78 protein-coding genes and 5 tRNA genes are annotated in these 91,657 nt (G+C 36.4%); 26 read left to right on the forward strand and 57 right to left on the reverse strand.

Annotated features, from left to right (window positions below; genetic code table 11):
- Window positions 1–1,191, reverse strand: a 1,191-nt coding sequence (locus JML65_RS18785; protein WP_202271704.1) for a PLP-dependent aminotransferase family protein, incomplete at its 3' end; no start/stop codon positions are given.
- 43 nt (window positions 1,192–1,234) lie between these two features.
- Window positions 1,235–1,600 (reverse strand): hypothetical protein, encoded by a 366-nt coding sequence (locus tag JML65_RS18790; protein WP_202271705.1) that lies wholly within the window; start codon window positions 1,598–1,600, stop codon window positions 1,235–1,237.
- A 166-nt stretch (window positions 1,601–1,766) separates the two neighbouring features.
- Between JML65_RS18790 and JML65_RS18795 the strand changes: the two genes are divergently transcribed.
- Both JML65_RS18795 and JML65_RS18800 read left to right on the forward strand, forming a co-directional pair.
- Window positions 1,767–2,396, forward strand: coding sequence for a helix-turn-helix domain-containing protein (locus tag JML65_RS18795; protein ID WP_202271706.1), 630 nt, complete (start codon window positions 1,767–1,769; stop codon window positions 2,394–2,396).
- 34 nt (window positions 2,397–2,430) lie between these two features.
- Complete coding sequence (locus JML65_RS18800; RefSeq protein WP_202271707.1) at window positions 2,431–2,766, forward strand: hypothetical protein; 336 nt, start codon at window positions 2,431–2,433, stop codon at window positions 2,764–2,766.
- A gap of 45 nt (window positions 2,767–2,811) precedes the next feature.
- Here JML65_RS18800 and JML65_RS18805 read toward each other — a convergent pair.
- From JML65_RS18805 to JML65_RS18825, 5 genes are all read right to left on the reverse strand, one after another.
- Window positions 2,812–2,895 (reverse strand) — tRNA-Leu (locus JML65_RS18805).
- Window positions 2,896–2,979: 84 nt separating this feature from the next.
- Window positions 2,980–3,061: transfer RNA gene (locus JML65_RS18810), tRNA-Leu, on the reverse strand.
- Window positions 3,062–3,182: 121 nt separating this feature from the next.
- Window positions 3,183–3,266 (reverse strand) — tRNA-Leu (locus tag JML65_RS18815).
- A gap of 5 nt (window positions 3,267–3,271) precedes the next feature.
- Window positions 3,272–3,347 (reverse strand) — tRNA-Gly (locus tag JML65_RS18820).
- Between the two features lie 4 nt (window positions 3,348–3,351).
- Window positions 3,352–3,433, reverse strand: a tRNA-Leu gene (locus JML65_RS18825).
- Between the two features lie 180 nt (window positions 3,434–3,613).
- Here JML65_RS18825 and JML65_RS18830 point away from each other — a divergent pair.
- Genes JML65_RS18830 through JML65_RS18840 form a run of 3 tightly spaced genes read left to right on the forward strand, consistent with a single transcriptional unit; the run spans window position 3,614 to window position 5,567 of the window.
- Window positions 3,614–3,991, forward strand: a complete 378-nt coding sequence (locus JML65_RS18830) for a DUF3127 domain-containing protein (protein WP_047490065.1) — start codon at window positions 3,614–3,616, stop codon at window positions 3,989–3,991.
- A gap of 57 nt (window positions 3,992–4,048) precedes the next feature.
- Entirely contained in the window at window positions 4,049–4,702 is a 654-nt protein-coding gene (gene aat, locus JML65_RS18835; RefSeq protein WP_047489833.1) for a leucyl/phenylalanyl-tRNA--protein transferase, read from the forward strand.
- Window positions 4,689–5,567, forward strand: coding sequence for a DMT family transporter (locus tag JML65_RS18840; protein ID WP_047489836.1), 879 nt, complete (start codon window positions 4,689–4,691; stop codon window positions 5,565–5,567). Before aat ends, JML65_RS18840 begins: the two co-directional genes overlap by 14 nt.
- A 195-nt stretch (window positions 5,568–5,762) precedes the next feature.
- Here JML65_RS18840 and JML65_RS18845 read toward each other — a convergent pair whose 3' ends face one another.
- The 9 genes from JML65_RS18845 to JML65_RS18885 all read right to left on the reverse strand — a co-directional run bounded on the left by JML65_RS18845 (window position 5,763) and on the right by JML65_RS18885 (window position 15,629).
- Window positions 5,763–7,142, reverse strand: a complete 1,380-nt coding sequence (locus tag JML65_RS18845; protein ID WP_047489838.1) for a tetratricopeptide repeat protein — start codon at window positions 7,140–7,142, stop codon at window positions 5,763–5,765.
- A 206-nt stretch (window positions 7,143–7,348) separates the two neighbouring features.
- Window positions 7,349–8,320: a zinc-binding alcohol dehydrogenase family protein gene (locus JML65_RS18850; RefSeq protein ID WP_202271708.1), complete on the reverse strand. Its 972-nt coding sequence runs from the start codon at window positions 8,318–8,320 to the stop codon at window positions 7,349–7,351.
- Window positions 8,321–8,449: 129 nt separating this feature from the next.
- Window positions 8,450–9,031, reverse strand: a complete 582-nt coding sequence (locus JML65_RS18855) for a Crp/Fnr family transcriptional regulator (RefSeq protein ID WP_047489841.1) — start codon at window positions 9,029–9,031, stop codon at window positions 8,450–8,452.
- Between the two features lie 51 nt (window positions 9,032–9,082).
- The gene (gene glmM / locus JML65_RS18860) at window positions 9,083–10,465 is read right to left on the reverse strand and encodes a phosphoglucosamine mutase (RefSeq protein WP_202271709.1); all 1,383 of its coding nucleotides are present in this window, start codon (window positions 10,463–10,465) and stop codon (window positions 9,083–9,085) included.
- A 70-nt stretch (window positions 10,466–10,535) separates the two neighbouring features.
- On the reverse strand, window positions 10,536–11,552 hold the full coding sequence (locus tag JML65_RS18865; RefSeq protein ID WP_047489847.1) for a DUF4421 family protein: 1,017 nt from the start codon (window positions 11,550–11,552) through the stop codon (window positions 10,536–10,538).
- A gap of 217 nt (window positions 11,553–11,769) precedes the next feature.
- Entirely contained in the window at window positions 11,770–13,803 is a 2,034-nt protein-coding gene (gene feoB / locus JML65_RS18870) for a ferrous iron transport protein B (RefSeq protein WP_202271710.1), read from the reverse strand.
- Window positions 13,803–14,057 (reverse strand): ferrous iron transport protein A, encoded by a 255-nt coding sequence (locus JML65_RS18875; protein ID WP_047489853.1) that lies wholly within the window; start codon window positions 14,055–14,057, stop codon window positions 13,803–13,805. The genes feoB and JML65_RS18875 overlap by 1 nt, the downstream gene beginning before the upstream one ends.
- A 118-nt stretch (window positions 14,058–14,175) precedes the next feature.
- Window positions 14,176–14,454 carry a hypothetical protein gene (locus JML65_RS18880; RefSeq protein ID WP_202271711.1) on the reverse strand — a complete coding sequence of 93 codons (279 nt, stop codon included), beginning with the start codon at window positions 14,452–14,454 and terminating at the stop codon, window positions 14,176–14,178.
- A gap of 251 nt (window positions 14,455–14,705) precedes the next feature.
- Entirely contained in the window at window positions 14,706–15,629 is a 924-nt protein-coding gene (locus JML65_RS18885; RefSeq protein ID WP_047489858.1) for a GLPGLI family protein, read from the reverse strand.
- A gap of 183 nt (window positions 15,630–15,812) precedes the next feature.
- Between JML65_RS18885 and JML65_RS18890 the strand changes: the two genes are divergently transcribed.
- A complete protein-coding gene (locus JML65_RS18890; protein ID WP_202271712.1) occupies window positions 15,813–16,310 on the forward strand; it encodes a DinB family protein in 498 nt (165 codons plus the stop codon).
- Window positions 16,311–16,361: 51 nt separating this feature from the next.
- Here the strand turns inward: JML65_RS18890 and JML65_RS18895 are convergent, their stop codons facing one another.
- Window positions 16,362–19,073 carry a TonB-dependent receptor gene (locus JML65_RS18895; RefSeq protein WP_202271713.1) on the reverse strand — a complete coding sequence of 904 codons (2,712 nt, stop codon included), beginning with the start codon at window positions 19,071–19,073 and terminating at the stop codon, window positions 16,362–16,364.
- Window positions 19,074–19,714: 641 nt separating this feature from the next.
- Between JML65_RS18895 and JML65_RS18900 the strand changes: the two genes are divergently transcribed.
- Window positions 19,715–20,596, forward strand: a complete 882-nt coding sequence (locus JML65_RS18900; RefSeq protein ID WP_084086904.1) for a cupin-like domain-containing protein — start codon at window positions 19,715–19,717, stop codon at window positions 20,594–20,596.
- A 57-nt stretch (window positions 20,597–20,653) separates the two neighbouring features.
- Here the strand turns inward: JML65_RS18900 and JML65_RS18905 are convergent, their stop codons facing one another.
- The 19 genes from JML65_RS18905 to JML65_RS18995 all read right to left on the reverse strand — a co-directional run bounded on the left by JML65_RS18905 (window position 20,654) and on the right by JML65_RS18995 (window position 34,725).
- The gene (locus tag JML65_RS18905; RefSeq protein ID WP_202271714.1) at window positions 20,654–22,378 is read right to left on the reverse strand and encodes a hypothetical protein; all 1,725 of its coding nucleotides are present in this window, start codon (window positions 22,376–22,378) and stop codon (window positions 20,654–20,656) included.
- Between the two features lie 164 nt (window positions 22,379–22,542).
- Window positions 22,543–23,274 (reverse strand): metallophosphoesterase, encoded by a 732-nt coding sequence (locus JML65_RS18910; RefSeq protein ID WP_202271715.1) that lies wholly within the window; start codon window positions 23,272–23,274, stop codon window positions 22,543–22,545.
- A 2-nt stretch (window positions 23,275–23,276) separates the two neighbouring features.
- A complete protein-coding gene (locus JML65_RS18915; RefSeq protein WP_202271716.1) occupies window positions 23,277–23,819 on the reverse strand; it encodes an RNA 2'-phosphotransferase in 543 nt (180 codons plus the stop codon).
- 17 nt (window positions 23,820–23,836) lie between these two features.
- Window positions 23,837–24,316: a hypothetical protein gene (locus tag JML65_RS18920; protein WP_202271717.1), complete on the reverse strand. Its 480-nt coding sequence runs from the start codon at window positions 24,314–24,316 to the stop codon at window positions 23,837–23,839.
- Window positions 24,313–25,260 carry an ADP-ribosylglycohydrolase family protein gene (locus JML65_RS18925; RefSeq protein WP_202271718.1) on the reverse strand — a complete coding sequence of 316 codons (948 nt, stop codon included), beginning with the start codon at window positions 25,258–25,260 and terminating at the stop codon, window positions 24,313–24,315. The genes JML65_RS18920 and JML65_RS18925 overlap by 4 nt, the downstream gene beginning before the upstream one ends.
- Window positions 25,260–25,823: a hypothetical protein gene (locus JML65_RS18930; RefSeq protein WP_202271719.1), complete on the reverse strand. Its 564-nt coding sequence runs from the start codon at window positions 25,821–25,823 to the stop codon at window positions 25,260–25,262. The genes JML65_RS18925 and JML65_RS18930 overlap by 1 nt, the downstream gene beginning before the upstream one ends.
- Window positions 25,823–26,509 (reverse strand): SIR2 family NAD-dependent protein deacylase, encoded by a 687-nt coding sequence (locus JML65_RS18935; protein WP_202271720.1) that lies wholly within the window; start codon window positions 26,507–26,509, stop codon window positions 25,823–25,825. Before JML65_RS18935 ends, JML65_RS18930 begins: the two co-directional genes overlap by 1 nt.
- Before the next feature lie 63 nt (window positions 26,510–26,572).
- Window positions 26,573–27,088 carry an O-acetyl-ADP-ribose deacetylase gene (locus JML65_RS18940; RefSeq protein ID WP_202271721.1) on the reverse strand — a complete coding sequence of 172 codons (516 nt, stop codon included), beginning with the start codon at window positions 27,086–27,088 and terminating at the stop codon, window positions 26,573–26,575.
- A gap of 28 nt (window positions 27,089–27,116) precedes the next feature.
- Entirely contained in the window at window positions 27,117–27,752 is a 636-nt protein-coding gene (locus JML65_RS18945; protein ID WP_202271722.1) for a DUF4291 domain-containing protein, read from the reverse strand.
- The gene (locus tag JML65_RS18950; RefSeq protein ID WP_202271723.1) at window positions 27,749–28,564 is read right to left on the reverse strand and encodes a TIGR02452 family protein; all 816 of its coding nucleotides are present in this window, start codon (window positions 28,562–28,564) and stop codon (window positions 27,749–27,751) included. Before JML65_RS18950 ends, JML65_RS18945 begins: the two co-directional genes overlap by 4 nt.
- Window positions 28,565–28,600: 36 nt before the next feature.
- A complete protein-coding gene (locus JML65_RS18955; RefSeq protein ID WP_202271724.1) occupies window positions 28,601–29,029 on the reverse strand; it encodes an ADP-ribosylation/crystallin J1 in 429 nt (142 codons plus the stop codon).
- Between the two features lie 10 nt (window positions 29,030–29,039).
- Complete coding sequence (locus JML65_RS18960; protein ID WP_202271725.1) at window positions 29,040–29,633, reverse strand: DUF4291 domain-containing protein; 594 nt, start codon at window positions 29,631–29,633, stop codon at window positions 29,040–29,042.
- A gap of 6 nt (window positions 29,634–29,639) precedes the next feature.
- Window positions 29,640–30,116, reverse strand: a complete 477-nt coding sequence (locus JML65_RS18965; protein WP_202271726.1) for a macro domain-containing protein — start codon at window positions 30,114–30,116, stop codon at window positions 29,640–29,642.
- Window positions 30,117–30,197: 81 nt separating this feature from the next.
- Window positions 30,198–31,268: an adenylosuccinate synthetase gene (locus JML65_RS18970; protein ID WP_202271727.1), complete on the reverse strand. Its 1,071-nt coding sequence runs from the start codon at window positions 31,266–31,268 to the stop codon at window positions 30,198–30,200.
- Between the two features lie 44 nt (window positions 31,269–31,312).
- Window positions 31,313–32,167, reverse strand: a complete 855-nt coding sequence (locus JML65_RS18975) for a hypothetical protein (protein ID WP_202271728.1) — start codon at window positions 32,165–32,167, stop codon at window positions 31,313–31,315.
- Window positions 32,168–32,169: 2 nt separating this feature from the next.
- The gene (locus JML65_RS18980) at window positions 32,170–32,505 is read right to left on the reverse strand and encodes a hypothetical protein (protein ID WP_084086892.1); all 336 of its coding nucleotides are present in this window, start codon (window positions 32,503–32,505) and stop codon (window positions 32,170–32,172) included.
- A gap of 73 nt (window positions 32,506–32,578) precedes the next feature.
- Window positions 32,579–33,124, reverse strand: a complete 546-nt coding sequence (locus tag JML65_RS18985; RefSeq protein WP_202271729.1) for a prolyl hydroxylase family protein — start codon at window positions 33,122–33,124, stop codon at window positions 32,579–32,581.
- A 31-nt stretch (window positions 33,125–33,155) separates the two neighbouring features.
- A complete protein-coding gene (locus JML65_RS18990; RefSeq protein WP_202271730.1) occupies window positions 33,156–33,698 on the reverse strand; it encodes an NADAR family protein in 543 nt (180 codons plus the stop codon).
- Window positions 33,699–34,047: 349 nt separating this feature from the next.
- Window positions 34,048–34,725 (reverse strand): NUDIX hydrolase, encoded by a 678-nt coding sequence (locus JML65_RS18995; protein WP_202271755.1) that lies wholly within the window; start codon window positions 34,723–34,725, stop codon window positions 34,048–34,050.
- Window positions 34,726–34,862: 137 nt separating this feature from the next.
- Here JML65_RS18995 and JML65_RS19000 point away from each other — a divergent pair, with 137 nt between their 5' ends.
- Window positions 34,863–35,507 carry a DUF1579 domain-containing protein gene (locus tag JML65_RS19000; protein ID WP_047489907.1) on the forward strand — a complete coding sequence of 215 codons (645 nt, stop codon included), beginning with the start codon at window positions 34,863–34,865 and terminating at the stop codon, window positions 35,505–35,507.
- A gap of 50 nt (window positions 35,508–35,557) precedes the next feature.
- Here JML65_RS19000 and lepA read toward each other — a convergent pair whose 3' ends face one another.
- The 4 genes from lepA to JML65_RS19020 form a co-directional block, all read right to left on the reverse strand.
- Window positions 35,558–37,354: a translation elongation factor 4 gene (lepA, locus tag JML65_RS19005; protein WP_047489911.1), complete on the reverse strand. Its 1,797-nt coding sequence runs from the start codon at window positions 37,352–37,354 to the stop codon at window positions 35,558–35,560.
- A 337-nt stretch (window positions 37,355–37,691) separates the two neighbouring features.
- Complete coding sequence (locus JML65_RS19010; protein WP_047489914.1) at window positions 37,692–38,198, reverse strand: hypothetical protein; 507 nt, start codon at window positions 38,196–38,198, stop codon at window positions 37,692–37,694.
- Window positions 38,199–38,203: 5 nt separating this feature from the next.
- Window positions 38,204–38,740 (reverse strand): hypothetical protein, encoded by a 537-nt coding sequence (locus JML65_RS19015; protein WP_202271731.1) that lies wholly within the window; start codon window positions 38,738–38,740, stop codon window positions 38,204–38,206.
- A 17-nt stretch (window positions 38,741–38,757) separates the two neighbouring features.
- Window positions 38,758–39,309, reverse strand: coding sequence for an RNA polymerase sigma factor (locus JML65_RS19020; protein WP_047489920.1), 552 nt, complete (start codon window positions 39,307–39,309; stop codon window positions 38,758–38,760).
- Between the two features lie 201 nt (window positions 39,310–39,510).
- Between JML65_RS19020 and JML65_RS19025 the strand changes: the two genes are divergently transcribed.
- The 4 genes from JML65_RS19025 (at window position 39,511) to JML65_RS19040 (ending at window position 44,001) form a co-directional block, all read left to right on the forward strand.
- A complete protein-coding gene (locus tag JML65_RS19025; protein WP_202271732.1) occupies window positions 39,511–40,260 on the forward strand; it encodes a Rossmann-like and DUF2520 domain-containing protein in 750 nt (249 codons plus the stop codon).
- A complete protein-coding gene (locus JML65_RS19030) occupies window positions 40,250–40,768 on the forward strand; it encodes a KdsC family phosphatase (protein ID WP_047489927.1) in 519 nt (172 codons plus the stop codon). The genes JML65_RS19025 and JML65_RS19030 overlap by 11 nt, the downstream gene beginning before the upstream one ends.
- 9 nt (window positions 40,769–40,777) lie before the next feature.
- Window positions 40,778–41,332 carry a Maf family protein gene (locus JML65_RS19035; protein WP_202271733.1) on the forward strand — a complete coding sequence of 185 codons (555 nt, stop codon included), beginning with the start codon at window positions 40,778–40,780 and terminating at the stop codon, window positions 41,330–41,332.
- A gap of 86 nt (window positions 41,333–41,418) precedes the next feature.
- Entirely contained in the window at window positions 41,419–44,001 is a 2,583-nt protein-coding gene (locus tag JML65_RS19040; protein WP_202271734.1) for a tetratricopeptide repeat protein, read from the forward strand.
- Window positions 44,002–44,051: 50 nt separating this feature from the next.
- Here JML65_RS19040 and tsaB read toward each other — a convergent pair whose 3' ends face one another.
- The 7 genes from tsaB to rpiB form a co-directional block, all read right to left on the reverse strand.
- Window positions 44,052–44,744 (reverse strand): tRNA (adenosine(37)-N6)-threonylcarbamoyltransferase complex dimerization subunit type 1 TsaB, encoded by a 693-nt coding sequence (gene tsaB, locus JML65_RS19045; protein ID WP_202271735.1) that lies wholly within the window; start codon window positions 44,742–44,744, stop codon window positions 44,052–44,054.
- Between the two features lie 69 nt (window positions 44,745–44,813).
- Window positions 44,814–45,563, reverse strand: coding sequence for an SDR family NAD(P)-dependent oxidoreductase (locus JML65_RS19050; protein WP_202271736.1), 750 nt, complete (start codon window positions 45,561–45,563; stop codon window positions 44,814–44,816).
- Between the two features lie 102 nt (window positions 45,564–45,665).
- The gene (locus tag JML65_RS19055; RefSeq protein WP_047489942.1) at window positions 45,666–46,037 is read right to left on the reverse strand and encodes a YraN family protein; all 372 of its coding nucleotides are present in this window, start codon (window positions 46,035–46,037) and stop codon (window positions 45,666–45,668) included.
- 26 nt (window positions 46,038–46,063) lie between these two features.
- Window positions 46,064–46,993, reverse strand: coding sequence for an LD-carboxypeptidase (locus tag JML65_RS19060; RefSeq protein WP_202271737.1), 930 nt, complete (start codon window positions 46,991–46,993; stop codon window positions 46,064–46,066).
- Window positions 46,990–47,676, reverse strand: a complete 687-nt coding sequence (locus JML65_RS19065) for a LysE family translocator (protein ID WP_047489946.1) — start codon at window positions 47,674–47,676, stop codon at window positions 46,990–46,992. Before JML65_RS19065 ends, JML65_RS19060 begins: the two co-directional genes overlap by 4 nt.
- A 254-nt stretch (window positions 47,677–47,930) precedes the next feature.
- Window positions 47,931–50,081: a ribonuclease R gene (rnr, locus tag JML65_RS19070; RefSeq protein ID WP_202271738.1), complete on the reverse strand. Its 2,151-nt coding sequence runs from the start codon at window positions 50,079–50,081 to the stop codon at window positions 47,931–47,933.
- A 336-nt stretch (window positions 50,082–50,417) separates the two neighbouring features.
- Window positions 50,418–50,852 carry a ribose 5-phosphate isomerase B gene (gene rpiB / locus JML65_RS19075; protein ID WP_047489952.1) on the reverse strand — a complete coding sequence of 145 codons (435 nt, stop codon included), beginning with the start codon at window positions 50,850–50,852 and terminating at the stop codon, window positions 50,418–50,420.
- Window positions 50,853–51,406: 554 nt separating this feature from the next.
- Between rpiB and JML65_RS19080 the strand changes: the two genes are divergently transcribed.
- Together JML65_RS19080 and JML65_RS19085 are read left to right on the forward strand one after the other, a co-directional pair.
- Window positions 51,407–52,597 (forward strand): phosphoglycerate kinase, encoded by a 1,191-nt coding sequence (locus JML65_RS19080; RefSeq protein ID WP_202271739.1) that lies wholly within the window; start codon window positions 51,407–51,409, stop codon window positions 52,595–52,597.
- 604 nt (window positions 52,598–53,201) lie between these two features.
- Entirely contained in the window at window positions 53,202–55,100 is a 1,899-nt protein-coding gene (locus JML65_RS19085; RefSeq protein ID WP_202271740.1) for a hypothetical protein, read from the forward strand.
- A gap of 282 nt (window positions 55,101–55,382) precedes the next feature.
- Here the strand turns inward: JML65_RS19085 and JML65_RS19090 are convergent, their stop codons facing one another.
- From JML65_RS19090 to JML65_RS19115, 6 genes are all read right to left on the reverse strand, one after another.
- Window positions 55,383–56,204 carry a class I SAM-dependent methyltransferase gene (locus JML65_RS19090; protein WP_202271741.1) on the reverse strand — a complete coding sequence of 274 codons (822 nt, stop codon included), beginning with the start codon at window positions 56,202–56,204 and terminating at the stop codon, window positions 55,383–55,385.
- A 115-nt stretch (window positions 56,205–56,319) separates the two neighbouring features.
- Complete coding sequence (gene mnmG, locus JML65_RS19095) at window positions 56,320–58,182, reverse strand: tRNA uridine-5-carboxymethylaminomethyl(34) synthesis enzyme MnmG (protein ID WP_047489963.1); 1,863 nt, start codon at window positions 58,180–58,182, stop codon at window positions 56,320–56,322.
- Between the two features lie 147 nt (window positions 58,183–58,329).
- Window positions 58,330–58,749, reverse strand: coding sequence for an rRNA maturation RNase YbeY (ybeY, locus tag JML65_RS19100; protein ID WP_047489968.1), 420 nt, complete (start codon window positions 58,747–58,749; stop codon window positions 58,330–58,332).
- 4 nt (window positions 58,750–58,753) lie between these two features.
- Entirely contained in the window at window positions 58,754–60,910 is a 2,157-nt protein-coding gene (locus JML65_RS19105; RefSeq protein ID WP_202271742.1) for a patatin-like phospholipase family protein, read from the reverse strand.
- A 2-nt stretch (window positions 60,911–60,912) separates the two neighbouring features.
- Window positions 60,913–63,360 carry a bifunctional UDP-N-acetylmuramoyl-tripeptide:D-alanyl-D-alanine ligase/alanine racemase gene (locus JML65_RS19110; RefSeq protein ID WP_202271743.1) on the reverse strand — a complete coding sequence of 816 codons (2,448 nt, stop codon included), beginning with the start codon at window positions 63,358–63,360 and terminating at the stop codon, window positions 60,913–60,915.
- 58 nt (window positions 63,361–63,418) lie between these two features.
- Window positions 63,419–64,018 (reverse strand): thymidine kinase, encoded by a 600-nt coding sequence (locus tag JML65_RS19115; RefSeq protein WP_047489976.1) that lies wholly within the window; start codon window positions 64,016–64,018, stop codon window positions 63,419–63,421.
- Between the two features lie 61 nt (window positions 64,019–64,079).
- On the opposite strand from JML65_RS19115, the gene JML65_RS19120 reads away from it, so the two are divergent.
- The 4 genes from JML65_RS19120 to fabG all read left to right on the forward strand — a co-directional run bounded on the left by JML65_RS19120 (window position 64,080) and on the right by fabG (window position 68,665).
- On the forward strand, window positions 64,080–65,561 hold the full coding sequence (locus JML65_RS19120; RefSeq protein WP_202271744.1) for a hypothetical protein: 1,482 nt from the start codon (window positions 64,080–64,082) through the stop codon (window positions 65,559–65,561).
- Window positions 65,562–65,563: 2 nt separating this feature from the next.
- Window positions 65,564–66,238 carry a 16S rRNA (cytidine(1402)-2'-O)-methyltransferase gene (rsmI, locus tag JML65_RS19125; RefSeq protein ID WP_047489981.1) on the forward strand — a complete coding sequence of 225 codons (675 nt, stop codon included), beginning with the start codon at window positions 65,564–65,566 and terminating at the stop codon, window positions 66,236–66,238.
- Window positions 66,239–67,750: a WG repeat-containing protein gene (locus JML65_RS19130; protein ID WP_202271745.1), complete on the forward strand. Its 1,512-nt coding sequence runs from the start codon at window positions 66,239–66,241 to the stop codon at window positions 67,748–67,750.
- 171 nt (window positions 67,751–67,921) lie between these two features.
- Window positions 67,922–68,665: a 3-oxoacyl-[acyl-carrier-protein] reductase gene (gene fabG, locus JML65_RS19135; protein ID WP_047489987.1), complete on the forward strand. Its 744-nt coding sequence runs from the start codon at window positions 67,922–67,924 to the stop codon at window positions 68,663–68,665.
- 79 nt (window positions 68,666–68,744) lie between these two features.
- Here the strand turns inward: fabG and JML65_RS19140 are convergent, their stop codons facing one another.
- A complete protein-coding gene (locus JML65_RS19140; RefSeq protein ID WP_202271746.1) occupies window positions 68,745–69,785 on the reverse strand; it encodes a GMP reductase in 1,041 nt (346 codons plus the stop codon).
- A 61-nt stretch (window positions 69,786–69,846) separates the two neighbouring features.
- Between JML65_RS19140 and JML65_RS19145 the strand changes: the two genes are divergently transcribed.
- The 3 genes from JML65_RS19145 to JML65_RS19155 are packed head-to-tail and all read left to right on the forward strand — an operon-like array spanning window position 69,847 to window position 72,244.
- Window positions 69,847–70,587, forward strand: a complete 741-nt coding sequence (locus JML65_RS19145; protein ID WP_202271747.1) for a prolipoprotein diacylglyceryl transferase — start codon at window positions 69,847–69,849, stop codon at window positions 70,585–70,587.
- Window positions 70,588–70,597: 10 nt separating this feature from the next.
- Window positions 70,598–70,831, forward strand: a complete 234-nt coding sequence (locus tag JML65_RS19150; protein WP_047489996.1) for a hypothetical protein — start codon at window positions 70,598–70,600, stop codon at window positions 70,829–70,831.
- Window positions 70,832–70,840: 9 nt separating this feature from the next.
- On the forward strand, window positions 70,841–72,244 hold the full coding sequence (locus JML65_RS19155) for a radical SAM protein (protein ID WP_202271748.1): 1,404 nt from the start codon (window positions 70,841–70,843) through the stop codon (window positions 72,242–72,244).
- Window positions 72,245–72,334: 90 nt separating this feature from the next.
- Here the strand turns inward: JML65_RS19155 and surE are convergent, their stop codons facing one another.
- Both surE and JML65_RS19165 read right to left on the reverse strand, forming a co-directional pair.
- Window positions 72,335–73,120, reverse strand: a complete 786-nt coding sequence (surE, locus tag JML65_RS19160) for a 5'/3'-nucleotidase SurE (RefSeq protein WP_084086871.1) — start codon at window positions 73,118–73,120, stop codon at window positions 72,335–72,337.
- 323 nt (window positions 73,121–73,443) lie between these two features.
- Window positions 73,444–73,614 carry a lmo0937 family membrane protein gene (locus JML65_RS19165; RefSeq protein ID WP_047490006.1) on the reverse strand — a complete coding sequence of 57 codons (171 nt, stop codon included), beginning with the start codon at window positions 73,612–73,614 and terminating at the stop codon, window positions 73,444–73,446.
- A 354-nt stretch (window positions 73,615–73,968) separates the two neighbouring features.
- Here JML65_RS19165 and JML65_RS19170 point away from each other — a divergent pair, with 354 nt between their 5' ends.
- Window positions 73,969–76,098 (forward strand): carboxy terminal-processing peptidase, encoded by a 2,130-nt coding sequence (locus JML65_RS19170; RefSeq protein ID WP_202271749.1) that lies wholly within the window; start codon window positions 73,969–73,971, stop codon window positions 76,096–76,098.
- A gap of 57 nt (window positions 76,099–76,155) precedes the next feature.
- Here the strand turns inward: JML65_RS19170 and JML65_RS19175 are convergent, their stop codons facing one another.
- Window positions 76,156–76,659: a superoxide dismutase family protein gene (locus tag JML65_RS19175; RefSeq protein WP_202271750.1), complete on the reverse strand. Its 504-nt coding sequence runs from the start codon at window positions 76,657–76,659 to the stop codon at window positions 76,156–76,158.
- 214 nt (window positions 76,660–76,873) lie between these two features.
- Here JML65_RS19175 and JML65_RS19180 point away from each other — a divergent pair, with 214 nt between their 5' ends.
- From JML65_RS19180 to JML65_RS19195, 4 genes are all read left to right on the forward strand, one after another.
- Window positions 76,874–77,512 carry a 4'-phosphopantetheinyl transferase family protein gene (locus JML65_RS19180; protein ID WP_202271751.1) on the forward strand — a complete coding sequence of 213 codons (639 nt, stop codon included), beginning with the start codon at window positions 76,874–76,876 and terminating at the stop codon, window positions 77,510–77,512.
- Window positions 77,513–77,696: 184 nt separating this feature from the next.
- Window positions 77,697–78,107, forward strand: a complete 411-nt coding sequence (locus JML65_RS19185) for a hypothetical protein (protein ID WP_237390936.1) — start codon at window positions 77,697–77,699, stop codon at window positions 78,105–78,107.
- A 443-nt stretch (window positions 78,108–78,550) separates the two neighbouring features.
- On the forward strand, window positions 78,551–80,323 hold the full coding sequence (locus JML65_RS19190) for a hypothetical protein (protein ID WP_202271753.1): 1,773 nt from the start codon (window positions 78,551–78,553) through the stop codon (window positions 80,321–80,323).
- 269 nt (window positions 80,324–80,592) lie between these two features.
- The coding region (locus tag JML65_RS19195) for a non-ribosomal peptide synthetase (protein ID WP_202271754.1) at window positions 80,593–91,657 on the forward strand (11,065 nt) is incomplete at its 3' end.

Genomic DNA, 91,657 nt, shown 5'->3' on the forward strand with positions numbered 1-91,657 from the left:
TTCAGAAATTTTGGTATTATCCGGAAAATACTGAGTAACAGATTTTTGGATCTGAAGGTAATTGGCATATAGTTTTTTCCTGAACATTCTCAAATGATGGTCGTACCGTCCATGTTCAAGGAAATCAGCAATAACATCTGAAAATAAAGACGGACTGGAAACTGTCTGAACCAGCTTCTGACGGATAATCTTATCTTTAAATTTCCCCGCTGCCACCCAGCCCACACGATATCCCGGAGCCAGCGTTTTAGAAACAGATCCTACCCACATCACAATTCCGGCCTCATCATAGAATTTACAGGGCTTTGGTCTTCCGGCTCCAAAGTAAATGTTTCCATAAACATCATCTTCCACCAAAGGAACATTATATTCGGTAAGCATCCTTACCAGCTCTTTTTTGTTCTCATCAGGCATCTGAAATCCCAGCGGATTATTATAATTAACGACAAAGCAGCATGCCGAAATCTTTGGCAGTACTTTTTTTAAAGCATCAAGATCCACTCCGGTAATAGGATGGGTAGGAATTTCCACCGCTTTTAGTCCCAGTAGGTGAATCGCCTGCAATATTCCAAAATATACAGGACTTTCAATGGCTACGGAATCCCCTGGCTGGGTAACCGCCATCAGGCAGTTATATACTCCATTCATTGCTCCGGAGGTAATGACAAGGTCATCTTCTGTAATCTTCCCTTCCATTACCATGGCCCATTTCGCTATTTCGCGGCGCAAATTTTCACTTCCCTGTACCGGCTCATAGTTGGTCCCGCTATCACTGCTCTTCTTCATTACATTGATCATACACTTCTTCATTTTAGCTACAGGAAGAAGGCTTTTCCCGGGAATACCCAATGCAAACTGAGTAACATCTGTTCCGGCAATGGTTCCGAATACCTTGCCGATAAGATCTTCCGGTGTTTTTTGTCCTTGTGAAACTTTTATTTTTGCAACAGAAGGTAACGCCAGCTTTCGCTGGGAGGTCTGGCTTACGTAATAGCCGTATTTGGGGCGTGATTCCACCAGAGACCTGCTCTCAAGCTCCATATATGCCTGTTTTACAGTATTTAAGCTAACGTTATGTAACTTTTGGGCACTTCTTAACGATGGCAGCCTGTCTCCAAACTGCAAGGTTTCAGTTTTAATCTGCTCAGTGACAGCATTGGCTATTTTTAGATACAAAACATCTTTAGACATGGGTGAGGGTTTTACGTAAAAATACAATTTTATCTATGCTTTACTAAAAATCCAGCCAGCTAATCATACTTTTGATACTGCTTTTTAGCTGTTCCGGATTTCGAAAGTTGGGCGTAGTATTCTTTTTAAAATAAGCTTCAACTTTTAAAGAAAATTTTTTCTTCTCTGCCTCAGTAGTCCCCTTTTTATCATAGATTTTAAAGATAATCTCTCCTTTCAGATTCATAATAAGGCTGGCAAATGAAACTATTTCATCCCCTTTTTTTGCCAGGAAAAACGGAACTCCAAAATCCGGACTTATCTTTGAGGTGTTCTGGGTCTGCAGAAATATGTTTTTCAGCGCCAACATATCTGAAATATAAACTTCAGCATATTGAAGCTGCTCGTGATGTTGAACGGTTGTTTCCATAATATCATGATTTAATAAAACAAAATTATGCAGGATTTAACTTTGGATACAGATACAGAAGAATGCAATATTATGGGTACAGATATTCTTTAAATTCTGAAAATGCAAATATTTTTATCCGTCATCTATCCGAAATGCTCTATTTTTGCAAAAAAAATTAGACAATTTGAGTTTTTTCGGAATTAATATAAAGATAATAAGACAGGCTAAAGGACTGAGCCAAAAGGCTTTCGCCGATTTATTTGATTTAAACAGAGGGGTAATAAGTTCTTATGAAGAAGGCCGTGCTGAGCCTAAAATAGAAACGATACTGAAAGTAGCCACCCTTTTTAACCTTAGTGTAGATGAGCTTCTTACTGAAGCCGTACAGGTACATCAATTACCCAATGTTTCAGACATCAATCAGCTGATGCTTTTCCCGGAATCAGCGATGCAGAATATGAAAGAAACAAAAGCATTACCGGAAAGCAATTCCGAAAACACAACGGTTGTGCAAAAAATATTAGCATCAGTAGATTGGGTGTATGAATTTACGGCTGAAAATCAGGTACTCCCACCTTACCAGTATGGAGATATTTTATTCCTGAATAAAGCAGATTTAAAAAGTGATTTGAACAGCCGCTTATTAGTGTACACCAACGGCCGTTTGCAGTATACCTCTGAAAGCAGTCAATCTATTAAGGGAAAACAAGAGCTTTATAAGATTGTGGGTTATGTTTCCACTGCTGAAAAGAATATTTTTGAGAGTATTTTTGAGAGACTGGAAAAGCTGGAAAGGAACATACTGCAATTATGAGGAGGGAATGGAGCTGAATCATGAATTAAAAATTATGAAAGCACTCTTCTATATACTAGTTTTACTTTTCTTCTATTCATGTGGAGAAACAGATTGTAATCAAGTAAAAAAAGCATACTATCCTGATGAGTATTATATTTTCGTTACCCAATCAAAAGTAGATCTTACATGGATAAAACTGGAGGGCTATGTTCCGGAAACCAGTAAGAGAACAAGCGTTATGGTTCACAACAACTGGGGTATTGGAGAGGATGAAATAGATTACGGAGACGTTATACTAAAAAGAAAGGGAGCATTGCCACTTACCATCCATAAAAAAGATACGATCATCACTCATGATTGGTATTGCAGAGGAAAACCCTATCAATAATAATACAACAAAAAACCCTCCGTAATATATTACAGAGGGTTTTAGTACCCCGGGCGGGACTTGAACCCGCACGTTCTTACGAACACAGGATTTTAAGTCCTGCGTGTCTACCAGTTCCACCACCAGGGCAGGTGTGGAGCGAAAAAAAAGATTCAAACCTGAAGTTCCAATCTTTTCAACGGCTGTAGACAACCTATTGAGTATTTCGCATTGTGCGGATGAAGGGACTCGAACCCCCACGCCTCACGGCACCAGATCCTAAGTCTGGCGTGGCTACCAATTACACCACATCCGCTGGTTGCATTGCTCTGTTTTCACAGATACAATCTCTATTTCTTACAAATATAAGACTTTTAATTACATAACAGTCTCTATAAAAACAAAAAACCCTCCGTCGCAAAGTACAGAGGGTTTTGTACCCCGGGCGGGACTTGAACCCGCACGTTCTTACGAACACAGGATTTTAAGTCCTGCGTGTCTACCAGTTCCACCACCAGGGCAGGTGTGGAGCGAAAAACGGGATTCGAACCCGCGACCCCAACCTTGGCAAGGTTGTGCTCTACCAGCTGAGCTATTTTCGCATAGTGCGGATGAAGGGACTCGAACCCCCACGCCTCACGGCACCAGATCCTAAGTCTGGCGTGGCTACCAATTACACCACATCCGCTGGTTTTTTTTGTATTGTAAGTTTTAAAGAGCTTGCTTCGTTTTTGTGAGTGCAAATATAGGACAATTTCCTTTACCTCCAAACTTTTCCGGGAAAAAAAATATTTTTTTTACATTTTTTTTTCCCGGCAGCTATTATTACGATTCATTTTCTTATTTTTACATCGTTAATATTTACGATATGGAATTACAAGGAACGGTAAAGAAACTTTTTGATGCTCAAACATTTGCGAGCGGATTTCAAAAAAGAGAAATGGTTATTTTAACTCAAGAACAGTATCCACAGCCGATAAACATAGAATTTTTGTCTGATAAAATTAGTTTATTAGATAACCTTAAAGAAGGAGAAAACGTAAAGGTAGGAATCAACATCAGAGGTAGAGAATGGGTTTCTCCTCAAGGTGAGACTAAATACTTCAACTCTATTACAGGATGGAAAATAGAAAAAGTTTTTGATAATGGAGCAGAGCCTACTCAGGCTATGTCTCAGCAGTCAGCTTCTCCTGTTTCTAACGAGAATCCGTTTGCTGGAGATGACGATGATGATTTACCTTTTTAATTAAAAAATAAAGATCAACTATAAATCCTGCTTTTTAAGTGGGATTTTTTTTCTACAATGGTTCGATTAGACGAAAATGAGATTTCATTTCCTGACCCTGAAACATACGACGGTCAGGATGGGTTAATTGCCTTTGGAGGTGACCTTTCAGTGGAACGGATATGGTTTGCTTACCAATTGGGGATTTTCCCATGGTATAATCCCGGAGAGGAAATTCTATGGTGGAGCCCTGATCCGAGGTTTGTTTTATTTCCTGATGAGATAAAAGTATCTAAATCTATGCAGAAGATATTGAACAGAAATGTTTTTACGTTTTCAGAGAACCGGGATTTCAGGGGAGTTATTAAAAACTGTCAGCAAACCAGCCGAAAAGGACAGGACGGAACCTGGCTTTCTAACGAACTGATGGAATCTTTTATTAAGCTTCATGAATATGGACTCGCCAAAAGCATAGAAGTCTGGCAGGATGGAGAGCTTGTAGGTGGATTTTACGGCTTACAGATCGGCAATTTATTTTGTGGTGAAAGCATGTTTGCCAAGGTAAGTAATGCCTCAAAAGCAGGATTTATTCACTTTGCCCAAAGCAATAAAAATACGATTGAATTAATTGATTGTCAGACTCATACAGACCACCTGGAAAGCTTGGGAGCCCGTATGATTTCTAAAAAAGAATTTTTAAAAATTTTACACGAAAATAATGAACGCAGATAAAGAAAAATGGATTCTTCTGGTTGTCCTGAGTATTATTTGGGGATCGTCATTTATTCTGATAAAAAAATCGCTGGAACACTTTAATCCGTTTCAGGTAGGGTCATTAAGAGTTCTTATTGCAGGTATTATCCTGCTCCCTATTGCAATTTCCAATTATAAACTTTTCCCGAAAAAGCATATCAAATGGCTTATTCTTGCTGCTTTTACAGGAAATTTTATTCCTATGTTCCTCTTTCCCATTGCAGAAACAGAAGTAAGCAGTAGTATTGCGGGAATTATCAATTCCATGATGCCTATCTTCGTTATTATTGTGGGTGCGCTGATATGGAAGTTTGAAACCACCAAAAAACAGATCCTGGGAACGTTGATAAGCTTCACGGGAGTTTGTATTCTGGCTTTTGGAGGTGGTGACAGCGGAGAATTAAAAATGATTCCTATTCTGCTGTTATTACTGGCCACTTTATGCTATGCCGTCAGTACGACCACCGTAAAATCAAAGCTTATGGAAGTCTCTTCCACCGTCTTATCAGCATTTGTTTTCTCATTTGTTTTATTTTTTCCTTCCATTATTGCTTTAACCAGCACGGGATTCTTTTCTGAATTCACTTTTTCAAAGGACAATATGCTAGGTTTATTGTTTGTCAGCCTTTTATCTGTTTTCGGAACCGGGCTGGCCATGATGATGAACTACCGACTACTGAAGGTCTCTACTCCCCTTTTTGCTTCTACAGTTACCTTAGTAATGCCTATTGTTGCTATTATCTGGGGAATTATAGATGGGGAACAACTGACTTATATGCAGTTTATAGGAGCCGGGGTAATCATTGCCGGATTGATATTCCTAAGAACTAATGCTAAAAAGTAATTTGTAGCATTTGATCTGTATACTGACGTAGAAACCAAGGCTGGATTTGGATGTAAGTCTATCAACAATCCTTACAACAATCCTATTTAAGAATACAGTCGCTCATAAAAAAATCCCGCATTGCTGCAGGATTTCTGTTTATATTAAAGATTAAATGTAAATTATTCTGAACCGGATATTCCCGATTCTTTCTGTTTAATTCTTCTTAACCTTGCTGGCTTTCACCTTTTTCACTTCATCTTTAATGAATGGATACTTCTTCTGCATATCCTTTGCCAGGCTTGGGTCCAGGTCTAATGCTTTCTGAAGGGAATCCATCCCTTTATCCTTTTCTTTCAAATTGAAAAAGCAATTGCTTAACTGATAAAATAATTCAGCCCTGTAGTGCTTCTTAATAGCAGCATTCAATACAGTAACCGCTTCTTCATATTCACCCAAAAGCATTAATACTTCTGAATATGCATACCAGTTGTAAAATCTGGAAGGTTCGTCCGCTACCAATTTTTTAAGACAGGAAAGGCTTTCTTCAAATTTCCCTGAATCGATGAATAAAAAGGCTAACCTTTTTTGATAATCAAGGTTATTTTCATTCAATTGGGTTGCTTCTTTGGCAAAATGCAGGGCTTCTGACATTCCTCCCATCTCTTCATACAGGTAAGACTGCTCCATCATCGCAAGATAAAACTGGGGGTCTTCTCTTAATGACTTCTGGAATGAATTTAATGCTAAAATTGGCTGTTTTAAAGCTTTATGGCACAATCCGATTTTATAGAAGGTAAATGCTTTCGTATATTCCAATTCAAGCATTTCCTCATACACTTCAATTGATTTCTGGTATTGGCCCAACGCTTCATAACATGCGGCTTTATTCGCATATACTCCCACAGAACTCGAATTGATTGCCAATAAGTAATCATAGCCTTTGATGGCCTCTTCGAAGTTCTTTCTGTTGAAATAGAATTGTCCATACTCAAACCATGCGGTTTCTGAATAGGAAAACTCATCTAAATATTCATTAAGAAAGGCAATAGCCTCCTCACTCTTATTCAAATCACTGAAGCATACCATACAGTTTTCTAATGCATATTCATCAGAAGGATCTTCTTTTAATGCTTTCCGGTAATGTTTAAGAGCGTTAAAAGGATCTCCAAGATTCACATATTCATCTGCAATAAAATTGTGAAGGAAGTTTTCTTCTTCCCCCAGCTCAAGTGCCCGTTTACAAATTTCAATGGATTTTCTAGGATTTCCTAAGTTCGAATAATACTTGGCATAGCAAACCAAAAAGTCTGTATGCTCCATAGAGGAACCTTTCAGCTCATTGATAAGCTCTTTTGCCGTATTATATTCTTCCCACTCCAATAGAATTTCAAGTTTTTTAATCTTGATATCTAAAGAATTAGGATGAAGCTTCAGACCAAAATTGACCGCCATATCAGCGTAATTAAAATCTCCCAGCTCCAAATAATACACAATAATGTCTTCTAACTCTTCTGTGTCAAAGTAGAATTCATCATTATTTTCCATCATTTCCTCGAACTTCTTTACAAGTTCATTTCCAAAATACTCTTCCAATAGTGTCCTCTTTGTCGGTCCAATGCCTGAATGTACTTACAGACCTCGGCAAACTTATTAATTAATGATACATCTGAAACTGATATTCAAATATTTATGCAAAGTTGCAACTTTTTTTTGAATTTTCCATTTCGTAATTTCTATCATAAAAATAGTAAAAAAAGAAAACAGATAAAAGGATTGTGGATAAAAAACTCAAATTGTTATTAAATTCTTATTACCAGTCTCTTTCCATTTTCAATTTCCTTATTCCATGCCGATTCAATATATTCTAAATCAACGTCTTCCGTTTCTATTTTAATTTTTCCTTCTGCAGCAGCCTGAAACATTCCTGGAATTATTTCTGAAAATAAAAGTTTCGATTCTTCTTTTGTCCAGCTTCCCAGTCCTGATCCTGAAATATGGATGTCTGTTCCTCTTAAAATCTGTGAAGATAACTGAATATGGTCCCCACTCATTCCTCCTACAGAAACCAATTTCGTCTTATGAGAAAATGTACCGTCACCTTTAAGAGCGGCCAGGATCATTTCTACAGAATGCCCCCAAATATAATCCAAGATGACATCAACAGGTGTTTCACCGTGGATCTCTTTAATTTTCTGTTTAAAGTTTTCATCTGTAAGCTTTAGGGAAATAGCTTCATCTGCCCCCAACTTAAGCAGAGATTGTAATGCGGTTTCATTTCTTCCGGTAACGATCACTTTCCCTGCTCCGTACAGCTTCGTAATCTGAACGGCTATTCTTCCCGTAATTCCGGTTGCACCATTGATTAATACGGTGTCTCCTTGCTGCATTCCCGCTTTACATTGTAAACCCATTGCTGAGCCCATTACCGCATTGGGTAGCGCTGCAGCTACAGAAAAATCCAGATTCTCAGGAATTGGCACCATCAATTGGCGGTCTGCCAACACTTTTTCTGCCACACTTCCATTTTTACTGAAAAAATAAACCTTAGTTCCGTTGTCAAGATAACCTACGCCATCGGAGCCAATAATTTTAGGCTGTTGCACCTCGTTATCTGTAGAATAATGAGTGCCTCCGGCTCTGGCTCTATCCAGGTTTTTTATAGAGGCAGCCTTCACCGAAACTAACACGTCATTTTCTTTTATGATTTCCGGTTCGGGAAAATCTGCGTATTGAGGAATTCTTCCTTTTTCAAATACTACTGCTGCTTTCATTATTTTAAATTTTATACAAATTTATTTCGGAAGAAAGCCTGAGAGCAATAACATTTGTTATCAGATTGAGATAATTAGGCAGAAAGCTGTAAGTAATGGCTGTCCTAAAACAATCATTGAAAATAGTCTTTAAAGAGGTTTATTTTTCAGGATTTTGCTTTTTATCCTGCTGAGATGAACCGTTGTAACACCAAGATATGAAGCAATATAATGCTGGGGTACTCTTTTGATGATCTCGGGCTTTTCTTTAATCAGATTAAGATAACGCTGCTGCGGGGTGTCTTTAATAAATGAAAAGAAGTGCTTCATATAATCAAACATCCTCTCAAATAAAGCATCCATCAACAGAGTCCTAAGTTCAGGACATTCATACACCTCTTCCAGAAAAGCATCCACATCAGGCTTTCCAATTTTATATAAGATACAGGGCTCTATTGTTTCAAAAGAGACCATACTTGGAAGCCCTTTTTTAAAACTCTCAAGAGAAGAAAACATGGTATTTTCAAGAAAAAACTGAAAGGTCACATCTTTCCCATCATTATTATACCACGCTCTGACAACACCTTTTTCAAGATAGTACGCATTATAGGAAACTTCATTTTCTTGTAATAACAACGTTTTGGCCGGAACTTCGATCCTTTCAAAAGTGTTCAGAAACTTCCGCCATTTTTCTTTGGGGAAAGGAAATCTGTCTTTTATATGCTCAAACATGGGATACAAAAAAAGAACGGAGCTAGATAGCATCCGTTCTTTAGGTTTTATTTAAATTAAAGTTTTGATCTTAGCAATGATATCATCTCCTAATTTATCGGCCTCCTCCTGAGATTTAGCTTCCGTATAAATTCTGATAATCGGCTCTGTATTGGATTTTCTAAGGTGAACCCAATTGTTTTCAAAGTCTATTTTAACACCATCCACTGTAGAAACTTCTTCATTTTTATATTCCAGCTCCATTTTGTTTAAAATATCATCTACATTGATCTCCGGTGTAAGTTCTATTTTCTTTTTACCCATAAAATAGCTTGGATATCCTGCTCTCAATTCAGATACCGTTTTATTTTCTTTTGCCAAATGGGTTAAAAATAAGGCTACCCCCACTAAAGAATCTCTTCCGTAATGCAGTTCAGGGTAAATAATACCACCGTTCCCTTCTCCTCCGATCACTGCATTTTTCTCTTTCATTAAAGTAACTACATTCACTTCTCCTACAGCACTTGCAAAGTATTCTGAATCATGGGTATGAGCAACGTCTCTCAAAGCACGGCTAGATGAAAGGTTAGAAATAGCAGCCCCTTTTTTATGTTTCAACAGGTAATCTGCCACAGCCACCAATGTATACTCTTCGCCAAACATTTCCCCTTTCTCATCAATTAAGGCCAGTCTGTCTACATCCGGGTCTACAACAACTCCCAGGTCTGCCTTTTCTTTAATCACCAGCTCGCAGATATCCCCCAAATGTTCTTTTAAAGGCTCTGGATTGTGTGGAAAATGTCCTGTAGGTTCACAATACAGCTTAACAGTCTCGCATCCAAGCTTATCTAACAACATAGGAATAGCGATCCCTCCTGTAGAGTTTACTGCATCCAGAACCACTTTAAATTTTTTAGCTTTAATTGCCTCTACATCTACCATTGGAAGGTCCAGGATCTGCTGAATATGAATATCAAAAGCATCATCTCTTGTTTCATAATTTCCCAGATCATCTACCTCCGCATAATTGAAGTCTTCACTTTCTGCTAAAGCAAGTACATCTGCACCGTTTTCTCCACTGATGAATTCTCCTTTTTCATTCAATAATTTCAGTGCATTCCATTGTTTTGGATTGTGAGAAGCAGTAAGGATAATCCCACCGTCAGCTTTCAATTCCGGCACCATGATCTCTACCGTAGGTGTTGTAGAAAGACCTAAATCTACCACATTGATCCCCAACCCCTGTAAAGTAGCGGTAACCAGAGAAGAAACCATCTGACCGGATATTCTGGCATCTCTACCAATCACGAGGGTTAAATCTTTTTTATTTTTATTATTCTGAAGCCAGGTTCCGAAAGCCGAAGCAAATTTTACCACATCTAGTGGAGTCAGGTTATCATTTACTCTTCCTCCTATGGTTCCACGAATTCCTGAAATAGATTTAATTAACGACATTATATTTTGATTGTTTGATTGTTTTCTTTCTATATTTTTCTACGCAAAGATACTTAAAAGACTTTTGAACTTATAAAACAGGAATCTTTTTTTGAATTTTATCATACGTATTTTTTACAACTTTCGGAGGGGCAAAACGATACCCTATATATAACAAACCATAGAGGTTATTATTTTCCACAGTCTGGTTATTTTTCTGATCGTAGGCATAGGCGCTAAAGTTCATTTTTCCTCCGAATAGAAAGCGATCTGTATTATATCCTACATGCAGCCCACCTTCCATCCTTATGGTTACATACTGCGCATTGACCCGTGATTTATCGCCCAGGTTTTCATAATAACTTGAGAATTTTCCACCCAGGCCTAATGCTAAATAGGGAGCAATATGCACTTTCTTTCCAATCACCCAATTGTAGAAATATCCCATATTGGCTCCAATTTTATATTGGGTTTCTTTGCTCTTCTGCCCTTCTATTATATTGGTAAAAATGCTAAGATCATAGTCTAAGAAAGGGACCCAGCTGCCACTGCTTTTCTTCTGCCATTCCCCTTGGGTATAGATACTTTTGGCTGAGAAATTTTCATTAAGAACATATGCGGTAGATCCTCCAAAGCTTTGTACCCTAAAATCCGGAAATTGGATGTACGGATCTTTTCCTTCCTGCCAGCCGGGAAGAAAATCTTTCATATTTTCCAGATAAAATCCTTTTACATTTTTATAGTAGAGGGTCTGAATAAATTTTTGGGGAAATAACCGCAAGCTAAAGTCTGTATAAGAGCTCTTTCCTTTCAGTTCATCATCGTTATTGCCTGAAATAAAATGTGGCGAAAAAGACAGGGTAGCACTTATTATTTTATAGTCAACCGAGAAGGAAGTCCTTGTTTTGTTGTTGATTGAAAATGTCATTTGGTTTTCATTTTTCCCTTCTCCCTGCGAAAAAATATAACTTTCAATATTGGTATCAATATTGGCACGGACCATCACCTGATCTGTATAGGATTTAATATTCGTGGTATCACTTTGTGCTCTTCCATAGAACACAAAGAAAGAAAGTAAGAAAACAAAGATTGCTTTTGAAAGCCCCAAACTGAATTATTTAAATTAAAAAAATGAATTTACTACATTTTTTTAATTAATTATTTAATTCAATATTAAGAACAGCCGCAATCTTTATCGCAGTTTGTTCTTTTAGAACTGAATTTTTTGGGTGCAAAATTCTTTCTGAGTATCTTAAATAAAGAGTAACAGGCGAATGCTACTATTATAAAGATAATGACGTATTGAAAAATTAATGATGAATCCATTACTTTAAAATCTGATAAGCTATCATCGACACAAAATATGCCAAACCTGTCATCATAGCTACCTGAAAGCCGGTCCATTTCCAGCTTTTGGTTTCTCTGTAGACTACTGCAAGTGTAGAGACACACTGCATTGCAAATGCATAAAATAAAAGTACTGAAACTCCTGTAGCAAAGCTAAAGACTTTTTCTCCGTTTGGCTTTACATCCCTTCTCATTTTGTCAATTACTTTTACCTCCGGAGCATCATCTTCAAGACTGTATAATGTAGACATTGTCCCCACAAAAACCTCTCTGGCAACAAAGCTGGTAAGAATTCCAACTCCCATTTTCCAGTCATATCCAAGAGGAGCAATGACAGGCTCTATTCCTTTACCCATTTTAGCTAGGTAAGAATGATCAAGCTCTACATTGGTGGCCACCAATTCGTTAGGCTGTTGTTTAGGTCCGAAATAGCTTAAAAACCAGATGATGATACTTACAATAAAAATAATTTTACCGGCTCCGGTAATAAAGTCCCAGACTTTTCCTAAAACCATCTTAAGATCATATCCGAAAAGCGGTTTCTTATAAGTGGGTAAATCCATGACCAAATAGGTTTTACCTTTATTTTTAATAAATCCTTTAAGAATAGCTGCAGAGAATAATGCTACCAGAAAGCCCAGAAGATACATTCCCATCAGCACCAATGCCTTATATTTTATCCCCAAAAATGTTCCTTCAGAAATAATGAGCCCGATAATAATACTGTATACCGGAAGCCTTGCAGAACACGTCATAAAAGGGGTTACCAGGATCGTCAGTAATCTCTCTTTAACATTTTCAATATTCCTTGTAGAAATCACGGCAGGAATTGCACATGCCGTTCCTGAAACAAGGGGAACAATACTTTTACCGTTCAGTCCGAATGGGCGGAGAAGTCTGTCCATCAGGAATACCACTCTTGCCATATACCCAGAATCTTCCAGCAGGTAAAGGAAATACAGTAAAATCCCGATCTGTGGTGCAAATACTACAATCCCTCCTATTCCCGGAATAATTCCGTTTGAAATCAGTGAATTAACCGGCCCTTCCGGAAGGTGTTCTCCTGTAAAGGCTGCCAGCCATGAGAAAGTCTCCTCAATCCAGGTCATCGGATATTCCGCCAGGAAAAATACACTTTGGAAAATAACTAATAAAATGGCTAAGAAAACAACATAACCCCAAAATTTGTGAACCAAAACCTTATCCAGTTTTTCTGTCAACAATTCTTTGAACTGAGGTTTTTTAGAAATTACATTGTCTAATATTTTGTCTACATTCTGATATCTCCTAACTGTTTCCTGAACTTGTAATCTTTTAGGTACCAAACTTTTGGAATCCGCTTCATTCAGCTTATCCATTACAGATTCTATTCTTCCCAGGTCTGTACCTAAAGAAAGGCTCATCCATGCCTTATATTCGTTATCAAAGCCCTTGTGTGAAGCCAGTTTACGGATAAAATCCCTATGCTCATTCGGTGTTTCAAATGATACCTTATCTGCTTTTATAAATTGGTTATTGTAAACGGCTTCTCTTACTTCATCAATACCAATCTGTTCTTTGGCATTCGTCTGAATAATAGTAATACCTAAAGCTTTGGAAAAATGCTGAATATCAATATTAATCCCTCTTCTTTCTGCCTGGTCAATCTGATTGACAATCAGAATCATGGGAATTCCAAGATCCTGAATCTGCTGAAACAAAAGAAGACCTCTTTTCAGGCTTAATGCTTCAAGAATATAAACAACTCCTGCATAGTTTTTCTGTTCATCGATAAGATATTTTGAGAAAATAGCTTCATCTTCAGAACTTGGATACACACTGTATGATCCAGGTAGATCTACTACCTCAACGTCCTCATTTTTATAGGTATAATTTCCAGAATAACTGGCAACAGTTACTCCGGCATAGTTCCCGGTTTTCTGCTTTTTATTACAAAGCGTATTGAAAACCGTAGATTTTCCTACATTCGGGTTTCCGACTAAAAGTATTTGTTTTTTCTTGTTTGCCTGCATTAATTCAATTCTTCAACAATGATGTAATCTCCTTCTTCCTCACGAAGAGCAATCCGGCTTTTCTCTACTCCAAACTCTACATACATTGGCCCATTGAATGGAGCCTGATACAAAATCCTGAAAATGGTCTCCGGAAGAAGCCCCATTTCAATGATTTTATTGGGCATTTTCAGATGGTCATTATCATATCCCAATATCTTTCCCATTTTGTTTTTGGGAAATCCACTTAATTTATGTAATCCTTTCTCTTTCAAAGCCTGATTTTTTGTGCTGCAAATATACGTTATTTAAATTTAATCTAAATAACAGTAGGTATGAAAGAATCAACCCAGACACATTGCTGTATCTGGGTTGATTTAAATGTGATTTACACTAATTATAATTTCGAACACATTCTCCCATCATTGCTGCTCCTAACGGAGGATTATAGCTTCCAATATAGGAAGCCATAGCTATGCAACCTTCCAAATTCATGGCTTCCTTGCTTATCTTTTTAATCCCCGTTATTTCATTTTTTTCTTCCTTAATATTTTTTTTAGCAATTAAAACAGGCTGTATATTCTTAGCATTTGTTTTTGTAATTGGTTCTTCTGTTTTTGCTAATAAGATTGTGGATGTTACTAATAACATCGTAAGAATAACTTTTTTCATAATAATTTTATAATTTGTTAGCTAACTAAATTATAAAAACAAACATTCAATTCCAAGTATTGTGACTTATTATTATTAAAAATTGATTAATCATAATTTTTTGTCATTTTAGAGGAATTTTATTGATGTCATAACATTCAAAACTGTAAAAATTTCACATTTTATCCAAAACAAAAAAATCAACCCAAATACATTGCTGTATCTGGGTTGACTTGAATATAATTTAGTTGATATGAAGTCTGTTTTGATTTTTACTTTTCTACTTTTTCAACTGTTCCTACACTTAATTTAGCATAAGGAGGCTCGATAGGGTTATCATTAGCGTTATAAAAGTCTTTGTACTGTTTTTCCTGTTTTTTCATCATGTCTCCAATAGTCCCGTCCATACCCGGAATTGTTTTAGACATCATCTCCTGCGTAATCATAGGTCTTACAGAAGCAAAAGGATCTTTCTTAAAGTCATTGAACGTTTTTTCAAACTTTTCTCTTGGTAGATCTTTGACCTTTCCTCCTGAAGCTTGCATCAAATGTTCTATATAAGAAAACTCTGTATAATCTTTCACTTTTTTATTCCCTTGTAATACCCAAGAATAATTTTTCTCTGAATCTTCTATTTTTACTATAAGCCCTGGAAGCCCGTAAAATTTGTACGGTCCATCCTGGAAAGGAATATCTGTTGTAAACCATGCCGTCCATTTTCTATCACCAAATTCTGTAGTGGCCTTTTGGGTATTATATTCCCCTATTTTTTGTTTGTCACCAAGAATCTTCCAATTGAACTTTAAGTTTTCACTATAGCCAATATTTGTGGGCGTAAAACCATTTGCAATTTTGTCAACATACTGAATTCCCATACCTGGATACGTCTTATATATTCTTGCTGAAATCTTTGGTGTTTTAAGAGATTTTGAAAGGTCTTTCATGATGCCGGCCTTTTGCATTGCTTCTATTTCTATTTTCATAATAGAATCTTGTGCAATAACGGTGTAATCCTGATAAACAGATCTGTTTTTATCTGTAATATCCAGAATAGTAATGACCTTATCCAGTTTTGCAGAATCTTTCTTAGGCTTAAATGTAAGCTCATAAAAGAAGCGGTTAGCCGTTTCTTTAGATTCCTGTGCACTTGCTACAGCAAAAAGAGCTATAAAGAATATAGAAAATAGCTTTTTCATTTTTAATCAAGTTTTATTAATTAGTAATAGGATCTACCTATTTGTTACAGTTTTTCTTCATTTTTATTTTCCTGTGGGTTAATTTTCCTGTGGCCGGAAGAGTAAAATATAAAATTTATGATTTTGTTAAAACATTTCAAGTGGTAAAAGAGCTAACTTTAATGTTCTAAAAACCAAAATATTATGGACACTTTATCACAATTAAAATCCGAACTGGAGGGAGAATTCCAAACGACAAAAAAATTTATTGAACTCTTTCCTGAAGGAAAAAATGATTATGCTCCTCACGAAAAAAGTATGAAAATGATGCCCCTTGCCACTCATCTTGTGGAAGTTTTTGAATGGCCCAATACTATTTTGAACACTTCTGAACTGGATTTTGCCACAGGAGGATACCAACCTACGGTTCTCTCTACCAAAGAGGATCTTTTAAAAAAACTTGACAACGACTATCAGTCCGGAAAAGCCGCTTTAGAAAAAGCCTCCGAAGACCAGCTGAATCCAAGCTGGACCATTAAGAATGATGGACATGAACTGGCAAGCTGGACTAAATATGGAGCAATCCGCCATGCGTTAAACCAAATTACCCATCACCGGGCACAATTGGGAGTCTATTACAGACTGAATAACATTCCTCTTCCCGGAAGTTATGGCCCTTCTGCAGATCAGCAAAGCTTTTAATTTATCACTATATCTCAACAAAAAACCAATCCATGCGGATTGGTTTTTATTTTATTTAAAGTTGAATTTTACAGTAAACATTACCTGACTAGGGCGGAGCTGCATTGTTGTCTGTGTAATAGTAGCATCTCCTACATTGATCCTTTCAAATACTTTTCTGTCTCCAATATTCATCCACTTTAATTCGAAGTCTACTTTTTTCTTTGCCCAGCTAAATTGATAAGATACATCAAAGAAACCGTTATTTAACTTCGTTTGTCCCAGTTTTGAGTTAATCTGATCCCAGTAGAACCCTATGGTATGGTTTTCTATTGGATAGAAGAACACATTCAAATTATGGGTATATCCCTCAGTTTTTCCAAGATCATTCTGAATAATTCCGTTGGATTGTTTATTCCATGATTTGGTCATGTTGAAGTCTACACTCATCCAGGAAAAATAGGTGTTGTTCAATTTAAACCCTAACGTATTTCCGTCATTTGTGGTGTTAATGTCCTGATCATTTCTTCTCGACTGAGATTTTGAATTTGTATTGTTATAGGTCAGGGAAGCATTTGTTTTAAACTTAGGAAAATATTTTCCAATTTCTGCATAGTAACTGTTGCTTGTTCTTTTGTTTTCACTTTCAATATACTCAATAACACTGAATCCTAGTTCATTTACAGCACTTGAGGCCAGTAAGTTATTTTTAGCATCACTTAATCTATATCCGACATTAAAGAAGATATTGTTTAGTGGGTTTCTATACTCTAATCTTGCACCTGCATTTTTTGTGGTCGTTTGAGGTATTGGATTTTTTGGATTCATCACATTAAATCCTCCAGGGCTTGTTAAAATATACCCTGCATAAGCAGTCTGGATGTCCCCAAAATTATTACTGATATTCCCACTCAAACTTGCTTTAAAAAATGAAGCAAAAGAATACTGAGCAAAGATATTAGGGGTAAATGTTGTTTTATTTAAAGATTTTGAAACATTTCTGAATGCATCTTCAGCTTTAATATTATTGAAGTTGACCGGGAAATTAGCAAATAAGCTCCAAGCTTCAGATTTATAGTTAACTCCTACTGATGCATTTGGATTAATTTTCGTGAATTTCAGATCGTTTTCATAAGCTAAACTGTTGAAATCAGGAGAGTTGTCAACTGTGCTCCCATCAAAGTTTGTCGTCAGTTTATCTGTTGAAAAATCAATTCCGATCTGTGGAGTAAACGTCCAGCCTTTTGTTGAAAAACTGATGTTTGCAGAATGTGATGTATCTAATGTCTTAATTTTAAAAGTCTGCAAAGCTGTACTTCCCGGAGTAAAATTAATCGTTGAGAAATCTGTACTTCCCGGCTCTTTGTAGGGGAACTGTAAATAGTTGGCAGGAGAAATTTCCAATGTCTGCCTGTCATTCTGGTAGTTAATAAAGGATTTAAAATTGATCATTTTTTCTTTCCACGGAATAATGGTACTCAAAGAGTTTTGAAAAGATGATGTTGGGGATTCTAAGGCTTCATTTCCAAGTCTGTAGCCTGTTTTATCATTTCTTTCAGCAACAGCTCTGTCTGCGTTCCAAAACTGGGAAAAAGTTGTTGTATTTTTAAAGAATCCTTTCTTTGCATTTTTAGTAAATATCAATTCTCCTTTTACCTTATCAGTATAGAAATTGTTCAGGAACTTAGTATTGTATTTCGTTCCCTGCTGGATATCAGTAGTTGTACTATTGGACTCTCTTTCTACCGCATTATTGGTATAATTGGCATTGGCTTTTAATTCCCATTCTTTTTTCTTATCAATATTGGTAAGGTAATTAGCAGAAAGATAATGAACACTGTTCATCAAATATCTTTTTACCGGAAGATCGGGAACACTGGCATTTTCAACACTTAACCAGTTATTTTGGGCAGCATTTATTCTTCGCCCTTCCCATCCGCTTCCAAAGGCGAGAATATTTCCTTCATTTTCTACCTGCTCACCCATATTGTTGGTTTTATAATTGACCACCCATTGGCTTTTCTGTCCGAAAAACATGGGAGTCAGCTTTACATTCCAAAGCCATGGATCTCCAAAACCTGTTCCCACTTCTCCTCTTCCGGTCATGGTTACAGAATTTTTAAGCTTAATATTAATCGCTGCCTGATCTGAAGGTACTTTATCCTGAAGAATTTTAACCGGCTGGTGATTTTCGAGAACTTCTACTTTCTGTACGGCGTCTTTTGGCAGCGAGTTGTTGATGGTTCCATAACCGCCTTCCATAAGATCTTTACCATTAACATAGAATTTATTGATTGCATTTCCCTGATAGAGAATTGTTCCGTCTTTATTGACTTCAATTCCCGGGATTTTTTTCATTACATCGGCAAGGGTTCTATCGTTTTTACTATTAAAAGCCTTAAGGTCATAAGAAATTGTATCCCCTCTGGCGGTGATCATTTTGGTCTTCAGCTGCACTTCTTTAATTTCTGTAGCCTCCGACTGCATTTTAAAATTCAGGTTCTGATCAGCATTACTGATTTGTTTGGTAACCGGTTTTTGGTTAAACGCTTTCACCTTAAGATCCACATTAGCTTCTGGAGAGGTGAATGTCACTTTATATTCTCCTTTAGAATTGGTGATTCCGTACGCCAGAATAGCATCTTTGCCCGGTTCTTCAACCGTTACGCTTGCACTTGGTATGGCTACCCCATCATCATCAGTAATTTTTCCTGACACCGTTTTCTGCGCAAAAGTGAACACAGAAATAAAGATCATCAAAAATAAAGAAATATTTTTTTTCATATTTAGTATTTACTCCAATTAGTTAATAGTTGTTGACTTTCGTTACACTTTTCATAAAGATCATTTTTAAATCGAAAAGTTAAATCTATATCACTACAAATATAGTTATAATCTGACAAGATCAATTCCTTTCCATTTACATTCACGAAATACAAATACTGAAGTAAAAAACATTCTATTGTTACAATCACATTATCAGATGGGTAGAAAAGAGAAAGCAAATTCTTATATTAACAACAATTCATCTATTTTATTTTTAAATTAATAAAATTATACACTTTTTTATATTTGAATATTAAAAGTAAAGTATAATTTTTATTATCAGAATTAAAACAATATAATGACAAAATTTGGAAGATTTTATTAACTTTTATCCCATTCTCTTTGTCGGATAAAAGCGATACATTAGATGTCAGAATGAATTCTTGTTCATTTTATTTGTGTTTTTTTGCCCTGTAATTTATTTATGGGGCAATTTATTCATAGGTTTTGAAATGACCTTAAAAAAGGCAATAAATGACTTTTTATTATTTTTATTTAGTCTAAACAGTTGAGAATAATTTCAATCATAGATAAAAAATAAAACCAAACTCTTCTCATTATACTTTAATTTAATAATTTTGTAATATAAAATTTACATAATGGGAATAAATTTAAAGCCTATAGATATTGTAGATGACATTTCTCAGGAGGAATTCTACGAAAAATATCTAAAGCCAAGAAGGCCCGTTGTCATCAAAAATATGGCAAAAAAATGGCCGGCATACCAAAAATGGACGATGGAATATATGAAGGATGTTGTAGGAGATGTGGAGGTTCCGCTATATGACAGTTCAAAAGCAGATCCTTCTGCCCCCATCAATTCTTCTGCTGCAAAGATGAAGTTTGGAGATTATATAGATCTTATTCAGAGGGAGCCTACCGATCTTAGAATTTTCCTTTTTGATCCGATAAAATTTGCCCCGAATCTTCTTGAAGATTATATTTCACCTAAAGAATTAATGGGTGGGTTTTTAGATAAATACCCGAACATGTTTTTTGGAGGTAAGGGTTCCGAAACTTTCCTTCATTTTGATATCGATATGGCGCATATCTTCCATACTCACTTTAATGGAAGAAAACATATTCTACTATTCGATTATAAATGGAGAGAAAGGTTATACCAAATTCCTTATGCCACATATGCCCTGGAAGATTATGATATTGAAAATCCGGACTTCAACAAATTTCCGGCACTGGATGGTGTAGAAGGTATTGAATGCTTTCTTGAGCATGGAGATACGCTCTTTATGCCTACAGGATGGTGGCACTGGATGAAATATCTGGACGGAAGTTTCTCTATTTCATTAAGAGCATGGGATAAATCATGGGCGGTAAAGGCGCATTCTTTATGGAATCTTACGGTACAGCGTAAATTTGATGATATCATGAAGTCCAATTTCAAAAAAGAATATATGGACTGGAAAGAAAAATTAGCCGTTAAAAGAGCAGAACTGGCCTTGCAAAGAGGTCTTCCAAAATAAAAAAAAGACGTTTCGATCAGAAACGTCTTTTTAGTTTATTCATTCATTATCAAATCATTACAAGACCCTAAATATAGGATACTGTCTGAATGTTTTTTCTTCAAAATAAGGAGAGTATCTATAGACCCAGTCCAGCTGCATTTGACCATCTTCTGAAAGCTTTTTATCTGAAACTTTTGCTTTGTCAAAGGCCTCTTTCAACTTTTTATCTTTCTTCAACAGGTCTGCAGCCGTATCTTCAAATATATAGGCTGAATAGTATTCTTTCTGAGCTAAGATTCCATCAAAGAAATTCCAGTTAAAAAATGAGTCTAACGCCTCAGGTTCAAGCGTTTCAACAATATATTTCACACCAGGCTGGTGAGTAGAAACCAAATAATCCCCTTTAGAAAAAGTATATTGTTTTTCTAAAGGCTCTACAGTGGTTTCATAATGCAGATAATGTCCTTCGTAAGGATTTTTAACCGTTTTAAAATCTTTAATCTTATAAGACTCTACTGCAATAGCACTGTCTTTCTGAAGCGGCTTCATCTGAATCCCGTTTCGTTTAAATTCTTCAATAACTCTATACTGAGCCTGTGGAATCACATAGTATTTAGGAATGGTAATATATCCTGTAGGAACTGCTGTATTAAAAAGCTTGATATTCTTTGTAAATGGTTTGTTTCTATCGTAATACAGCCTTGGTTTTCCTGAGATTTCGCTGGGTTTATATTTTCCCTCATATCCTTTAAAATCCATGGTAGAAAATTTTGTAGAGTCTATTTTCCAACGGATTCCATACTGTTCCCCAGGCTGGTATTGCTTAAGGTTTTCTATACGAAGCTGTTTTATTTTCTGATAATCTTTATCCAGATTTTGCAGATTCACCAACATATACTTGTAAGTTGCGTCTACTCTTTTGTCATAAGGTTTCAGCATATGGGTTTCCGGAACGGTTCCCAAAGAATTGAATAAGGTTGTATAGCCTGTAGAATATCTCGGAGAATCTTCGAATGAAGCAAAACCAACCTCAGGAACATCACCGTGAATATTGACGTAAGGAGTACTTTCGTAGCCTAATTTCTTCATATCATCCAGATTTTTAGCCTGATAATCATTATAAAAATAAGCTCCCAACACATTTCCTAAGCGTTCTTTAAAGGTTGAAATATAGGTAAAAGTATATTGATAATCAGCCCCATTACTTACATGGTTATCAATAAATACATCGGGTTTCAGCCATTGGTAAATTTCCTGAAAGCTTCTGGCATTTTTAGAATCTGCTTTTATAAAATCCCGGTTCAGGTCGTAATTCCTTGCGTTTCCTCTGAATCCGTATTGCTCCGGACCGTTCTGATTGGCTCTGGAATACGAACCTCTGTTCAGCATTCCGCTGATGTTATAGGCAGAAATGGCTGCAATGATAAAGTTCTGTGGTGTTTTAATTTTCCCGGTTGCCAAATCACGCATCAGCATCATGGTGGCATCTATACCATCCGGTTCTCCGGGATGAATTCCGTTGTTGACAAAGAGGATGGCTTTATCTTTTCTCAGTTTTTCAAGATCTTTTTCAGGGAAAGGATTATACACCACCACATAAATGGGTTTTCCGTTGTCATCTTCTCCTTTTTTAAGGTATTGAATGGTATTAAAATTTTTGGATAAATCCTGATAATAGGTATTCATTTCATCATAGGTAACAGTTTGGTTACCATTTCCTTTTTCAAAAGGAGTCTGAAATGTTTTTTGAGCAAAAGCCAGAGATGAGCTTAGAACAAGCAGAAGGTATTTCAGTTTCATTGATATTTTATTTTCCGGATCTAAAATTAGGTAATATGATTGTGGCAGAAAAGCAAAATGCTAAAAAGACAAGATTATCTATGATGAAATAAAAAAGAAGACCTCATAGGTTTTGGAAATCTATGAGGTTGGGTTGTAGAGAATATCATATTCATCTTTTAATTTTATACGTTTCTTCCTTTTTCATGAGGATATAAAAGTGGAAGCGGATCACTTTGCCAGCATTCTTTAGTATCAATATCCATGACAGATAAAGCTCCTGTAAAAGCGGCCCCGGTATCCATATTCCAGATATTTGCCTTATTTACGGGGGTTTTACTTCCAATATAGAGTGTTGGTGTATGCCCGATAAATATTTCATGATATAAAAGCAATCTTTTGGGATAAAGCTCTGAGTTTTTTGCCAGTTTTTTATCCATTGCTACCGCAGTTTCCCAAAGGGTTCTGTCCCATCTGTAATTGCTGGAGTAGACCTCTTTTTCGGGTCCATGCATAGAAGAATATCCTGCATGAATAAACAGCCGGTTTTGACTATCCACATGGTAGTTTTTCATTTTCTGAAAGAAGTCAAGATGGATTTCTTTATCCTGCTGAGAATAATCTGCATAACTTTCTACTGTACTTTGTCCACCATTGAAAAGCCATACATCAGGTCCGGTTCCTGCCAAGAGCCAGTCTTCAGTCCAGGCATCATGATTCCCTTTAATCAAAATACATTCCTGCTTTTCTGAAAGCCCTATTAAAAAACGGATAACCCCTGAAGATTCACTCCAGCCATCTACATAATCTCCCAGAAAGATAAGCTGATCATCGTCCGTGACCTCTGCCCTTTCAAAAACCTGCTGAAGCGCCTTAAGTCCTCCGTGAATATCTCCTATCACTAATGTTCTTCCCATCCTTATTTTGAAATATATTGTGCATCTACAAAATCTGTCAGCCAGACTCCGTTAGCTGAAAGATAGAAAAACAATCCATCCTCATACATTTTTCCGGTTCTAATAGTCAGAATAATGGGTTTTCCGTGTCTCATCCCCACCTTTGTAGCCGTTTCTTTATCAGCACTTAAGTGTACATGTTGACGGCTTCTTTTTTCTATTCCCTTATCCAAGATGGAGGAAATATTGGCTTCTGCAGTTCCATGATACAAAAAATCAGGTGGCTGTAAGGCTTCCAAGGCTAAATCTATATCAATAGAATGTCCCTGGCTGGCTCTGATCATGGTTTTATCTTCATTAAATGCAAATCTCTTTTTATTATTGGTTTCAACCACCTCATCTAATTCTTCAAGAGAAAAATGCACCCTCTTTTTAGCTGATTTTGTTCTCAGCTCTTCTACATCTGCCCATCCGTTTTCATCCAGCTTCAGGCCGATAGTTTCGGGTTGGTGCCTCAAAATAAGGCTTAAAAATTTACTTATCCTTTTTGTTTCTACTTCGTTCATTGTTTTTTGTGTTTTAATTATGCATTATAAAATTCCGGGGAAAAAGTGACGGTAAACCCTGTTGTTTTAATGATATCATCTGCATATTGATCAAAATAATAGATCTCCGGTGATATTGAAAGAGTCACAAATGATTTTTCGTACAGGTAAATCCACAAACAAGATTCAGCCGGTCCTCTCCCTTTAAGCATATTTTGGATTTCTATTCCATTGATCTTATTCAAAGGAACTAGTAAGGTTCTATTTTGATCTGAAAAACCCAGCAGACTATTTTGATTGTCTATCCAAAGTAAGGTATTATCCTTTATCCTATTCTGTACTTCAACCGGAGTCTCAAATGCATAATCCGGAGAATAATGAACACGGCAATTTCCAACTTCCAACGCTTTATTGATTTCAATTCTTCCATGATATTTCTTCAAAGGGAAGTTCACAATATCATTATCAGGATCATATTTGGAAAACATTTCGGTAAGGGCTTTTAGGAAAGATTTCATTTGTTTATTGAGTATTTACTGTCTAATTTTTCGCATAACTTCTCGATATCATTTCTTCTCACCAATTCATCAACCCATTCCTGAGGAATATTTTCAAACCCATAATAAATACCTGCCAATCCTCCTGTAATGGCTCCTGTCGTATCGGTATCTTCTCCCAGATTCACCGCTTTCAAAACAGCTTCTGAATAACTTTCCGAATTAAAAAAGCACCATAAAGAGGCTTCCAGACTGTGTAGCACGTAGCCACTTCCTCTGATTTCATCTTCAGAATAACCTGAAATATCATTTTTTAAAATTCTTTGGAAGAGTTCAGTCTCACTTGGGTTAAAACCTTGTAATTCTGCATATTCCAAAACCATTTTTTGCATATACTCATAGGCTTCTGTTTTGTTTTTCCCTTTTATTAACTGAATCGCAAAGATTACATAGATAAAACAAGCAAAAACAGATCTAAAATGGCCGTGCGTAATGGTTGAAACTTCCCTTACGGTCTTATATAACCTCTGAGTATCATCTTCATTTTCCAAATAAAAAGCTAAGGGAAGAATTCTCATTAAAGAACCATTCCCATTATCTTCTTCAAAAATATTCCCTGAAAATCGGGCGCTCTCTCCTTTAATTAGTCTTGCAATCGCTTCCCGTGTAGTTCCTCCAATATCGAAAAGTCTTCCATGAGCGGTCCAATGTCCATATCTCACCCATTTTACAAAGCTTTCCCCTATCTTTTCCAGGTTATAGCCTTTTGTAAGTGCCTCAGCAAGGCAGAGCGTTAGAGAGCTGTCATCACTCCAGGTTCCTTTGGGTTGATTATGCGAGCCAAATTCCTGCATTTCGGTAACAGGAAACTGTTTCAAATATTCTCTGTCTTTAAATTCAACAGGAACACCTAAAGCATCTCCCGTACAAACGCCGAAAATTCCTGATTTAATAATATTTTTCATTATTTCTTTAACTTTGAAAATATCCGTTTCAAAAAGGATTTCTTTTTTTCTTCCCTTTCATTCAATTTTGTAATAAATACATGTGGATCCTCTAAAAATGAATATGCGTTTGATTTTCTAATATCATCTAGAATCACTTCAAAATCAGAATAAAATACATTCCCATTTACATTCATAACTAACCAATTATTATTCTTACAAATAATTAACATTTGTTTTAGAAAATTTTCAATGTTATTCCTGTTCCTTAAGTCAGTTCTAAACTGAAATCCAGAGATTTCATGAGATGAAATAACTGACATGAATGCGTCATTATCTTCATTATTTTTAGTATTTCCCTTCCACCCAAAAAAATTTTCGTTTGACCAATCTCTTAAAGGTACATGTTTCCCGATTTCTTCCTTTATTAATTTTGTATCTATGAAAGCACCTTTCCACCAATTAAAATTTAAATAATAACTCCTCTTATTTGGATTTGAAAATACTCTCAAAGGGATTTTATTATTATTTTTCAACAATTTCTTTTCAGGTATTACAATAAGTTGATATTGCCAGATAGCCATTATGCAAGATTTATCAATTTATCAAACAACAATTTCATTCCTTGTGTGGCCGTTTCCTTCATCACTACAGCTCTTTTTCCGTATCCGAATTCTGTTTCATTGGGGTTGATAACAATTAAAAGGCAGTTGTCGTTAATCTCATGAATCAGCCCGGCTGCAGGATATACCTGTAAAGAAGTTCCAATCACCACTAAAATATCTGAATCTTTTACGACTTCTCTCGCTGTTTGATACAACGGAACATCTTCTCCGAACCAAACGATAAACGGCCTCAACTGAGCGCCATCTTCGGCTTTATCTCCAAGGTTGATATCATCTTTTTGCTCGTAAGTCAGGCTTTTATTGTTACAGGAACATGATTTAAACAATTCTCCATGAATATGAAGAATATTTGTAGAGCCTGCTCTTTCATGCAGATCATCAATATTCTGGGTAATAATCTGTACCTCAAAATATTTTTCCAGTTCTGCCAGCAGCTTATGGGCTTCATTAGGCTGTACTTCATGAAGCTGGCGTCTTCTCTGATTGTAGAATTCCAATACCAGAGCCCTGTCTTTGCGCCATCCTTCCGGACTGGCCACATCAGTTACATTATGATTTTCCCAGAGACCATCTCCGTCTCTGAAGGTTTGAATTCCGCTTTCGGCACTGATTCCTGCACCACTTAATATGGTTAGTTTTTTCATTTGTTTTAAATTGTGTTTTGTACACTGTGTTTTTTGGCCACGAATGCACGAATATAATTGATTTTAAAGAGGAGGATTTAAAAGCTTTTTATAAATTTCTTCATTCTCTTCATCAAAACAGACAAAAATAACTTTCTCTATGATATCTGAATGAAATTCTCTTACTTCATTGACAGCAATTTCTCCTGCCAGCTCTTTTGGAAACCTATAAATTCCCGTACTGATATTAGGAAAAGCAATGGTTTTGACTCCAAGGTTTTCTGCCAACAGTAAAGAGTTCTTATAGCAATCTGATAAAAGCTTCGAGCTTTTTTCTTTATCATCATTCCAAACTGGCCCTACTGTATGAATAACATATTGTGCAGAAAGATTTCCTGCTGTTGTTACTACTGCTTCTCCTGTATTGCATTTACCCTGCCTGTTTCTGATCGCTCTGCATTCTTCCAGAATTTGTGGTCCTCCAGCACGATGAATGGCACCATCTACACCGCCACCTCCCAACAAAGAAGAATTAGCTGCATTGACAATGGCATCTGCATTAATTTTTGTGATGTCTTCTCTTATAACTTCAATTTTCATAATTTTTTTTTCAAAGTAGGTGTAATCATTACTTTAAATTAAGCTTCCTGTTTAGAACTTCATCATCAAATAATAATGGTTTTTCTTCAGGAATGACAAGCTGATCTAAATCATCATTCAGAACAAACTGATACTGTTCCTGAACAAAATCAGAGATATTTTCAATTAAAATAATATCTTCTTTTGCAAAAGAATGGATATGTTGATTTCTTAAACCAATTTGTATAGCTTTTCTTTCCAGCTTGTTTCCAAAAGGATCATGATCCGGATCCCACTGAAGTCTTACAGATGATTCTTTCACTTGTTTCTGCCACATTTCTCTGGATATTCCAAGATCATCATTGTAGCTAGAAACAATAGAATTTTCAAGGTATTTTTTGAATGCATCTAACTTTAGATGTATAGCTAATACACATTCCTGTCCTTCTTTTGTTCCCCAGCCATTACGATACATCATCCAAAGGAAATTAGGCTTTATCCAAGTCATCCTTTCCAGACTGAATCCACCACCAAAATATTGATTTTTAACCGCAAATTCTCCTATTGCTCTTTTATATGACTGATAGACTACAATTTTCTCATCATCATATTGTGCCATGATGTAATGTCCTTTTTGAGGCCAATCTGGTAGCTGTTCTTTATATTTTTTTAATGTAAGTTTCATTGTATTTCTTCAAATGGCTTCAGCATTTCTTCTTTCTTTGTAAGCACTGCAAAAACCACTCTTTTAAATTTGTTCTTATATTTTCCCTGGAGGTACTTTTTGAACAGACCGGCAATTTCTTTCGGATCGTTTTTGAATACTCCACAGCCCCAGGCTCCTAAAATAAGGGTTTCATTTCCCTGATGTAAGGCTAATGACAGCATTTTATCTGTTCTTATGTCCATAGCACCTAATATCTCTTTTTCTCTTTCCGGTTCCTGACGTTTTACTACGCCTGCATTCACTGCCGGAGACGTTATAAAATTACACAGAACAGGTTTAGGTAAGAGTTCTCCTTTATCTTTTCTAAATACTGGAACCTTTGGACTGTAAATCATTGTATCGGTATAAAAACAGGATTCCATTGCTCTGTGAACGGTGTAATAATCCCAGGCCTGAAGCAGACTTTCATACAGACCTGAAGTTCTTGCCAGACTTTCTTCCTGGGCTTCTGCTCCGTTGATAAATCCTCCACCTGGATTTTTGGCTGATGCAAAGTTCAGACACATGATCTTTTCCTGATCTACTTCTGTGGCTAATTCTAAAATAGCTTTTAGTGAACTGCAACGCCAGGTTTCAAATTGAGTATCAAAATCAACTTCAGGCATTGGAGCAACTGTAAGCTCGGACAGTTGTTCCGGAGTGAAAAGAGCGGTTTCTTTTTTACTGATTTCCAACTCTTTTGCTATATCTATTCTTTCGTTTTCTGTGTTTATATAATATTTTCTGGCCAGGATATCCAATGTATCTTTTGCCATTCCTTTATTGGTCATGATTGTTTTCTCTTTGGCCACGAATGCATGAATTATTTATGGATTCGTGGTGGTTATTTTTAAAGCATTCACCAGACTTTCAATTTCTGTATTTGAAGATCCTTTAAAGTCGTTTCCTACAAATACTTTGATCACTTCTATGTTTCCCACAATGGCTTGATTGAATGCTTCCAGCTCTTCTGACGGAACCCACAATTCATTATGGTTTCTGGCACCTACATTCTGTGCCGGATATTGATTGGCAGCTTCCTCTGAAACATCAAAACGGGTTACAAAACCAAGATAGTTTCCAAACTCATCTCTGGTATTCCATTTCTCAGCAATTTCTGAGGCATAGTCTTCATCCAGTACTGGATAAAAAATAGGTTGCCATTCCAGTCTGGGTGGAAATTTTTTGTATCCATTTTCCATAATCAATACCATTTCCTTCTCTCCTACCGGTCTGTACAATCTTGTTGTTTTCATGTTTTTAATATTAATTTTCTGATCCAATCCTCTGAGCAATTTCTTGGGATAACGGATATATTTTTTCTATAGGCAATAGTTTCTTTGCTTTATTAAATTCTCCTTGCTTGGTAAAAGTCAAAATCTTTTTTACCAGGGGTGAATAATCTTCTATTTTTACAATCCAGTCTTCATTAAATTCTTCTATCAGATAGCGACTGATCCCCACCTGAATGGAACGATATTCCAATTTGTTTCCTTTAATATTTCTTTCAGGATCCCACTGTACATAGACTTTCGCATTTTCAAACTCTTCTTCCCAAATTTTGGGATTGGGATAGACTCTTTTTTCAGGAGAAGTTAAAATAGCCAGTTCCAATGCTTTTTCCCAGGCTTCTCTTTTAATATGTATAGCAAGAGTGCATTCCTGATTGGATTTCTGTCCGTAATTACTTCGTTCCATCATCCAGAGAAAAGAAGGTTTAATCCAAGTCATTCTGCTGAATGAAAAAGGAGCACTGAACTTCTGATTCTCTACGGCTGCTTTTGCAATGGCTTTATTATAAGCCTGGTAGACAACAATGGTATCACGGGTATAATCTGCTCTTATTTCAAATTCTTTCATCTCATTCTAATCAAAATCATAGACATACACCTCAACATTTTTATTCAGTAAGGTTCTTTCTATGATAGGTTCTATCTGCTCCCATTTTCCGCCAGCCAGTCCACATCCGATTCTCGGCATATGAATGCTTGCATCAAGTTCTTTGGCTTCTTTGGCTAATGTTTCCAGGCATTTTTCAATGGCTTCATAGCGAACGGGAACTCCGTTGCTTCCGGTTTTCATTCCTTTCTGGCCGATCATATTAGCTACATAGATATATTTTTCAACCTGTACAATCTGAATTTCTCCCAATCCAAAATGATTTTCACTTCTGAAACGGTGCCAATTTCTGTACTCTTTTTCCGGAACTTCCCATCTTTTGGAAACTGCCAGTACAAAGCCTTTTCCCCAACCTCCCAGATCATTACAGATATGAGCAATAATTTTTATTCCTTTTGCCTGTGGAACTGTAGCATCTCCTTTTAAATAGTGTATCGTTTTCATTGTTTCTTTTTCAAAATGCATTTATTTACCTCATCATTCTATTCCAACCCTAAATATAAGATAAAACCTCTGTATTCAGTATTAAATCAGCCTTTTAAAATCTTTTGAATAAGGGGAATAAGATCCGAAAATGGTATCAAACTTCATTTCCAGTTTATCAAATTTAAACTCCTCATCAATCTGATCCAGACAGGTTACCACTAAATTCTTTTTTGTTGAATTGACATAGGCTCCATCCAGTTTTAAGGCATAATTCAGAAGCTTATAATCTAAATCACCAAATCTTAGGTCTTTCTGATACTCATTAAAGGTACAGGTTTCCTCTTCATTGTTTTTCAACATCATCTCTTTTTCATTGCTCATCCAGCCATTTCCGTGGCGTGTTGCATAACTTCTTGTCACATAAAACATTTCAATATCTTCAATATGAAGGTTTTTACAGATCTCATAAGCATTTTTTGAGGAGGTATGAGCATAGGTTACGTTCGGAAAAACACCGTGATCCATATCTAATAAAATCCCCTGGCTTCCTTCAAATATGAGGTTTTCAAATGAATTCAGGTAGCTATAATCATCTATTTTCCAATTGATTTGTTCAATAGCGTCTAAAAAAGGTTTCATCTGTTCATCCATTTGATCCTCATCCATAAAACCGTAGTAATAAGCAATTCCCTTCAATTTTTCAATCAACATTTCTCTTGGAGCAATAAAATCAATCGCAAACAGTTTGTATGGGCTTTCATTTCTTTTCATGGTGGCTCCTACTCCTTTTCCACAAGTTCCGTGTTCCAGATTTTTGGAACTATTTCTGTTTTGCCAGACATCAAAAGGCGTAGTTACCTTGGCTAAAGGATGAATATGAAGCTCTGTATTTCCGTTTTTTGCTTTTAATTCTTCCATTTCGTTGAATAGAAATTGAGGATGAATCGTGCAATGTTCCGAAAGATAAGACGGTAATCCGCGAAGAGCTCCGCTTGCAAAGCTGGAATGAACATGCTTTCTGTCTTCCATCATTACTGTATGAGCCGCCTGTTGACCTCCTGAAAATCTGATCACCACGGACTCCGGGTTTTGTTGAGCCAGAAAATCTGTAGTGATTCCTTTTCCTTCATCTCCGAAACCTAATCCTATAACTATTTGCGCCTTTTTCATGTCTAGCATTTTTAAAATTATTGCCTTTCCGGCAAATGGGTGTTCTAAAGCATCTGTATGTTGTCTAATCCTTCAGGGTTTGATCTTCCAAAGGTTTGATCTTTATATTTTTCACAGATAATCCTTTTGATCACCTCTGGAATTTCTCTGTGGTCTTCTATGGATATACAATTCTGACCTAACAGTTCTTTCCAGCCTCTGTCTGCTCTTACAGCCTGATCAGAATGTAAAACACTGATGTGGTATACTTCGTATCGTTTTTTAGCTTCTTCCAACAGTTCATTATGAGTATAGGTTTGTTGTCCTGAACCCATAATTTCTCTGATGGCTGATGCCGGAAGTACTTTCAGACAAGGTTCGTCACCTACAGTAAACAATAATCCTTTCTGATTTCTTTTTTCAAAGGCATCTGTTCTGGTATGGAATGCGGCAAAATACCATGCTAAAAGATAGCTTTCCCCAGCATTTCCGCCACCTCCGGATTCAATATAAGTACGGGTAAGCCACATATCCAGTTCTTCATCTCCGGACTCAAACTGCCCTACCTGAAGCGGATAACTATCACATTCATGATCTCCTATCCCAAGGAAAAGCAATGCCGGATCCGGAACTCCGCTTTGGATAATTCCACCCATCAGCTTAGGTAAGCCTTCTCTGATGAGCTCATGAGGAATATGTCCCATACTTCCAGTTACATCCAATCCCAGGATAATTGGAACTGAATTAGGGTGCACTTCAGAATCTCTGGATTCCCTGAAAGAAATTCCGTTAGGAATCATTGAGGGATGTGCCTGTCTTTTGGCATTCTGTGTGAAGATTTCACTTGCAGATTTTGTTTTATAACCTGCTTTGCTTGCTCTGTCATAACGAGCGTCTATATCGTATCTTGTACTTCCCATGACTAAAATGTTTTTCCGAATAAATATTCAAATCTCTTCTGACTCACTTCTAACTGAATATTTAGATTTCTGATTGTTAATGATAATTCCATGTCTTTCTGAACGAATGCTTCGGGATTAAAATCCGCAAAAGTCAAACTGTTTTTGTCCAAAGGACTGATATCAATAAGTCCTTCCTGTTCCCGCTCGAGTCTTTTTATTTTCAACTCGATGTCTTCTACCTTGCGCCTATAGATCAATTCTGAATCTTCTCCGATCGTTCGCGCACGGTCTTCTCTGATCTGATCATTATTTCTCTGTAATGATTCGATAAATCTTGGTTTTAATTCATCTTCCATATCTGATCATTTTTTGTGTTATTATTACGCTAATTAAAAAGAGCATAGCTATGCTTCATTCCTGCATTCATTTTTAACAGGAATACATTACATCAGTTCTTAAAACATATTTTAATCCGCTAATCAAGGTTTTTCCTTCATGTCTTAAAGGATGGTAAAAGATTAAGGCGGTGCCTTTCTTAGGAGCTACTGTGAAAAGATTTTCAAATTCTGTTTCTCCGCCTTCAAAATCATCATTCAGATAAATTAAAAAGGTATAGAAACTCTTTTCTTTTTCATTTCTGATATAACTTCCGTCACGGTGCATTTTAAATTGCTGGCCGGGAGAATACTTATAAACCCTGAACATCTCATTAAAATTCAAAAGTTTGAAGTTTTCATGTTCCTGTGGAAGAAATTCAGCTGCTTTTTTAAAAAGATCTTCGGCCAGATTGTTATCAAAAATCATCAGCCTGTCATTATTTCTGATCCCTTTGCTCATCAGTTGACGTCCACCAACATTGATCTTGGCTTCTTCAAAATCTTTTCCTTGTGATAAGGCAATGTATTGATCACACTCGGCTTCCGTAAGAAAGTCTTCAATTAAAAATATCTGCGGATGTAGGTCTGTTTTTTCCATGATTAATATTTTGTGACTGGTTCTTGTGTTTTTACCCTCTTAATTCATCCCGTACCTCCATCAAGGCAAATCCTAAAAGGTTTTCTCCGTTCCATAATAAAGGATTTTCTGCTCTTGAATCTGTTTCCAGCATCCCGATTCCCCAAATGGTATCATAAGGACTGGCTTCTACAAGGATCTTATTGTTCGTTGATAAAAGAAAATCTTTATATTTCTGGTTCTGTGAAAATTTTAAAAGATTTCCCTGTTTTACAATCTCATATTTATGTTCATTCCAAAGTTTCGGATCAAAATTCTTTACTTTTCTTCCCAGACTTTTAACCTGATTAGGAGTGGATGCCTGCAATATTTTTTCTAAGGTTTCGGGATCATTGAATAATCTTGCTTTACCAGCCATCATATAATGTTCTGCTGTGTTATAAACAATCCCGTTTTCTTCAAACTTTCCTGTAAACCATTGGCTAAAGCATGACTTGGTGATTTCATCTTTAACCGTGTGCCCCCAGAAAAATAAAAACTTTATCCTTTCTTTTTTCTGAAATCTGTCTTTAGTATTTTGTCTGGTGTATTTCATGATTGCGTTATTATTACACAAATGTAAGCGAATCCGGATTTATCTACCAAATTTATTTGTGTCATTTTTACACTAATAAATATAAACAACTGATTATCAGATATAAAATTTTAATTAATAAAAGACTAATACCACAAATATTTTGACAAAAATGGTACGAGTCTATTAGGTTTTGGCTAAAGCCAATTGAATTTTTGATCATAAAAAAACGGGCTAAAGCCCGTTTCTATTGAATATCTCTTCTGAATATTTTTCTTAGATATAATATTTAACCATAATTTTCAATAATGCATTACTTGAAAATTGGTGATTATTCGTGTAAGATTTTGTGTCATTTGTGGTTAAAAATCTATTTGATTTCAAAATAAAACCCTTCTTCCTCCAGTTCTTTATACTTTTCCTGATTAAAGGTAAATAGTTTTCCAGGTCTTCCGCTTCCTTCTTTTTTAACGTTATTGGTTTCATTAAGTAAACCGTAGCTCATGATTTTTTTTCTGAAATTTCTGCGGTCAATTTCCTGTCCCACAATAGTTTTGTAAAGGTTTTCAAGGTCTGAGAAAGGAAATTCTTCATTGAGAAGATTAAAGCCGATTGGCTGATACTGGATTTTGGTACGAAGCCTTTTTAAGGCAATATCAATAATATTTTTGTGATCGAAGGCTACAGTTGGAAGTGCATTGACACTGAACCATTGTGCATCATCTGCATCAGAGTCCGCAAACAGTTCATGATAAGAAGGGTTCACAAGCCCTAAATAAGCCACAGAAACCACTCTGTTTCTCGGATCACGGCCAACGTTACCAAATGTATAGAGTTGTTCCAAAAAATCGGGCTTTATGCCTGCCTCTTCGTGAAGTTCCCTTTTTACTGCATCATCCAGATTTTCATCATCCAATACAAGGCCTCCCGGAAGAGCCCAGCCACCTTTAAAGGGTTCTATATTTCTTTTGATTAAAAGAATCTGCAGGTCTTTTTTATCAAAATAGCCAAAGATAACGGCATCTACAGCCACTTTTATATCCTGTATTTTTTTGGGAGATTCCATAAATTAATTTGCGTTACGAATACACAAATATACAATTTATCATAACAATAAAAAAATTACATATAATAAAAGTTCATACCTTTAAGTTATTATTATAACCAACTTAAAATTAAATATTTATGAAAAATTTACTGACCATTCTTTCCATGGCTTTTTTACTGACAGCCTGCGAGAAAGGAAAAACAACCGCAGCCGGTACTACTGAAAAAACTGATTCTGCCACTGCAAAATCTGAATGGAAGCCCGTAGATTCAGCCACTGCAACGAAAGCATGGATGGAATTTGCCACTCCGGGTGACATGCATAAAATGCTGGCCAAATTTGATGGAAACTGGACTGGTGCTACCAGCATGTGGATGGATGACAGTGGAAAAGCAGCAACCAGCACTTCTGAATGTACTAATAAAATGATCTTTGAAGGACGCTATCAGGTAAGCAACTATAAAGGAAACTTTATGGGAATGCCCTTTGAAGGCATGAGCATTATGGGCTATGATAACGCCAAGAAAAAGTTTGTAAGCACATGGATAGACAATATGGGAACGGGATTAATGCATGCCGAGGGAGATTGGAATGCAGCTAAAAAATCTATTGATTTTAAGGGTAAAATGACAGATCCAAGCCGACCGGGAAAAGAATGTGAAGTAAGAGAAGTCTATACGTTTACGGATGATAATAACCATACCTTGGAAATGTATGGACCTAATCCTAAAACAGGAAAGGAAATGAAAACAATGGAAATAAAATTCACACGTAAAAAATAAATAAAAAACCGCTTCTTAATTGAAGCGGTTTTTGTTTTATAATGAATGAATTAATCATTAAGCTTTAATACAGCCATGAACGCAGACTGTGGCACTTCTACCCTTCCGATCTGCTTCATTTTTTTCTTACCTTCTTTCTGCTTTTCCAAAAGTTTTCTCTTTCTGGAAATATCCCCTCCATAACATTTCGCGGTAACGTCTTTTCTTAATGCCTTGATTGTTTCTCTGGCAATAACTTTCGCTCCCAATGCTGCCTGAACGGCAATATCAAACTGCTGTCTCGGAATCAGTTCACGAAGTTTTTCACACATCTTTTTACCAATATAATAGGCATTACTCTCGTGGATCAGTGAAGAAAGAGCATCTACCATATCTCCATTGATCAGAATATCCATTTTAACCAGTTTGGAAGAACGCATACCTATTGGTGAATAATCAAATGAAGCATATCCTTTGGAAATAGATTTCAAACGGTCATAGAAGTCGAAAACAACTTCAGCCAAAGGCATATTGAATGTTAATTCTACCCTGTCTGCCGTTAAATAACTTTGGTTAACAATCTCTCCTCTTTTTTCAATACAAAGCGTCATAACGGCCCCTACGAAATCGGATTTAGTAATAATGGAAGCTTTTATATAAGGCTCTTCAACTCTATCCAAAAGATTGGGATCAATCATTTCAGATGGATTGTTGATTAAAATTGCAGTTTCAGGTTCTCTTTTAGAATATCCATGGTATGAAACATTGGGTACCGTAGTAATAACGTTCATATCAAATTCTCTGTCAAGACGTTCCTGTACAATTTCCATGTGAAGCATTCCTAAGAATCCGCAACGGAAACCAAAACCAAGTGCTGCAGAACTTTCAGGTTCAAAAACCAAAGAGGCATCATTTAGTCTTAATTTTTCCAATGAGAATCTTAGTTCCTCAAAATCTTCAGATTCAATAGGATAAATTCCGGCAAAAACCATTGGCTTTACTTCCTCAAAACCATCGATGGCAGCTTCTGCAGGATTCACAAAGGAGGTAATGGTATCACCCACTTTAACTTCTCTTGCATCTTTAATCCCGGAAATAATATATCCTACATCACCACATTCAATAGTCTTTTTCGGAACTTGTTTTAGTTTCAAAGTTCCTACTTCATCAGCACCATATTCTTTTCCTGTAGCAAAAAATTTAATCTTTTCGTTTTTAGAAATACTTCCGTTCACCACTTTGAAATAAGCCTCAATTCCTCTGAACGGGTTGTAAACAGAGTCAAAGATCAATGCCTGTAGTGGAGCTTTGGGGTCGCCAACCGGCGCAGGAATTCTATTCACAATCTGCTCAAGCAAATCATGAACCCCTTCTCCCGTTTTCCCTGAAACTCTAAGAACATCTTCATATTTGCACCCTAAAAGTCCCATAATTTCGTCGGTAACTTCTTCTGGGTTTGCAGATGGAAGATCTATTTTATTAAGAATTGGAATAATCTCCAAGTCATTTTCCAATGCTAAATATAAATTACTGATCGTTTGTGCCTGAATACTCTGGGCAGCATCCACAATAAGAAGAGCTCCTTCACAGGCAGCAATAGAACGGGAAACTTCATAAGAGAAGTCTACGTGTCCCGGTGTATCAATCAGGTTTAGAATATATTTTTCTCCTTTATACTCATAATCCATCTGGATCGCGTGAGACTTAATCGTAATCCCACGTTCTTTCTCCAAATCCATATCATCCAGCGTCTGAGACTGTAGTTCTCTTTGGGTAACGGTATTCGTATACTCCAAAAGACGGTCTGCCAAGGTACTTTTACCATGGTCGATATGAGCGATTATGCAAAAATTTCGTATGTTTTTCATTTAAGAATCTTGTAATTTGCAAAGATAAAAAAAAGACAGAGATTATTGTATTTCATAATCTTATTGTATCAATTTATTTAAATTTCATCAGGAATGTTGTATTCCCGGGCCAAAGAATCCCATTATACAGGTACAAAATCGTTACGTTGTAGTTTCAATAACAAATAATGACTCTTAAGGATATAAATAAACCGCCTTGGCATTACGATTCAAAAAGATATTCGTCATTATAAAACCAACAGATCTTTTAGCACTGGAGAATTTAACTGATTCAAAATTAAACGGCTCTCACAAAAAAAGATTTGTAAGAGCCGTCCAACATTAAAAAAATAAACTATTATGGGGTCTGTTTAGGTCCGGAATTATTATTTCCGTGAGGTTTTCTTTCATTCATTTTATCTCTCATCATGCCCTCAGACTGAAACAGCTTTAAGACTTTTTGACAGGGAATTACCTGCTGCATTTTATCTGCATATTTTTTTCTGTTATCCAATAGCTTCTGCCCTATTTCAAAGCTTTGCTGAAGTTTAACTTTGGCTTCTTCATCTGATAATGTTTCAGGATTGAAGCCAGGATCGAACTGTCCCTTTATCTGTTTCTGACTTTCCAGATACTCATTATAAAGCTGAGTAAATTCTGCTTTATCATCCTGATCAATGTTCAGATTATCCATGATCATGTTGTTCCTAAACTTCTTAAGCAGTTCTTTTCTTTCTTCAGGAGAAAGATTGTTGATGACTTCTTTCCGTTGTTTTGGATCCATCTTTTTCCAGTCATAATCCGTCCTTTGAGCATTCAAGCCGAAACCATAAATAATAAAAAACGTCAATATTATCTTTTTCATCTTTATTAATTATATAAGTCCAAATAAACGTCTTGCGTCGAGTTACTAGCCAATTCTGCAATTTCAGAATTAGAAAACGAATCCAGGTAATCATTCATTTTGGCTTCGTCTTTTTTGGGTGTGGTTTTCACTGACTTTGGTGACGCTTCTGTTTTTTCTTTTTCGTTTTTAAAAGCATAGTCAACATTACTTCCCTGATTTACAACTGTTTGATTATTATTATCAGCAGAAGTTAAATCAGCTTTCAATGTTTCATAAGCAAGTTCTCCCTCTGTTTTGGGTTCTCCTTTATTGGCCGCATAGGCAGTATCTGAAGTTAACCCTTTTTCAGCAGAGTCATTATCAGAATTTAAAACATAAGTCATTCCAAAAATCAATGCTACTGATGCGGCGGCGGCGTACATCCAGTTTAATTTAAAGACAGGGGCTTTTTTGCTTGTCTTAATATCATTCATAACATTCTCCTGAATGTTTGCAAACAAATGATCAGGGACTTTGTAAATATTTTTACGTTCTAATTTTTCTATGTCGAACTCTTTCATTTCTGTTTTTTCAAAAATTATCTTTCGTAATTTTCTTTAATAAATTCTTCTATTTTCTGCTTGGCATAATGATAATTTGTTTTTAAAGTCCCTACAGACATATCTACAATTTTAGATATTTCTTCGTAGGGCAAATCATCATAATACCGCATCATAAATACCAGTTTTTGCTTTTCGGGCAAACTTTGTATAGCGTTCTGTAGCAGTATTTGTATTTCTTCGGCACTTCCTTCGGTATTGTCGGCGACAAGATTCTGCATATGATATTCTGCATCTTCATCAGTCTTTTTCATTTTATTCATTTTGTTGACCTGCTGTAATGCTTCGTTGGTAGCAATTCTGTAAAGCCAGGTATACAACTGGCTGTCATTTTTGAACTGATGAAAATTCTGATAAGCTTTAATAAAAGTTTCCTGCAAAGTATCCTGAGCAAGATCTCCATCCACGATAATTCTTCGAATGTGCCAATACAATCTGCTTTGATAAGCATCCATCAAGGCACGAACACCTTTTTCCTGGGTCCGTGGATTCTGCATCAACGAAATAATTTCCGCGTCCTTAATCTTCATAAGATGCTTTCACTGTTTTGGATTACAAAAGTAACTGAAAGTTAAATTACTTCTTCAATTTTCACCTTAAAAATCAAAATAATATGAAATTTTCTGGTACTAAGCGTTAGACTACAGGCAATAAGTATGCCTATCCTTACCTTCCAGTTTCCCCTACCCTCTTTCTTTTCAGTACTCGGCTTAAAATCTTATATTTGTTATATGCAAATTGTAATTATCGGTTCCGGAAATGTTGCCTATCACATGGCAAAGGCTTTCAGTCTGAAAGGGATTCCTTTGGCCCAGATTTTTGGCAGGAACGAAAATGAGCTAAAGAAAATAGCTGAAGAACTGAATCTACCTTATTCTACAGAACGGCTGAAAGATGCAGACCTGTATATAATCTGTGTAAGTGATCATTCTGTAGAAGAAGTTTCTAAGAGGATCACGAAGAAGAACTGCCTGGTGGCTCACACTTCAGGGTCACTTCCAAAAGAAATTCTTTCAGGAGAATACCGAAAGGCCAGTTTTTATCCGTTGCAGACTTTTTCAAAATCGAAAGATCTGGAATATGAAAAGATTCCGTTTTTTATAGAAACTGAAAATAAGGAGGATCAAAAACTTCTTTCTGATCTTGCTTCTGTGGTCTCCAAAAATGTAATGGAAAGCACCCATGAAAAAAGAAAATATATTCACCTGACAGCAGTTTTTGCCTGTAATTTTGTGAATCATCTTTTTTCAAGAGCAAAAGAAATTTCAGATTCTCAGGAGATTCCTTTTGATTATTTCTTGCCTTTAATTGATGAAACGGTCCAAAAAATCTATGAGATAGAGCCTAAAATGGCACAGACTGGTCCCGCAGTAAGAAATGATGTAAGAATTTTACAGTTGCACGAACAGTTATTAAAAGACGAGAGTCTTGAAATTTATAAAACAATGAATCATTCTATTCAAAAAATGTATGAGTTATAAAGAGAAATTAAAAGATATAAAAGCATTTGTATTTGATGTTGACGGTGTTTTTACGGATGGCAGTGTTTTTCTTCTTCCCGGAGGAAATATGTGCAGGGTAATGAATGTACTGGACGGTTATGCAGTCGTTAAGGCTTTAAAAAACAATTATTTGATTGGAGTGATCACCGGAGGAAACGATGAGATGGTAAAACATAGAATCAATTATCTTGGAATCCAGGATTACTATCCGAAATCCCATAATAAAATTGAGGATTTTGAGGATTTTAAAAAGAAATACAATCTTAAAAATGAGGAAATCCTGACTATGGGAGATGATCTTCCGGATATCCATATCATGGAAAGCTCTGCAATAGCAGCATGCCCTGAAAATGCAGTTCCGGAAGTAAAAGGAATTTCCAGTTATATTTCTCCAAAAAAAGGAGGGAGCGGTGCTGTGCGTGACGTCATAGAGCAGGTTATGAAAGTTCAGGGGAACTGGCATGATGATAATACTCAATCTGTATAATTCGTATTCATGAAATTACTTTTAGCATCACAATCCCCAAGAAGAAAGGAACTTCTTTCCAGTCTTGGTTTTGAATTTGAAGTGGTAAAAACAGATTGTGAAGAAATTCTGCCAGACCATATTAAAATAGAGGAAGCGGCCGCTTATTTATCTCAGTTAAAAGCAGACACCTTCAGAAGCCTTATCGATGACGAAGTTCTACTCACATCCGATACGGTTGTGGCTATTGATGATCAGATTCTTGGCAAACCGGCCGATGAAGCTGACGCCCGCAAGATGCTTCGCCAGCTTTCCGGAAAAACACATCAGGTTTATACCGGAATCACGGTAAAAACAGCTGATCGATCTATTACCGAGACCGATGTAGCCGATGTAATGTTTGATGAGATTACCGATGAGGAAATAGACTATTATGTTCAGGGGTACAAACCTTTCGATAAAGCGGGCAGCTATGGTATTCAGGAATGGCTGGGTATGGCTAAGATTACAAGCATGACAGGAAGTTTTTATACTATTATGGGGCTTCCTACCCATTTGGTTTACAAAATTTTGAGAGAAATATAAATATTATTCATTATAAAATTTTATTATTTTTACAAAATCATCAAACTGCTGATAATAAAAAGCAGATTAGCTAGTTATATTGAATAATGAAAAAGAATATATTGTTCCTTTTAGTAATGTGTATCGTTGCTTCATGTGCTACCAAAACAAAAAAGCCAGAGCAGCGGTCTAAGCTATTGAAAGGTTTTTCCACATATTATAACACCCTTTTTAATGCTAAGGATGCATTAAACAGTGAGTTTACCACCAGAGACAAGGGACATAAAGATAATTTTTATGCTCCTTATATCCCTATTCTCACCTATGAAGAACAGCCTTTAGGAAGTGATCTTGGACAGTCTGCAGCTTTTGCAGAGAATTCCATGAAAATGGCTGAAGTAGCCAACCCTAAGACATCGGGAAGAAACGGTACCGGTATCCCGAATATCCCGGGAATGCAGGGAAATATGCCTGGAAACACCCAGGATAATCAGGATGACGGCCAGAATAAAGGGGCTACCACTTTAGAGATCGCTGAAGCTAAAGCACTGAAGGCTATCAACAAATATTCTGTGATCAGAAACGGGGAAGAGAAGAATAAACAGATTTTTGAAGCCTATATGATTCTGGCACAATCCAGAATTTATCAAAACAAACCTTTGGAAGCTCTGGATGCCCTGAATTATGTCTTCACCCGTATGAAAGATGATAAAAGGATTCCATTGGCAAGAATTTATCAGGGGTTAGCTTATGACAACATCAAAGATTATCATAGAGCCCATGAAACTTTTGCCAAGCTGAAAGGGGAGAAGATCAATAAAACCTATGCAAAACTTCTGAGTATTTATTATGCTGAGTCTCTGTTGGATTCCGGTAAGAAAGAGGAGGCTGCAAAAGAGCTGGATGAAGCATTTGAACTGAATGGTAATAGAAAGCTTAAGAGCAGGATTGCTTATCTCAGAGGGCAGGTACAGGAAAATCTCGGACAAAATGAAAAGGCAAGAGACAGCTATGCTGCAGCCTACAAATATGCCAATGATTTTGAATTTGAAGTAAAATCCCAGATTGCTATTGCCAAGACTTTTAATGGAAAAGGAGACTACAATGGCGCAAAAAATTACCTGGAAAGCATCAGTAAAAAAGGGACTTACGCTTCCAGAAAGAATGAATTTTATTATGCTTTAGGTCTGATGGCCAATAAGGCAGGAAAAAAAGACGAAGCCCAGCAGTTTTTCAGAAAATCTTTATTTGAAAAGGTTTCCGATCCTCAAATCAGAGGTTTGGCATATTATGAAATAGGGAAGAGCTATCTGGAAAAGAATGACTATATCGGTGCCGGAAGTTACTATGATTCAGCACTTGTGGTAATGACTTATGAGCCTTCCAAGGTTTTGCTGAAAGATCAGTCTGAATACATTAAAAAAATCTCTAAAAACTATTATCTGATTAAAAAAAATGATAGTATTCTTTCGTTAGCAAGGATGGATGAGGGGCAGAAAACAGACTTTTTCTCCAAGTATATCGCTAAGCTAAAGGCTAAAGAAGAAAAAGAAGAGCTTGAGAGAAGACGTGCGGAAAGAAACAAAGGTTTTGATACCGGAGATTATAATGCCAATTCTATTTTTGCCAATAATACCAATGCTTTTGAAGACTTTGGGGTTACTACAAAAGGTTTTTATTTTAGTAATACCGGAACAGTAAGTAAAGGAACATCATCCTTTAAACAGGTTTGGGGAGACAGAGCTCTTGCTGATAACTGGCGTTTTTCAAAAAAGATGGTTTCTATTGAAGACATGAAGAATGAAGCTTTAGGAGTGACAGCCGCCCCTAACCCCAGACGTTTTGAACCGGCTTATTATATTGAGCAGATCCCAACAGACCAGGGTAAACTATCCCAGCTGAAAAAGGACAGGGATACAGCCTCTTTAGGCCTTGGAATCATGTATCAGAATTATTTTACCAATACGCCTTTAGCTACAAAAACACTGTATGACCTTGTAGATGTAAAACCTGAAGAGAAGGTAATGCTTCAGGCATTGTATGAGATTTTTGCCATGAACTACGAGAAAAATCCTCAGATATCAGACAGAGCCAAACAGATTCTTTTAAAGGACTACCCTTATACTTCATACGCTGAATTTGCAAGAAATCCTAAAAATAATTCATTTGTAAAATCTACGGAAGATGTTGAAAATGAATATAAAAAGGCCTATGCTTTATTTGAATCGGAGAAGTTTGATGACAGTAAGAACATTATTGACCAGACGATCCAAAAGTTTCCAAAAGATGCTTTAGTTCCTAAACTGTATTTACTTAATGCCTTTAATGCAGGAAAATCCAGTGGAAAAGAGGTTATGATCCTGCAGCTTGAGCAGATTGCACTGAATTATTCTAAAACTCCGGAAGGAGTGAGAGCCAAAGAAATGCTGAATTATCTGAAAAGTGATCTTAGCTTCCAGGCCACTGACAATAAAGGGAATTCTGTTCCTAAGCAGCCAGAAGTGCCTGTACAGCCTAATGCCAATTCATCTGTACCTGTACAGGAAGGCTTACAAAAAGCCGGCCTCAATAACAATAATTTAGAGGGCTTAGAAACTCCAAAAAAGCCTGGCAGTAACAGCCAGCAGGAAAAAAAGAAAAGAGCAACACAGCAGCCCACGGAATCAACCATTCCTAAAAGGCCTCAATAAAATAAAAAAGCGAAGATTAAATCTTCGCTTTTTTTATGTAATTGCTTTTTTTACTGGTCATTAGAATCTGTAGATTTCTTTTTCTTTACTCCATGGAAATCTTTCAAATAAAAAGGTTCAAAATAAGCGGTATCTTCAAAGTCTTTATTGTTTATTTTCTCTAATGTTCTTTTGATAAGAAACTGTGCAGAAGGGTAGACATCGTCTTTAAAGTCAGCCTGGGGAAGATTCAGAATCTCTTTCGCCTTCTTGGCTCCGTCACCTACAAATATCACTTTTTTATCTTTAAACTCTTCAAAAGAGGTTTCATCTAAAATCTTTGCTTCTGTAGTACTGACTTCAATCCCCGTCAGACCGTCATAAACCGCCGTATAAACCTCCATTCTCCTTGCGTCGATCAATGGCACTACAAAATCATAGTTATGCCCTAAAAAAGGCTCTATCATGCTTTCCATAGAATTAACGGCAATCATTGGAATATTCAGTCCATAGCTAAATCCTTTTGCAGAAGCTGCTCCAATTCTTAATCCCGTATAAGAACCCGGCCCTTTACCTAGTGACACAGCCTCAATATCTTTCAGTGAAATTCCTGCTCCTTCCAATGCCCACTCTACAAATGTGTGCAGGCTTTCAGACTGTTTATAGTTTTCAGAAACTTCTTCGGAAAGACATAATAGTTTTTCATTGTCTGAAATCGCTACAGAACAGTTTTTAGAAGAGGTTTCAAGATATAAAATTTTCATTTTTTTATTTTAAGCTAAACCGCAAAATTGCTTTTTAATATGCTGCAAATTTACTCCTTTATTTTGAGACTATTTTCTGTAGATGGTTCTTGGTTCTGCCTGAGCACTTGGATAAATGGTCATATCAGAAACACAAACATGTTTAGGCGCATTTACACAGTAAGCGATAGCATCTGCAATGTCTTCTGCTTTTAAAGGTTCATATCCGGCGTATACGGTTGACGCTTTTTCACTGTCTCCTTTAAACCTCACTAAAGAAAAATCCGTTTCCACAGCTCCCGGCTGAATATTGGTCACTTTAATTCCAAACTCTGTAAGCTCCAGTCTCATTCCTTCAGAAATCACATCCACGGCCTTTTTGGTAGCACAGTAAACAACTCCATTGGCATACGTTTGCCTTGCTGCCACAGAACTTATATTGACAATATGACCTAAATTTTTAGTTTTCATAATTGGAATGATCATTTTTGAAACATAGAGCAGTCCCTTTACGTTTCCGTCAATCATAGAATCCCAGTCATCAGTCTTGCCGGCAGAAAGAGGATCTAATCCATGTGCATTCCCAGCATTATTAATCAGAACATCAATATCTTTCCAATTTTCAGGAAGGGAATTAATGGCTGTCTCAACTTCTTCAAGGTTTCTCACGTCAAATATTAAACTAAATATTTCGGTAAATTCAGATAACTCCGTTTTTAAAGATTCTAACGCTTCATTTCTTCTACCGCAAATGATTATTCTATTGCCTTGTTTTGCCAGAAGTTCTGCTGTGGATTTACCTATACCAGAAGTAGCTCCGGTTATTAATATTGTCTTCATAGTCTTGAAATTTTAATGTAAAAATGTTTCCATATACGAGTCTTTTACTATTTGAATTTTTTGATATTGACTGACTCCTTTATATACTGAAACACGTATTGATCAGTTGGCATCCAATGCCTGAAAAGCATCGATTATATGGTCAATACTTAATTTTCTTTTTTCATCAGGAAGAACTGAAATAATATCAAATCTTACCTCATTCTTTTTATCTGTTTCCTCTAAATAATGGTTGGCTGCAGAGACAATCGACTTCATCTTCGTTTTGGTAACAGCTTCCTGAGGGAGGATAAATGCATCCGTAGATCTTGCTTTTACTTCTACAATAATGATTACATCTTCTTTTTCAGCAATAATATCAATCTCCGCTTTCTGAAAACGAAAGTTTCTGGCCAATATGGTATAACCCTCTTTCCGAAGATAATCAGCGGCCAGGTCTTCTGCTATTTTACCAAAATCATTATGATGAGCCATAGTCTTAATTTGAGAATTAGTACATCTTAGAACTCAATCTTTACTTTGGTCTCCACTTTTATTTTAGCATTTCCTCCAATTAAAAGAGGTCTGTTATCTTTAATGTGTCCATTTGGAAAACCAAAAACTACAGGGAATTTATACTTTGAAAGTCTTTCTGAAATCATTTGATAAGCAAATTCGTCAAAGCTTTCTTCATAGTTTTTATTGTCTTTTTCATCTCCCATATTGGTCATTCCTCCCACAATAAGCCCCTTGATTTTATGAAAAACCCCGGCTAATTCAAGACTCATAATCATTCGGTCTAAAGCATAAAAATTTTCTCCGATATCTTCAATGAATAGAATTTTGTCTTTAAATTCAAAAGAATAACGGGTTCCCAGAAGGGCATACACCAGGGCTAAATTTCCTCCTACAACTTCCCCTTCTATATTGCCTTTTTTATTTAATGCATGAGAATTCAGACTGTATTTAGGAGTTTTCCCTTTTAAGATATCAAAGATCATGTCATAACTTTCTTCTGTTACTCCAAAGCTTGATGTTTTGATGGTCTGCCCATGAATAGAAACAAATCCTTTCTTCAGCAGATAACTTTGTATCACCGTGTTATCAGAATACCCGATATACCATTTCGGATTTTTGGTGAAGTTTTTCAATTTTAGATGCTGGATCAGGTGCTGGCAGCCATAGCCTCCTCTGGAAGCCCAAATAGCACCCACTTCTTTATCATTTAAAGCCCAGTTGATATCCTGTATTCTTTCCTGCTCTGTTCCGGCATAATTATAACCATTTGAAAACTTGGTATAAAGATGCTCTCCCAAAACAGGTTCAAATCCTTTATTTTTAATCATTTCTATTCCCTTTTCCAGCTGGGATACATCTACAGCTCCAGCAGGGGAAATAACAGCTATTTTAGCCCCCTTTTTAAGGGGTTGTGGAAAGATATTTTTTTTCATTCTGTTTTTTGATATTTGACTTCTTTCTTTTCAGCTTCCTCTAATTGTCTTTCAAACTGATTAAACTTTTTAAAGCTCTGCAGGAAAATAAAGAAACTGAAAACTATAAGAATTACCCCAACCACTCTTCTGATTTTATTAGCCAGTTTCTGGGTAAGTTTATCGTGAAATTGCTTGGCAAGAAATATTTTAGCAAGATCAATGGAAAGATAGGTTGCCAGTACAATGCCTATATATAAAATAAAACTGCTGGTGTCGGGATATTGATTTCTTACAGAAATTACCGTTACCAGCCAGAAAAGGATGACTCCTACATTTAAGAGATTGAAGAAAAAACCATTAAAAAACGTTTTAAAATAATTTTGTCCGATAATTCTTTCTTCGCCGGGCATATGCATTTTGGTTTTGGTGACCAGCATCACAATTCCGTACACAAAAATAAGGATAGAAGTTATTCTGTAAAACCCGGGATGTTTATCAATTAAAGTGACAATATCCGAACTGGCATAATATGCCGCAACAATGCACAATAAATCTGCACTGATTACTCCCAGATCTAAAGCCAAAGCATGTTTGGGGCCTCTGGAAAAGCTGGTTTCAATTAAGAGGAAAAATATAGGCCCTATAAAAACCAGACTCAGCATGAATCCTAGTATAACGGCAGATAGTACAAGTTCAAACATTTAATATGATTTAAAATGAAAAAGATTTTCATTCCGTTTTATACAAAGTTAGACTTTATGATTTAATTATTCAATAAAGTTGTTATATATCAACTCCAATTAAAGCAAGTTTAGGATAAGAAAATAAAGTAAAAATAAGAGGGTAAATGTTTCTGAAGTCCGGAGATAGCGCGTAAGAATAATGCTGTTCCTTTGAAAAAACTGAAAAAAAAAGAGGCTGTCCTTGTGCAGAACAGCCTCCCTTTATTGTTATTTTAAACGACCTGAAAGTCTAATTGTTTTTGAATAAGATTAGCTTTCACTACCTTAATGCGAAGTTCATCTCCCAACTGATATCTGTTTCCGTGTCTTACCCCATATACAGCATGTGTTTTTGCATCATATGAGTAAGAATCATCCACAAGGTCTCTCAGCTTGATTAATCCTTCTGCACCATTTTCAGGTATTTCAACCCAAAAACCAAATTCTGCAACTCCTGAAATCACTCCTGTAAATGTTTCTCCAAGATGTTTTTCCATAAATTTCACCTGCATGAATTTGATGGAATCTCTTTCTGCATCAGCTGCCAGTCTTTCCATAGAACTGCAGTGTTTTGCTTTATCTTCAAGCTGCGGTCTATCTGGAGATTTTCCTCCATCCAGATAATGCTGAAGAAGACGGTGAGCAATCAAATCCGGATAACGACGGATAGGAGAGGTGAAGTGACTGTAATAATCGAAGCCCAGTCCGTAATGTCCAATAGGATCTGTAGAATATACCGCCTTACTCATACTTCTCATGGCCAGCGTTTCAATCATATTCTCTTCTCCTTTTCCTTTGACATCATGAAGTAATTTATTCAAGGATTCTGCTACTTTTTTGGTATTGGCAAGATTCATTGTATATCCGAAAGTAGACACAAAATCTCTCAATGCTTCCAGTTTCGCAGGATCCGGATCATCGTGGATCCTGTAAATAAATGTATTGTTGGTGATTTCTCCTTTTTTTGTCAATGAGACAAATTCAGATACTTTTTTATTAGCTAAAAGCATGAATTCTTCGATCAGGTGATTGGAATCCTTACTTATTTTAAAGTAAACCCCAATCGGTTCATTATTTTCATCCAGATTGAATCTCACTTCACTTCTGTCAAAAGTAATAGCTCCTTTTCTGATACGTTCATCACGCAAAATCTTGGCTAGTTTGTCCAGAGTATTTATCTCTTCGGCAAGATCGCCTTCTCCCGTTTCTATACGTTCCTGAGCTTCTTCATAGGTAAATCTTCTGTCTGAATGAATTACTGTTCTTCCAAACCACTGCTTTTGAATTTCTGCCTGATCGTTCAATTCAAAAACGGCTGAAAACGTATATTTATCTTCGTTGGGACGAAGAGAACAAACATCATTACTCAATACTTCAGGTAACATCGGAACAACTCTGTCTACTAAATACACCGAGGTTGCTCTTTTATAAGCTTCATCATCCAGAATCGTTCCGGGAACTACATAATGAGATACATCTGCAATATGAACTCCAATTTCCCAATTTCCATTTTCCAGTTTTCTGATAGATAAAGCATCATCAAAGTCTTTAGCATCTTTTGGGTCTATGGTAAATGTACAGATATCACGCATATCCCAACGCTTCGAGGCCTCTTCGTCCGTAATGCTTCTGTCGATCTTCTCTGCATCGGCTTCAACTTCCGGTGGAAATTCATAAGGAAGTCCATATTCTGCAAGGATAGAGTGGATCTCCGTCTCGTGTTCTCCCGGAGCACCCAATACCTGAATGATTTCCCCCTCAGGATTTTTATCTCCAGGTTTCCATTCAGTCATTTTAACAATCACCTTATCTCCATCCTGGGCATCATTGAATTTTGTTTTCGGAATAAAAATATCTGTATTGATAGATTTTTTGTCGCAGACTACAAACCCAAAATCTTTGTGGGCTACCTTCTGAAAAGTCCCTACAAACTCTGTTCTGTTTCTTTCCAGAACTTCCAATACAGAGCCTTCCAGTTTCTTTCCCTTATAATGGTAAGTTATAATAAGAACCTTATCACCCTGCAAAGCATCTTTCACATTTTTCGCATGAACGAAGATATCATCTTCCATTCCTTCTACACTTACATAGGCATTTCCACTTTGATTGAAATCGATAATTCCGGATAGTGTTCCCGCAATTTTCAAATTCACAATATATTTACCTTTTTCCACTTCCTTAATCTTTTCCGATCCCTGAAGTTTATGCAGTGCCTGGATAACAAGTTCGCGCTGTCTCGGGTTCTTATAATCTATCCCGTCAGCAATCTGTTTATAGTTATAAATTTTTGATGCGTTAGCATTCATAAAACGAAGAATCAGTCTCCCGATTTCCATCATTTTCAAATCATTTTTATGACTTATATATTTTCTTTTTTTTGGCATTTTAATTTTCTTTTAATTATTTCTGGCTTTAATTCAATTAAAACCTTTTTCTAAATTTTCCACTTATGCTTATATAAAGGTAACTTAATTTTACTATTTAATTTCTTTCAGTCAATCAACAGTAATTTCCTTTTTAAATCAGCTATAACGGGAATTTTAGTTTTGTATAAATTTAATACAAATATGGAGAAGAAAAGAGAAAACCTTTTGTTAAATATCTTTTTATAGATTAAAAAGGTTCCGAAGAATAATAGAATGTAATTCCTATTGAACACTGCAAATGTACGAATAAAAAATAAATAAGGCTTGTAAATGGATTTACAAGCCTCAGTATATTTAGCAAGCTGCAATTTTATCAACTCTATTTTGGTGTCTTCCACCTTCGAAATCTGTTGAAAGAAATTTCTCTACAATATCAATAGCCACTTCCTTGGATATAAACCTTGCCGGCATCGAAATCATATTAGCATCATTGTGCTGTCTTGCCAGTGTTGCAATCTCGGGCATCCAGCAAAGTGCGCATCTTATCTTCTGATGTTTGTTCGCAGTGATCTGAACTCCATTTCCGCTTCCACAGATCAAAATTCCCAGTTCATTCTCTCCGTTTTCCACAGAGGTTGCAGCAGGGTGTACAAAGTCCGGATAATCCACACTGTTTGTGGAAAACGTGCCAAAATCTTGAACTTCAAAGCGTTCCGAGAGATAGTTCTTAACAATCTCCTTATATTCATAGCCTGCATGGTCCGCTGCAATAGCAATTTTTCTTTTCATAATACTTGTATTAAGCTTTATTAGATTCTATTTCCTTACAAAGGTAAGAATAATAACAAATAGTGTTAGTAAACCGGGGGTTAATTGTTAAAAGGTATGTTAATAAGTGTGGAAAACTTTTATCAACTTTCTATTTTTAAAGATGAATTTATTTCGTAATAGAAAACCTTTCCGGAAGTTTTAACCACAACTTTCAAATTGTTTTCTTCAGTTAATCCAAACTTTTTCCATAAAAAAATTACTAATAATCGGTATTTAGTAAAGTTATCAACATCTGTTAATAAGTGTGTGAATTAGCAGGTTTACAGCAATTTATAATGTGAGTTAAATATGAATTTAACAAAAGCTATTTGTTATAAACTTTTAGCCTAAAACTTATCCCCGAAACTAACAACACTCAACAACAACTACATTATTCTTTTCTTTATAAGAGAAAAAATTGTTGATTACTGAGTGAATGGGGATGGGGAAAGTTTTTGAAAACTTTTATTTCAATGGATCTGTTGAAAAAGTTTAAAACCTTACATTTGTGAAACGAAAATTCAACGATATTTATGAAAACAATCAATGATTTCAATTTTAAAGATAAGAAGGCACTGGTAAGAGTGGATTTCAATGTTCCGCAGGATGACCAGCTTCAGGTAACGGATAACACAAGAATTGTTGCGGTAAAACCTACAGTAGAGAAAATTCTTAACGATGGCGGATCTGTCATCTTGATCACACACCTTGGAAGACCAAAAGGAGAGGTGAAAGATGAGTTTTCTCTGAAACATATTATAGGTGAAATTTCCAACGTTCTTGGGCAGGAAGTTAAATTTGTTGATGAATCTATTGGTGAGAAAGCTGAGAAAGCTGCTTCAGAATTGAAACCTGGTGAGATCTTATTATTGGAAAATGTACGTTTTCATAATGAAGAAGAAAAAGGAGACGAAAGTTTTGCTGAGCAACTTTCCAAATTGGGTGATGCTTATGTAAACGATGCATTTGGAACGGCGCACAGAGCTCATGCTTCTACAGCTGTCATTGCAAAATTCTTTCCTTCGACTAAGTTCTTCGGTTTATTGATGGCTAACGAACTTAAAGCTATTGACAAAGTATTAAAAAGTGGAGAAAGACCGGTAACTGCTATTTTAGGGGGTTCTAAAGTTTCAACTAAAATCACCATTATAGAAAATATCCTTCCTGCAGTAGATAATTTGATTATTGGTGGAGGTATGGCCTTTACTTTTATTAAAGCGTTGGGAGGTAAAATCGGAAATTCTCTGGTAGAAGAAGATAAGCTTCCATTGGCATTGGAAATATTAGGTAAAGCTAAAGAACATAATGTAAAAGTATATCTTCCTTCTGATGCTATTATCGCTGAGAGTTTCAGTAATGATGCTGAAAGAAAAGAAGCTGATATTTATTCTATTCCTGAAGGATGGATGGGACTTGATGCGGGACACAAATCAAGAGATCAGTTTAATGATGTACTTTTAAATTCCAGAACTATCCTATGGAACGGGCCTATTGGTGTTTTTGAAATGTCAAATTTTGCCGGAGGAACTGTTGCTCTTGGTGACAGTATTTCTGAAGCAACAAAATTAGGTGCTTTTTCTTTAGTGGGTGGAGGTGACAGTGTTGCTTTTGTTAAACAATTCGGATACGGTGAAAAAGTAAGTTATGTTTCTACAGGCGGGGGAGCAATGCTTGAAAGTCTTGAAGGACTTGAGCTTCCTGGTGTAGCTGCAATCAACAATTAATTTTTTTAATTTTACAATATAAAACCTGCTAATTCTATTAGCAGGTTTTTTTTGTGTCAGAATTTTTTTTCTCATCTATAATTTGAAATTTAATGCAATTTTTATGAGCAAAAAAAATTAAAATCTCAATGTTTTTAACGTGCTTCAGTAACAATTGGGCCTGTAAAAAAGCAGTAATCTTGTTGTATTTTATTACGTTATTTCTATACATGAAGATTGATTTTTGTGATTATGTTAATACCTAATTGAATTGATTCGATACTAAATATATATTGAATATTGTTATAATTAGTGAATATAATAAAATCCATAGTCAATAAACTGCTGTCCGGTGCGTATATTTGTTTGAATATTCTGTTCAAAACCTGAATTTTTCTAAGTTTATTTAATTCTTATCAAAGCATTTTTGCATGGGTTGACTATGAGATATTACTTATAGTTATAATAAAAAGTTATAACTTAAAATGGGTGTTTTGCTTTTATTTTCTATGCTTTTTTAAGCAAATTTTGTTTGTATTATCTTATTTTTTTCTGGTATTTTTTTTATTTGCGTCAAGTTTTGGCGTCAGCGGGAGATACATTTGTAGTACCAAATTAAAATATTATGATGTATACAAATGATTTTTTTGCAGTAGGAAATTCTGCTCCTAATGATAATCTTGTTCAGCTTATTGATAGCTTTACCGGGGAGAGTGTCACCTTTCAAAAAGTAAGCACATGGATTGATGAAACTTTCCTAATTCCAAATGATAGTAGAGTACTAGAAGATGAAATTATTTATCGCTCGAGAGGAAATGATTACTACGTAAACACTGTCGTTTTTTCTACTAAAAGGGTATATGTTACTAGTTTCGGAGCTAGGTCTTCCTATACAGCAGATCAAAGGCCGGCTATTCAAAAAGCCTTCGATATTAGTTCTAAGCTTGGACTGAAATTAATCTTTCCCAGTGGGCATTATCTTATTGATTCTCACACTGATGATTTGGCGTTAAGGGGGGCACATGCTAATATTCTGGAACTTAGATCTTATCTTGATGTTGAATTTGAGGAATACAGTGTCATTAAGCTGAGTGAGTACTTTGATGATAAAGCCTTTGTTCTATTTTCAGGTCTCAATGCTGCTGATCCTGAGTTTTTTAAGCCTATTTATAATATGAGTTTTAAGGGTAGGGGAGTCATTGATTTCAATGGTGGAATTTCTCAGTTAAGGACATCCTATAAACGTAGAATAGGTTTTGAAGGAGGGAATTGTACGAATGTGGATATAGATGGATTATACTGGACGAATGGGGATTTAACCAATTGTATTGGAGCAGGTTGGGCTGGAAACGGAAGTAAAGTTTCTATTCATAATTGTATTTTTGAAAATCTTGTGGTGAGTAATGAAAAGATGAATTATGATCATTCTACGATCTATGGAAATGTGGATTTTTTGTCGGTTCATGACAATGTCTTTATGGGAAATCAGTCAACGAGATTAGTAGGTTGTGCTTGTGAGATTCATGGAAGTAATTCTTCATTCTCCAACAATAAGGTTTACAATTATACGAGAATGAATTTTGTAGCTGGAATTCAAAAAGAAAAAGGAAATATCACCAATATTTCAATTTCTGATAATATCGCTGAGATCGTTAATGCGGGAGTGTATCTTTGGCCGGATAAGGGTTGTACTATTTCAAATGTATTTATTACTTCGAATAACTTGAAGCATATTCACGTTACAGGAAGAGAAATGCTGTATAACGGAGGGCAGTGTTTATTTATTATCCAAGGTAAAGGTGGTGATTGCCAGCGTATTACTGTTAAGAATAATGTATCACACATTCTTTATACCGAAGGGGATTATTCCAGGTATGCAGCGGGTATCTTAGCAAGAACTGAATCTTTAGAGATTTCTGATAATCATTTTATTGGACATTCCCTGGGAATCCTGTTTGATAAGGATCGTGATGAATTGAATTCAGAACTCAATGAGTACTCCTTTATTACTATTGTAAATAATAATTTTACTTCATCATCTAAATTGGTTACAGTAGCAGCTAAAAAATTGAATTATTGTTTGATTGCCAATAATTCGACTGTTCTTGGAAGTAATGCGCTGACAAACTTGATTGATATTAGCAGTGCAATTATTCAATCAACTACTATCAGAGGTAACATTTATATTTCTAATCAACCTAAAGTTGAATTTACACCTTCATCTGTATTTTTGGCGGATCCATCTAATAAAGCTCAATATGTTTTGTCATCGGTAAAAACACCTTTGCCTGTTGTCAATGGAGGAGCATCAGTTTTAATTACCCCTGTGCTTTCCAGTAATCACAAGAGGGTAGGGGCGATGTATACTATTCAGCCGATGTATCCGGTTCCTGAACTTTTCTTCAATGCACATACTTTTGGAGCGGGTGTGATTTCAGATGTAAAATTTAAAGTGGACAACACAACAATTTTTGTTATTCAAGGAAATGCAAATTTCGTAAGTAATTTGATTGTTGATCTATAAAACTATAGACCGGTATTTTCCGGTCTTTTTTTTGAATGTAGTGGTAATTATTTTTTTTAGGTCATTAAAGAAAAAATTGAATATTCCTGAAGGAGTGAAGCATTTTTAAAAAATCTTACGGGTAGGAAATTTTTTTATCTCTTTTTGAATGAAAAATTGAAAATCATCAGATAAGATGATATTTGTATAAATTGAAAAACTCAGGAAATTTTCCTGAGTTTTTTATTTTTTAGGTAAAAAGGCTTAAAATTGACCCTCATAAATAGTTCAAAAATCGATTTTCTACTTTTTTTCGATAATGTATATCAAACTGGAAAATTCGTTCGAAAAAAGGGCTTTTACGTTCGAAATCGTTCCGTAGAAGGTTGCTTTTAGCCAAAAAAGGGGTGATTTTTTGTATTTTTCGCTTAACATGGAGATATAATATGAATCCAGGACAAGTGGTTTTATTTTTCTCATTTTCCAATCTGATTTCTTTGAAATTAAATTTTCCATTCCATTTTTAGAAAAATGATAGATATGTCTTGGTACATCATAAGCTGCCCAATATTCTTTATAATGTTTTGCATCGTAAGAAGTAGGGTTGGGAACAGCAATTATTAAAAGACCTTTTTCTTTTAATTTCCCGTGAAATATATTCAGCATTTCATCCTGGTTCTCTATATGCTCAAATACATGCCATAATGTAATTGCATCCAGGCTCTGATCTTCAATTTTATTGATATCGTCCAGAATTTTGGCTTTGGTTATTTTACTTTCCGCTGCTTTTCTTGCATCAGCATCAGGTTCAAAACCGAAAGTTTCAAAATCGTTTTCTATATACTTTACAAATTCTCCGGCACCGCATCCGTAGTCCAAAACTTTTGATCCTTTTTTGATTCTATCGATCAGTATATTTTTTTTATACTGAAGGTTAAAAGACTGAAGAAATTTATATAATTTTTCTTTCAGACTTCCGGAATCCTGATGATGGGAAATATAATCTTCGCTTTCATAATATTTGGAAATATGGGATGGGATAGGGGTGGTTTTAAATACTCCCTTGGTTTGTGTTTCTTTAATTTCAAATATTTCCTGTGAAAGAAAATGATCTTTTATTTTCATTGAAGTCGTTATCTTTATATTTAAAAATTAAGATATCTAAAAGCTTAAATACGCTCTTAAACACCTTAATTTTAGCTTTAATTTTTTAAATGTTTCACGTGAAACATTTATTTTTTTAACGTCCTAAATATACCAGTAAAACGTTTATATCGGATGGAGAGACTCCGCTTATTCTTCCAGCTTGCGCTATAGTCTTAGGGCGGACGTTAGTCATCTTCTGTTTGGCTTCTGTAGAAAGGCTGGATAGCTTTGAATAATCAAAATCTTCAGGGATTTTAATGTTTTCCAGTCGGTTTAGCTTGGCTACATTCTCCTTTTCTTTTTCTATATACCCTCTGTATTTGATATTAATCTCCGCCTGCTCTCTTACTTCGTCACTATATTGAGAAGAGAACTCCTTGATGGCTTCAATTTCATCAAGTTTATGCAGAGTCATATTCGGTCTGGTAAGGATCTGAGCTGCTCTGTAAGCCTGATCTACAGGATTACTTTCTATAGATTCTAGGATAGGATTAATCATTCCTGGTTTCAAAGAAGTTTCTCGTAAAAACTCTTCAAGTGACTGACTATCAGATATTTTAGCTTCTACTTTCTTTAATCTTTCCTCTTTTGCCAATCCTAATTGATACGCTTTTTCTGTCAATCTGATATCTGCATTGTCCTGTCTCAAAAGAAGTCTGTACTCGGCACGTGAAGTAAACATTCTGTAAGGTTCTTCAGTTCCTTTTGTAATCAGATCATCTATTAGTACTCCAATATAAGCTTCATCTCTGTTAAGGATGAATTCATCTTTTTCGTGAACTTTATTGTGTGCATTAATACCTGCCATCAGCCCTTGGCCTGCTGCCTCTTCATATCCTGTAGTACCATTGATTTGTCCTGCGAAATATAAATTATCAATTAATTTTGTTTCTAAGGTATGTTTCAATTGGGTAGGAGGGAAGTAATCATATTCTATAGCATAGCCCGGACGGAATACTTTTACGTTTTCAAATCCTGGAATATGTTTCATCGCTTTTATCTGAACATCTTCAGGAAGGGAAGAGCTGAATCCATTTACGTAGATCTCTACTGTTCTCCATCCTTCAGGTTCTACGAAAAGCTGATGTCTGTTTCTTTCTGCAAAACGGTTGATTTTATCTTCGATACTTGGACAGTATCTTGGACCTAAACTTTGAATCGTACCATTGAACATTGGACTTCTGTCAAAACCTTCACGCAAAATATCGTGTACCGTTTCATTGGTATATACAATATGACAGCTCAATTGTTTCGTTAATTTTGGAGTATCAAGATAGCTAAATTTTTGAGGATTTTCATCTCCCTTCTGTTCTTCCATTTTAGAATAATCCAAACTTCTTCCATCTACTCTTGGTGGAGTACCGGTCTTCATTCTTCCTGCTTCAAATCCTAAAGAAACGAGTTGTTCGGTAATACCAAATGCTCTCGGTTCTCCCATTCTTCCTCCGCCTAATTGTTTATCACCAACGTGAATTAATCCGTTAAGAAATGTTCCGTTTGTTAAGACTACAGATTTTCCTTTTACTTCTATTCCTAAAGAAGTAATCACTCCTGTTACTTTATTGTTTTCTACAATAAGCTGTTTTACCATATCCTGAAAGAAATCAAGATTGGGAGTATTCTCTAACGCTAATCGCCATTCTTCTGCGAAAAGCATTCTGTCATTTTGGGTTCTTGGAGACCACATAGCAGGACCTTTTGAAAGATTCAGCATTTTGAATTGAATGGCAGATTTATCTGCTATAATTCCGGAGTATCCTCCCATTGCATCAATCTCTCTTACGATCTGTCCTTTTGCGATTCCACCCATTGCCGGGTTGCAACTCATCTGTCCGATGGTCTGCATATTCATAGTAACGAGTAGGGTCTTTGAACCCAGGTTCGCGGCTGCGGCTGCGGCTTCACAACCTGCGTGTCCGGCACCTACTACTATTACATCATATATTTCTGAAATCATTTTTATCTCGCTTATTTTAAGCTTTACACTTTGTTCTTACTAGCAATGTTTCACGTGAAACATTTTTGGAGAATGCACTCTAGGTAAATGTATATTACAGCTAGAATAGAGCACTTTAGATATATAGCTTTAAGTAATTCTTTAATTTTAATTCTTTAAATCGTTATATCTGGATAAGTACAGATCTTCCATTCTCCGCATCTCTTTTTCCTCGTCCTCAGTCTTATCCTTATACCCTGAAAGATGAAGAATACCATGGGCAAGAACCCTTCTTAATTCTTCTTCATAATCTCGGGATAGGGTAGAGGAGTTGTCGGAAATGCGTTGCAAAGATACGAAAATCTCTCCGCTTATTGTTTTCCCTTTTACATAATCAAAAGTGATAATATCTGTATAATAATCATGCTGTAAATAGTCCTGATTGATCTTGAGAAGATATTCGTCATCACAAAAAATGTAATTGATTTCTCCCTGTTTTTTTCCTTCTGAAAGAATAATATCTTCCAGCCATTGTTTGTAATCCGTACTTACACTTTCCGGTAAGTTTTCGTAAAAGAATTGTATCATTGTTTTAAAACCAGTGTCCTAAAATAACACTGAATATGCCTTTTTGATTATTTTTAAGTGAGTGGCTAAAGTTTACTTTAATCTGGCCGAAAGGAGATTTATATCCTGCCGTTATTCCCAGTGAGCTAAAATTCACTTTAACTGCATCTTCAAATTTGATATCATTAGAAAGATTGGCAAAGCTGAAATTTCCACTGATAAAATAGTTTTTGTTGAACTTAAACTGGATATCATTAGATGCTAAAATGACATTGTTGGTATGAAGCTGTGCAAAGTAAAACCCTCCAAAACTTTTGAAATTGATGATATTCTGTTCAAAAATTCCGCCAAGTCTGTACTGATAATACTGAGGAAGATTTTCCCCAATAGTAAGTCCTCCAAAAAGATTAAGACGATAAGTAAACTGTTTTCCTAACGGAATATTAATTCTTAAATCTGCTTTTATCTGGATAATTCTCTTTTCAACTTCGGATTTTAACAGATCTACGACCTTTCCTTCGGCTGCGAAATAGACCCCTTTTGTAGGGAATTCTTTGTCATCCTGGGTATCGGTCTTTAAAAACACATAAGGGTTCAAAAAACGGCTGTAACGCCTGTTCTCGCCGTTAAGTTCAGCTTTGAAGTAATCATGGCTTATACCGCCTCCAATGGCAAATTTATCTTTCCATATCGATTGGATATAGGCTTCATTTCTGATCCATTCCCATTTATCTACAATATTATTGTCGGTGTTTTTAAGATCAAAACTCATTCCCGAAGAATAAATACCAAATCCGGGAATATATCCGTTATCAATAAAATAATTGAGATAATATCTGAGCTTATCCCCAACAACCACATCTACTGAAAGGTTGGAATTTTTAAATAAAAGTCTCTTTGCTGAATAGTTTAAAAGAAGTCCTGTTTTGAAAATTTCATCATAATGGAGTCCGAATTTTACAAAATGCCGTGCATCATCTTCGGTAACATATAGCTTGAGATAATTGGCATTATTCTGCTGAATGATATCATAGTTGATAAATCTGTAGTTGTTAGTAGCCACAAGTTTATCAATCATCCGGTTGATATTCCCGTATGTTTGTAAAGAGGGGAGACGCAGTCCCAGTTTCCCTAAAACATAGTTTTTACCATATATTTTACCTCCTTCTATGGCCAGGCTATCTATTTTATAGACATTGGAATATATTGGGTTTACACGTTGTCTTAGGCGGTCAAAAGAACGTTTGGGTAATTGATCCAGCACATTGACATATTTCATTCCCTCTACATAGCCGCTATCAAGAATCTTTTTTTTCTCATCATAGCTGGTAGCAGTCATTCCTTTTAAGTCCGGCTTGATGTTTATATCGGTATATTTATATTGCTTTCTTGTATCTCTTTTTATTCCGAAGTCGATCACCTGGTTGAGAATCGAAATAATATTGTTTAAATCTTCTCTTTTTGAAAGATCCTGGTTAAGGTCCACTCCAATGACGATATCGATCCCTTTGTCCTTTAAAGGTTTTGAAGGATAATTGACAGTCATAGCGCCATCAATATAAATACTGTCACCTATCTTTACAGGATCCATTAAAGAAGGAAATGCTGAACTTGCCATAATAGACTGTACAAGGTCTCCTTTTTCAAAGATCTGCATATTTCCACTTTCCAGATTGGTGGCTACACAAAAGAAGGGGATAGGGAGCTTGGAAAAATCATCGATGTTCGAAACATTTTTGAAAAGCTCTTTAAGGAGATAGACGTTCCTTTGACCTGTACTTATAGAAGAAGGAAGTGTGATTTTTCCATTTTTTAATGGAATAGATAGTAGATATTTGTCAACAGATTTATTGAAAAATGTAGATTCCTGTCGGGATTTAGGATCCATAATCAGAGAATAGAAATCAGTATCCATGACAATTTTTTCTATTTCCTTTCCGGAATATCCGGCAGCATAAAGACCTCCGACAATGGCTCCCATACTCGTTCCGCCAATGTAATCTACTTTGACTCCCAGTGAATCTAAAACTTTAAGTACTCCAACATGTGAAAAACCTTTGGCACCACCACCGGCCAGCGATAGTCCTATTCTTGGGTTTTTGGGAATTACCAAATCCTTTTTTACTTGTGACTGGATTAAAAGTAATTGGAATACGAAGAGAATGATCAGGAGTTTTCTCATAGTTAATCTTTAATATAAATCCGTTTCACCCGAGGGGAAATGGAGGTTAATACTTCATAGGTAATAGTTTTGCAGTAGGCTGCGAATTCTTTTAAGCTAGGGTAAGCATTGAAAATAGTGACAGTATCTCCTTCCTTTACATTAGGAATATTATCTACGTTGAGCATCATCATATCCATACAGATATTTCCAACAATAGGGGCAAGAGTTTTATGAACTCCCAATTTTCCGATTTGATTTCCTATTAATCTGGGAATACCGTCAGCATAGCCTACCGGAATAGTAGCAATACGGGTCTGATGATCTGTTTTGTATTTTCTGCTGTAGCCTACAGATTCACCGTTTTCTACCAATGATATCTGTGAAATCACCGTTTTAAAACTTACCACAGACTGCAGTTGTTTTTGTATTTCACTACTTGGTGACTCACCCAGCATTCCAATTCCAATTCTTACCATATTATACTGATAGTTGGTATAGCATGTTATGCCGGACGAATTTAGAATATGACGGATAGGGGTGTAGCCTAGCTTTTCTATTAAATAGCTTGAATTTTTTTCAAAAGTTTCTAGCTGATTCAGGGTAAATTCTTTTTCTTCCGGTACATCAGAAGAAGATAAATGGCTGAACATACTTTGAACTTTAAGATTTTTGTGGTCTAAGGTTTCGCTTAGCTGATCCAGTTCAAAATCTTTAAATCCCAAACGGTGCATTCCTGTTTCCAGTTTGATATGAATGGGATATTTCTGATCATACCCGGACTTCTGAACCGCTTCATAGAAAAGATCCAAAACCCTGAAACTGTAAATCTCAGGTTCCAGATTATAATCTATAATAGTCTGATAGCTGTGCTGTTCAGGATTCATAACCACGATGGGAGTGGTAATTCCTTTTTTTCGGAGCTCCGCACCTTCATCGGCAAAGGCTACTCCTAAATAATCAATATGGTGATGCTGTAAAAATTCTGAAATTTCATAGCTTCCCAGGCCATAAGCATTGGCTTTTACCATGGCCATCATTTTAGTTCCCGGTTTCAGCAGAGATTTATGATAATTGATATTATGAAGAATTGCGTTCAGGTTAATTTCTAAAACGGTATCATGTTTTCTCAGTTCAAGGATATCTTTAAGCCTCTCAATTTCAAATTTTCTGGCTCCTTTTAAAAGGATAATCTGATTTTCTAATTCTGTAAGGTGTTTACTTTCAATTAGTTCTTTAGTGTCTATGAAAGTATATGTTTTAGATTTAAATAATTCACTGAACTTTGATATTTCATCGCCGATTAAGAATACAGAATCGAAATGCTGCTCATTAACCAGTTCTGAAACTTCTTCATACAATTCCTGTGAATTGGTATTAACCCCTACAATATCTGTCAGAACCAAAGATTTCTTAGGCTTATTGTATTCTTTTAAAAACTGCAGAGCAGTCTTCAGGGAATCCAGATCCAGATTGAAAGAATCATTGATCACGATATTGCCTTTAATTCCTTCAATGGCTTCAAGCCTCATTTCAACGGCCTTTAAAGTGTTGATTTTTTCGACGATCTTTTGATTTTCGACATGGAGTTCCTTTAGGACCGTGATAAGCGCCAGAGCATTGGTTAACGTGGCTTCGTCTCTTTGATGGGCCGGAAAACTGATTTCTTGCCCAAAATATTCAACGATGATGTTCTCACCTTTCGAAATATTATTTTTAATGAAGACCTGGTTTTCTTTTTTTAATCCGTAAGAGATTAATTTTTTATCTGAGTACAGGTCTTTTATTTTTTTGCTTACTAAAGAATGGTCACCATTATAAATGATCACCTGAGAATCTTTAAAAAGTTTGATCTTTTCATCAATCAGTTCTTCTTCCGAAGAAAAGTTGGCTGCATGTGCTGTTCCTATATGGGTTAACAATCCGATTTGAGGATGAAAAATATTTTCTAAATTTTCCATTTCGTCCGGTTGGGAAATTCCCACTTCAAAAATCCCTAGTGTATGGGAAGTATTGATTTGAAGAAGAGAAAGAGGAAGGCCAATTTGCGAATTAAAACTTTTAGGGCTTTTTACCGTTGGAAATTCATTCCACAGGCATTGGTAAAGCCATTCTTTTAAAATAGTTTTTCCGTTACTTCCCGTAATTCCGATGGATTGCAAATGGGAATGTTCGAAATGATATTTTGCCAGCTTTTGAAGAAAATCCACAGAATTCTCAACAATAATCCAGGTTATGTTTTCAAACTGCGGATACTGATGTTCAGAAATAATTACCTGGATCCCCCTGTCTATCGCAGATTCAATAAATTTTTCACCGGAGTTTTTATGGGTATTTATAGCAATAAAAGCAGTATTCTTTGTAGAATATATAATTCTGCTGTCAAAAGCTATATTTTTGATCATTAAATCTCCATCTCCAATAACCTGTGCATTGGTGATTGCTGCAATTTGTTGTACTGTATAGTTCATTGGTACCCTTTCTGCTTATTTATGTAAAGGCAAATTTGTTTATTTTAAAACCTGCCTGTCAGTTTTTTAGATTATTTTTCTTTGCAAGCACTTCATCCATAAAAACACGGCGGCTTACTGCTTCATAACTTTCTGTTTCACCCAATTCCACCAGATTATTTCCCTGAGAAATTCTCATGGAATAATTGGCAAGATTACCTGTTCTCTTACAAATAGCATGCACTTTTGTTACATACTCTGCAGTAGCCATCAAATTGGGCATAGGACCAAAGGGACGCCCCAGGAAGTCCATATCCAACCCTGCAATAACTACTCTTATGCCACTATTGGCAAGCTGATTGGCAATCTCTACAATGCTTTCATCAAAAAACTGAGCTTCATCTATTCCTACCACATCACAGTTGGAAGCCAACAAAAGAATTTCATTGGGATTTTCTACTGCTGTACTTCGTATTTTATTCTGATTATGGGATACTACATCATCTTCAGAATACCGGACGTCCAGTTTCGGTTTAAAAATTTCTACATTCTGTCCCGCCATTTCTGCTCTCCGTAATCTTCGGATTAATTCCTCAGTTTTACCGGAAAACATAGAGCCACAGATAACTTCCATCCAACCGCTTTGTTTGGAATGATTAATTGTATTTTCTAAAAACATTTGTTAAATTAGCCGTATATTTTTAACATCAAAAGTAAGCAATTTTAATAAGAATCTTATTATGCAGAATATCCAAGATTTAAAGGAAAAAATTTTTTTTGAATCCAAGAATATCATTGATAATCTGGACAAAATAAATAACGTAGACGAATTACTTTCCAAGCAAGATCTTGTAGATGAGCTTGCTAACAGGATTTCTTTTTTGAAATTAGTAGAAAAAAATATAGAATATTTCATTACTGAAGATCCTGTTCACCATTTCGAAAATAAGCATCATTCTTTTGCTTCCGGAGATCTGGAATCTCATGATTCCGGGAATGAAGTAACAGAAGAAGAAGCTATTTTTAATAATGAACTGAATGAGATTGATGAAAATGAAAATGATAGCTTTGCAGCTGCAATTGATGAAGAAGCATTGTTCAATAATCAGCTGAATGAAATCATGGAAAATGAATTCCATGAAAATATCATCAGCTTTGTTGATGAAAGCTATGAATACAAAAAAACAGAAACCTATCAGCAGGATAACTCTCAGCATGGAGTAACCGAGGAAGAAGCTGTTTTTAACAATCAACTGAACGAAATTGACGAGAACGAAATTTCGGGAAGTGAAGCAGCTGTGTTAAGTTTTATAGATGAAGAAAAAGTACTTGCTGATGCTGTCCCGGACTATGATGAAGATATTGATGATAGTGTCTTTAATGAAAATATTACAGAAGAAGAAGTACGGTTTAATAATGAGCTGAATGAAATAGAAAGTTCTGAAGAAGAGGAAGCTCAACAGGAAGAAAAGCCTAGGGATGAAGTATTTGTGGAGGAATCCAGAGTACCTACAGAAAGAATCCCAAGTATTTTTGATACCGAAACACTGGAAGATGAAATATTGATTGAAGAAACTGAGGAAGAGTTTATTGCTCCAACGACTTCAATAGAGCAGGGAGAAATGGCTACCGAAACTTCGAATGTAGAAAATATCCTAAGTGAGATAAAAAACGAAACTCCTGAAGAAGAAAAAGAAGAACGGGTGCTTGCAGAAGTATATGACAGAAGAAAAATTGTTGAAATAGATAAACCTGTTCCGGAAGAAACAGAAAAACATCCTTCTGATGAAAGTTTTGAAAATTTGGATGCATATCATCAGGAGAAAAAAATAAAATTAGCCAATATCAAAGGACTAAAAGCAGTTCAGTCTCTTTTTGACGATGATCCTTTGGAAAGAGAAATTCCCAAGGAAAATCAGGCTCCGGTAGTGAAGGAGGAAACAGGAAGCATTTTGAAATCCAATATTCCTACCAACTTTATGGAAGCTGACAAGCAAAAACCCGAATTCAAACTGGATTTGAATGACAGGATTGCTTTTTCAAAGATGCTGTTTGATGGAAGTCAGGCGGATCTTAATGAAACGGTAGCCCAGCTCAACCAGTTTAGAAGCATTGAAGAAGCAAAGGAATATCTGAGTGATCTTTATTATGCCAGAAAATGGAGTAAAGTGGATGAATATGCTCAGAGGCTTTGGATATTGGTGGAAAATAAATTCTTATAATTTTGAGCGGAATCTTATATTTTGTTCCTACGCCTGTAGGAAATTTGGAAGATATGACTTTCAGAGCAGTGAATGTTTTGAAAGAAGTTGATTATATTTTATGTGAAGATACCAGGACTTCTGGTGTTCTTTTAAAACATTTTGAGATCTCAAAACCTTTGAAATCTTATCATTTGCATAATGAGCATCAGGCAACTGAAAAAGTGATTGCGGACCTTAAAAGCGGTCAGAATATCGCCATTATTACAGATGCGGGAACTCCGGGAATTTCAGATCCCGGTTATTTACTGGCAAAAGCCGGAGCTGATAATGGTTTAGAAATGATCTGTCTGCCGGGAGCTACGGCTCTTATTCCTGCTTTGGTGGTTTCGGGACTTCCCAATAATGAATTTCTATTTGCAGGATTTTTGCCCCAGAAAAAAGGAAGGCAAACAAAGCTTAAGCAGCTGGCTGAAGAAAAGAAAACTATCGTCCTGTATGAGAGTCCTCACAAGATCAATACTACTTTGGAACAGATCAAAGAATTCTTTGGAGAAGAGACCAAAGCAAGCTTAAGCCGGGAGATTTCTAAAAAATTTGAAGAAACTAAAAGGGGAACTATCAATGAATTAATTGAATTTTCCAAGAGTAAAACTTTAAAGGGGGAGATCGTTCTTATCGTCAATAATTCTATTTAATTGAAAAAATTAGTTTTCGTATTGTGCTCCACTATCTGTGCAGCACAGTCTCATCAGTACACTAAAGTCCTTTTATCAAAAAAGATTGGGAAAGAAGTCAGCTCCTATACAGAAGGATACGGAACGGTATATGATGCTGCTACCCGGAAACAGGGAATTGTAGATTCATTGGGGAAAATTACATTTGAATCTCCTTACAGAGGCAGTATTTATCATATTTTCAAAAACAGATTTGTGCTTAGGTCTGAAGAAGGAAGCAGAGCTAGATCAGGAATCATTGATGAAAAAGGAAATGAGCTGATTTCTTTGGATGAACAGGAGTTTAATACGCCGTGGTTCAGCAAAGAGCGGATTATTTCTTCCAGACAAGATAAAGAGGCAGTTTATGATTATAATGGGAAACAGATTATTCCTTATTCTGATAAAATAAGATTTGTTGCCAAGAACAGGTTCTTTGTTTTACAAAATAAAAAATGGCTGCTTTACGATTTTAATGGCAGGCAGGTCACTGAAAGGGAATTCAGAGAAGATTATCACTTTGAAGAGGATAAAGCTTTGATTGTTAATGAAGAAGGGCAGAGTGAAATTATTGGATTAAATGGAAATACACTCCATCGGTTTTCAAAGAATATAGTAGATATTAATGCATATCCCTATCTTATTACAAAGAACAAAAACACAGGAAAATATGGGTTAATCGATCTCGATGAAAATACCATTGCTGAAGAGATTTTCTCTGATATTACTCCTGAATATTTTGGCAAAAAAGAATATATCTATCTTAAAAAAAGCAATAAAACAACTGTTTTTTATAAGAAAGACCAGAAGCTTTATCCCAGCAGTTTCAGGTATCTGACTCCTTTGTTTGACCGTCTTTTCAATGTGTACAATGATCAATCAAAGAAATCAGGAATCGTTGATGTAGAAGGCAATATAATTATCCCTCAGGAATACGATTTTATCAAAAGCTTTGTCATCTCAGGAAAAGACTTTATTTATCTTAAGAAAGAAAATGAAGAAAAGCTGTTGGACAAAGATCTTAAGAATATGCTGCATGATGGGGATCAGGTCCTTGGTTTTTATCCTAATAGTTTAATGATCAGAAATCAGGATAAGTACTACCGGTTTTCATTGGGAAATCGCTCGTTGACAGAGTTACAGGGTATTACCATGATCAAAAGCTTGGATACAGATTATTTTAATCTCCTTAATCAATATTCAAAACCGTTGGTATGCAAAAATAAAGATAATCTGTTTGGTATTTTAGACGAAGCAGGAAAAGAAATTGTTCCTTTTGTATATGAAGACATCGTAGTATTTGAAAACTATGAAAATGAAATTGTAGTAAAGAAAGATGGCAGATATGGTGTTCTGAATTTCCAAAATGAGCCTCTGAAAGAGATTATTTATGATGCGTATTTTTGGGAAAAAGAAGTATTAAGGCTGGATAAAAACAAAAAATCCGACTTTATTTATTTTACAAGGTTCAGAAATGTGGCCTCTCAACTTTAATAAAAAAGTGAAAATTGATAAAAAAAATCAGTAATTTAATGATTTGAATGCGTTGCATGACAATTTATAATATCTTTGCAAACCGTTTAATTCTGGAAAAGAATTATAGATCGAAAATGAGTCAGCATTCATAAGCTGAATGAGTTATAAAGAAAATAATTGTCAATAAATATGAAACTATTAGAAGGAAAAGTAGCACTAATTACCGGAGCTACAAGAGGAATCGGGAAAGGGATTGCTGAAGTATTTGCACAACATGGTGCAAAAATAGCATTTACTTATGCCGGCTCTGTAGACAAAGCTAAAGAATTAGAAGCATCTTTAAGTTCTGTAACCCAAATTAAAGGATATCAGTCTGATGCATCGGATTATGATGCTGCTCAGCAATTGGTAGATGATGTAATGAAGGAGTTTGGGCAAATTGATATTTTGATAAACAATGCAGGGATTACAAAAGATAACCTGCTATTGAGAATGTCTAAAGAAGATTGGGATCAGGTATTGAGAGTAAATTTAGATTCAGTTTTCAACCTTACAAAAGCGGTAATCAAGCCGATGATGAAGGCCAGATCAGGATCTATTATCAATATGACTTCTGTAGTCGGAATTAAAGGACATGCAGGACAGGCAAACTACGCGGCTTCTAAAGCCGGTGTAATTGGATTCACCAAATCTGTTGCCCTGGAACTGGGATCCAGAAATATCAGATGTAATGCTATTGCTCCAGGATTCATTGAAACGGAAATGACAGCTGTTTTAGATGAGAAAATAGTTCAGGAGTGGAGAGAGGGTATCCCTATGAAAAGAGGAGGACAGCCTGCAGATGTTGCTAATGCCTGTGTATTTTTAGGAAGTGAAATGGCTTCTTATATATCAGGACAGACATTGAACGTTGACGGAGGAATGTTAACTTAAAATATAAAAGGCTGTACATTCCGTACAGCCTTTTTTTTATTCTTATCGCTGCTCATTCAGCAGATTAAAATAATCAATATTAGTCTTTAAAGATTTGATTTTCCTGTTCCTGAACTCTAATAAAAGTAGTTCTTTTGGAAAGCTGTTTAAGCTTGGAAGCTCCTACATAAGTACAGGTAGATCTTACCCCGCCTAAAATATCTTTCACGGTTTCTGATACAGGACCTTTGTAAGCAACTTTTACGGTCTTTCCCTCAGAAGCACGGTATTCTGCTACGCCTCCGGAATGTTTATCCATAGCTGTTTTTGAGCTCATCCCATAAAAAAAACGGTATTTTTTACCATTTTCCTCTACCATTTCGCCTCCGCTTTCATCATGTCCGGCGAACATTCCTCCCAACATCACAAAATCTGCTCCGCCCCCAAATGCTTTGGCTACGTCTCCGGGAACCTTACAGCCTCCGTCTGCTATAATGTGGCCTCCTAAACCATGAGCAGCATCTGCACATTCAATGACCGCTGAAAGTTGAGGATATCCTACCCCTGTTTTCACCCGGGTGGTACAAACTGATCCGGGGCCTATTCCTACTTTAATGATATCTGCTCCTACCAAAAGAAGCTCTTCTACCATCTCTCCGGTTACTACATTTCCAGCTATAATAATTTTATCCGGAAAATTCGCCCTTGCTTTCTTCACAAATCCCACGAAATGCTCCGAATAACCATTGGCTACATCAATGCAGAGAAACTCGATTTTTGGATGCTTTTCAAGGATCTGTCTGATTTTTTCTTCATCAGCTTTTCCTGTACCGGTACTTAAAGCGATATACTGATAAATACTTTCAGGCTGGCTTTGAAGAAATTCACTCCATTCTTCCACGGTATAGTGTTTATGGATAGCTGTAATTATTTTTTCTTTTGCCAGTTCTACAGCCATTTCAAAAGTACCAACCGTATCCATATTAGCTGCAATGACAGGGACCCCGCTCCATTTCTTTTGAGAATGTCTGAAAATAAATTCTCTTTCCAGATCAACTTCTGACCGGGATTTTAGAGTAGAACGTTTGGGACGGAACATTACATCCTTGAATCCCAGTTTTATTTCATATTCTATACGCATTTTATAATTATTTGTCAGAATAAAGGTAGTAAATAATCTCAAATAGATTATTTTTGAAGCAATGGATTTTCCTGTAACTTTCCATATTTTCGGAACAACAATTCTGGCACATCCTATTTTTGAAACAATTGGGATGTTCTTGGGTATGCGGTATTATTTTTACCTTAAAAGGAAGTCGAAAGAGAAGCTTAGTTTCAATACTTCCGCTGCTGTATTAATAGGAGCCACAGCCGGAGCTTTAATAGGTTCAAAACTGATTGGAAACCTTGAAAACCCTTATACACTATTCGAAAATTTCAGCCTTAAAAGATTTTGGTCTAACAATACGATTGTGGGCGGCCTGGCTTTTGGGTTAATTGGAGTGGAGCTGGCGAAAAAAATAGTGAAACATACAGAAAGTACCGGAGATTTAATCGTTTTTCCTTTAATGCTTGCCATAATGATCGGAAGAGTCGGTTGTTTTCTTACGGGAATTCATGAAGAAACCTATGGAATTCCTACCGATTCAATCTTTGGAATGCATCTGGGAGACCAATATTTAAGACATCCTGTAGCGCTTTATGAGATCGCATTTCTATTTATTTTATGGATTGCTTTACGTTATATCCAGCGGGTGAAAAACCACTCCTCAGGATTTATTTTTCAGGTATTTATGCTCAGCTATTTTACTTTCAGACTCTTTTTGGATTTCATTAAGCCAAGAATAGAAATTGCCGGTAATTTAGGGACTATACAGATTGTATGTATTTGTGTAATTATTTATTACATTTATACTATTAAAAATACCAAATCCTTATATTAAAATATTCACGATGAAATCTTTAACAATTTTAGAAGTGGGCAACCTGGCCGGCGTAGTCGTAATGATCATTGGACTGATTATTTTGGGCGCTTTGTTAATTTCTCTGGTAGTCGCTTTCATTACGAAAGTAATCTATGAATGGAAAGGAGACAGAAAGTTCAGTAAAAAACAATTTATACAAACGATGGTAATCTGTATTTTAATCTGCGGTTTGATTAGCGGATATATTTGTGGAGGCCTTTAAAATAATATTATGCCGGTAAGAAACTATACGTATTACGATTATACAATCAGCCTTTGCCCTGAATGTCTTAAAAGAGTGGGGGCAAAGATCATTATTGAGGATGAAACTGTTTTTATGACGAAAAGATGTCCTGACCATGGATTCTTTAAAACAAAAATAGCCTCAGATGTACAATATTATAAAAACATCAGGAATTATAACAAAGCGTCAGAGATGCCCCATCATTTCGGAACGGATGTGGAGTACGGATGTCCCTACGACTGCGGACTTTGTGTAGATCATGAGCAGCATAGCTGTCTTTCTATAGTAGAAGTTACAGACCGGTGTAATTTGACCTGTCCTACATGCTATGCCATGTCTTCTCCTCATTATGGAAGCCACAGAAGTCTGGAGGAAATAGAAGCGATGTTTGATATTATCGTTAAAAATGAAGGCGAGCCGGATGTTGTTCAGATCAGTGGAGGAGAACCTACCATACATCCTGAGTTTTTTAAAATCATGGACATTGCCAAGTCGAAACCCATCAAACACCTGATGTTAAATACCAACGGGATAAGAATAGCCAATGATCCAGGGTTTGCAGAAAAATTAGCGACCTATGCACCGGAATTTGAGGTATATCTTCAGTTTGATTCATTTAAACCTGAAGTATTGGAAGATTTCAGGGGAAAAGATCTTACGGCGGTAAGAATGAAAGCCCTGGAGAAACTGAATGCACTTAATCTTTCCACTACATTGGTTATTGTACTGCAGAAAGACAAAAATATAGATGAGATTGGTAAGATCATTGAGTTTGCTCTGAAACAGAAATGTGTACGGGGAATCACTTTTCAACCGGTAGAAATTGCGGGAAGAAACAGAGAAGATTCTTCTCATGAGAAAATTACCTTAACAGAAGTAAGGCAGGAAATCCTCAATCAGTTTCCTCTGTTAAATTCTGATGATATCATCCCTGTTCCCTGTAATCCGGATGCTTTGGCTATGGGATATATTCTAAAATTAGAAGAAGAAACCATCCCTTTAACCCGATATATCAATCCTGCTGATCTTTTGAATAATGAATCGAAAAACACCATTGTATACGAGCAGGATCAAGGACTTCAGATGCAGTTGCTGGATATATTCAGCACAGGGATTTCTGTAGATAAAGTACAACCTAAAGTTAACCAGTTACTCTGTTGTCTTCCAGAAGTATGTGCTCCCAATTTTGATTATGATAATCTGTTCAGAATTATCATTATGAATTTTATGGATGCTCATGATTTTGATGTTCGTGCGGTAAAAAAATCCTGCGTACATATTGTCAATAAGGACCTGAAGCTAATCCCTTTTGAAACAATGAATCTTTTCTATAGAGATGAAAAGAAGAATTATCTGGAAGAGCTGAGAAAAGAGGACAAGGTCCTGTTTTAATCTGAATCAGCATAAAAAAAATAAAGAGCCGTGAAATAATTTTCACAGCTCTTTTATATGTTCTTAAAAACCATTCGTAATAGAAAACGGTTATTTTACTTCTACACGGTCAAAAGTCATTACTTCTTCCAGCGTATTGATATACTCATATGCAGTAAGGTCGAATTTTACAGGTACGATAGAAATATATCCGTTGGCCAAAGCTGTTTCATCAGCATCTTCAGATTCATCCATATTGTTGAAATATCCTGTAAGCCAGTAGTATTTTTTTCCATGTGGATTTATTCTTTCGTCAAAACTTTCTTCCCATTTTGCATGAGCCTGTTTGCAGACTTTTACTCCTTTTATTTCTTCAGCAGGCAGTTTGGGAATATTGACATTCAGCACAATTCCTTTTGGCATTGGCTTTTCAAGAGTTCTTCTGACGATATTCTGAATATATTCTTTAGCCTGGGTAAAATCTGCTTCCCAGCTGAAATCCAGTAATGAGAATCCAATCGCAGGAATTCCTTCCACTCCGGCTTCTACAGCAGCAGACATCGTTCCCGAATAGATCACATTAATAGAAGAATTAGCCCCATGGTTAATTCCTGAAACAACAATGTCCGGTCTTCTTGTCATAATTTTGTCAAGAGCCATTTTTACACAGTCTACAGGAGTTCCACTACACGAAAAATCTTTTTGTGGACCTTCAAGGGTAACTTCTTCGTAGCTTAGAGTAGAATTAATGGTAATAGCGTGGCCTTTTCCACTTTGGGGAGAGTTAGGGGCTACAACAACAACTTCTCCGATTTCATTCATAAAATTTACAAGATTTCTGATACCAGGAGCTGTAATTCCATCATCATTAGTAACCAGAATAAGTGGTCTTTCCATAAAATATTTTAATTTTTTAATAAAAATGAAGTTTAGTTTGTCCGGTTATTCAACTTGGACAAAAAGAAATTTCAACACATCAAATGTAGTTAAAAATAACCTGTTATAAAATATCTGTTGGGTAATAAATGAATCAGATTTCTCAGAAAAAATCAAAAATAGGCGTAAAATAGAGTGTTTTCTGACCTTAAATATCAAAAAAACGAATCGGAACTAAGGGATGCTTTTCAGTGAAACTGCAACGGGTTTTATTTTTCAAAAATGACACCCACACAATCTCACTGAAATGTACATCTTTTAAAGTTTGATAATTTGAGTAAGGCTTAATCGAGAGGTTTTCTACCTGTTATAATATTGTAAAGAATAACAATAATGGCAATGACCAGGAGAACGTGAAGCAGGTATCCGGTACTGATTCCCGGTACAATTCCTAGCATTCCTAAAAGCCAAACAACGATACAAATGACTGCTACTAACCATAATATACTTCTCATAACGTTACATTTTTAAAGTTATCTGTTTAACTATCAGCATAATCTGTGCCTTTATGCCATAAAAACTGTTTTTGTGGTACCTGTTGTTTGGATTTGACAGCAAGGAAATAATGTCTTAAAGCCATTGTAGAAGGAGGGTGTAAAGGTATTTTCCTGTATGGGATAAAATTCAATGCTCAGGGAGTATAAAGAAGAGGCTGTATTATTTACATAGCTCTTTTGATAAAAATTACTAAAACTATACGATATTTGTAAATAAGGTATTAAATTTGATCGTTTGTAACAATACGAGTATTTTGTGTTACTAATTGATATACTTATTTTTAAAAAAAATTAATAAATACAGGACAGTTTATGTGGAAAAATTTCAAACTGAATAAATTTTTACTCCTAATTCCATTAACAAGTCTAATGTTTTGTTTCAACTCGCCAAAGAATGACGATGAAAAGATGCAAACAATAATGGTGAGCGTAAAAAATACACTTTCTTATCTTCATTATAGCCCAAAAACTATTAATGATGCCTACTCTAAGGACGTTTATAAGCATTATTTCGAATTGGTAGACCCTGCAAAAAGATATTTCCTGCAATCTGATATGGATGAATTCAGCAAGCATGAAACCAAGCTTGATGACTATATCAGCCAGGGTGATCTTACCTTTTATAAGCTTACAATAGACAGACTCTACCAAAGAGTGGATGACATTGATAAGATTACCCAGGATATTTTCAGTAAGCCGATTAATCTTCAGGAAGATGAAGCGCTTACCCTTGAGCCAAAGCTTAAAAAAATACCTGCCAATAAGCAGGAGCAGTATAACGAGTGGAAGAAGTTCATCAAATATAATATCCTTCAGGAGATTGAATCAATGAACAGTAAAGAGGAAGCTCAGAAAGAGAAAAAAGATTCCGTTCAGAAGTACAAACTGAAAGATACTATCAATTTCAAGGTTCTTACTCAGGATGAAAAGATTAAGAAGGCTACGGATGAAGTAAAAGACCTTGTAAAAGATACCTTTACAAGATTCAAAAAGAGAAAGAAAATGGATTGGTTTACGGTGTATATGAATGCATATACGGAAGTATTTGATCCACACACGAATTATTATTCACCAAAAGATAAAGAAGATTTCGACAGCCAGTTTACCGGAAAAGTAATTGGTATTGGAGCCATTATCCAGGAGAAAAAAGGAAATCTTTTCCTTGGTGCTCTAACCATTGGCGCTCCGGCATGGAAATCTAAGCAGCTTTCTGAAGGGGATAAGATCTTAAAGGTGAAATCTAAACCAAAAGATGATGCGGTAAATGTTGTAGGAATGCTTTCTGATGAAGCGGTAAGGCTGATCAGAGGTGAAAAAGGAACACCGGTAACACTAACGGTTCAGAAAAAGGACGGATCTATAAAGGACGTGACTATGATTCGTGAAGAGGTAGCTATTGAAGATACTTTTGCAAGAAGTATTGTAGTGAATACCCCTAACAGAAAGAAATACGGATTCATCAACCTTCCAAGCTTTAACGCAGATTTTGAAAATGCAAAAGGAAGAAATGCTTCCGATGATATTAAAAATGAAATAGTAAAGCTTAAAGCTCAGAATATTGAAGGGATTATTCTTGATCTGAGAAATAATGGGGGAGGATCTTTAACGGAAGTTGGAGATATTATGGGCCTTTTCATGGATGCAGGACCTTATGTTCAGGTGAAGGATGGAAATGGAAAAATCCAGACCTTAAAGAACAAATATGAAGCTCCTATATGGACGGGACCTTTAGTAATTATGCAAAATGAACTTTCAGCTTCAGCTTCAGAAATTTTAGCAGGAGTAATGCAGGATTACGGAAGAGCAATGATCATCGGATCACCTCAATCTTTCGGAAAAGGTACCGTACAGACTTTTGTGGATCTGAATAGATTTTTGAATACTGAAGATGATTTCGGATCTTTAAAGCTGACGATTCAAAAGTTCTATAGAATTACAGGAGAATCTACTCAGAGAAAAGGGATTGTTTCAGATATTCAGATGAAAGATTTCTTTACCTATGCTGAAGTAGGAGAGCGATATGATGATTACGCATTGGCGTGGGATAAAATTCCCCCTACAAAATTTGAAAAGCTGAACTATTTCAACATTCAGGCTCTTGAGAAAGCAAGCTCTGAAAGAATGGCTAAAAACAGCAATTATCAGTTGTTATTAGAATCAGCTCAGTGGAGAGAAAAGCTGGATAAAGAAGAAAACATTACGCTGAATATCAATAAATTTAATGAATTGATGAAGCATAGAAAGTCTCAGATTGAGAAGTTTAAAGCGCTGACTAAATTTGAAAACGGACTTCAGTTTATGATGTATCCAAGTGAAATAGAAAGAGAGAAAAAAGACGAAGCATTTAAGAAGAAATCTGAAATGTGGATCAAAAATCTGAAAAAAGATCTCTACCTGCAGGAAGCAATGAATATTGTTGCAGATATGGGAACAAAATCATAATCATAAAAAAAGCCGCTAATGAAAGTTAGCGGTTTTTTTTATTGAAATAAACAGGATTTATTTAATTTCTACACATCCCACTCTTCCTCCTGCATTTCCTGTAGGCTGAGTATGGAAATCGTCTGCTGCGGCATGCACGATAAGACCTTTTCCAATGATGTTTTTGGACTCATCTGTACAGGTAAGACACCATTTGTCTGTCTTAAAAGTTAAAGTAGCATTTCCACTCTCGTCTGCAATCAGGTTACCGATATCTCCCATATGGAAGTGCTCAGCTCCCCATTTTCCATGGTCATCTTTACCAGGATTCCAATGTCCTCCGGTAGATGTTCCATCCGCTGCAGAACAGTCTCCTTTTTCATGAATGTGTACCGCATGGATTCCAGGGGTCAGATGAGTGACATCAAGCTTCATAATTACATTGTTTCCCTGTTGGGTAAACTTTGCTGTTCCACCTGTTTGTGTCCCGCTCTTGGCGTTTACTGTATACGTTTTTATAGTGCTGCAAGAAGCTGCTAAAAATGCACACCCAGCCAATAATGCTAATGTTTGTACTTTCATTTTTAAATGATTTATAGTGATTATAGGCTAAAATTATAAAAGATTTTCCAAAGCGCTTTATGATTCCAGTCTTTTTTTCTGAAAAAGCCAGTTAATGATCCCTGGAATCTATAGAGGTTGCTGGGGAAGGTCCGGTCTTACTGGTAAAATAAATAATAGGCTTCAAAATAGGTTTAAAAAAGAAAATGACTATTTTTAATCTAATTTATTTTTGATGATTATTCTATATTCATTTATTGATGAAAGCAGGCACAAGTTTTTGATGGACAGATATTTGAATGCTTTCTCAGAAGATTTTAAGGAAGATATTCTGAAGTACAGACGCTGGCAGGATGCCCAGCTTTCCTTGTTGGGAAGAGTTCTTTTGCTACATGGATTAAGTGCTCATTATGGCATCAATGAGGCTGATATTGGAAGATTACCCAATAATAAACCCTTTTTAAAAGGTCACTCTATCCATTTTAATATTTCTCACTCCAAAAATCTTGTGGCTTGTGTTATAGCTGATTTTCCTATTGGAATTGATATTGAGTTCTCTGATGAAACTATCAATTATTTGGATTTTGAATTTCAGATGACGGCAGGTGAATTTGAAGAAATCCATCATTCTGAAGACAAAATAAGCAGTTTTTTTTCTTATTGGACAAAAAAAGAAGCCGTTTTAAAAGCAGAGGGTAGTGGCATGATGATTTCTCTTGATTCGTTTGAAATTTTAAACAATGAATGTGTTATTGAAGGAAAAAAATTCTTCACCAAGGAGTTTTTTATAGATAAAAGATATCACTGTTGCATAGCATCTGAGGATTTGAGTATCAAGAATAAGTCCATTTGTTATGAATTGTTTCAAAATTGATGCATGCCTGTTAGAATGCATTGTAAGGGCTGTTTTAATGCAATTTTTTTGAAAAAAAAACTTAAAATAAATCATATATTAGTGATAAAATAAGATTTTTTTACAAAATTTTCTTTGTGATTTCAAAATTAACATATATCTTTACACGGAGAAAAAGAAATTATTTCAACACTAAAAATTCACAATGAGAAAAAAAATATTGCTGCAAATTTGCATTTGCTTCAGCATGTTTTCGCTTGCACAAGTAGGTATTAAGAAGGACAACCCAAATCCTAGTACAGACCTTGAGCTTGGTTCGAATAACAAGGCTCTAATTTTGAATAGAGTTCAAAACACAAGTGCTGTTCCCAATCCTGTCAACGGAATGATGATTTATGACCTGTCAGAAGAATGTGTAAAAGCATATCAATCTGGAAAATGGTCAAAATGTTTAGGCAAAAATCTAAAAGCCCAAAAAACTTCCGATCCACAATCTTTATCGAAGAGTTCAGTCAACCTGTCCCATGACTTTAATGATAGGCAGCCTTATCATGAACAAGACATTACGTATACACAAGAGATGAGAACTCTTGTGAAAGACGAGGTATTGAGATAAATGGATTAGTGGTAACACTGCCCGCCATAATTTTCACGGAAGGTAAAGTTATAATATTCAGTACAGTACTCTGGCCAGAGCAAGTAATGAAAAATGAGAATTTCATTACCTGTAAATCGTTTTTACCCCTGAATATATAACGGATATTATCGTCCTGAAAATGAGTTTCAGACAGAAATTTCCTAAGATTGATCTACATTCAGTAATTGCTTTATAAATAGGCATCATACTAACTGTTACGGGAAAACTATGTCTAATTGGCAAGCGTTAATTGTTGCAGGAAGTTATTGTTTTTTAGATATTTAGCGATCTGTTATTTACATTGATTCTTAAAAATATTCTGAACCTCAGTGTCCGGGCTTACCATTACTTATTTTTCACAATTTCAAAAAAACAAACACATTATATGAACCAAATTCTTTATTAAAAACGAATATTTTAAGATGAAAAAACTATTATTATCGATTTATTTAAGTGCTAGTACTTTATCCTTAGCTCAGGTTGGGATTAATACTGCCAATCCTCATTTAAGTTCTGATCTGGAACTGGGGTCTACAAACAAAAGTTTATTACTGAACAGGGTTCCTAATACAGGGGCTATTGCTAACCCGGTTAACGGCATGTTAATCTATGACGTAGCAGAACAGTGTGTAAAGGCATTTCAGGGTGGGGCATGGTCTCAGTGTTTCTGGAAAGAAAATACAGCTTTCGTTTTAACGTGTGCTTCCGCAGTGTTTGCTCCTTCTCCTGCTGTTCAGAATCAACCTTATACAGGAACGTTAACAATTCCTTACACAGGTGGAGATGGGAGTGCTTATGCTGCGCAGAGTGTTCAGGCTAATGGGCTGACCGCTACTTTACCGGCAGGTACCTTTGCTGTAGGAAATGGAAGTTTACAGTATAACATTACCGGAACTCCGGTTAGTACACCTTCAGCTGTATTCAACATTAGCATAAACGGAAGTACATGTTCCGGTCTTTCACTTACGGTGAATAGTGGAACACCGGTAATCCCTCCAACGATTACAATACTTGAGGGAATATATTTTGTAGGATCTGTTTACGACAATGATTATTCTCCATTTACAGCACCTACAGGACCTGCTACTACTGCCAGACCTGTTGCGGCTGATGGTGTACCGGATAAATTAGCCGATTACCAGGGCTTTATCCCGACAACTGGGCTTGAAATTTATATACCTGTAACCGCTACAGGAACGGGTAATCTTTCAGCGTGGAGCTCTATAACAACGGTTCCTGCTAACCTTACTGAGGACGGTATTTCCAGACAGCTTAGACTTTCCTGGAATGCCCAGTCTTATACTGCAGGAAGCAAGTCAATTAAAGCAACTCTTACAGCAATCGGTGGTACACTGAATGCCCGTAAACTGGACATTAATGCAGGAATAGGGAATGATTATCTTGGTGTATTAATGGCAAGATTCCAGTTTCCTTCCAATAATACTGGAGCATCAAAGAATTATGATGTCCGTATATTACCAGGTATTCCTGACAGAAAATTCGGATTGCCTGATAACTTGGGAGCTCTGAATCATAATTTCCTTTATTTACCGGTTCAGGCTGAAGATGGATATACTTGGTTAAATAATAACCTGGGTGCGGATTATACCAATACAAACAGTCCTTCTTTCAGTATTGCACAACAGGCAACAGCTGCCAATGACTATAAAGCTTACGGATCATTATTCCAATGGGGAAGAAAACCGGATGGACATGATTTGATTAACTGGACTTCGTCTACTACCGGAACTCCAGTGAACCCAACGACTACCGGTACCGCGAATGATAATCCTACAGATACCAGATTCATTGCTACAGGAAGTGACTGGAGAGTAACTCCAAGTATTACACTTTGGGAAAGCAGTACTGCTGTAAATAACCCATGTCCTATTGGATTTGCAGTTCCATCACAGGCGCAGCTACAGAATTATTTAAATGCTTCTAATTTAAGTAATGGAATTGCTGGTGCTGCAGCAAGCAAATTAAAACTTCCTGCTGCCGGAACTCGTGATGCGGGTCTTGGAAATATATCAACGGTTACAACAGGAAATTCCGGACTTTATTGGAGCCGAAGTGCCGGGTCTCTAGCTAGTCCGTCAGCATATACAATGCAAATTCCACAATTTGGTGCTCCTTCCTCGACATTTGGTGCGAGTAAGGCACAAGGAATCTCAGTTCGTTGTATTAAAGAGTAAAAAAACAAATTTTAAATAATCACTAGGGTAGTTGTCGACATTGTTAACAACTACCCGACGTGGTTAAAATACCCTCCTGTAATTAGAATTATTGATCTAAAATAAGCTTGTTATTACACAAACTTCAGGACAAATTAACAAAAACACAAATTTAAAATATACAAATACTTCTCATTATCAACACTTAATGGAATCCAATACGTATTTGATGATTATCTATAAAAATCCTAACCTAACCCTAACCTAATATCCGCAAGGATATAATCCCCATGAAGCTAACATCTTACCAATCGACTTTTTACAATGAATGGATACTGAATCCATTTAGAAGTGACTACAACATTATTTTTGACCAGTCAATGTCCGGATATATAGATATTCAGAGATTGAATTCAAGCTTAGTCCGGTTTGTCAACAATAATTTACTCCTCAACAGTAATGTTATAAGTGAATCGGGAAGCTTATACTGGAAGCACAGACCGCTGCTTTCTGAAGATGCTCAAATATTGACATTCATTGCCCATGAACCGGGTGCTGAAGAGGTATTAAAGCTTGCCTTACAGCCGTTTGATCTTGAAAAGGACCAGCTGGCAAGATTTTATGCAATCAAACTTGATAATGGAGGATATAGGATTATCCATATCTTTTCTCATATTCTTGTTGACGGTCTAAGTGCTAACAGTATTTATGCAGAACTCAGTACCTTTTACAATGATCTTAGCTATGTAAACCCAATAAGTCTGGCAGAGCAGGAAAAATTATATGAAAAACTGAGGGGTCAGTTTGATGATATACTGACAGTTGGGAAAGAAGAAATGTCTGATTTCTGGGAAAACAGTCTGAAAGATGTAGAAAATATTGGATTTAAATTTCTGCAGACCTCAGATTTAGTTCGTTCGGATCTTGAACAGAAAACCCCGCTTCTCACCAATCCGGTAAGTGAACTCCGGTTTAATTTTCCCGAACCTGTATTTCTTAAGGTAAGACAACTAACATCAAAATATAAACTTACGCCCTATACATTTGGGCAATTGGTATTAGCTGTTTTGCTTCATAGAATTTCCGGAATAGATAACCTGGTGATCAACTATCCTGTTGGTATTACGGAAGGACAGGACTTTATTTTTGGAGCTCACATCAATACTATTTTGAAGGGATATAGGTTTCATAAAGAATCTTCGCTTCAGGATCTTGTACAGCAAAATTTAGATTATACCCATCTGCTGAAAAAAAGTAAGGCGAGATATCTTCCTATTGAAGAGCTTATCAGCCATGCTCCTACATCAAATATATTGGAATTTGGATTTGTTCAGACCAGTCTTAAGGATGTAGTTATTCATTATGAAGGAGCCAGTAGTGTAATTATTAATAGCGACCTGAATGTTGATTTGGTAGGAAAATTATCATTTGAGCAGGAAGTAAGAGATGGACAGATTAATTTTAAAGTTCGTTATGCCAATCAAAAACTTGATGTCAGACTGGTTACGGGATTTGTAGACATTTATAAGGAACTGTTTATTGAAATACTGGAAGATTTACTGGAAGGGAAAGTAGAAAAACAGATCACAAACTATGAGCTGCTAAGTGATGATTCTTATCAAAATACAGTGACTTCCTGGAACGGGATAGGGTCTGTAGTTTCAGATAAAACCCTTTCTGATTTATTTGAATCTCAGGCAGCAAGAACTCCTGAAGCGATTGCGTTGGTTTATGGAGATGTTAAATTAAGCTATAAAGAACTTAATGAGCGTTCAAACCGCCTGGCAAATTATCTGATAAAAACCCATGCACTTGAGCCGGATGATCTGGTTCCATTATGTCTGGAACGTTCAGAACATATGCTGATTGCTATTTTAGGAGTATTAAAATCCGGGGCAGCTTATGTTCCTATGGATCCCTCTTATCCTTCAGACAGAATAGAACATATTCTTAAAGATACAGGCAGCAAAATAGTTATTGCTGAAGAGAGTACGATGGAGAAAGTGAAAACTCCTTTTGGGGTTTCTATTTCTGTGAATCATCGTGATTTCCAAACTATTATGGAATCACAGAAAGTATCAAATCCTGTTACGGAAGTTGAATCAGATAATCTGGCCTATGTTATTTATACCAGTGGAACCACGGGACTGCCTAAAGGAGTTATGGTGGAACACAGGAATGTAGTCAACGTTGTTTCTCAGGTAAGAGAGGCTTATGGTTTCAGTGAAGGAGAGAAAATAACTGCTTATACGTCCTATGTTTTTGACGTATCCGTATCCGAGTTTTTCAACAGTTTACTGTATGGAAACGAACTTCATCTGTTGGATGAAGAAACGAAGAAAGATGCCGATGCCATCAGCAGATACTTAGTTTCTAATGAAATTGCTTATACCTATTTACCACCGGTGATGCTTTCTGTTCTTCCACGTGTGTCTTACCCATTCCTTAAAGGTTTGTTGTATGCAGGAGAGCCTTGTGATTATGAAACCGGGAAATACTGGTCAGAAGAGAAAGTGTTGTACAACCTTTACGGCCCTACCGAAGCAACGATCTATGCCACTTACAAACAGGTAGAACATGGAGATGTTCATCTGATTGGCCGTCCGGTAGGGAACAGTTCAGCTTATGTGCTGGATGAATCCCATCGCTTGGTCCCTATAGGAGCTGTAGGTGAGCTTTATCTTGGAGGAGTGGGAATAGCAAGAGGCTATTTAAACCGTGCTGATCTGACCGAAGAACGTTTCATTGCTAACCCTTTCCAAACGAAAGAGCAGAACGAGAATGGAGAAAATGGAAGACTGTACAGTACGGGAGACCTTGTGCGTTGGCTTCCTGATGGCAATATAGAATACATTGGGAGAAATGATTTCCAGGTAAAGATCCGGGGTTACAGAATAGAGCTTGGAGAGATCGAAAACCGATTGTCTCAGCATCCTGAAGTAAAACAGTCTGTGGTATTGGCCAAAGAGAACAATACGGGGATGAAATACCTTGCCGGATATTATGTATCAGCAGGAGAGCTGGATAATGAACTCCTTACTGAGTATTTATCCTCCTCTTTACCGGAATATATGGTGCCGAGTGTCTTTGTTCATCTCACCTCTTTACCATTGACCATCAATGGTAAGCTAGACAGAAAACAGCTTCCTGAACCTGATTTCAGTGGAGACAGAGAATATACCGGACCTGAAAATGAACAACAAGAAAACTTGTGTAAGATTTATGGAGAAATCTTAGGCGTCGCTCCTGAACATATTGGTATCCACGATGATTTCTTCCGATTAGGAGGAAACAGTATCATGGCGATCAAACTGATCAGTAAGATCAAACAAGAGATGGATATTCGGGTGAATGTGACCATGATATTCAGCCATAAAACAGTTGCATCATTGTCTCATATACTCAACGGAGAAAACAATCAGGCGGAAGAGATTGTCATCAACCCTGTAATAGTATCATCACCTGAAGAACAGCGTTTGTCTTTTGCACAGGAAAGACTTTGGTTTATAGAAACTTATGAAGGAGGAAGCAATGCATACAATATTCCGATGATCTTCATGTTGGGTGAAAATGTTCAAATGGAACTTCTTCAGCAGTCTTTTGAAACACTGACTCAACGCCATGAAGTGTTGAGAAGTCTCATTCGTACAACAAAAGACGGAGAGGGATATCAGGTTATAACCGGGCAGGAACTTCCCATCTATACTGGAAAAGTAAACTCCAGAAAAGAGCTTGATGAAGCGATTAACCATGCAGCAAACAAAGTTTTCCATCTGGAAAAAGAGCTCCCGATGAGCATTAATATTTTCAATCTGGAGAACCGCAATTATCTTTCTGTTGTGATTCATCATATTGCTTTTGACGGATGGTCTACAGATATTTTTATTAGAGAATTATGCAGCATTTATCAGTCTCTTTCTGAAGGGAAAAATCCTGATTTACCGGAATTAAAAATACAATACAAAGACTTTGCATTATGGCAGAGAGATTATCTTACAGGGGAAAGACTCGATCAACAAATTGTTTACTGGAAAAATAAACTTGATGGTTTCCAAACACTGGATCTTCCTCTGGATCTTAAAAGACCTGCCCATATTTCTTATGCAGGGGCAACACAATACTTTGACCTGCCCGCAGATCTTGTATCAGAACTGAGAAATCTTTCAAAAGATCTCGGAGTGAGTTTATACAGTATGATGCTAAGTGGCTACTATCTGATGTTATCTGCCTATTCCGGGCAGGATGATATTGTAGTGGGAAGCCCTGTTGCGAATCGTCATCATGTGGGACTCGAAAATATCATAGGGTTCTTTGTCAATACGCTGGCTTTAAGAGAGAAAATTAATCCTGACCAGAAGGTCAAAGACTTTATTCTTCAGGTATCTGAATCTGTAACGGAAGCACAGTCTCATCAGGACCTTCCATTTGAGAAACTGGTGGAAGAACTTGGTGTAGAACAGGATATGTCCCGACACCCTGTTTTTCAGGTGATGTTTGGGCTTCAAAGCTTTGATGGCGGAACTTCTTTTAAAAACCATGAAGCTGTGCTTCAACCCTTTGATGGAAATATAGACTATCAATCAGCAAAGTTTGACCTGACCATGATGATTGATGACCATGGGGATGTGATCCGGGGAATTTTCAATTATGCGGTGTCCCTTTTCAGCTATGAGACGATTATGCGTATGATGGATTCTTATTTGTTTTTCCTGAAGCAGCTTGTTAACATTGGAAATAGAACAGAAAACAATTCCATAAAGAACCTGACCCTTATAACAAAAGAAGACCATCAAAAAATAACAGGAGAATGGAATACGGCTGGGCTTGCATATCCTGAAGAAAAGACAATTCATCAGTTATTTGAAGATCAGGTAGAAAAAACACCTGATCAAATAGCTGTAGTATATCAGAATAATAAGCTTTCTTATCGTGAACTGAATCAGAAAGCGAACCAACTGGCCCATTATCTTATTGAAAACTATAAGCTTACATCAGATGATCTTATTCCTCTTTGTTTAGAGCGTTCGGAAGATATGCTGATTGCAATTTTAGCAGTCTTAAAGACCGGAGCAGCTTATGTACCTATGGACCCTGCTTACCCTGCAGACAGGATAAAGCATATTCTTGATGATACCGGAGCAAAAATAGTTCTTACTCAGGAAAGGACTTTAGAAAAAGTAAGAAGACTGGACCATGTGACCGGAATATCTATTGATGAAGAAACATTCAGAACCTTTATCGGTAAAATAGATCCTAAAAATCCGGTGACTACAACCCGGCCTAACCATCTTGCCTATGTCATCTACACCAGTGGAACCACCGGAATGCCTAAAGGAGTAATGATAGAGCATAGAAATGTGGTGAATGTGGTGAATCAGGTAAGAGATGCATACGGATTCAGTGAAGGAGAAAAAATAACAGCTTATACGTCCTATGTTTTTGACGTATCTGTATCAGAATTTTTCAATACTTTATTGTTTGGAAATGAGCTGCATTTGCTTGATGAGGTTACTAAAAAGGATGCAGATTCAATAAGCAGGTATCTCTTGGATCATCAGATAGCTTATGCTTATTTACCTCCCGTAATGTTATCCGTACTTCCAAAAATACAGTATCCGAACCTAAAAGGATTGCTCTATGCGGGAGAACCGTGTGATTATGAAACCGGAAAATACTGGTCTGAACAGACCCTCCTTTACAATCTTTATGGACCTACCGAAGCTACAATTTATGCTACTTATAAACAGGTATATCATGGAGATGTACATTTGATTGGACGTCCTGTAGGGAATGCGTCGGCTTATGTGCTGGATAATCTTTATCGCCCGGTTCCTGTAGGAGCTGTAGGTGAACTGTATATTGGTGGAGACGGCATTGCCCGCGGATATCTGAACAGACCGGACCTGACTGCTGAACGATTCATTTCGAATCCTTTCCAAACGGAAATACAGAAAAGCAGAGGAAAAAATAATATAATATACAAAACCGGAGACCTTGTTCGATATCTTTCCAATGGTGATCTGGAATATCTTGGCCGTAATGACTTCCAGGTAAAAATCCGCGGGTACAGAATTGAGCTGGGAGAAATAGAAACCGCATTACTGGGCTATCCGGGGATTCGCCAGGCTGTTGTACTGGCTAAAGAAAATACTGCCGGCATGAAGTACCTTGCCGGATATTATGTATCTGATGCTCCTATAGAATCTTCCGTGCTTTCGGAATTCTTAGCAGAATCATTGCCTGAATATATGGTTCCTAATGCTTATGTATACCTTGAGTATCTTCCATTAACAATTAACGGAAAACTCGACAGAAGACAGCTTCCTGAACCAGAATTTACAGCAAGTATGGAATATGCAGCACCAGAGAATGAGCTGCAGGAAAAACTTTGCCATATTTATGGAGAGGTACTGGGAATAAATGCGGATACGATTGGCATTCATGATGATTTTTTCAAATTGGGTGGTAACAGTATCATGGCGATCAAACTGATCAGTAAAATCAGGAATCAGCTGGATTTCCAGATTCAGGTGGCTTCCGTATTCAGCCATAAAACCATTGCTTCTTTGAGCTCGGTGCTGGAATCAGACTCCACAGTCAATGAGCAGCTAATTATTGTACCGATTGTATTTTCTTCACCTGAAGAGCAACGTCTGTCGTTTGCTCAGGAAAGACTATGGTTTATAGAAGCTTTTGAGGGAGGAAGTAGTGCCTATAATATTCCGATGGCTTTCAGCCTGGGAGAAAAAATAAGATTGGATTTTCTTCAAAAGTCTATAGAAGCAGTGATAATGCGCCATGAAGTGCTTCGTTCGGTGATTCGAACTACTGAGAAGGGAATGGGTTACCAGGTGGTTACAGATCTTATTCCTGAGTTTACAATTACAGAAGTAGAGACAAGGGAAGAATTGGAGGAGAATGTAAACAGATCGGCCAACAAGATTTTCCGTTTGGAGCAAGAACTCCCTGTGGATATTAATGTTTTCAAGTTGAAAGAGCATTATTACCTGTCTGTAGTTGTTCATCATATTGCTTTTGACGGCTGGTCAATAGATGTATTTTTAAAGGAAATACAGGCAGTTTATGAAGCTCTTGTAGCCGGTAAGGATTCTCTACTACCCAATTTAAAGATTCAGTACAAAGACTTTGCGCTATGGCAGCGTAACTACCTTACCGGAGATGTATTGGAAAAACAGATCGATTACTGGAAAAAGACTCTTGACAGTTTTGAATCTCTTAATCTGCCTTTAGATCATAAAAGACCTTCCTATATTTCTTATGAAGGGGCTAGTATGTACTTTAATCTTTCTTCTGAGACGGGTTCTGGTCTGAGAAAACTTTCCAAAGATTTGGGGGTAAGTCTGAATAGTGTCATGCTAGGTGGATATTACCTGATGCTTTCTGGGTATTCAGGACAGAACGATATTGTATTGGGAAGTCCAATCGCCAACCGTCACCATGCAGGTCTTGAGGACATGATCGGATTCTTTGTCAATACACTTGCTTTGAGAGAGGCTATTGATCCTGAACAAAGCCTTAAAGACTTTATCCTTCAGGTCTCAAGATCGGTTACAGAAGCCCAGTCTCATCAGGATCTTCCGTTTGAGAAGCTGGTGGAGGAATTGGGTGTAGAACAGGATACCTCCAGACATCCTGTCTTTCAGGTGATGTTTGGACTTCAGAGTTTCGGAAGAAATTCTGATGATCACGAAACTTTATTTTCTCCTTTTGAGGGAGAAATTGATTATCAGGCCGCGAAGTTTGATTTAACCACCATGATAGATGATGGGGAAGAAAACATCCGCGGAATGTTTAACTATGCTGTATCTCTTTTCAATGGAGATACCATTATAAAATTAAAAGATACTTATGTGTTGCTTCTGGAGCAATTGGCCCAGATGAGTGATGCAGAAGCTAAAAATACCAGAATTAATGATCTTCATCTTCTGGAAGAGGGCGATTATAAAAAGATGACCGAGGATTGGAATAATACCGTTTCTGATTATTCATCTGAAAAAACCGTTCATAGGCTGTTTGAAGATCAGGTTGCAAAGACCCCAGATCAGATTGCACTAGTCTATCAGGATATTAAATTGTCCTACAAAGACCTGAATGAGAAAGCAAATCGTTTGGCCAACTATCTTATCCAAACCTACAATCTTCAGCCTGACGATATTATTCCTTTATGTTTAGATCGTTCTGAGAACATGTTGATTGCAATGCTAGGAGTGCTGAAGTCAGGGGCAGCTTATGTCCCGATGGATCCTTCTTATCCTGCAGACAGAATAAAACACATTCTTCAGGATACTGAGGCAAAACTTGTCTTAGGTCAGGAAAGTACAGCCGAAAAGCTGGAAGATGTGGGGGTAGACTGTATCGCTTTAGATGAGGTAAACATTAAAGCACAGCTTGAACTCACAGATTCAAATAATCCTGTTACCCAGGTGAATTCAGATAATCTGGCCTATGTCATCTACACCAGTGGTACAACAGGACTTCCTAAAGGAGTAATGATTGAACATAAAGGTGTTTCCAATCTGATCAAGCAGTTTGCTAAAGATCTGGATCTTATTTCTGAGGGAACGGCTTCCAAAAACTGTCTATGGTATGCTAATTACGTCTTTGATGCCCATGTTGCGGAACTTTATCCTGTCATTACTCACGGTCACAGTATTTATTTGCTAGATAAAGACAGACAGACTGATATTGCCGAATTACAACAATATATAGCAGTAAATACCATCAGTGTTGCCACTATACCACCGGTTTTACTGACTAAAGACTATATTTTACCTTTAGAAAAACTTATGGTGGCCGGAGACATAACAAATCCACAGCTCATGGCTCTTTATCAGGCTGAAGGAGTGGATATTATTAATGCTTACGGACCTACTGAGGGGACGGTTTGTGCAACGCTGCATTATTACAAGGAAGATGGTAATCCGTTGAATATCGGAGGTCCGATTGGGAATATGACGGCTTATGTGCTGGATAACCATATGCGGGCAGTTCCGGTTGGAGCTGTAGGTGAGCTTTATATCGGAGGATCCGGAATTGCAAGAGGTTACTTAAACCGTCCGGATTTAACTGAGGAACGCTTCCTTGAAAATCCATTCCAGACATTATCCCAAAAAGGAAGAGGAGAAAACAGCCGTTTATACAAAACGGGAGACTTAGTACGCTGGCTGGCTAATGGCGAGTTGGAATATGTTGGTCGAAATGACTTCCAGGTAAAAATCCGAGGCTACAGAATTGAATTAGGGGAGATTGAAAATACCCTGCTTCATTACCCTGGCATCCGTCAGACCGCAGTATTGGCTAAAGAAAACAAAGCGGGGATGAAATACCTTGCAGGCTATTATGTATCAGATGTTGAGGTTGATTCCAACCTTCTTTCTGAACATCTTTCCGCGAGCTTACCGGAATATATGGTACCGGGTGCTTTTGTACATTTAACAGCCTTGCCTCTAACGATCAATGGAAAGCTTGACAGAAGACAACTTCCTGAACCTGATTTTACGGGCAGCAAAGATTATATTGCTCCCCAAACTGATCTTCAGGCTAAACTATGCCAGATCTATGGCGATGTTTTGGGTCTTGATGTTGCAGGGATCAGTATCGAAGATGATTTCTTCCGCTTAGGAGGAGACAGTATTATCAGTATTCAGCTGGTAGGAAGAATCAGACAACAATTAAATATCAGGCTGACGGTTAGAGAAGTATTCACTACCCGGACTATTGTTTCTTTAGCTTTACTTCTCGAAGAGAAAAGTCAAAATGAAGAAATCAGTATTTTGGCAGAACAAGGCATATTGGACGGAAAAGTTTCGTTACTTCCGATCCAGGAATGGTTCTTCAGTCAGAAAGAAGCGGGCTATTTGGTAGATTTCAATCACTGGAATCAGGCCTTCTTACTTTATGTACCTGTTCTAAAGAAGGAGCTTCTGGAAGAATCAGTGAAGTCCCTGATTGAAAGACATGACGCACTTAGACTTCAATATCGCAGAGAAGATGGAAAGTCCATTCAGCAATATGGAAAACCAGAAATCCTTTCAGTCAATTATCTGGATGCTTCCGGATTAAATCCAGAAGAGCTTTCTCATGTATTTACAGAGTGGCAGTCCGGCTTTGATATTGAAAACGGACCATTGTGTCAGATCGGTTATATCAGTGGTTATGCAGATGGCAGCGCAAGGATGTACTTTGCCCTTCACCATTTGATCATTGATGCCGTAAGCTGGAGGATTATTACTGAAGACTTAAAGAATATTTACCAGTCTCTTGAAAAAGGAGATACAGAATATATTACAGCTCATGTAAAAGGAACAAGCTACAGACAATGGGTGGAAGCTGTGCGAAACTATAAAACAGAAAATCCGGAATCCCGGGCAAAGGAACTTTTATTCTGGAATACAACAGCGGATCATGTAGAAGAAAATAACAAAGGGCTGGATCAGTTCATGGTTAAAGATCAACACTACAGTGAGCTGCAATTATCCAAAGAGATTACTCAAACGTTGATTAGAGGAACCAATCATGCATATCATACCCAGATCAATGATTTATTGCTTTCCGCTTTATCCGTTACTCTTTCAGAATTAAGTGGAAAAGATATTCATCCTGTTTTATTGGAAAGTCATGGTCGTGAAGAAATATCAGGTAATCTTGATATTACGGAGACGGTAGGTTGGTTTACCACGATGTATCCATTGCTTCTGAGGAGAGGAAAGAATCTAAGAGATACTATTGTTTCCACCAAAGAGTCTTTGAGAATCATACCGAACAACGGAATAGGGTATGGCAGCTTGATAGGCTATACAGAACGTGAATTGCCTAAGGTCAGCTTTAATTATCTTGGGCAGTTGGATCAGGAAATTGGTGAGAAAAACTGGACTATTGTTGCCGAAGATAGTGGATTGAGTGTTGGAAAAAGAAATAAAGATAATAATCAGATCAGCATCAATGGTGCTGTTGTAGACGGACAGCTTAAATTTGGTGTTGCAGGCTACCTGAGTGAAGAAGAGATTAATCACTTTTCAGAACGATTGAAAGCCAATATAGAAACTATTGTAGATCAGCTTTCAAAGGAAAGTAAAAGCATACTTACTCCATCGGATATAGACTATATTGTAGAACAGGATCAGCTATTGGGTATTCAGGAGAAAGGGGAAATTGAAGGGGTTTATTTAGCGAATAGCTTACAGGAAGGCTTTGTGTATCATGCGTTAAACCAGGGAGATAAAGATGATGCCTACAGGGTACAGTTGATCTGGGACTACCATAGTAAAATAAATGAAGAGAAGTTAAAAGATTCCTGGAAACGTACCCAGGCCGCTTATCCGTCGTTGAGACTTC

The sequence above is a fragment of the Chryseobacterium sp. KMC2 genome, assembly GCF_016756935.1.
GTDB lineage: Bacteria > Bacteroidota > Bacteroidia > Flavobacteriales > Weeksellaceae > Chryseobacterium > Chryseobacterium rhizosphaerae.

Excerpts from the sequence above, each read along its gene's own strand:
- JML65_RS19030 (WP_047489927.1), top strand. The coding sequence starts at position 40,250 with ATGAGTTATAAAGAGAAATTAAAAGATATAAAAGCATTTGTATTTGAT.
- JML65_RS19055 (WP_047489942.1), bottom strand. The coding sequence starts at position 46,037 with ATGGCTCATCATAATGATTTTGGTAAAATAGCAGAAGACCTGGCCGCT.
- JML65_RS18790 (WP_202271705.1), bottom strand. The coding sequence starts at position 1,600 with ATGGAAACAACCGTTCAACATCACGAGCAGCTTCAATATGCTGAAGTT.
- JML65_RS19150 (WP_047489996.1), top strand. The coding sequence starts at position 70,598 with ATGAAATCTTTAACAATTTTAGAAGTGGGCAACCTGGCCGGCGTAGTC.
- JML65_RS18980 (WP_084086892.1), bottom strand. The coding sequence starts at position 32,505 with ATGGAAGATGAATTAAAACCAAGATTTATCGAATCATTACAGAGAAAT.
- mnmG (WP_047489963.1), bottom strand. The coding sequence starts at position 58,182 with ATGATTTCAGAAATATATGATGTAATAGTAGTAGGTGCCGGACACGCA.
- JML65_RS19080 (WP_202271739.1), top strand. The coding sequence starts at position 51,407 with ATGAAAACAATCAATGATTTCAATTTTAAAGATAAGAAGGCACTGGTA.
- JML65_RS19145 (WP_202271747.1), top strand. The coding sequence starts at position 69,847 with ATGGATTTTCCTGTAACTTTCCATATTTTCGGAACAACAATTCTGGCA.
- JML65_RS19085 (WP_202271740.1), top strand. The coding sequence starts at position 53,202 with ATGATGTATACAAATGATTTTTTTGCAGTAGGAAATTCTGCTCCTAAT.
- JML65_RS19120 (WP_202271744.1), top strand. The coding sequence starts at position 64,080 with ATGCAGAATATCCAAGATTTAAAGGAAAAAATTTTTTTTGAATCCAAG.
- JML65_RS18830 (WP_047490065.1), top strand. The coding sequence starts at position 3,614 with ATGGAATTACAAGGAACGGTAAAGAAACTTTTTGATGCTCAAACATTT.
- JML65_RS19105 (WP_202271742.1), bottom strand. The coding sequence starts at position 60,910 with ATGAGAAAACTCCTGATCATTCTCTTCGTATTCCAATTACTTTTAATC.
- JML65_RS18945 (WP_202271722.1), bottom strand. The coding sequence starts at position 27,752 with ATGAAACTTACATTAAAAAAATATAAAGAACAGCTACCAGATTGGCCT.
- JML65_RS19190 (WP_202271753.1), top strand. The coding sequence starts at position 78,551 with ATGAAAAAACTATTATTATCGATTTATTTAAGTGCTAGTACTTTATCC.
- lepA (WP_047489911.1), bottom strand. The coding sequence starts at position 37,354 with ATGAAAAACATACGAAATTTTTGCATAATCGCTCATATCGACCATGGT.
- JML65_RS18890 (WP_202271712.1), top strand. The coding sequence starts at position 15,813 with ATGGACACTTTATCACAATTAAAATCCGAACTGGAGGGAGAATTCCAA.
- JML65_RS18970 (WP_202271727.1), bottom strand. The coding sequence starts at position 31,268 with ATGAAAAAGGCGCAAATAGTTATAGGATTAGGTTTCGGAGATGAAGGA.
- JML65_RS18905 (WP_202271714.1), bottom strand. The coding sequence starts at position 22,378 with ATGAAACTGAAATACCTTCTGCTTGTTCTAAGCTCATCTCTGGCTTTT.
- JML65_RS18880 (WP_202271711.1), bottom strand. The coding sequence starts at position 14,454 with ATGAAAAAAGTTATTCTTACGATGTTATTAGTAACATCCACAATCTTA.
- JML65_RS19155 (WP_202271748.1), top strand. The coding sequence starts at position 70,841 with ATGCCGGTAAGAAACTATACGTATTACGATTATACAATCAGCCTTTGC.
- JML65_RS18950 (WP_202271723.1), bottom strand. The coding sequence starts at position 28,564 with ATGACCAATAAAGGAATGGCAAAAGATACATTGGATATCCTGGCCAGA.
- JML65_RS18965 (WP_202271726.1), bottom strand. The coding sequence starts at position 30,116 with ATGAAAACGATACACTATTTAAAAGGAGATGCTACAGTTCCACAGGCA.
- JML65_RS18925 (WP_202271718.1), bottom strand. The coding sequence starts at position 25,260 with ATGAAAAATATTATTAAATCAGGAATTTTCGGCGTTTGTACGGGAGAT.
- JML65_RS19165 (WP_047490006.1), bottom strand. The coding sequence starts at position 73,614 with ATGAGAAGTATATTATGGTTAGTAGCAGTCATTTGTATCGTTGTTTGG.
- feoB (WP_202271710.1), bottom strand. The coding sequence starts at position 13,803 with ATGCAGGCAAACAAGAAAAAACAAATACTTTTAGTCGGAAACCCGAAT.
- JML65_RS19010 (WP_047489914.1), bottom strand. The coding sequence starts at position 38,198 with ATGAAAAAGATAATATTGACGTTTTTTATTATTTATGGTTTCGGCTTG.
- JML65_RS19090 (WP_202271741.1), bottom strand. The coding sequence starts at position 56,204 with ATGAAAATAAAAGATCATTTTCTTTCACAGGAAATATTTGAAATTAAA.
- JML65_RS18930 (WP_202271719.1), bottom strand. The coding sequence starts at position 25,823 with ATGGCTATCTGGCAATATCAACTTATTGTAATACCTGAAAAGAAATTG.
- JML65_RS19035 (WP_202271733.1), top strand. The coding sequence starts at position 40,778 with ATGAAATTACTTTTAGCATCACAATCCCCAAGAAGAAAGGAACTTCTT.
- JML65_RS18800 (WP_202271707.1), top strand. The coding sequence starts at position 2,431 with ATGAAAGCACTCTTCTATATACTAGTTTTACTTTTCTTCTATTCATGT.
- JML65_RS19060 (WP_202271737.1), bottom strand. The coding sequence starts at position 46,993 with ATGAAAAAAAATATCTTTCCACAACCCCTTAAAAAGGGGGCTAAAATA.
- JML65_RS19000 (WP_047489907.1), top strand. The coding sequence starts at position 34,863 with ATGAAAAATTTACTGACCATTCTTTCCATGGCTTTTTTACTGACAGCC.
- JML65_RS18975 (WP_202271728.1), bottom strand. The coding sequence starts at position 32,167 with ATGGGAAGTACAAGATACGATATAGACGCTCGTTATGACAGAGCAAGC.
- JML65_RS19040 (WP_202271734.1), top strand. The coding sequence starts at position 41,419 with ATGAAAAAGAATATATTGTTCCTTTTAGTAATGTGTATCGTTGCTTCA.
- JML65_RS18895 (WP_202271713.1), bottom strand. The coding sequence starts at position 19,073 with ATGAAAAAAAATATTTCTTTATTTTTGATGATCTTTATTTCTGTGTTC.
- JML65_RS18915 (WP_202271716.1), bottom strand. The coding sequence starts at position 23,819 with ATGAACGAAGTAGAAACAAAAAGGATAAGTAAATTTTTAAGCCTTATT.
- JML65_RS19050 (WP_202271736.1), bottom strand. The coding sequence starts at position 45,563 with ATGAAGACAATATTAATAACCGGAGCTACTTCTGGTATAGGTAAATCC.
- aat (WP_047489833.1), top strand. The coding sequence starts at position 4,049 with ATGGTTCGATTAGACGAAAATGAGATTTCATTTCCTGACCCTGAAACA.
- rnr (WP_202271738.1), bottom strand. The coding sequence starts at position 50,081 with ATGCCAAAAAAAAGAAAATATATAAGTCATAAAAATGATTTGAAAATG.
- JML65_RS18985 (WP_202271729.1), bottom strand. The coding sequence starts at position 33,124 with ATGGAAAAAACAGACCTACATCCGCAGATATTTTTAATTGAAGACTTT.
- JML65_RS18935 (WP_202271720.1), bottom strand. The coding sequence starts at position 26,509 with ATGAAAAAACTAACCATATTAAGTGGTGCAGGAATCAGTGCCGAAAGC.
- JML65_RS18955 (WP_202271724.1), bottom strand. The coding sequence starts at position 29,029 with ATGAAAACAACAAGATTGTACAGACCGGTAGGAGAGAAGGAAATGGTA.
- JML65_RS19170 (WP_202271749.1), top strand. The coding sequence starts at position 73,969 with ATGTGGAAAAATTTCAAACTGAATAAATTTTTACTCCTAATTCCATTA.
- JML65_RS18840 (WP_047489836.1), top strand. The coding sequence starts at position 4,689 with ATGAACGCAGATAAAGAAAAATGGATTCTTCTGGTTGTCCTGAGTATT.
- JML65_RS19115 (WP_047489976.1), bottom strand. The coding sequence starts at position 64,018 with ATGTTTTTAGAAAATACAATTAATCATTCCAAACAAAGCGGTTGGATG.
- JML65_RS18900 (WP_084086904.1), top strand. The coding sequence starts at position 19,715 with ATGGGAATAAATTTAAAGCCTATAGATATTGTAGATGACATTTCTCAG.
- JML65_RS19025 (WP_202271732.1), top strand. The coding sequence starts at position 39,511 with ATGCAAATTGTAATTATCGGTTCCGGAAATGTTGCCTATCACATGGCA.
- JML65_RS19110 (WP_202271743.1), bottom strand. The coding sequence starts at position 63,360 with ATGAACTATACAGTACAACAAATTGCAGCAATCACCAATGCACAGGTT.
- JML65_RS19020 (WP_047489920.1), bottom strand. The coding sequence starts at position 39,309 with ATGAAGATTAAGGACGCGGAAATTATTTCGTTGATGCAGAATCCACGG.
- JML65_RS19185 (WP_237390936.1), top strand. The coding sequence starts at position 77,697 with ATGAGAAAAAAAATATTGCTGCAAATTTGCATTTGCTTCAGCATGTTT.
- JML65_RS19015 (WP_202271731.1), bottom strand. The coding sequence starts at position 38,740 with ATGAAAGAGTTCGACATAGAAAAATTAGAACGTAAAAATATTTACAAA.
- JML65_RS19140 (WP_202271746.1), bottom strand. The coding sequence starts at position 69,785 with ATGCGTATAGAATATGAAATAAAACTGGGATTCAAGGATGTAATGTTC.
- JML65_RS19180 (WP_202271751.1), top strand. The coding sequence starts at position 76,874 with ATGATTATTCTATATTCATTTATTGATGAAAGCAGGCACAAGTTTTTG.
- glmM (WP_202271709.1), bottom strand. The coding sequence starts at position 10,465 with ATGTCGTTAATTAAATCTATTTCAGGAATTCGTGGAACCATAGGAGGA.
- JML65_RS18850 (WP_202271708.1), bottom strand. The coding sequence starts at position 8,320 with ATGAAAGCAGCAGTAGTATTTGAAAAAGGAAGAATTCCTCAATACGCA.
- surE (WP_084086871.1), bottom strand. The coding sequence starts at position 73,120 with ATGGAAAGACCACTTATTCTGGTTACTAATGATGATGGAATTACAGCT.
- JML65_RS18885 (WP_047489858.1), bottom strand. The coding sequence starts at position 15,629 with ATGAAAAAGCTATTTTCTATATTCTTTATAGCTCTTTTTGCTGTAGCA.
- rpiB (WP_047489952.1), bottom strand. The coding sequence starts at position 50,852 with ATGAAAAGAAAAATTGCTATTGCAGCGGACCATGCAGGCTATGAATAT.
- fabG (WP_047489987.1), top strand. The coding sequence starts at position 67,922 with ATGAAACTATTAGAAGGAAAAGTAGCACTAATTACCGGAGCTACAAGA.
- tsaB (WP_202271735.1), bottom strand. The coding sequence starts at position 44,744 with ATGAAAATTTTATATCTTGAAACCTCTTCTAAAAACTGTTCTGTAGCG.
- JML65_RS19175 (WP_202271750.1), bottom strand. The coding sequence starts at position 76,659 with ATGAAAGTACAAACATTAGCATTATTGGCTGGGTGTGCATTTTTAGCA.
- JML65_RS18910 (WP_202271715.1), bottom strand. The coding sequence starts at position 23,274 with ATGGGAAGAACATTAGTGATAGGAGATATTCACGGAGGACTTAAGGCG.
- JML65_RS18960 (WP_202271725.1), bottom strand. The coding sequence starts at position 29,633 with ATGAAAGAATTTGAAATAAGAGCAGATTATACCCGTGATACCATTGTT.
- JML65_RS18855 (WP_047489841.1), bottom strand. The coding sequence starts at position 9,031 with ATGTTTGAGCATATAAAAGACAGATTTCCTTTCCCCAAAGAAAAATGG.
- JML65_RS18920 (WP_202271717.1), bottom strand. The coding sequence starts at position 24,316 with ATGAAATCTTTCCTAAAAGCCCTTACCGAAATGTTTTCCAAATATGAT.
- JML65_RS18940 (WP_202271721.1), bottom strand. The coding sequence starts at position 27,088 with ATGAAAATTGAAGTTATAAGAGAAGACATCACAAAAATTAATGCAGAT.
- ybeY (WP_047489968.1), bottom strand. The coding sequence starts at position 58,749 with ATGATACAATTCTTTTACGAAAACTTACCGGAAAGTGTAAGTACGGAT.
- JML65_RS19065 (WP_047489946.1), bottom strand. The coding sequence starts at position 47,676 with ATGTTTGAACTTGTACTATCTGCCGTTATACTAGGATTCATGCTGAGT.
- JML65_RS18990 (WP_202271730.1), bottom strand. The coding sequence starts at position 33,698 with ATGAAATACACCAGACAAAATACTAAAGACAGATTTCAGAAAAAAGAA.